Annotated in this window: 101 protein-coding genes and 8 pseudogenes (2 of these 109 running past the window's edge); 44 read left to right on the forward strand and 65 right to left on the reverse strand. The window is 68.5% G+C overall.

The window, feature by feature from the left end; all coding sequences use genetic code 11:
- On the forward strand, window positions 1–178 hold the 3' portion of the coding sequence (locus ACHMXA_RS24750) for a hypothetical protein (protein ID WP_395316665.1). 197 nt of this gene lie to the left of the window's left edge; the window shows 178 of its 375 coding nt (coding positions 198–375); its start codon lies beyond the left edge, outside the window; its stop codon occupies window positions 176–178.
- On the opposite strand, the gene ACHMXA_RS24755 is transcribed toward ACHMXA_RS24750, so the two are convergent.
- Together ACHMXA_RS24755 and ACHMXA_RS24760 are read right to left on the reverse strand one after the other, a co-directional pair.
- The gene (locus ACHMXA_RS24755) at window positions 141–1,370 is read right to left on the reverse strand and encodes an arabinose transporter (protein ID WP_395316666.1); all 1,230 of its coding nucleotides are present in this window, start codon (window positions 1,368–1,370) and stop codon (window positions 141–143) included. The two genes, ACHMXA_RS24750 and ACHMXA_RS24755, sit on opposite strands and share 38 nt — an antisense overlap.
- A gap of 165 nt (window positions 1,371–1,535) precedes the next feature.
- Window positions 1,536–2,201 (reverse strand): O-methyltransferase, encoded by a 666-nt coding sequence (locus tag ACHMXA_RS24760; protein WP_395316667.1) that lies wholly within the window; start codon window positions 2,199–2,201, stop codon window positions 1,536–1,538.
- Between the two features lie 80 nt (window positions 2,202–2,281).
- Between ACHMXA_RS24760 and ACHMXA_RS24765 the strand changes: the two genes are divergently transcribed.
- The 4 genes and pseudogenes from ACHMXA_RS24765 to ACHMXA_RS24780 all read left to right on the forward strand — a co-directional run bounded on the left by ACHMXA_RS24765 (window position 2,282) and on the right by ACHMXA_RS24780 (window position 6,398).
- Window positions 2,282–2,965 carry a TetR family transcriptional regulator gene (locus ACHMXA_RS24765; RefSeq protein WP_395316668.1) on the forward strand — a complete coding sequence of 228 codons (684 nt, stop codon included), beginning with the start codon at window positions 2,282–2,284 and terminating at the stop codon, window positions 2,963–2,965.
- 332 nt (window positions 2,966–3,297) lie between these two features.
- Window positions 3,298–5,205, forward strand: a pseudogene (locus ACHMXA_RS24770) (ESPR-type extended signal peptide-containing protein); the annotation flags it as partial.
- 529 nt (window positions 5,206–5,734) lie between these two features.
- Window positions 5,735–5,857: pseudogene (locus ACHMXA_RS24775) on the forward strand (autotransporter outer membrane beta-barrel domain-containing protein); the annotation flags it as partial.
- Between the two features lie 76 nt (window positions 5,858–5,933).
- Window positions 5,934–6,398 carry an autotransporter domain-containing protein gene (locus ACHMXA_RS24780; RefSeq protein ID WP_395316669.1) on the forward strand — a complete coding sequence of 155 codons (465 nt, stop codon included), beginning with the start codon at window positions 5,934–5,936 and terminating at the stop codon, window positions 6,396–6,398.
- 21 nt (window positions 6,399–6,419) lie between these two features.
- Here the strand turns inward: ACHMXA_RS24780 and ACHMXA_RS24785 are convergent, their stop codons facing one another.
- The 3 genes from ACHMXA_RS24785 to ACHMXA_RS24795 form a co-directional block, all read right to left on the reverse strand.
- Complete coding sequence (locus tag ACHMXA_RS24785) at window positions 6,420–7,439, reverse strand: alpha/beta fold hydrolase (protein WP_395316670.1); 1,020 nt, start codon at window positions 7,437–7,439, stop codon at window positions 6,420–6,422.
- A gap of 61 nt (window positions 7,440–7,500) precedes the next feature.
- Window positions 7,501–8,304, reverse strand: a complete 804-nt coding sequence (locus ACHMXA_RS24790; protein WP_395316671.1) for a DUF1295 domain-containing protein — start codon at window positions 8,302–8,304, stop codon at window positions 7,501–7,503.
- Window positions 8,301–8,459, reverse strand: coding sequence for a hypothetical protein (locus ACHMXA_RS24795; RefSeq protein WP_395316672.1), 159 nt, complete (start codon window positions 8,457–8,459; stop codon window positions 8,301–8,303). Before ACHMXA_RS24795 ends, ACHMXA_RS24790 begins: the two co-directional genes overlap by 4 nt.
- Before the next feature lie 231 nt (window positions 8,460–8,690).
- Here ACHMXA_RS24795 and ACHMXA_RS24800 point away from each other — a divergent pair, with 231 nt between their 5' ends.
- Together ACHMXA_RS24800 and ACHMXA_RS24805 are read left to right on the forward strand one after the other, a co-directional pair.
- Window positions 8,691–9,821 (forward strand): hypothetical protein, encoded by a 1,131-nt coding sequence (locus tag ACHMXA_RS24800; protein ID WP_395316673.1) that lies wholly within the window; start codon window positions 8,691–8,693, stop codon window positions 9,819–9,821.
- A 40-nt stretch (window positions 9,822–9,861) separates the two neighbouring features.
- Window positions 9,862–10,959 carry a hypothetical protein gene (locus tag ACHMXA_RS24805; RefSeq protein WP_395316674.1) on the forward strand — a complete coding sequence of 366 codons (1,098 nt, stop codon included), beginning with the start codon at window positions 9,862–9,864 and terminating at the stop codon, window positions 10,957–10,959.
- Between the two features lie 54 nt (window positions 10,960–11,013).
- On the opposite strand, the gene ACHMXA_RS24810 is transcribed toward ACHMXA_RS24805, so the two are convergent.
- Window positions 11,014–11,691 carry a hypothetical protein gene (locus ACHMXA_RS24810; RefSeq protein WP_395316675.1) on the reverse strand — a complete coding sequence of 226 codons (678 nt, stop codon included), beginning with the start codon at window positions 11,689–11,691 and terminating at the stop codon, window positions 11,014–11,016.
- 154 nt (window positions 11,692–11,845) lie between these two features.
- Between ACHMXA_RS24810 and ACHMXA_RS24815 the strand changes: the two genes are divergently transcribed.
- Window positions 11,846–12,202: a hypothetical protein gene (locus ACHMXA_RS24815; protein WP_395316676.1), complete on the forward strand. Its 357-nt coding sequence runs from the start codon at window positions 11,846–11,848 to the stop codon at window positions 12,200–12,202.
- Window positions 12,203–12,263: 61 nt separating this feature from the next.
- Entirely contained in the window at window positions 12,264–13,157 is an 894-nt protein-coding gene (locus ACHMXA_RS24820; protein ID WP_395316677.1) for a DMT family transporter, read from the forward strand.
- 52 nt (window positions 13,158–13,209) lie between these two features.
- Here ACHMXA_RS24820 and ACHMXA_RS24825 read toward each other — a convergent pair whose 3' ends face one another.
- The 4 genes from ACHMXA_RS24825 to ACHMXA_RS24840 all read right to left on the reverse strand — a co-directional run bounded on the left by ACHMXA_RS24825 (window position 13,210) and on the right by ACHMXA_RS24840 (window position 17,183).
- Window positions 13,210–14,583, reverse strand: a complete 1,374-nt coding sequence (locus ACHMXA_RS24825) for a hypothetical protein (protein WP_395316678.1) — start codon at window positions 14,581–14,583, stop codon at window positions 13,210–13,212.
- 110 nt (window positions 14,584–14,693) lie between these two features.
- On the reverse strand, window positions 14,694–16,466 hold the full coding sequence (locus ACHMXA_RS24830) for an ATP-binding protein (RefSeq protein ID WP_395316679.1): 1,773 nt from the start codon (window positions 16,464–16,466) through the stop codon (window positions 14,694–14,696).
- Between the two features lie 16 nt (window positions 16,467–16,482).
- A complete protein-coding gene (locus tag ACHMXA_RS24835) occupies window positions 16,483–16,878 on the reverse strand; it encodes a response regulator transcription factor (RefSeq protein WP_395316680.1) in 396 nt (131 codons plus the stop codon).
- The gene (locus ACHMXA_RS24840) at window positions 16,842–17,183 is read right to left on the reverse strand and encodes a response regulator (RefSeq protein ID WP_395316681.1); all 342 of its coding nucleotides are present in this window, start codon (window positions 17,181–17,183) and stop codon (window positions 16,842–16,844) included. Before ACHMXA_RS24840 ends, ACHMXA_RS24835 begins: the two co-directional genes overlap by 37 nt.
- Window positions 17,184–17,543: 360 nt before the next feature.
- Between ACHMXA_RS24840 and ACHMXA_RS24845 the strand changes: the two genes are divergently transcribed.
- From ACHMXA_RS24845 to ACHMXA_RS24855, 3 genes are all read left to right on the forward strand, one after another.
- Window positions 17,544–17,978 (forward strand): VOC family protein, encoded by a 435-nt coding sequence (locus ACHMXA_RS24845; RefSeq protein ID WP_395316682.1) that lies wholly within the window; start codon window positions 17,544–17,546, stop codon window positions 17,976–17,978.
- 148 nt (window positions 17,979–18,126) lie between these two features.
- Complete coding sequence (locus ACHMXA_RS24850; protein ID WP_395316683.1) at window positions 18,127–18,402, forward strand: hypothetical protein; 276 nt, start codon at window positions 18,127–18,129, stop codon at window positions 18,400–18,402.
- Window positions 18,403–18,622: 220 nt separating this feature from the next.
- Window positions 18,623–19,111 carry a TcpQ domain-containing protein gene (locus ACHMXA_RS24855; protein WP_395316685.1) on the forward strand — a complete coding sequence of 163 codons (489 nt, stop codon included), beginning with the start codon at window positions 18,623–18,625 and terminating at the stop codon, window positions 19,109–19,111.
- Window positions 19,112–19,410: 299 nt separating this feature from the next.
- Here the strand turns inward: ACHMXA_RS24855 and ACHMXA_RS24860 are convergent, their stop codons facing one another.
- Complete coding sequence (locus ACHMXA_RS24860; RefSeq protein WP_395316686.1) at window positions 19,411–20,340, reverse strand: class I SAM-dependent methyltransferase; 930 nt, start codon at window positions 20,338–20,340, stop codon at window positions 19,411–19,413.
- A 312-nt stretch (window positions 20,341–20,652) separates the two neighbouring features.
- Here ACHMXA_RS24860 and ACHMXA_RS24865 point away from each other — a divergent pair, with 312 nt between their 5' ends.
- The 5 genes from ACHMXA_RS24865 to ACHMXA_RS24885 all read left to right on the forward strand — a co-directional run bounded on the left by ACHMXA_RS24865 (window position 20,653) and on the right by ACHMXA_RS24885 (window position 23,493).
- Window positions 20,653–21,594: a LysR family transcriptional regulator gene (locus tag ACHMXA_RS24865; protein ID WP_395316687.1), complete on the forward strand. Its 942-nt coding sequence runs from the start codon at window positions 20,653–20,655 to the stop codon at window positions 21,592–21,594.
- A 109-nt stretch (window positions 21,595–21,703) separates the two neighbouring features.
- Window positions 21,704–21,892: a hypothetical protein gene (locus ACHMXA_RS24870; RefSeq protein WP_395316688.1), complete on the forward strand. Its 189-nt coding sequence runs from the start codon at window positions 21,704–21,706 to the stop codon at window positions 21,890–21,892.
- 360 nt (window positions 21,893–22,252) lie between these two features.
- Complete coding sequence (locus ACHMXA_RS24875; protein WP_395316689.1) at window positions 22,253–22,582, forward strand: hypothetical protein; 330 nt, start codon at window positions 22,253–22,255, stop codon at window positions 22,580–22,582.
- 206 nt (window positions 22,583–22,788) lie between these two features.
- The gene (locus ACHMXA_RS24880) at window positions 22,789–23,088 is read left to right on the forward strand and encodes a hypothetical protein (protein WP_395316690.1); all 300 of its coding nucleotides are present in this window, start codon (window positions 22,789–22,791) and stop codon (window positions 23,086–23,088) included.
- A gap of 162 nt (window positions 23,089–23,250) precedes the next feature.
- The gene (locus tag ACHMXA_RS24885; protein WP_176662689.1) at window positions 23,251–23,493 is read left to right on the forward strand and encodes a hypothetical protein; all 243 of its coding nucleotides are present in this window, start codon (window positions 23,251–23,253) and stop codon (window positions 23,491–23,493) included.
- A 142-nt stretch (window positions 23,494–23,635) separates the two neighbouring features.
- Here the strand turns inward: ACHMXA_RS24885 and ACHMXA_RS24890 are convergent, their stop codons facing one another.
- On the reverse strand, window positions 23,636–24,223 hold the full coding sequence (locus ACHMXA_RS24890) for a DUF308 domain-containing protein (protein ID WP_395316691.1): 588 nt from the start codon (window positions 24,221–24,223) through the stop codon (window positions 23,636–23,638).
- A gap of 177 nt (window positions 24,224–24,400) precedes the next feature.
- Here ACHMXA_RS24890 and ACHMXA_RS24895 point away from each other — a divergent pair, with 177 nt between their 5' ends.
- Complete coding sequence (locus ACHMXA_RS24895) at window positions 24,401–26,047, forward strand: HD domain-containing phosphohydrolase (protein ID WP_395316693.1); 1,647 nt, start codon at window positions 24,401–24,403, stop codon at window positions 26,045–26,047.
- Between the two features lie 456 nt (window positions 26,048–26,503).
- Window positions 26,504–27,526, forward strand: a complete 1,023-nt coding sequence (locus ACHMXA_RS24900; RefSeq protein WP_395316694.1) for a LysR family transcriptional regulator — start codon at window positions 26,504–26,506, stop codon at window positions 27,524–27,526.
- Here the strand turns inward: ACHMXA_RS24900 and ACHMXA_RS24905 are convergent.
- From ACHMXA_RS24905 to ACHMXA_RS24920, 4 genes are all read right to left on the reverse strand, one after another.
- On the reverse strand, window positions 27,444–28,307 hold the full coding sequence (locus tag ACHMXA_RS24905; protein ID WP_395316695.1) for an ABC transporter permease subunit: 864 nt from the start codon (window positions 28,305–28,307) through the stop codon (window positions 27,444–27,446). The genes ACHMXA_RS24900 and ACHMXA_RS24905 overlap by 83 nt on opposite strands.
- Window positions 28,308–28,332: 25 nt before the next feature.
- Complete coding sequence (locus ACHMXA_RS24910; protein ID WP_395316697.1) at window positions 28,333–29,121, reverse strand: taurine ABC transporter ATP-binding protein; 789 nt, start codon at window positions 29,119–29,121, stop codon at window positions 28,333–28,335.
- 16 nt (window positions 29,122–29,137) lie between these two features.
- The gene (gene tauA / locus ACHMXA_RS24915; RefSeq protein ID WP_395316699.1) at window positions 29,138–30,151 is read right to left on the reverse strand and encodes a taurine ABC transporter substrate-binding protein; all 1,014 of its coding nucleotides are present in this window, start codon (window positions 30,149–30,151) and stop codon (window positions 29,138–29,140) included.
- An 894-nt stretch (window positions 30,152–31,045) separates the two neighbouring features.
- Complete coding sequence (locus ACHMXA_RS24920; protein WP_395316701.1) at window positions 31,046–32,584, reverse strand: PLP-dependent aminotransferase family protein; 1,539 nt, start codon at window positions 32,582–32,584, stop codon at window positions 31,046–31,048.
- A gap of 148 nt (window positions 32,585–32,732) precedes the next feature.
- Between ACHMXA_RS24920 and ACHMXA_RS24925 the strand changes: the two genes are divergently transcribed.
- From ACHMXA_RS24925 to ACHMXA_RS24935, 3 genes are all read left to right on the forward strand, one after another.
- Window positions 32,733–33,149 carry a nuclear transport factor 2 family protein gene (locus ACHMXA_RS24925; RefSeq protein WP_395316702.1) on the forward strand — a complete coding sequence of 139 codons (417 nt, stop codon included), beginning with the start codon at window positions 32,733–32,735 and terminating at the stop codon, window positions 33,147–33,149.
- A 46-nt stretch (window positions 33,150–33,195) separates the two neighbouring features.
- Window positions 33,196–34,662, forward strand: a complete 1,467-nt coding sequence (locus ACHMXA_RS24930; protein WP_395321367.1) for an FAD-dependent oxidoreductase — start codon at window positions 33,196–33,198, stop codon at window positions 34,660–34,662.
- Between the two features lie 72 nt (window positions 34,663–34,734).
- Window positions 34,735–35,196 (forward strand): GNAT family N-acetyltransferase, encoded by a 462-nt coding sequence (locus tag ACHMXA_RS24935; protein ID WP_395316703.1) that lies wholly within the window; start codon window positions 34,735–34,737, stop codon window positions 35,194–35,196.
- Between the two features lie 13 nt (window positions 35,197–35,209).
- Here the strand turns inward: ACHMXA_RS24935 and ACHMXA_RS24940 are convergent, their stop codons facing one another.
- The gene (locus ACHMXA_RS24940) at window positions 35,210–35,590 is read right to left on the reverse strand and encodes a phosphopantetheine adenylyltransferase (RefSeq protein WP_395316704.1); all 381 of its coding nucleotides are present in this window, start codon (window positions 35,588–35,590) and stop codon (window positions 35,210–35,212) included.
- A gap of 80 nt (window positions 35,591–35,670) precedes the next feature.
- On the reverse strand, window positions 35,671–35,976 hold the full coding sequence (locus tag ACHMXA_RS24945) for a hypothetical protein (RefSeq protein ID WP_395321369.1): 306 nt from the start codon (window positions 35,974–35,976) through the stop codon (window positions 35,671–35,673).
- A 237-nt stretch (window positions 35,977–36,213) separates the two neighbouring features.
- On the opposite strand from ACHMXA_RS24945, the gene ACHMXA_RS24950 reads away from it, so the two are divergent.
- Window positions 36,214–38,121 (forward strand): GspE/PulE family protein, encoded by a 1,908-nt coding sequence (locus tag ACHMXA_RS24950; protein ID WP_395316705.1) that lies wholly within the window; start codon window positions 36,214–36,216, stop codon window positions 38,119–38,121.
- Window positions 38,122–38,145: 24 nt separating this feature from the next.
- Here the strand turns inward: ACHMXA_RS24950 and ACHMXA_RS24955 are convergent, their stop codons facing one another.
- Complete coding sequence (locus ACHMXA_RS24955; protein WP_395316706.1) at window positions 38,146–39,783, reverse strand: phospholipase D family protein; 1,638 nt, start codon at window positions 39,781–39,783, stop codon at window positions 38,146–38,148.
- 96 nt (window positions 39,784–39,879) lie between these two features.
- Entirely contained in the window at window positions 39,880–41,037 is a 1,158-nt protein-coding gene (locus tag ACHMXA_RS24960; RefSeq protein ID WP_395316707.1) for a DJ-1/PfpI family protein, read from the reverse strand.
- A 42-nt stretch (window positions 41,038–41,079) separates the two neighbouring features.
- Between ACHMXA_RS24960 and ACHMXA_RS24965 the strand changes: the two genes are divergently transcribed.
- Together ACHMXA_RS24965 and ACHMXA_RS24970 are read left to right on the forward strand one after the other, a co-directional pair.
- A complete protein-coding gene (locus tag ACHMXA_RS24965) occupies window positions 41,080–42,102 on the forward strand; it encodes a GlxA family transcriptional regulator (RefSeq protein WP_395316709.1) in 1,023 nt (340 codons plus the stop codon).
- Window positions 42,103–42,316: 214 nt separating this feature from the next.
- Window positions 42,317–44,053 (forward strand): YadA family autotransporter adhesin, encoded by a 1,737-nt coding sequence (locus ACHMXA_RS24970; protein ID WP_395316710.1) that lies wholly within the window; start codon window positions 42,317–42,319, stop codon window positions 44,051–44,053.
- A gap of 36 nt (window positions 44,054–44,089) precedes the next feature.
- Here the strand turns inward: ACHMXA_RS24970 and ACHMXA_RS24975 are convergent, their stop codons facing one another.
- The 9 genes and pseudogenes from ACHMXA_RS24975 to ACHMXA_RS25015 form a co-directional block, all read right to left on the reverse strand.
- Window positions 44,090–44,392 carry an I78 family peptidase inhibitor gene (locus ACHMXA_RS24975; protein WP_395316711.1) on the reverse strand — a complete coding sequence of 101 codons (303 nt, stop codon included), beginning with the start codon at window positions 44,390–44,392 and terminating at the stop codon, window positions 44,090–44,092.
- 132 nt (window positions 44,393–44,524) lie between these two features.
- On the reverse strand, window positions 44,525–45,070 hold the full coding sequence (locus ACHMXA_RS24980; protein ID WP_395316712.1) for a GrpB family protein: 546 nt from the start codon (window positions 45,068–45,070) through the stop codon (window positions 44,525–44,527).
- 186 nt (window positions 45,071–45,256) lie between these two features.
- Complete coding sequence (locus ACHMXA_RS24985) at window positions 45,257–46,951, reverse strand: WD40/YVTN/BNR-like repeat-containing protein (RefSeq protein ID WP_395316714.1); 1,695 nt, start codon at window positions 46,949–46,951, stop codon at window positions 45,257–45,259.
- Window positions 46,952–47,365: 414 nt separating this feature from the next.
- Window positions 47,366–47,791, reverse strand: a complete 426-nt coding sequence (locus ACHMXA_RS24990; protein WP_395316716.1) for a hypothetical protein — start codon at window positions 47,789–47,791, stop codon at window positions 47,366–47,368.
- Between the two features lie 25 nt (window positions 47,792–47,816).
- Window positions 47,817–48,557 (reverse strand): adenylosuccinate synthetase, encoded by a 741-nt coding sequence (locus ACHMXA_RS24995; RefSeq protein WP_395316717.1) that lies wholly within the window; start codon window positions 48,555–48,557, stop codon window positions 47,817–47,819.
- Between the two features lie 130 nt (window positions 48,558–48,687).
- Window positions 48,688–49,275: pseudogene (locus tag ACHMXA_RS25000) on the reverse strand (adenylosuccinate synthetase); the annotation flags it as partial.
- Window positions 49,172–50,152: a VWA domain-containing protein gene (locus ACHMXA_RS25005; RefSeq protein ID WP_395316718.1), complete on the reverse strand. Its 981-nt coding sequence runs from the start codon at window positions 50,150–50,152 to the stop codon at window positions 49,172–49,174. The gene ACHMXA_RS25005 and the pseudogene ACHMXA_RS25000, both read right to left, overlap by 104 nt.
- A 40-nt stretch (window positions 50,153–50,192) precedes the next feature.
- A complete protein-coding gene (locus tag ACHMXA_RS25010; RefSeq protein ID WP_395316719.1) occupies window positions 50,193–51,188 on the reverse strand; it encodes a protein kinase family protein in 996 nt (331 codons plus the stop codon).
- A gap of 10 nt (window positions 51,189–51,198) precedes the next feature.
- Window positions 51,199–52,511: pseudogene (locus tag ACHMXA_RS25015) on the reverse strand (hemolysin family protein).
- A 23-nt stretch (window positions 52,512–52,534) separates the two neighbouring features.
- Here ACHMXA_RS25015 and ACHMXA_RS25020 point away from each other — a divergent pair.
- A complete protein-coding gene (locus ACHMXA_RS25020) occupies window positions 52,535–53,380 on the forward strand; it encodes a symmetrical bis(5'-nucleosyl)-tetraphosphatase (RefSeq protein WP_395316720.1) in 846 nt (281 codons plus the stop codon).
- A gap of 18 nt (window positions 53,381–53,398) precedes the next feature.
- Here ACHMXA_RS25020 and ACHMXA_RS25025 read toward each other — a convergent pair whose 3' ends face one another.
- Window positions 53,399–54,115 (reverse strand): GNAT family N-acetyltransferase, encoded by a 717-nt coding sequence (locus ACHMXA_RS25025; RefSeq protein ID WP_395316721.1) that lies wholly within the window; start codon window positions 54,113–54,115, stop codon window positions 53,399–53,401.
- 102 nt (window positions 54,116–54,217) lie between these two features.
- On the opposite strand from ACHMXA_RS25025, the pseudogene ACHMXA_RS25030 reads away from it, so the two are divergent.
- A pseudogene (locus ACHMXA_RS25030) lies at window positions 54,218–55,733 on the forward strand (PLP-dependent aminotransferase family protein).
- Here the strand turns inward: ACHMXA_RS25030 and ACHMXA_RS25035 are convergent.
- From ACHMXA_RS25035 to ACHMXA_RS25065, 7 genes are all read right to left on the reverse strand, one after another.
- Window positions 55,730–56,647 (reverse strand): AraC family transcriptional regulator, encoded by a 918-nt coding sequence (locus ACHMXA_RS25035; protein ID WP_395316722.1) that lies wholly within the window; start codon window positions 56,645–56,647, stop codon window positions 55,730–55,732. The pseudogene ACHMXA_RS25030 and the gene ACHMXA_RS25035 overlap by 4 nt on opposite strands.
- Before the next feature lie 110 nt (window positions 56,648–56,757).
- Entirely contained in the window at window positions 56,758–57,447 is a 690-nt protein-coding gene (locus tag ACHMXA_RS25040) for a fumarylacetoacetate hydrolase family protein (RefSeq protein ID WP_395316724.1), read from the reverse strand.
- 91 nt (window positions 57,448–57,538) lie between these two features.
- Window positions 57,539–58,504 carry an ABC transporter substrate-binding protein gene (locus ACHMXA_RS25045; protein ID WP_126185274.1) on the reverse strand — a complete coding sequence of 322 codons (966 nt, stop codon included), beginning with the start codon at window positions 58,502–58,504 and terminating at the stop codon, window positions 57,539–57,541.
- A gap of 23 nt (window positions 58,505–58,527) precedes the next feature.
- Window positions 58,528–59,529, reverse strand: a complete 1,002-nt coding sequence (locus ACHMXA_RS25050) for an ABC transporter substrate-binding protein (RefSeq protein WP_395316725.1) — start codon at window positions 59,527–59,529, stop codon at window positions 58,528–58,530.
- A gap of 16 nt (window positions 59,530–59,545) precedes the next feature.
- A complete protein-coding gene (locus ACHMXA_RS25055) occupies window positions 59,546–60,373 on the reverse strand; it encodes a class II aldolase/adducin family protein (RefSeq protein WP_395316726.1) in 828 nt (275 codons plus the stop codon).
- Window positions 60,374–60,376: 3 nt separating this feature from the next.
- On the reverse strand, window positions 60,377–61,504 hold the full coding sequence (locus ACHMXA_RS25060) for an LLM class flavin-dependent oxidoreductase (RefSeq protein ID WP_395316727.1): 1,128 nt from the start codon (window positions 61,502–61,504) through the stop codon (window positions 60,377–60,379).
- A gap of 43 nt (window positions 61,505–61,547) precedes the next feature.
- Window positions 61,548–62,561 carry an ABC transporter substrate-binding protein gene (locus ACHMXA_RS25065; RefSeq protein ID WP_395316728.1) on the reverse strand — a complete coding sequence of 338 codons (1,014 nt, stop codon included), beginning with the start codon at window positions 62,559–62,561 and terminating at the stop codon, window positions 61,548–61,550.
- Between the two features lie 111 nt (window positions 62,562–62,672).
- Here ACHMXA_RS25065 and ACHMXA_RS25070 point away from each other — a divergent pair, with 111 nt between their 5' ends.
- From ACHMXA_RS25070 to ACHMXA_RS25090, 5 genes are all read left to right on the forward strand, one after another.
- Window positions 62,673–63,929, forward strand: a complete 1,257-nt coding sequence (locus tag ACHMXA_RS25070; protein ID WP_395316730.1) for an acyl-CoA dehydrogenase family protein — start codon at window positions 62,673–62,675, stop codon at window positions 63,927–63,929.
- Complete coding sequence (locus tag ACHMXA_RS25075) at window positions 63,926–64,906, forward strand: ABC transporter substrate-binding protein (protein WP_395316731.1); 981 nt, start codon at window positions 63,926–63,928, stop codon at window positions 64,904–64,906. Before ACHMXA_RS25070 ends, ACHMXA_RS25075 begins: the two co-directional genes overlap by 4 nt.
- The gene (locus tag ACHMXA_RS25080; protein WP_395316732.1) at window positions 64,903–65,517 is read left to right on the forward strand and encodes a cysteine dioxygenase; all 615 of its coding nucleotides are present in this window, start codon (window positions 64,903–64,905) and stop codon (window positions 65,515–65,517) included. The genes ACHMXA_RS25075 and ACHMXA_RS25080 overlap by 4 nt, the downstream gene beginning before the upstream one ends.
- A complete protein-coding gene (locus ACHMXA_RS25085; protein ID WP_395316734.1) occupies window positions 65,514–67,145 on the forward strand; it encodes a rhodanese-related sulfurtransferase in 1,632 nt (543 codons plus the stop codon). The genes ACHMXA_RS25080 and ACHMXA_RS25085 overlap by 4 nt, the downstream gene beginning before the upstream one ends.
- A 139-nt stretch (window positions 67,146–67,284) precedes the next feature.
- Window positions 67,285–67,506: a hypothetical protein gene (locus tag ACHMXA_RS25090; protein WP_176662724.1), complete on the forward strand. Its 222-nt coding sequence runs from the start codon at window positions 67,285–67,287 to the stop codon at window positions 67,504–67,506.
- A 194-nt stretch (window positions 67,507–67,700) separates the two neighbouring features.
- On the opposite strand, the gene ACHMXA_RS25095 is transcribed toward ACHMXA_RS25090, so the two are convergent.
- The 6 genes and pseudogenes from ACHMXA_RS25095 to ACHMXA_RS25120 all read right to left on the reverse strand — a co-directional run bounded on the left by ACHMXA_RS25095 (window position 67,701) and on the right by ACHMXA_RS25120 (window position 74,022).
- On the reverse strand, window positions 67,701–69,167 hold the full coding sequence (locus ACHMXA_RS25095) for a DEAD/DEAH box helicase (RefSeq protein WP_176662725.1): 1,467 nt from the start codon (window positions 69,165–69,167) through the stop codon (window positions 67,701–67,703).
- A gap of 131 nt (window positions 69,168–69,298) precedes the next feature.
- Complete coding sequence (locus ACHMXA_RS25100; protein WP_395316735.1) at window positions 69,299–70,186, reverse strand: neutral zinc metallopeptidase; 888 nt, start codon at window positions 70,184–70,186, stop codon at window positions 69,299–69,301.
- Window positions 70,187–70,325: 139 nt separating this feature from the next.
- Window positions 70,326–70,893 (reverse strand): annotated as a pseudogene (gene dcd, locus ACHMXA_RS25105) (dCTP deaminase).
- Between the two features lie 162 nt (window positions 70,894–71,055).
- Window positions 71,056–72,343, reverse strand: a pseudogene (guaD, locus tag ACHMXA_RS25110) (guanine deaminase).
- A gap of 93 nt (window positions 72,344–72,436) precedes the next feature.
- Entirely contained in the window at window positions 72,437–73,420 is a 984-nt protein-coding gene (locus tag ACHMXA_RS25115; RefSeq protein WP_395316736.1) for a hypothetical protein, read from the reverse strand.
- The gene (locus tag ACHMXA_RS25120; RefSeq protein ID WP_395316737.1) at window positions 73,417–74,022 is read right to left on the reverse strand and encodes a short chain dehydrogenase; all 606 of its coding nucleotides are present in this window, start codon (window positions 74,020–74,022) and stop codon (window positions 73,417–73,419) included. The genes ACHMXA_RS25115 and ACHMXA_RS25120 overlap by 4 nt, the downstream gene beginning before the upstream one ends.
- A 104-nt stretch (window positions 74,023–74,126) precedes the next feature.
- Between ACHMXA_RS25120 and ACHMXA_RS25125 the strand changes: the two genes are divergently transcribed.
- The 3 genes from ACHMXA_RS25125 (at window position 74,127) to ACHMXA_RS25135 (ending at window position 76,293) form a co-directional block, all read left to right on the forward strand.
- A complete protein-coding gene (locus tag ACHMXA_RS25125; protein ID WP_395316738.1) occupies window positions 74,127–75,008 on the forward strand; it encodes a LysR substrate-binding domain-containing protein in 882 nt (293 codons plus the stop codon).
- A 93-nt stretch (window positions 75,009–75,101) separates the two neighbouring features.
- A complete protein-coding gene (locus tag ACHMXA_RS25130) occupies window positions 75,102–75,572 on the forward strand; it encodes a helix-turn-helix domain-containing protein (protein WP_395316740.1) in 471 nt (156 codons plus the stop codon).
- Window positions 75,565–76,293 carry a nucleotidyl transferase AbiEii/AbiGii toxin family protein gene (locus tag ACHMXA_RS25135; protein ID WP_395316741.1) on the forward strand — a complete coding sequence of 243 codons (729 nt, stop codon included), beginning with the start codon at window positions 75,565–75,567 and terminating at the stop codon, window positions 76,291–76,293. Before ACHMXA_RS25130 ends, ACHMXA_RS25135 begins: the two co-directional genes overlap by 8 nt.
- On the opposite strand, the gene ACHMXA_RS25140 is transcribed toward ACHMXA_RS25135, so the two are convergent.
- Window positions 76,290–77,393, reverse strand: coding sequence for a BMP family ABC transporter substrate-binding protein (locus ACHMXA_RS25140; protein ID WP_395316742.1), 1,104 nt, complete (start codon window positions 77,391–77,393; stop codon window positions 76,290–76,292). The genes ACHMXA_RS25135 and ACHMXA_RS25140 overlap by 4 nt on opposite strands.
- Window positions 77,394–77,613: 220 nt before the next feature.
- On the opposite strand from ACHMXA_RS25140, the gene ACHMXA_RS25145 reads away from it, so the two are divergent.
- Window positions 77,614–77,868, forward strand: a complete 255-nt coding sequence (locus tag ACHMXA_RS25145) for a hypothetical protein (protein WP_395316744.1) — start codon at window positions 77,614–77,616, stop codon at window positions 77,866–77,868.
- A 22-nt stretch (window positions 77,869–77,890) separates the two neighbouring features.
- On the opposite strand, the gene ACHMXA_RS25150 is transcribed toward ACHMXA_RS25145, so the two are convergent.
- Both ACHMXA_RS25150 and ACHMXA_RS25155 read right to left on the reverse strand, forming a co-directional pair.
- Window positions 77,891–78,733 carry an SDR family NAD(P)-dependent oxidoreductase gene (locus tag ACHMXA_RS25150; protein WP_395316746.1) on the reverse strand — a complete coding sequence of 281 codons (843 nt, stop codon included), beginning with the start codon at window positions 78,731–78,733 and terminating at the stop codon, window positions 77,891–77,893.
- A 109-nt stretch (window positions 78,734–78,842) separates the two neighbouring features.
- The gene (locus ACHMXA_RS25155; protein ID WP_395316748.1) at window positions 78,843–79,790 is read right to left on the reverse strand and encodes a GlxA family transcriptional regulator; all 948 of its coding nucleotides are present in this window, start codon (window positions 79,788–79,790) and stop codon (window positions 78,843–78,845) included.
- Between the two features lie 316 nt (window positions 79,791–80,106).
- Here ACHMXA_RS25155 and ACHMXA_RS25160 point away from each other — a divergent pair, with 316 nt between their 5' ends.
- Window positions 80,107–80,952 carry a hypothetical protein gene (locus ACHMXA_RS25160; protein ID WP_176662734.1) on the forward strand — a complete coding sequence of 282 codons (846 nt, stop codon included), beginning with the start codon at window positions 80,107–80,109 and terminating at the stop codon, window positions 80,950–80,952.
- Between the two features lie 110 nt (window positions 80,953–81,062).
- Window positions 81,063–82,310, forward strand: coding sequence for an MFS transporter (locus ACHMXA_RS25165; RefSeq protein WP_395316749.1), 1,248 nt, complete (start codon window positions 81,063–81,065; stop codon window positions 82,308–82,310).
- Window positions 82,311–82,379: 69 nt separating this feature from the next.
- On the opposite strand, the gene ACHMXA_RS25170 is transcribed toward ACHMXA_RS25165, so the two are convergent.
- The gene (locus tag ACHMXA_RS25170) at window positions 82,380–83,183 is read right to left on the reverse strand and encodes a helix-turn-helix domain-containing protein (protein WP_395316751.1); all 804 of its coding nucleotides are present in this window, start codon (window positions 83,181–83,183) and stop codon (window positions 82,380–82,382) included.
- Entirely contained in the window at window positions 83,149–84,180 is a 1,032-nt protein-coding gene (locus tag ACHMXA_RS25175; RefSeq protein ID WP_395316752.1) for a LysR substrate-binding domain-containing protein, read from the reverse strand. Before ACHMXA_RS25175 ends, ACHMXA_RS25170 begins: the two co-directional genes overlap by 35 nt.
- 105 nt (window positions 84,181–84,285) lie before the next feature.
- On the opposite strand from ACHMXA_RS25175, the gene ACHMXA_RS25180 reads away from it, so the two are divergent.
- Window positions 84,286–85,596, forward strand: coding sequence for an MFS transporter (locus ACHMXA_RS25180; protein WP_395316754.1), 1,311 nt, complete (start codon window positions 84,286–84,288; stop codon window positions 85,594–85,596).
- On the opposite strand, the gene ACHMXA_RS25185 is transcribed toward ACHMXA_RS25180, so the two are convergent.
- Together ACHMXA_RS25185 and ACHMXA_RS25190 are read right to left on the reverse strand one after the other, a co-directional pair.
- On the reverse strand, window positions 85,557–86,618 hold the full coding sequence (locus ACHMXA_RS25185) for an adenosine deaminase (RefSeq protein ID WP_395316756.1): 1,062 nt from the start codon (window positions 86,616–86,618) through the stop codon (window positions 85,557–85,559). The two genes, ACHMXA_RS25180 and ACHMXA_RS25185, sit on opposite strands and share 40 nt — an antisense overlap.
- 96 nt (window positions 86,619–86,714) lie before the next feature.
- Complete coding sequence (locus ACHMXA_RS25190; RefSeq protein ID WP_019655123.1) at window positions 86,715–87,518, reverse strand: IclR family transcriptional regulator; 804 nt, start codon at window positions 87,516–87,518, stop codon at window positions 86,715–86,717.
- A 195-nt stretch (window positions 87,519–87,713) separates the two neighbouring features.
- On the opposite strand from ACHMXA_RS25190, the gene ACHMXA_RS25195 reads away from it, so the two are divergent.
- The 5 genes from ACHMXA_RS25195 to ACHMXA_RS25215 all read left to right on the forward strand — a co-directional run bounded on the left by ACHMXA_RS25195 (window position 87,714) and on the right by ACHMXA_RS25215 (window position 91,699).
- Window positions 87,714–88,481, forward strand: a complete 768-nt coding sequence (locus ACHMXA_RS25195) for an ABC transporter substrate-binding protein (protein WP_395316759.1) — start codon at window positions 87,714–87,716, stop codon at window positions 88,479–88,481.
- Window positions 88,482–88,495: 14 nt separating this feature from the next.
- Window positions 88,496–89,167: an ectoine/hydroxyectoine ABC transporter permease subunit EhuD gene (ehuD, locus tag ACHMXA_RS25200; protein WP_395316761.1), complete on the forward strand. Its 672-nt coding sequence runs from the start codon at window positions 88,496–88,498 to the stop codon at window positions 89,165–89,167.
- Window positions 89,164–89,925, forward strand: a complete 762-nt coding sequence (locus ACHMXA_RS25205) for an amino acid ABC transporter ATP-binding protein (RefSeq protein WP_395316763.1) — start codon at window positions 89,164–89,166, stop codon at window positions 89,923–89,925. Before ehuD ends, ACHMXA_RS25205 begins: the two co-directional genes overlap by 4 nt.
- The gene (locus ACHMXA_RS25210; protein WP_395316764.1) at window positions 89,922–91,202 is read left to right on the forward strand and encodes an NAD(P)/FAD-dependent oxidoreductase; all 1,281 of its coding nucleotides are present in this window, start codon (window positions 89,922–89,924) and stop codon (window positions 91,200–91,202) included. The genes ACHMXA_RS25205 and ACHMXA_RS25210 overlap by 4 nt, the downstream gene beginning before the upstream one ends.
- 104 nt (window positions 91,203–91,306) lie before the next feature.
- Window positions 91,307–91,699: a nuclear transport factor 2 family protein gene (locus tag ACHMXA_RS25215; protein WP_395316765.1), complete on the forward strand. Its 393-nt coding sequence runs from the start codon at window positions 91,307–91,309 to the stop codon at window positions 91,697–91,699.
- A gap of 145 nt (window positions 91,700–91,844) precedes the next feature.
- Here the strand turns inward: ACHMXA_RS25215 and ACHMXA_RS25220 are convergent, their stop codons facing one another.
- The 15 genes and pseudogenes from ACHMXA_RS25220 to xdhB all read right to left on the reverse strand — a co-directional run.
- Window positions 91,845–92,216, reverse strand: coding sequence for a hypothetical protein (locus ACHMXA_RS25220; RefSeq protein WP_395316766.1), 372 nt, complete (start codon window positions 92,214–92,216; stop codon window positions 91,845–91,847).
- A 131-nt stretch (window positions 92,217–92,347) separates the two neighbouring features.
- Complete coding sequence (locus ACHMXA_RS25225) at window positions 92,348–93,004, reverse strand: hypothetical protein (RefSeq protein WP_395316768.1); 657 nt, start codon at window positions 93,002–93,004, stop codon at window positions 92,348–92,350.
- A gap of 97 nt (window positions 93,005–93,101) precedes the next feature.
- A complete protein-coding gene (locus tag ACHMXA_RS25230) occupies window positions 93,102–94,040 on the reverse strand; it encodes an FHA domain-containing protein (protein ID WP_176662745.1) in 939 nt (312 codons plus the stop codon).
- 21 nt (window positions 94,041–94,061) lie between these two features.
- Window positions 94,062–96,311: a TOMM precursor leader peptide-binding protein gene (locus tag ACHMXA_RS25235; RefSeq protein ID WP_395316770.1), complete on the reverse strand. Its 2,250-nt coding sequence runs from the start codon at window positions 96,309–96,311 to the stop codon at window positions 94,062–94,064.
- Window positions 96,304–96,543, reverse strand: a complete 240-nt coding sequence (locus tag ACHMXA_RS25240) for a hypothetical protein (RefSeq protein WP_395321427.1) — start codon at window positions 96,541–96,543, stop codon at window positions 96,304–96,306. The genes ACHMXA_RS25235 and ACHMXA_RS25240 overlap by 8 nt, the downstream gene beginning before the upstream one ends.
- Window positions 96,544–96,664: 121 nt before the next feature.
- A pseudogene (locus ACHMXA_RS25245) lies at window positions 96,665–97,060 on the reverse strand (class I SAM-dependent methyltransferase); the annotation flags it as partial.
- A gap of 94 nt (window positions 97,061–97,154) precedes the next feature.
- Window positions 97,155–97,937 carry a BMA_0021/BMA_0022 family TOMM bacteriocin gene (locus ACHMXA_RS25250; RefSeq protein WP_395316771.1) on the reverse strand — a complete coding sequence of 261 codons (783 nt, stop codon included), beginning with the start codon at window positions 97,935–97,937 and terminating at the stop codon, window positions 97,155–97,157.
- A gap of 18 nt (window positions 97,938–97,955) precedes the next feature.
- Window positions 97,956–101,993, reverse strand: coding sequence for a TOMM system kinase/cyclase fusion protein (locus tag ACHMXA_RS25255; protein ID WP_395316773.1), 4,038 nt, complete (start codon window positions 101,991–101,993; stop codon window positions 97,956–97,958).
- A 318-nt stretch (window positions 101,994–102,311) separates the two neighbouring features.
- Window positions 102,312–103,484 (reverse strand): BMP family ABC transporter substrate-binding protein, encoded by a 1,173-nt coding sequence (locus tag ACHMXA_RS25260; RefSeq protein WP_395316775.1) that lies wholly within the window; start codon window positions 103,482–103,484, stop codon window positions 102,312–102,314.
- Between the two features lie 49 nt (window positions 103,485–103,533).
- On the reverse strand, window positions 103,534–104,454 hold the full coding sequence (locus tag ACHMXA_RS25265) for an ABC transporter permease (RefSeq protein ID WP_395316776.1): 921 nt from the start codon (window positions 104,452–104,454) through the stop codon (window positions 103,534–103,536).
- A gap of 2 nt (window positions 104,455–104,456) precedes the next feature.
- A complete protein-coding gene (locus tag ACHMXA_RS25270; RefSeq protein ID WP_395316777.1) occupies window positions 104,457–105,605 on the reverse strand; it encodes an ABC transporter permease in 1,149 nt (382 codons plus the stop codon).
- Window positions 105,598–107,130: an ABC transporter ATP-binding protein gene (locus tag ACHMXA_RS25275; RefSeq protein WP_395316778.1), complete on the reverse strand. Its 1,533-nt coding sequence runs from the start codon at window positions 107,128–107,130 to the stop codon at window positions 105,598–105,600. The genes ACHMXA_RS25270 and ACHMXA_RS25275 overlap by 8 nt, the downstream gene beginning before the upstream one ends.
- Before the next feature lie 124 nt (window positions 107,131–107,254).
- Window positions 107,255–108,655, reverse strand: coding sequence for an NCS2 family permease (locus tag ACHMXA_RS25280; protein ID WP_126024316.1), 1,401 nt, complete (start codon window positions 108,653–108,655; stop codon window positions 107,255–107,257).
- A gap of 75 nt (window positions 108,656–108,730) precedes the next feature.
- Window positions 108,731–109,741 (reverse strand): LysR family transcriptional regulator, encoded by a 1,011-nt coding sequence (locus ACHMXA_RS25285; protein WP_395316779.1) that lies wholly within the window; start codon window positions 109,739–109,741, stop codon window positions 108,731–108,733.
- A gap of 161 nt (window positions 109,742–109,902) precedes the next feature.
- Window positions 109,903–111,009: the 3' end of a xanthine dehydrogenase molybdopterin binding subunit gene (gene xdhB, locus ACHMXA_RS25290; RefSeq protein ID WP_395316780.1), read on the reverse strand. Its footprint extends 1,359 nt past the window's final position; 1,107 of the gene's 2,466 nt are visible here — the last part of the coding sequence; its start codon lies beyond the right edge, outside the window; it ends in the stop codon at window positions 109,903–109,905.

Below are 111,009 nucleotides of genomic sequence, written 5' to 3' on the forward strand. Positions count from 1 at the left end.
GCGCATCTACGTGCGGCTCGACGGCTTGTGCGTCGGCGAGCGCGACATCGTGGAGCTGCGTTGCGAGCCGGAGAAGGTGGCGGCCGAACTGAAGGCGGAGCTCGAGGTCGAGCTGATGAAGGCCAAGGCAGCCTGCGCGATCAGGACCGAGAGCGTGTCTGCGCCCGGCGAAGGCTGATCGCGATCACCAGCCCCGCGGCCGCCGCGCCCGCGCCGGCCAGGAACACGCCGCCATAGCCTGCCCTGTCGGCGAGGAATCCGGCCAGCGGGCCCGTCAGCCCGTAGGCGACGTCCTGGAAGGCGGAGAACCCGCCCAGCGCCGTGCCGCGCAGATGCGGCTGCACAAGGTGCACCACCTCGCGCCCCATCGACGGAAAGATCATCGAGCAGCCGAGCCCCGTGAGGAAGGCGCCGACAAGGGCGACGAGCGGATCCGAAGCACTCCAGATCAGCACCTGCCCCACGGTCTCCACGGCCAGCGAGCCGATGGCCACGGGCAGTCCGCCCACGCGATCCGGCAGATGCCCGAAGAGCACCCGCACCAGCACGAAGCCACCGCCGAAGGCCGTGAGCCCCAGCCCGGCGAAGCGCCAGTGCTGGCTCAGGAAATGCAGCGTGAAGAAAGCGCCGATGGCCGCGAAGCCGATGCCCTGCAGGCAGACGATGGTTCCGTGCGGCCACACCTGGCCGATCACGCGCCAGAACGGCGGACGCTCGGCGCCGGGATGCGCGGGCACGCCGGCCATGCGCCAGATCGCCAGCATGCCGAGGCAGGGCAGGATCACGCCGACGCCCATGACGCCGGCGTATCCGAAGCGCTGCTGCAGCGCGAGGCCGATCGGCCCGCCCACCGCGAGCGCGCCATAGATCGCGGCGCCGACCAGCGCCAGCACCTTGCCCGAGCGCGCCGGGCCGACGAGCCCGATGCCCCAGCCGATGATGCCGACACCGACCAGGCTTTCGCCGAGGCCGACCAGCAACCGGCCCGCGAGCAGGACGAGGTAGGCCGTCCAAGGGGACTGCGCCAGCAGGCCCGCCGCCAGCGAGCCCAGCGCCCCGCTCACGTAGAAGACCAGCCCGCGCATCACCGCGGACCTGGCCCCGGCACGGTCGGACAGCGTGCCGGCGTAGGCCCGGCTCAGCACTGTGGCGAGAAAGGCGATGCCGACGCCGAGGCCCGCCCACACGTTGCCCAGCCCGAGCTGCCCGGTCACGAAGATCGGAACGACGGGCAGGGACATGCCCACGCAGAGATATGAAATGAAGAGGATGGCCGCGAGCAGCAGCAGGCGGCCCTGCGCGGGATCGCGCGTCGATGCCGGGGTTGATGAGTTCGTCGACCGTGTCGACTGTGTCGATTGAGGAGTCATGGTGTCGTCCAGGTTTTCTGTGTCCCTGCCGATCGGAGCGCGCGCGAACGCACTCCGACCGGCGAGGGTCGTAGAGTGCGTTGATTGACGTCAGACGCTTACGGCCAGTGCGACTGGCACTGCGAACGCCGTGGCGTCCGCGTGGGGTTCAATGCGTCGGCCGGTTCAGCCGAGCCGCATGGACAGTTCGACGTCGTCGCCGAACGGAACGGACATGTAGCCCGAAGCCGGCGAGCGCACGTGGGCCAGGTACTCGGGGCTGTGGTCCGCGTTGTCGGCGACGATGAATGCGCCCGGTCGCAGGCGGCTCTCGACCAGCGCGAGGATCTCCGGGTAGAGCGCCTTCGCGCCGTCGAGCAGCAGCAGGTCGATCGAGTCGGGCAGTTCGGCTGCGAGCGTCTGCAGCGCGTCGCCTTCGCGGATCTCGACCAGGTCGGCAAGGCCGCCGGCCTCGAGGTTGCGGCGGGCACGCGCCACCTTGGAGGGCTCGAACTCGGTGGTGACGAGGCGGCCGCCGCCGTTGTCGCGCAGGGCCGCGGCGAGGTGCAGCGTCGAGATGCCGAACGAGGTGCCGAACTCGACGATGTTCCGCGCGCCGCCGCCGCGCGCCAACATGTAGAGCAGCGCGCCGGTCTCGCGCGAGACGGGAAGCGGAACGTCCTTCAGCCGCGTGTAGAGATCGAGGTAGCCGGTCTTGCTGCGCATGAGTTGCGCGCGCTCTTCGTCGGAGAAGCCGGCGATCGCGGCGCTCATCGCGGGCGATGCCTCGGCGGCCTCATGGAACAGGCGCTCCAGCAGGGGCGCGAGCGGTGTGGTGTTGAGTGTGGTCACAGGGTCTTCGTGTTGGATTGAGGTGCGCTCATAATATGAAGGAACATTCACATTTCCTATTCGCGTTGCGAACCCAGCCCATGGCAGAACGAAAAGGCGCGCCGCTATCCTCTAGAAGAAAGCCCAAGCAGGCCCGCTCCAACGAGCTCGTCGCCGCGATCCTCGAGGCAGCCCTTCAGGTTCTGGAGAAAGAAGGCGCCCGGCGCTTCACCACCACGCGCGTGGCCGAAAGGGCCGGCGTGAGCGTGGGGTCGGTGTATCAGTACTTCCCGAACAAGGCGTCGATCCTTTTCCGGCTGCAGAGCGACGAGTGGAAGCAGACGAGCGGCATGCTCCGCGGCATCCTCGAAGACACCCAGCGCCCTCCGCTGGAGCGGCTGCGCATGCTGGTGCATGCCTTCGTCCGCTCCGAGTGCGAGGAAGCCGGGATGCGCGTGGCGCTCAGCGACGCCGCGCCGCTCTACCGCGATGCGCCCGAGGCGCAGGAGACGCGAGCCGCCGGCGACCGAATCATGCAGGCCTTCATGCGCGAGGCCCTGCCCGATGCCGACGAGGCCACGCGCGCCTTGGCCAGCGAACTGATCACGACCACGTTCAGCGCGGTGGGAAAGCAGTTCTCGGAAAGCCCGCGGACCGACGCGGAGATCACCGCCTATTCGGACGCCATGGCCGACATGTTCTGCGCCTACCTCCGAAGCCTCGGACACGGGCAGGCGCGCGAGCAGGAAATGAGGAAGCGCCCTCGCCGCCCGGCACGCGGCTGACTTGTTTCCGGCCCGATCCCAGATCGGCGGCTTTGTATTTCGCACGAAACACTGGTTACTTCTTGACGCAGTTCAGGGTATGCCTTCGCGGGACCGCGCCGCGCGTGTAGCGCCTTGGTCCTCAATCCCGGGCTGCTCGAGGCGCCGACCGTACCGTTCGCCCTACCGGTCGGCCTTCACCGGGGTACCCGCTTCCGGGCATATCGCGGGCCCGTACGCGTACTTACATTTTTCACTTGTAAATCGAAAAGACGGCATGTGCTGGCGCAGGAGAACGTGCGCCCGCACGCGGGAGCCTGCCCGTTCAGGTAGCGAATGAACAACTTGAAGCCATGAACAAGATTTTTCGGACCCTCTGGAATCCAGCCCGCGGCACCTGGGTAGCCGCCCCCGAGACATCGCGCGGCCATGCACGATCGGCAAAGTCGGCCGATTTCGGGGCTTTCGCCGTCGCGATGCTGCTGCTGGGCGCCGGACCGGCGATCGCGGCGGGCGGTGCCGGCGGCCAGCCCGTGGGCGACACGTCGCTGAATGCGGGCTCGGGCGGCAGCAACGGCAGCGGCGGCGCCGGCGGCTTCAACGACACGTCGGTGAACGCGAGCGGTGGCACCGGTGGATCGTCGACCGATGCCGGCCCCACTGCCGGCGCCAACGCCAACATCGGCACCTTCGGGGGCGCCACCGCGGGCACGGGCGGCGCGGCGGGAGCCGGCACCAACGCCGTCGGCCCCGGCGCGTTCCAGGGCGACAGCGGCGGCGCAGGCCAGTCGCAGACCGGCGACTTCTCCAACGGAAACGGCTACGGCGGCGGTGGCGGCGGCGGCTTCCAGGGCTCGACCATCGGCAGCGGCGTAACCTCCTCTTCCGACAGCTACACGGGCGGCGCCGGCGGCGCGGGCGGCAACGGCTACTGGGCGGCAGGCGGCGGCGGCGCCGGCGGCTACGGCTCCATCCTCGTCGCGCCGACCGGCAACTACACGGCATCCGGCAGTTCCATCGGCGGCGCGGGCGGCAAGGGCGGCGACGCCTTCTCCCAAGGCGGTGGCGGCGGCAGCGGCGGCGTCGGCTTCTTCCTGAACACGACGACATCGGGCATCACCTTCACCAACAACGGCTCCATCGCGGGCGGTGCCGGCGGCGCGGGCGGCTCCGAACTGCTGCCGGCGCGCGCCAATGCCTCCGGCGGCGGCGGTGGTGCTGGCGGCAACGGCATCACGCTGGCGGGCAGCGCCGTGTCGGTGGTCAACTCCGGCACGGTCACCGCCGGCGCCGGTGGTGCGGGCGGTGCCGCCGGCGGCGGCGCGGGCGGCACCGGCACGCCCGGGTCGGGCGGCGACGGCGGCATCGGCCTGCAGGCCACGGGCGCCAGCACGGCGCTGACCAACAACGGCACCATCACCGGCGGCAACGGCGGCGCGGGCGGCGCCAACAGCAACGGGGGCGCGAGCGGCGCGAACGGTGCCGGCGGCGCCGGCGTGGCGGGCGCCAACCTCGCCATCACCAACAGCGGCGGCATCTCGGGCGGACTGGGCGGCGACGGCGTCACCCGTGCCGCTGCCGTCGAGTTCACCGGCGGCAGCAACAGCCTGACGCTGAACACCGGCTCGGTGCTGACCGGCGCCGTTGCCATCGACAGCGGCGCCACGGCCAGCATCGTCGCGGGCGCCGGCGGCCTTAACCCGGGCAATGCCCTGCTGCTGGGCGGCACGGGCACCTTCGACACCAACGGCAACGACATGGGCTGGTCGGGCCCCATCTCGGGCGCAGGCAATCTGGTGAAGAGCGGCGCGGGCACGCTGACGCTGTCGGGCGCCAACGTCTACACCGGCGCGACCAACGTCGCGGCGGGCACATTGCGCGCAGGCGCGGTCAACACCTTGAGCAGCGCCAGCGCCTTCACCGTGGGAACCGGCGCCACGCTCGACCTGGCCGGCAACAGCCAGACCATCGCGTCGATGGCCAACAGCGGCACCGTCTCGCTGGTGGGTTCCGTGCCGGGCACCACGCTCACGGTCACCGGCCCGTGGGTCGGCAACGGCGGCACGCTGCGCCTGGGCACCGCGCTGGGCAACAGCAGCAGCGCGAGCGACAGGCTCGTGCTCAGCGGCGCGACCGCCATCGCCAGCGGCACGACCAACGTGCAGATCACCAACCTCGGCGGCCTGGGCGCGTTGACCAGCGGCAACGGCATCGAGGTCATCAGCGCGATCAACGGCGCGACGACCACCGCGCAGACGACGAAGAGCGCCTTCGCGTTGTCCGGCGGACACGTCGATGCGGGCGCCTACGAGTACCGGCTGTACGCGGCCGATGCAGCCGGCGCGGGCGAGAACTGGTACCTGCGCTCCACTGCCGCCGTCGTCGTGCCTCCCGCGACCGGCGGTGGCAGCGGAACCGGCAGCGGCGGCAGCAGCGCCGGTGGCAGCTCAGGCGGCGGAGCCGTCGTGACCATTCCCACCTACCGCGCCGAAGTGCCGCTCTATGCCGCGCTGCCCGAGCAGTTCCGCCAGGCCAATCTCTCGATGCTGGGCAACATGCACCAGCGCATGGGCGACGACGGCGGCACCGCCGTCGCCGCACCCGCAGCGCCTGACCAGAGCTACCGCCAGGCATGGGCCCGCATCCTCAGCACCGACCGCACCATCTCGCAGGCCGGCACCGTCAGCCCCACGAGCAAGGGCCGCCTCACCGGCTTCCAGGCAGGCACCGACCTGCTGGGCCGACGCCCACTGGCGCGCCGGCGTGTACGTCGGCGAGCTCGAGGGCGACATGAGCGTGAGCGGCTTCGCCCGCGGCATCGTGGGCTACGGAGCCGGCACCAACAACCTGCGCAGCCAGTACCTCGGCGGCTACGCCACCTGGAAGAACGACAGCGGCCTGTACGTGGACGGCGTGCTGCAGGCCGGGCGCCACAGCTACATCACGTCGCCCACGCTGAGCTTCGGTAGCTCGGGGCAAGGGCCGCAGCGTGCTGGCCTCGATCGAGGTGGGCCAGTCCTTCGGCATCGCCCCGGGCTGGACCATCGAGCCCCAGCTGCAGCTGGTGCACCAGCGCATCAGCCTCGACGACGGCAGCATCGCGGGCGCGCTGGTGCGGCAGAACAGCCACAGCGGCTGGCTCGCGCGCGCCGGCGTGCGGGTGAAAGGCGAGATCGCCACCTCCGCCGGACTGCTGCAGCCGTACGTGCGCTTCAACGTCTACCGCAGCGGCGGCGGCACCGACACCAGCCGTTTCATCGGCCCGGCGGCATACACCGACATCGCCACGCGCACCGGCGGCACGAGCACCGAGCTGGCGGCCGGCGCCACGCTGCAGCTCACGCAGGGCGCGAGCATCTATGCGGAGCTGGGCAAGCTGTGGTCGTCGGGCGGCAGCGTGCGCACCCGCAGCAACGGCATCGAAGGCAGCGTGGGCGTGAGGGTTCGCTGGTAGACCGCAGGAAGGACGGCGCCTTCAGCCTGGAGGGATGGCACCGTCCGCGCGCACCGCCTCCACGACCGACAGCACCGCCTCGATCACCGCACGCGGGTCGTCGAACTGGATGTCGTGGCCGGCCTTCGGCAGCAGGCGGTGGGTGCTTCGCGAGGACCAAGCCGCCATCTCCTCGTGCATCTTCTCCCAGATGGCCTGCACCTGCACGCCCTGCTCCGGCGTGATCTGCATTCCCCGCAGCTCCGACCCGGTGTACGGCGCCATCGCCGTGAGCACCACCAGCGGACGGCTGCCCAGATCGCGGAAGGCGCCGGCCTCGGCGAGCACGGCGTCGGTGGCGTCGCCCTCGGCCATCTGCGTGACCATCGACTTCGGCGCGAAGGCGCGAACCGCTCGCGCATCATGTTCCGTCTGGTTCGGCGCCCGCGGCAGCAGCGACGGGACCGCGGCGCGCAGCAGTCCGGTCCACGCCAGCGACACGGCGATGCGGGAGCGCAGCGAGCGCGTTTCCGTCATGAAGGCCGCGACGCGCGCGACCTGGTCCGGATGCGAAGGATCGACAAGGACCAGCCCCGCGACCTCGGAGCCGAAGTACCTCGTGAAGGTCGTTGCATAAAGGCCGCCCAGCGACTGACCGACCAGCACGAAGGGCCCTCGCTCGCCCGCGCGCATCAACGCCTCGTGAAGGTCCTGCGCCACCTGCTTCGCGCTGCGGGGCGCATTGGACGCGTCGCTCCACATCAGCCCCGCGCGGCTGTACGAGCAGGCGCGCGTGCGCTGCGCGACGGCCGGCTGCACTGCCGCCCAGCTCAGCGAGCCGTCGATGCTCAGCCCGTCCTCGAACACCACGGTGGGCGAGCCGGCGCCCCGGCAATCGAGCTGGATCCTCCGGCCGCCGCCGATGTCGACCATCTTCCCCGGCGCGGGAAAGTCCCGCGCCGCGCGATAGCGGCCGTACTGCTCGTACACCACGCCCGCGAGGATGGCCAGCGCGGCGACGAGCACGCTCCAGAACACGATCCGCATCACCAGGGGTTTCAATGAAGGCTTCACTGACCCGGATGGTGCCACCGACCGCGCCCTTTCATCACTGCCCTTTTCATCACTGCGCTTTGCGGCGGCCGTCTTTCACCGGCCCCGGAAGAAAGGCGTTGGTGCGCGCGATGTAGTCGCGGTACGCGGGCCGGCGCTCGCCGATGTCCGCCTCGAGCATGTGCACGCCCGAGACCTTCAGCAGCAGCACGGTCATGAGCAGCGGCGACACGATGCTCCAGGCGCCGCTCCATCCCGCGCCGCCCATCGCCATCAGCCAGATGCCCCACCAGACGCAGGCTTCGCCGAAGTAGTTCGGGTGCCGCGTGTAGCGCCACAGGCCGCGGTCCATCACCCGGCCCGCGCTCTTCGGGTCGGCCTTGAAGCGCGCCATCTGCGCGTCGCCCACGGCCTCGAAGAAGATGCCGAAGAGCGCCAGCGCCGCGCCCGCCGCGTCGAGCAGGCCCAGCGGCCGCGCGGCAGCCATGCCGGCGAGGAACGGCGCGGAAACGATCCACGCCAGCACCGCCTGCAGCGCGAACACCAGATATAGGCTCTTGAAGCCGTAGTTCGGCTGGTTGCGCGCGCGGATCGCCTGGTAGCGCCGGTCTTCGCCGTGGCCCCAGTTGCGCCAGGTGATGTAGAGGCACAGCCGCACCGACCACGCCGCGCCCAGCACCGCCATCCACAGCCCGCGCTCCGTCTGCACCGGCAGGAGCGCGAAGTACACGAGGCCCGCGCCGACGATGAAGATCGACCACATGCGGTCGATCAGGCTCGCGTCATGCCGGGCGAGGCTCGCCAGCCAGGTGAGGAGGGCCAGCGACGCAGTCAGCGCCAGGCCCGACAGTGCGATTCCCACGAGCGCGCTCATCCGCGGTGGCGTCCCTGCCGGCGCTGCCCGGGGTCGAAGCCGAACAGCCCGGCGAGCCGGTCCTCAGGCAGGCGGCGAATGCCGTGTAGGACCACGGTGTCGGGCACCAGGCCCCTTTCCATCCAGCGGATGGCGAATGCGATGTCCTGCGACATGTGCGGTTTTCTTCTCGTCGGGGGCACGCCGGAGCGCGTGCCATGAGTGTTTCTACGCGGTGGAACGGGTTTTGGATGATGCTTGCGTCGCCATTTTGGGCGCACGCGTCGGGCGCCGGGCGCTTTGCACTGGCCCCGGGGCAATCGACATGCGCTGGCCGATGTTCAAATGCGTCGCCCCTGCCGCGCCGGTGGGCGGGCAGATCGACTGAACAAGAAGGACATGACATCGTGGACGAGATGACGACACCCGCGCCAAGCGAAGCGCCCATCCACCCGAAATCCGCGGCGGGCGGCGAGTTCATCGAACTGCACGATCGCGGCAACGAAATGACACTGGCCTGGAGCGGCCCCGATCTGCTCGACGTTGCGGAAGTCCGCAGGCCCGACGGCGACCTGCTCGCGCTGGACGCGTCCGGCGGCATCTCCTGTGTCGACCTGCAGTCCATGACGGTTCGCTTGCTCGGCACGGTGACCCTGCCCGAGCCTGGAGCGGAGGACTCCAGTGCGTTCTGGATGGCTTCGCGCTGGCGCCTTCACGCATCCGCCGACGGTGCGTTCGCGGCGGTGGTCTTCGACGGCGGCAGGCATGGCCTCGTGATCGACCTCGGCCGCTTCGAGACCACCATGCAGCTCGATGGCGGCGACTACTACGAGAAGACCGTTCCCTTCTCGGCCTGCTTCGCGTCGGTGAACGGAAAGACGGCCCTGATACATCGCACATCCTGGAACAGGCTTGACGCCTCTGATCCCGGCACCGGCAGCCTGCTCACCGAACGTGGACCGACTCGCTACGAGAACGAACAGCGCCCGCCGCACTACCTCGACTATTTCCACGGCCAGATCATTGCGAGCCCGTCCGGCTCGCGCCTCTTCGACGCGGGATGGGTCTGGCAGCCGGTGGGGGTTCCCCGCGTCTTCGACATCGGGAGCTGGCTGACGTTCAACGTGTGGGAGTCCGAGGACGGACCATCGGCGAAGTGGCTCGGCCTGAGAGACATCTGGAACTTTCCCGCGTGCTGGATCGACGACGACCACGTCGCGATGGGCGGCATGGGCGACTGGGACGACGAGGAGTTCGAAACTGTCGCCGCACCGCCCGGCGTGCGGATCGTCGACGTTCGCCAGGAGTCCGATGCGCCCGCCCGAAAGCTGCGCATGGATGCCGAGCCTCACGAGCTGTTCACCGACGGCAGCCTTCTGTTCGCCTCCGACGGGACCGACACCTCCGCGTGGTCGCTGGAGTCGGACCAACGCGTGACGGTGATCGAAGGCTTCGCCGCAACGCACCACCACCAGCGCCGCAAGTTGCTCCTGGAAGTGAAGCCCCGGCAGCTCCGCGCAATCACCGCTTCGACCTGATGGCCCACCGCCTTTCGCCCGACGTTGCGGGCCCCTGCCCATGATCTTCGACCGCGACGCCTATCGGCGCTTCTTCGACGGCTACTTCATCCGCGACTGCACCATCGGCTTCGAGGACGGCCGGCTCGGCTTCCTGCTCTTCGAGGAGCAGGAGGACGAGGCGCACGACGAGCCGTTCCAGGTGCGGCTGCTGGCCGTCAAGCTGACGAACCCGGTGGAGACCCGGTTCTTCTCGATGTCGGCCAATGCGCTGGGGCTGGGCTCGGACCTGTGCAGCGCCTGGGCGCCGGATCATTCGGAATTCGTCGCGGTCGGCATAGGGCGCGAGGCCTACGGCTACAAGCCTAAGACCCACAAGGGCCAGGAGTCACGCATTCCCTTCCACGGTGGCGCAGAGCCTCATCCTGGTTCAGGGCTGCAGTACGACAGCATCGTGCTGCGCTCCGCGCGCGCGGGCACCACGGTGTTCGCAGTCGGCGCGCCGTTCCGCGTGTACGAGCGGCAGGGGCCCGATCAATGGCTCGAGCACACCGCAATCCCTTTGCCCGAAGGGCTCGGCAGTTCGGATCCGGAGTTGGCGAAAGAGACCTTGTGGCGCTCGAACTTCCACGACCTTGCAGGCCTTTCCGCGCAGGACCTCTATGTGGTCGGATCGGGCGGCACCGCATGGCGTCGCCAGGGCGGGCAATGGCGCAAGCTGGCCTTCCCTTCGACGCTGGACCTGAAGACCGTGGCCGTCGCGCCCGACGGCACGGCGTACGTCACCGACGAGCGTGGTCATGTCTGGCAGGGGCGCGACGACAGCTGGCACTGCGTCACGCCGCGCTGGCACGGCTCCTACGGCTTTCTCGACAGCGGCTGGTGCGCCGGCCGTCTCTGGTGCACCGGCGACACGGGCGGCTGCTACGTGCCGCAGGGGGGCACCATGGTGCTGGCCCAGGATGCCGACCGGCATCCCATTCCACCGGGACTCGAGTTTTCACTGGTGGCTCGGCGGCTGGATGTGTCGCCGGACGGACGCAGGCTGCTTCTCGCGGACTTGTCCAAGGCGATCGAGTTCGATGGGGAGCGCTGGACCGTGCTGTTCGACGGCGAGCCACCGGCCGAGTCACTTGCCGATCAGGCCATCGGCGGCTGAGGGCCGGCCTTCGATCCCCTTCGATCCTTTTCCGGCGGGCTCTGCAGGCTTGCGTCAGCCGAGGAACTCGCCCTCGTCGAACTGCTTCTGCATGCGGCGTGTTGCTGCGGCCACATGGGCAGCGAGCATCCCGTCCAGGTCGATACCGGTGAGCGACTTCTGGCAGATCGGCCTGTAGCGCGCGACCCAATCCTCTTCGCCGGCATCGTGCTCGTAGACAACATTATGGAAAGCCCCGTCGCGATCGAAGACGAGCAGCGTGCGGTCCTCGTAGCGGTGGTGCGCCCATCCGAAGACCGCATAGTCCTTCGTCAGCACTTCCTGGGAGCTTGCCTTCAGCCCGCCGAACTCCTGCCGGCTGCCGAAGGTGCACAGCGCTCCCATGAGGCTCGGCCAGGCGCTGTCGATATCAGGCCTGCCTGTCCAGGAAAGCAGGTGCTCGATGCCCAACAAGTTGACGTGGCCCATGCGGTTGTCGGAAAGAATCTCGAAGCCGCCGAGCGACTCGTAGAACAGCTTCAGGGGGACGGGCACCCGCATGCCGATGCGGGCTTCAAGCAACAGGACGGCATCCGGTGTCTCCTGCGCATGATGGGTGACCGAGAAGGCGGCTTCGAAATCTTCCGCGGTCTCGTCATCCTCGATGCGAACGACCTGTGTGCGAAGCTCCGCCACCTTGACCGAATGCCGGTCGAGCGCGGATGTGAACTGGGGAAAATGAACGTTGGACATGAGTTGGAGTTCGAGGTGCGCCGGCCCGCTGTTTCTCGCGGCCGAAGTATAGGTGGCGCCCCTTCGGGGATAGTCACCGCGATATCGTCCGCATGCCTGCGGGAGCGCTGAAGCACAGCCCTCCTTCCCGGCCCCATCACTACACTGCGACCCCATGCGTGACCTCCTCTACTACTCGCTGATGCTCCTGCTCGGATTCGCCTGGTACAGGTTCGGACAGAACCTGCTTCGAAAGGGGCGCCGCGACGAAAACGACGAACTCACCAAGGGACTCGTCGGGCCCGTGGGCCTTCTGGTGACCGGCGGCGTGGCGTGCTACCTCCTCTTGGCGGTGCTGCGCGCGCTGGTCCGCGGCGAGGTGCCTTGCCTCGGCAAGGCATGCGCGGGGCAGGTCTACACGCTGGCGACGCATGCCGGCGAGTACTGGTCCAACATGTTCTACCTGGTGTGGCTGCTGCTCGCCCTCGGCTACGCGATATACGTGACGCTGCGGATCTGGTTCCGGGCCTAGCGCGAATCGAAGAAAAGCTGCCTGGACATTCCCGGCCACTACCAAGAGACACGCCCCGAACATGCAACCAACCGGAACCCTGCGCGGCATCGCCGCGATGCTGATGGCCTGTGCCTTCTTCGCCTGCATGGACGCCGTGCTGAAGAACCTGTCCAGCCACTACCCGCCGGTGCAGGTGATGGCGCTGCGCGGCCTCACTGCCCTGCCCCTGGTGTGCCTGTACACCTTGTGGCGGCGTGAGACGGCCGGCGTCTTCAACCGGCGCCTGCGCTGGCCGCTGCACCTGCTGCGCACCGCGCTGAACATGACGATGCTCGTGCTCTTCGTGCATGGCCTGAAGACCCTGGGCCTGGCCGAGGCCTACACGCTGACCTTCATCGCTCCGCTGCTGATGGTGCTGATCGCCGTGCCGATGCTGGGCGAGTCGGTCCAGCCGCGGCACTGGATCGCCATCGGGCTGGGCTTCGCCGGTGTGGTGATCGCGCTGCGGCCCGAGCAGGGAGCCTTCCTCTCGACGGGTGCCCTGGCGATCCTGGTGGCCGCGGCCTGCTATGCGCTGTCGAACATGCTGGGCCGGCTCATCAGCCGCACCGAGCCGAGCGCCTCGCTGGTCTTCTGGACGACGTTCGGCATGGCCGTGGGCGGCAGCCTGGCGTCGGCGCCGCATTGGGTGCCCATCCAGCCGCAGCACATGTGGCTGCTCGCGGGCCTGGCCATCAGCGGCTTCCTGGGCCAGGCGGCCATTGCCGAGGCCTTCCGCCACGGCCAGGCCGCCGCCATCGCTCCCTTCGAATACAGCGCCCTCGCCTGGGCGCTCCTGTTCGACTGGGTGTTCTGGCAGGCCGCGCCCGATGCGTGGACGCTGGGCGGCGGAGCGTTGATCGTGGCCAGCGGACTGTGGCTGGCGCGAAGCGAGGCGCCGAAGGCTGCACGGGAAAAGCAGCAGGCGGCCTGAACCGCGGCGAAGCACGCCTGCGAAGCCACAGGCGGCCCCAGTCTCTCCCCGTTCAGGGCGCCAGCGTGAGCTTGAAGATCTGGTTGCCGTTCGACGCGCCCACGTAGACGGTCCCGTCACCGGCCACCGCCACGCCGATCGGGAAGTTGAACGCCAGCGCCGTGCCGCTGCCGTCGCGCAGCGTGGTGATCTCGCCCCCGGGCGTGACCACGCGCGCCACGCCGTCCCAGGCCTGGGTCAGGAACACGTTGTCGCGCGCATCCACCGTCACGCCGTAGGAATAGCCGAGCTTGGCCGGCGTGGCGGTGGTCCCGTCGACCGTGCCGGCGCCGGCATTGCCGTTGGCGCAATCTCCCAGCAGCGTGCTCACCGTGGCGCTGGCCACGTCGATCTTGCGCAGGCATGGGCTGTCGGTGTCCGTGTCGTAGAGCGTGCGGCCGTCGCGGCTGAGTGCGAGGCCCTGCGGGCGAGCCATCTGCGCCGCCGTGCCCACGCCGTCGAGGTAGGCCTGCGTGCCGTCGCCCGCGAGCGTGCTCACGGTGCCGTCGGCCGCGACCTTGCGCACGCGCTTGTTCTCGGTGTCCGCCACGAACAGGTTGCCCGCGCCGTCCAGCGCGATGCTGGCGGGGTTGTTGAACATCGCGGCGGCCGGGCTGTCGGCGTACCCGCTGCTGCTGTCGCCGGCCCATGTGCTGTACGTCGTCGCGTTGGCGGCGATCTTGTTGATGCGGTGCTTGTCGCTCACGTACAAGGTGCCGTCGGCCGACAGTGCCAGGCCGAACGGCGTGTTCATGGTCGTGCCCGGCGTCACCTCCGCGCCGCTGCCGCTGGCAGTGTCGATCCTGTAGACCGATCCGTTGCCGCCCATGGCCACGTAGAGATTCGCGCCGCTGGCGTCGAGCACGAGCTGATAGGGATGGTTGTAGGTCACGCCCGTGGTCGCCAAGACGCTGGCGACCCAGGGCTTGACCGTCAGCGTGGCGGGGCGGCTGGTCACGCTGCCGTCGGCGCCCGTCACCCGCACGCGCAACTGCTGGCCGCTGTCGGCCAGTTGACTGGCGCCCGTGGTGAAGCTGTCGCCGGTGGCGCCGGAGACATCGCTCCAGCTGGCACCGCCGTCGGCGCTGCGCTGCCACTGGTAGGCGGTGGCGTGCACCGCCTGCACCTTCAACGTGGCGGCCACGCCCTGGCCGATGGTGGTATCCGACGGCTGCGTGGTGATGGAGAGCGTGGTGTCTTCCGGCGCGGGCGCAGGTGCCGGCGTTCCCTGCGAAGCGGGCGCCGGTGCCGGCGCGGGAGCAACCGCGAAACCGGGGAAGCCTCCGCCTCCACCCCCGCCGCCACCGCAGGCCGCCAGCAGGAGATTCGTCATGAGCAGCGCGGCTGGTGTACGCCATGCACGGGAAACGGTACGAGTGGTATTCATGATGGGCCTTCCTTGCTTCAAGTGGAGTGAACGAGAAGGCTCCACGGTAGGGTGGGCTACACCCCCGATCCAGTGTCGAAGGTCATCGCAACGCGCAGAAAAAAAGATGCTCAGGCGCGCATGCGCGCGGGCGTCGCTTCGTGTGTTGCCAGCGATGCGAGGGCCTGCAGCAGCCTGTCGGCAGCAACCGGCTTGAGCAGCACCTGCAGCCCCGAGTCGTGCATCTGCTGCTGTCGCTGCGGCGCGGTTTCGCCGGTGATCAGCAGCACCCGCAGGCCGGTGCCGAAGCGGGCACGCAGCCGCTGCGCGGCGGCCAGTCCGTCGGCACCGTCGGCCAGCCGCACATCGCACAACAGCACGTCGACAGGATCGCTTCCGTGCGCCGCCTGCGCGAGCACGGCCTCGGCCTCTTCCTCGCCGGCCACCGCATCGATGGCCACGCCGTGGGCCTGCAGCAGCCCGGTGACCGCCTGGCGGATCGCGGCTTCGTCGTCGATGAGCAGTACGCGCCGTGGCAACGGCGCCGCAATGCCCGGGCGCGCAGCCAGCGGCACCACGCCCGAGGCCGTCACCGCCGGAAGCACCAGGCGAAAACGGCTGCCGCGCTGCAGGCGGGAGCGCACCTGCAGCGGATGCGCCAGCAGGCGCGAGAGCCGCTGCACGATGGACAACCCGATGCCCAGCCCCTTCGCCCGATCGCGGCCCGGATTACCGATCTGATAGAACTCGTCGAAGATGCGGCCGAGGTGCTCGTCCGCGATGCCGATGCCGGTGTCGCAGATGTCGATCCACACCAGCGGCCCGCGTGCGCGGGCAGCCACCACCACGCCGCCACGCGCCGTGTACTTCAGCGCGTTGTCCACGAGGTTGGACAGCAGCCGCTGCAGCAGCTGCGGATCGCTTAGCACCCAGCAGGGCGTGGCGCGCAGCCGCAGTTGCAGTTCCTTGTCGGTCGCCTGCGCGGCGAACACATTGTTGAGCGCGAGGAACAGCGGGTTGAGCTCCACGGGCCTGATCTGCGGCGCCACCTCGCCGGCATCCAGCCGCGAGATGTCCAGCAGGATGTCGAGCGAATCGCCGAGCGTTCCGACTGCATCCATCAAGCGTGCCGCATGGTCCCAGTCCTGGCTGCCCTTGAGCTTCTTCTCGATGACGGCCCCGAACAGTGCAATGGCGTGCAGGGGCTGCCGCAGATCGTGGCTCGCTGCCGCGAGGAAGCGCGTCTTCTCCTGGCTGGCACGCTGGGTCGCGGCAATCTGGTGGCTCAGCTGCTCGGCCAGCGCCTCCTTTTCGAAACGCATGGTCAGCGCGGCAGTCAGCAGCCGGTGATGCTGCAACGCGAACATGATCATCACGCACATGTACAGCAGGCAGCCGGTGGCCAGGAACAGGTGCGTGTTGTCGCCGCGCCAGGCCAGCGCCAGCGTCAGGCTCGCCATGCTGGGCACGATGAAGCGCGGGATGTTGCGTTTGAGAACCGCCAGCGACAGCGCGCCGCCGGCGCAGCCGCCCATCATCATCACGATGACCATCACCCAGAGCCCCAGGTTGCGCCCCGGCGGCACGCACAACCACGGCGCCAGGCCCCAGACGCAGGAGCGCAGCAGCACGTTGCGCGCATTGAAGCGCGCCCAGTACTCGGGGTGGGCCGCCGCATCGGGGCTGCGCTGATAGCGCCTGTAGGCGCGCCGCAGCGTCAACGCCAGGTGCAGCGCCATCCACAGCAGCACCTGCCAGCGCCACGTGGCCAGGAAAAGGCCGATGCCCAGCGACTGCGCCGTGAGAAAGTCCGCCAGATAGGCACCCGGCGCATTGGCGTGGACCGCGGCCACCTGCTCGCGCAGCACCCGCTCGGCCAGTTCGGGCGGGTGCGGGTCGTTCATCGCGGACGCGGAAGGATCACTTCAGGCTGCTGATGAGTTGGGCTCGCGAGCGCATGCCGAACAGCAGCAGCAGCGTGGACACATGGTTCTTGACCGTGCCCTCGGTCAAGTGCGAGAGCTGCGCGATCTCCTTGTTCGACTTGCCCGACAGCAGCCAGTCGAGGATCTCGACCTGGCGCGCATTGAGCTGCGGCTGCAGCTCGTCGACCGCCGCAGTTGCCGGCATGGCCTGGACAACAACCGGGGCCGGCAACGGAGACGGCGACGATGCCGGCAGTGCGACCAGATCGTTGTCCCTCACGTAGCGCAACACCTCGCCCAGGTGACCGGTCTTGGGCAGGAAGGCCTGTGCCCCGAGCGCCATCACTCCCTGCATCAGCGCATGGCTGTCCTTGCCCGAGAGCACGACCACGCGCGATGCGGGAAGGTGCGCCTGAAGCGCACCAGGGTGTCGAGCCCTTGCGAATCGGGCAGATCGAGATCGAGCAGCACCAGGAGGTGCGAGCTGAGATGGAACTCGTACAGGCGCAACGCATCGGCCAGCGAGCGTGCCTCATGCACCGGCACGCTGCCGGTCTCCGCCAGCAGCAGCGCCCGCAGGCCCAGCCGCACCAGCTCGTGGTCGTCGACCACCAGGATGCCCCGCGCCGGTATGGCAACGCCGGCCTCGCTGCGCAACGCGGCGGCATGTGGCGGCAATGAGGTTGCGGTGGGCATGGTCCGGGCATCTTAGGGCGGAGGGTTGCGAACCTGAAATGACCAAAGTCATGAGACCCGCGGTCCTGCGGCGGTCAGTTGCTGTCTTGACGACGCGCAGGCCGTTCTCGATCCGGCCGACGACCGAGTCGTTCTCGCGCGTTGCCAGTCACCGGCTCGACGCACCCTTCACGAGGGAGAAATACTTCAGGAGCACCGTTCTTTCCGGCGGGAAATTTCTGTCTACGATGCCGGAGCGCGCCCTCCTTCTCGCATTCATTTGCCACCCGGATGGGAGGACATACGCAAGAAGGCATATGCCTTCAGGACGCCCCCTGCGGGACGCAATCAGTGTCGAAGTCGAAGGAAGGACCGAAAGACATGACAGTCAAGCGAATGGACAACGTCCTGATCGTCGTCGACGATCTCGAAGCGGTGAAGGCGTTCTTCATCGAACTGGGCCTCACGCTCGAAGGCCAGACCACGGTCGAAGGGCCCGATGTCGGACGCCTCATCGGATTGGGAAACGTCCGGGCCACGCTCGCGATGCTGCGCACTCCCGATGGACAGGGAATCGAGCTGGACAAGTTCCACACGCCGGATGCAATCAGGTTCGGCCCGGTGGATGCGCCGGTGAATGCACTGGGCCTTCGCCGCGTCATGTTCGCCGTCGACGGCATCGATGCGGTCGTTGCGCGAATGCAGGCCCACGGCGCAGAACTGATCGGACGGATGCAGTACGACGAGTCATACCGGCTTGCCTATGTCCGCGGGCCCGAGGGCATCATCGTCGGGCTGGCAGAGCAGCTCGGCTGATGGCGGGTGGCTCGCTCGCGTGCACGGCGATCCGCGGCACAGAAGATGCGCCTGCGAACCAGGGGCGAAATTTCCTCGCCGGCACTCGGAGATCGGCTCTTTCCATCGGCTATGCTGCGCGGCGTTTTTTCGAACTTGGAGTGAATCGATGGAAGATGTGAAGATCCTTCAGATCATGCCCGCCGAAGGGTGGGTCGCTGTCTACGACGGCGGCGATGAAGGAGAACTGGAAGAGCCGCTGGCCTGCTTTGCGCTGGTGCAGGTCGACTACAAGAACGGCGACGGCATCCAGACCGAAGTGCGCGGAATGGCACCCGACGAAAAGGCCATTGGGTTCGTGGAAGACGCCACCAACTTCGTGACGGTCCGTCGTGCCGAGGAAGCTGATGGGGAAGACGAAGAGGACGCTGAAGACGTCGAGTAGATTGACCCCTGGCGACGCCGAAGCGCCAATGACAAGCACGAACGGACCCTTGAGGTCCGTTTTTTCATCGAGGGCAAGCAGTTGCAGGAACTGGCCGCCTCCTCGTCCGGGCCGGCGAGCCAGATAAGATAAAGGACTGACTTTTTGCCGCATCACGCCAGACCGCGTGCCGCTGGCTCCAGATCGACCTGTCCACTCCTGTTGCCCCGCAAATCCGCCGATGAGAAAGGCCCTGTTCCCTCCTTCGATCTGGCTAGGCATCGGCATGAGCCTTGCCTCGACGCTCGCCGGCGCGACGGCTGGCGTGCAGGTCGAAAAGATATCGCGGGACATGCCCGCTGGCGTTGCGCTTCCGGGGCCGGAGGAAGTTCTCCCCGCGACTACCGCAGCCGGCGCGCCCACCACGGGAGCCGCCTGGCTCACCGATCGAAAGATCAACGCCGTCCGCGCTCAATGGCCCATCGAGGACGACTCCCTGCGCCTCGTGATCATGCACTGGGGCTCCGCCGTAGGCATCGAGGTGCGCTGGGACAGCACCCGCGACTACACGATCACGCCCGAGGCACGTTCCGGCAAGTTCAGCGGCTCCTTCAAGGATGCGCTGTTTCAGCTCGCGCAGAAGTATCAGATGCTGGATGCGCCGCTGCTGCTCGAGTTTTCGCAGGACGGCACCGTGCTTCATGTGCGCGATCAGGAAAGCACCCGATAGGCCGTCGCCGAGCGATAACGCCATGGCCGGCATGTCTCGTACCCCGTGGGAAGATACGCCGATGATCCGACGCACCCCGGGCCGAGGAAGCTGGAGCCGCCATGTACTTCGTGGCGACGTGTACGGCACGCTTTGCGTCGTTCGCGACCATGCACGAACGATTGCAGCCAACCAGGATCGGGCTCTTGCGAGCACCTTGCGATCGCGGCGCGGCAAGATCGAACTGCGCGCCCCTGCATCGGGCGGGCAGGTAACCGGGCACTTCTACCGCGCGTCTGATCGCACTCGCAGTCGCCCATCTATGCGGCCGGATCAGGACCCATCCCGCGTACATGGATGATGTGTGCGGCCGCAGCTGTTCGGAAGGCGTTCTGAGCTCCAGGGTCGTAGCGAGAAGCGGCTTGATTTCCGTCCAGATCCTCGAGCACAAGTAGCCTTGTCTCAAGCAACAGTTCGCTCATGGTTCGGGCTTCAAAACCAGATAGAAACGCCTCTCCCGCATCTGAGACGTCGGCCATGAGCCGGCGAAACGATTCGTCGGGCGCCTGGTTGAGATCTAGAACAGCCTCGTCAACATACGTGAAGACCAGTTCGCTTCCGGCTGGCGCGCATGCGGCAATCGAACCGAGGGCACTAAGGTTCGCTTCCCGGGTCAGATACATCGTGACGCCTAACCAAGAGAAGAACGTGAGGCAGTCAGCCTGAAACGAAGACCGCGCGAGGGCCGCTCTCAGCGACTCCATCGACAAGTCAGCTTCGACGAATTCAATGGATCTGGGGAGCGTAACGCCGCAGGCAGCCAGGCGCTCGCGCTTCAACCGCTGAGTTGACGGATGATCCACCTCAATGATCGTCACGTTCTCTGCCCACGCAGGGCGGCGGCAGATGAAGCTGTCGAACCCTGCACCGATGATGACGTATTGGCCGATACCGCGCGCTACGGCCTCCTTGAGTGCATCTTCCGTGTATCTGGATCGCAGGATCACGTCAGCATAGGCAGCATTGGACCGAAGACGGTGTTCAAGACCTTGAGCGCCATCCAGTCTCAAACCGGGCTTGGCTGCCCCTACGCGCTCCATCGCGCGTTGGCGCAAAGCAGCTTGCGCCGATTCCGGAACAAGAAGATCCCCCCACGTGTCGCTCAGAAGTGGCGCAGGGTCACTGCGTGAATGAAGTGCGCGCATGAGCGAGGCGGCAAGTGCGGTGCGGCTGGCTATCGATGGATTCAAGCAGGCTCTCCAAAGTGGCGAACGCAAACGGGTGGGGGGCGATCCACGCCTGAGTGCAAAGGAAAAGGTGTCTGCGAAAGAGATCTGCCCGCTACCCTGAACCGGGGTTCAGGTGGGCAAGGTCAGCCGAACATCGGGATCGTCTGACAAGAGACGTTCGCGCCCGAACGGCAATGTTCCGATCCCGGGCGTTTTAGCGTTGGTCAAGGAGTGTTGCGGTCCAGCCTCGATCACAGACAGCGCGAGTTTCAACGTGTCCTATGAATCTGTACAGTGCATTCATTGAAACTCATATCTGCATGAGACGAACTTATGGACCTGAATCTGCTCGTAGCCTTGGATGCATTGCTCAGCACGGGGAGCGTCAACGGGGCGGCCGAGCGGATGCACCTGAGCGCCCCTGCAATGAGCCACACCCTGGCGAGAATTCGCGCCGCTCTCGACGATCCAATCCTTGTTCGCGCCGGCCGCAAACTGGTCCCAACTCCGCGTGCGAATGCGATGCGTGAATCCGTACGACGGCTCGTGGCCGAAGCCAAGGACTTGATGCAGCCTGGCAGCGCTGTGTCTTTGGGCCAGATCGACCGAGAATTCACGGTGCGCGCGCCCGAGGGCATGGGGATCGTCTACGGCACGACGTTACTCGAAGCAATGCACGAGTGCATGCCGCTCACAAGACTTCGGTTCGTCCCCGAGAGTGAGAGCGATGCCTCTGCTCTGCGCGATGGGCGCATTGATCTGGACGTAGGCGTCCTCGCCGACCGGGGGCCTGAGATTCAGACATCTTTGCTCTACGAACAGCACATCGTTGGAGTCGTCAAGGCTGGCCACCCCTTGCTTGGATCACGCATGACGCCGAGGCGGTTCGCGTCGCAACTGCATGTCGCCATCACGCAGCGCGGACGGGTACGAGAGCTGATCGACGTATTCCTTGAGGAAGCAGGTGCCACCCGTCGCGCCGCCTTGACCGTACCGAGTGCGTATGGCGCCCTACTTGCGGCTGCGCGATCAACGATGGTCGCGTGTGTACCAGAGCCTCTGGCCCGCACAGTGGTGCAGGCACTGGGGCTAGAGATTTTCAAGCTACCTGTCGCCGTGCCATCGGAAAAGGTCATGCAGGCGTGGCATCCGAGGGACGAGATGGATCCCGCGCATCGATGCCTGCGCGAATGCGTCGCCTCCGTATCCAAGCAAGTAGCATTTGGGCCACTTACCCGCCGCGTGCAGGCCGCGCACCGCGCGCTGCTGACTTGACGACTGAGCATCGACCTGTGGGCGAATCGGAAATCCGCTTCGAGCCGTTTGTGCCGACACTCTGTCCAGCTACATTCGGCCATGTCATTGACAATGCTCACCCGAGAAGATGGCCAAGTTCTATCTGAGCAAAAAGCTAGACGCAGCTCTCCACATCATTGAAGGTGCGGTCGCACTGGGCCTCTTTTCCGGTGCTGCCTTGGCCGCCATCGTTGGGCAACTGATCCTGGGAGGCGTGTTTGCTATCTTGGCAATCGGAATGTTCTTGCGTTTCAAACGCGGGCGAGTGCGCAAGTAAATGAGCAGTTCCAATCGGCCCACAAGCAGACCTTCGCGCCAACTCCCCCGTCTTCACATCACTTGATCTTCAACGTGCACTTCTTTCTTTTCGTGATCACGGCACTTGGAAGCGCCTGCAGTACAAACCCTCCGCTGAACTCGCTGAAAGATGCCTGAACACAGCCAGTTCCGAAGCGCCGTTCGTCCATCAGCCGAGTGCACATCACGTACCGATCGCTCAACTGATTGCCAACCCGCATCAATTTGACGGCAAACGCGTGGTCGTCTCAGGATTTCTCAAGCGAGTTCGGACGTGGGCCGGCGAGCTTCTTGCTTGACCTGATCGCTGCAGCCGGTCGCGTTGCGCAGGAGGATCTCCATGCCGAACTTTTACTTGCCGCTCTCCGGCAATGTGCGCCAGGACATCAACCCCTGGAACTGGTGGACCCGGATTTCCAATGGGCAGCTTGGGTTCATCAACATCAACATGGGCAAGTCGTCAGACCCCGCTCTCGAGCAGCAGATCCTGGACGACGTGGGAAGCTACGGACGCCAGATTGGCCAGCTCGGAGATGCGCTGGAGGCTGTTCTTTCGCACATGAAGACGGACACCTGGGATCCCGACGCCAAGGAGGCGGTGGAAGCCTTCAAATTCCAGTTGGCCGAGATTCGCCGGCTGAAGCGAAGCCGGGCTGACAGCAAGACCTGACATTCCCGGTGAGCTCCCGACGGCAGCGGCATCGTGCCGTGCTGGACTTCCCGCGCGGCCACGATTGGAAAGGCGAGCGAGAGCTTTCAGCGCCCCATCGCGCAGCCAATTTTTGAGCAGCCTGAACGCGAGCTCCACCGGCGCAAGAATTCAGCAGACTGTGACCGGCTACAGTCGGGCCAATTGCGGACATTCAAAGGGGCTTCATGTTCAGCTTGCTGACGGACTTCGTCGTCGGAATCTTCGAGTTCATCGTTGACGTTGTTCTCTTCAGAAGGCAGCGCCGCAAGCGCGGTCACAGCAACCGCGCATTCTCCGAGGACGCAAAAGAGCTCGCACGCCTTGACCTCATCACATTGACCTACATTGGTCTCGCATCGGTCGCGTTGATGCTTTTTCTGAGCTTCATCGCTGGTGTTCCGGTAGGCTGGAGCGTCGCAGTCGGTATCGCCGTGGGCGTGGTTTGGGGTGTCTGGCGATACATGCAGTTGGTCAATAGACCATGAGCGCAGGACAGTCGGCAGCAGGACGACGGACTTCGGCCACAAGTGCTCGCTCAGCACGACCGCTCAAGTAGTATTCACAACGTCTCTTTTGCTGGACTGGTCGCCCGGTCGCGGCGGCCGACACCGAGCAATGAGCTTCACGTCCAGCGTGCGCAAGGTGTCATGAACTTCATCCTTTGGGTCCTCTTGTACGTCTCAAACACGGCCTTCGTCTGGTGGGTGGTCTGGGGCGGGGGAGCTTCATGGTTCGAAGGCTGGCGCTCGTTTTTCATCATTGACTGGCTGTGGTCTTACAGTTGGACCTCCGAGCAAATCGCTCTGTACGTTCTGGTTTTCTGGGTTTGCCACACCGTATGGTTTGCGATTGGTCTTTTTATCCCGGATGCACGTGGCTTCTTCTGGTAGCGATGAAGGCAGCGCTGCTCGATCTTTCGTCGAGTGGCCCTTAGATGTCAGTGCTCAACGGCTGCTTTGCGCCATAGTGAACTTCGCCTTCGGGACCAACGCCGCCCCTCGCTCGCAACTACCTCTTCGAGCAACACCACCCTCAACTCTTCCCGGAAACAAGCCCCCGAGCCCCTCGCTTGGTCTCTCGAGCCAGAACAATCACCCCAGAAATCAGGAAGTACACAGCCCCAACCGCCGCATAGCCACCCAGCGTCTGCAAGACAGGCGCGCTACCACCCTGCTGCGCCACGAAGAACCCACCGGCCAGCGCCGACTGCGCCCCGCTGAGCATCATCACCCACTGCCCGCCGTTGTCCTTGCGGCGACGCACCGCCGTCGCAAGCTGCAGCAGGCCTGCAACGATGGCCCAGGCCCCGAAGATCGCCAGCACGATCTGTAGCTTCAGCACCAGCGATATGGCAACTGCGAGCGTGACCAGCGCGCTGATCCAGATGTTGATCAGCTGCGTGGCATTGGCCTTGGCGCCGCCCGTCATCCTGACGTCCAGCAGGTTCGCGAAGGCGTCCCAGGCGGGGTAGACGAGCAGCAGCGCGGCTGCCAGGGCTGGCGACTGCCTGGCGACGGTGAAGACTGCCGCGACCCACGCGAAGGAAAAGGCGGCACGGGCCAGGTAGTAGTTGCGCAGCCAGGCGGCGCGCTGGGGTTCGGTTTTCAGGATGTCTGACATGGAAGGAAAGGCGGCAGGAGCCGCAAGTTGCAAGGTTTGCCGCCCTCGGAGAGCGAACGGTGCAACGATTCTTCCGCGTCGGCGCCGCACGCGGTATCCGTCGGATGACCGACACGGGCCCATGAACTGTGCGATGCTGCGTGCCTGTCTGCCTGCCCCTGCGGCGACCCACTCCCCATGTCCGACGACACGACGACCATCACCGTTTTCGACGCGGTCCGCGCGCTGGCCTTCATCGGCGACCTGAGCATGGGCCAGCCGACCGATCATTCGCTGCGCACGGCATGGCTTGCGGGGAAGATCGCGGCAGAAGCCGGGTGCGACGCTCGCCAGATCGAGGCCGTGCGGCATGTCGCGCTGCTGCGCTGGTCGGGCTGCACGGCCAATGCGCAGGAGTTCGCGGACTTTCTCGAAGATGACGTGCAGGGCCGGCGCGCCATGCTCGCGTCGCCGGCACCCCGCGTGCGCCAGCCGCCCATCGGCGGCCCGGTGCCCGACGCGGTGCTGGCCATGGCGGACATCCACTGCGAGATCGCGGGCGACATCGCGAACATGCTGGGGTTGAGCCGAGAGACCGAAGCCGCATTGCGCACGGTGTTCGAGGCGTACGACGGCAGCGGCATTCCCGGCGTGCTGCAGGGCGACGAGGTTCCGCTCGCGACCTATGTGGTGGCGCTGGCGAGCGATCTCGAAATCTTCGGCCGCCTCTACGGCGTCGACGAGGCGCTCACGCTCGCGCGCGGGCGTGCGGACAGCCTCTACCCGGCCTTCCTCGTCGACGCGAGCGCGCCCCATGCCGCTGCATGGATGAAAGAGCTGGATGCCCCCGTCGCGCCATGGACCGCGCCCACCGAGCAGCCCGCATCGATGCTTCAGCACATGGGCCTGGAACTGGTCGGCGACGTGATCGACCTCAAGCTGCCCTGGATGACGGGCTACTCGCGCAGCGTGGCCCGGCTGGCGCGCGACTGCGCCGTGCAGCTCGGCCTGGACGAGGTGGCGTGCCATCGCACCTACAAGGCAGGCCTGATCCATGGCATCGGGCGGGCTGCCGTTCCCAATGCGATCTGGAATGCGCCCGAGCCGCTGCCCGCCTCTTCGCTGGAGCGCGTGCGGCTCGCGCCGTACTGGACTTCCCGCGCGGCGGGGCAGATCGACGGCCTTGCGGCGGAAGCGGAGATCGCGTCCTTCGCCTTCGAGCGGCGCGACGGCTCGGGCTACTTCCGTGGACGCTCGGGCTCCGCGATGCCGCTGGAAGGGCAGATCGTCGCGGCGGCCCAGCATTGGCAGTCGCACCGCACCCGCCGTCCGTGGCGGGACGAGTTCACGCAAACGCAGGCGCTCGACCGCCTACAGGAAGATGCCGCGGCAGGCCGATTCGATACGGAAGTCGTCACTGCCCTGCTCGCATGCGTGATGCCGGGCACTTCGCCTAAGCCCGCCGTGCAGGCGCAAGGCGATGCGTCGCTCTCGCAGCGAGAGCTGGAGGTGCTGCGCTGCATCAGCCAGGGCCACAACACGAAGGAAGTGGCTCGCGTGCTCGGCATCAGCCCGAGCACGGTGCGCACCCATGTCGAGCGCCTGTTCCAGAAGCTCGGATGCACGACGCGCGCGGCCGCGACGCTCAAGGCCGCGACCCGGGGGCTCGATCTAGCCGCCACGGCTGCGCGTAGTGAACGCAGCGTGCCCTCGGCCGCCTCGATGCGCCGGCGCAGTTCGTCGTTGACGACGCGCACCAGCGCGCTGAGTTCGGAGCGGCTGGAGCAGACCTCCTCCGCATCGTTCACGCGCTGGGGGCCGATGAGTCTTTCGAGGCCAGCGTAGGCGTGCCGCACCTCGTGCAGGCTCTCGACGTCGTCGCAGGCCTGCAGCGCGAGCGATTCGACGCTGGTGGATTCTTGAGATTCGGGGAACGAAGAGACACGCGCGGACGCGCGAGAAGTGGATGCAGCCATCAATGGCCTCCAAGAGGTGCGGTTTGCGGAAACCGCCGCTCTCGAGACCAATCGAGGGCGGCAGCTCGACGAGTTGGTCTACCGGGCACCTCTTGCGAGAACCGGCCGGGCTTGCGCCCGCCCGTCGAGCCGCCAAAAACTGGGAGCACGAATGGCAAAGCCGCAGACCCGGCGAGGGTGACTACGGCTTGCTTTGCAGAGGTGACTCGGGAGACCAATCCCGACCACGCCTTTTTCCGGCGTGACCCGCGCAGTATAGCCACGGCCTCCGGTATGCCCCTACACCCGACGGCCTCATCCCGGAAGCTGGAACAATCCGGCCACCATGGACGGCCTCGACCTCATCAAAACATTTCGCGAAGTCGCCTTTCGCCGCAGCTTCTCCCGCGCGGCGATCTCGCTGGGCATGTCGAAAGCCACTGTCAGCCGCTACGTGGCCGAACTCGAAACCCGCAGCGGCGTGCGGCTGCTCAACCGATCCACCCGCTCCTTGAGCCTCACCGATGCCGGCCAGGTGCTGCTCGACCGCAGCACCGAGTTGGTGACGATGGCCGAGAACACGCTCAACGACCTGCAGGCGCATGGCGCCCATCCGCAAGGGCGCCTGCGCATGAGCGCGCCGCACGGGCTGATCGCGGGCTGGCTCTCGGACGTGATCGCGGGCTTCATCAAGCTCTACCCCGACGTGTACGTAAGCCTGGTGTTCACCAACGACGACCTCGACCTGATCGAGGAAGGCATCGACATCCACCTGACCGGCGGGCGCATCGACGACATGAACCTGATCGTGCGCCGCCTCGTGCAGTTCGACATGGTGGTGTGCGCAGCGCCTTCCTACTGGGCGCAGCGCGGCATGCCGCAGGTGCCCGAAGACCTGGGCCGCCACGACGTGCTGAGCTTCTCTGCCAAGCAGACCACCAACCTGCCCTTCGAGACCAACGGCCAGGCTCATGAAGTGCCCGTGCACAGCCGCATGGAGGCCAACGATGCCGTCGCGCTGATCGAACTTGCGCTGCGCGGCGTGGGCGTGGCCTACGTGCCGGAGCCGCTGGCACAGTCGCACCTGGAACGCGGGGCGCTGGTGCCGGTGCTGCGCGAGCACATGCCGCGCGAACACTGGCTGTACGCGGCCTACTCGCAGCGACGCCACAACAGCGCCGCGATGCGCGCGATGCTCGACTACCTCCAGCAGTCGATGGACGCGCTCACCGAAGGCCCTGCCCTGCCGCCGCCGGTGCCCGTGACGGTGGCACCGCCGCCACCCGTTACATGCGCCCTTTCCAAGGCACAAGCCGGCGCTCGAGCCACCGCATCAGCAGGTCGAAAAGATACGCCACCACGCCAATGACGATGATGCCCATGATCACGATGTCGGTGCGCAGGAAGTTCGACGCGTTCAGCACCATCTGACCCAGCCCCATGTTGGCCGCCACCATCTCGGCGGCCACCAGCGTGGTCCAGCCGAAGCCGATGGCGATGCGCATGCCCACCAGGATGTCGGGCAGCGCCGAGGGCAGGATCACGTGGCGTATCACCTGCATGTAGCTCGCGCCCATCGAGTAAGCCGCGTTGATCTGCTCCTGCGACGCACTGCGCATGCCCGAGCGCGCGGCCAGCGCCAGCGGCGCGAAGCAGCTCAGGAAGATCAGCAGCACCTTCGGCAGTTCGTCGATGCCGAACCAGATGATGATGAGCGGCAGGTACGCCAGCGGCGGCAGCGGCCGGTAGAACTCCAGCGGCGGATCGAAGATGCCGCGCCAGAAGCGGCTCATGCCCATCGCGATGCCCACCGGAATGGCCGTGACGCAGGCCAGCAGGAAGGCCGAGAACACGCGGAACATGCTCGCCAGGAAGTGCTGCCACAGCGGCTTGTCGTTGGCCTGGCCGGTGAGGTATTCGTAGAACTGCTGGAACACCGCCTGCGGCGTCGGCAGGAAGAGCGGCTTCACCCAGCCCATGTTCGTGACGAGGAACCACAGGGCCACCAGCGCCACCACCGTGACCACGCTGATGGTCACGCTGGAGCCTTCGCCCGGCACCTTGAAGGAGCTGGTCTTGAGCTTGGTGCCCGCTGCCGGCGGTGTTGCAGGCGTCGGCGATGCGGCGGGCTTGGAAGATGTTGGCGTCATGGCGACGGGGGATGCGATCGACACCTCAGGCATGAGCGGCCTCGCGATGATGAATGATCGACAAGACCTCCTCGCGCATGCGGATGAAATCAGGCTCCGACTTCACCTTGCGCGAATCGCCGTGCGACAGGTATTGGCGCGAGAACGGCACGTCGTCATAGACGTGCGAGATGCGCCCCGGGCTCGGGCTCATCACGATCAGCCGGGTGGCAAGGAAAAGCGCCTCCTCCACCGAGTGGGTGATGAAGAAAACCATCTTGTTCGACTTGGACCAGGCCTGCAGAAGAATCTCCTGCACCTGCTCGCGCGTGAACGCATCGAGCGCACCCATGGGCTCGTCCATCAGCAGCACGGCCGGGTCGCTTGCCAGTGCGCGCGCAATGCCCACGCGCTGCTGCATGCCGCCCGAGAGCTCGTACACCGCACGGTCGGCGTACTTCTGCAGGCCGACGAGGTTCAGCTTCTCTTCGGCGATGCGGTCGCGCTCGGCCTTGCCCATGCCGGCGAGCCGAAGGCCCAGCGCCACGTTGTCGCGCACGTTGAGCCATGGCATCAGTGCGTGCTTCTGGAACACCACGCCGCGGTCGGCACCTGGGCCGGCCACCGGCTTGCCGTCGAGCAGGATCTCGCCGGTCGATGGCGGCAGGAAGCCCGCGATGCTGTTGAGCAGCGTGGTCTTGCCGCAGCCCGAGGCGCCGAGCGCGACGACGAAATCGCCGTCGTGCATCGTGAGGTTCACCGGCGCCAGCGCTTGGAGCGTGCCGCCCTTGACTGCGTAGTTGACCGTCAGGTCGCGAATGTCGAGCGTGGGCATGTGGTACCGCCCCGGTTCACTTGCCCATGGCCTTCTCGACGTACGCCGTCGTCACGTAGGCGCTGTAGTCGGGCTTCACCTCCTGCACCCGCCCCTGCTCCTTCAGGAAGGCGGCCGTGTTCGCCATCGCCTTGGCCGCGCCTCCGCCCAGCCACGTGGGCGAAACCTGCTCGGTCATGGTCGGGAACGAATAGAGCGCCATGGCCGGGCCCACGTCCTTCGGGTCGGCTTTCGTCCACTTGGCCATCGCTTTGGTCTGCGGCGAATCGGGCGTCCAGCTCTTGCCTGTGGCCTTGTACTCCTCGTTCGCGCGGTTGAGCGCCTTCACGAACGCGACCATGAAGGCCTCGTTGGCCGCTGCCCACTTGGCATTGACCACGATGCCCTCGAAGGTCGGCGCACCGCGCGCGCCGATGCTGCCCGAGGTGGCGATGGTCTTGCCGGTGGACTTGATCTTGGAGAGCACCGGGTCCCAGATGAAAGTGGCGTCGATGTCGCCACGCTCCCACGCCGCCGCGATCTCCGGCGGGCGCATGTTCATCACGTTCACGCTCTTGGCATCGACCCCGTCCATCTTCATGCCAGCCATCAGCTGGTAGTGCGCGGTCGACACGAAGGGCGTGGCCACCTTCTTGCCCGCCAGGTCCTTCATGCTGTTGATGCCCGACGCATTGCGGGCGATCAGCGCCTCGGCGTTCGCGATGTCGGCGGAGATCCAGAACAGCTTGATGTCCTGCCCCTGGCTCGCCGCGGCCGTCAGCGGGCTGGAGCCGGTTTCACCCATCTGCACGTCGCCTGAAGCCATCGCACGGATCACGTCGCCGCCGCCTGCGAACATGCGCCAGTTGATCTTGTAGCCGGTGGCTTTCTCGACCTCGCCGGATTCCATGACCAGGCGCAGGGGGACCAGCATGTCCTGGTGGGCGAAGGTGACTTCCTTGGCCTGCTGGGCGGAGGCTGTGCCGCAAAGGGCCGCCAGGGTGGTGGCCAGCAGGGCGAACTGGAGGGGGACACGGCGGGACATCGTCATCGGGTTCTCCGGTGGGTGAATCTCGCTGGGACTTTGCACCTATCGGTTGCGGCCAGGAAGTACCAGCACGGGGGTGGGGATGGAGCCAGTCGGTGAGTGAATACCCTTGTTGTGGTGCGTTCTGCACGGGGGAGGTGCACTTTGGAAGTTGGCTTTGTCTAGTGAGACGCTGCTGGGTGGTTGCTTCCCGAGGCCGGGTCTCGGCCCGGCGGCCGACCTACTTTTCTTTGCTTCGCCAAAGAAACGTAGGCAAAAGAAAGGCGACCCTACCGTCTGCGTCCCTTCGCTTCGCTACGGGCAACCTGCGGTGCTCGACGTAGGAGGGGGTCCGCAGAACTCGCTCCACTGCGTTGCGCTCGAACAGCTGCGGCCCTTATCCCTCCTACGTCTGCGCTCCTCGGCGCAGCCAGAAGGGAGCGACCCGCGCCATCGCTTCGCTCGGCTTTTGGAACTGCCTGGACTGGCCTTCGCTTTGCTCGGCCACGAATGGGGGTCACGAACTCAATCGCATGCCCTCGTCCTTCGCAGCGCCCCCACACGGCACGCGGGCCCAACGACCTCACCGCCCCAACATCCCACCGTCCCATTCCAAGCACGGCGGGCGCGAAGCGCCTGCCGTGCCTTGGTGGCCGAGCGAAGCAAAGGCCCGCTCGTTCCCCCTCCCCTCTGGCTGCGCCGAGGAGCGCAGCGTTTCGCGGACAAGGGCTCGCAGCTGTTTGAGCGAAGCGAGTTCTGCGAGACCCCGCGAAACGCGAGCACCGCAGGTTGCCCGTAGCGAAGCGGAGGGTCGCAGACAGTGGGGTCGCCTTTCTTTTGCCTACGTTTCTTTGGCGAAGCAAAGAAAAGTAGGTCGCCTGCCGGGGCGAGTCCCGGCCTCGGGGAAGCAACCCAACCTCAGTGAGTAAACCCGCCAAGAGATCGAACTTCACCACGAGCCAAAGCCAACTCCCCCACAGCCAAAGCCAACGCCCGAATCCCCGCCGGAATCTGCCCAGCAGCAATAGAAGACAACCTCAACCGAAAAAACGGACATGGATAAGGAGCCCGAGCAAAGAACACATCCCCAGCCTCGATCAAAACCCCATGGCTGCGAGCCATCAAAGCCAGCTCAGTAGCATCCACCCAAGTAGGCGCCTGCACCCATATCGAAGCCCCTCCGGAAGGCAGCCGAAACTCGAAATCCGGCAAGTGCTCCCGCAGCGCCTGCGCCGCAATGGCCAGCCGCTCCTGCATCGCGTGATTGACGCGCCGCGCATGCGACTCGTGGTGCCCCAGCGAAAGAAACAGCGCATAGGCATGCTGAAGAAAGGCACTCGGATGCCGCACCATCGCATGCCGGATCACCCTCAGCTCCTTGATGAGCGCACGAGGCGCAACGATGAACCCCAGCCGCAGCGCAGGCGAAAGGCTCTTCGACACCGACCCCACGTAAATCACCCGCCCCGTCTTGTCCAGACTCTTGAGCGCAGGCATGGGCGTGCCTTCATACAGGTTCTCCGCCTCGTAGTCGTCCTCGATGATCACGAAGTCCTGCAGCTCGGCCTTGCGCAGCAGCCACTGCCGCCGCTCCAGGCTCAGCGTCGCGGTCGTCGGGCTCTGGTGGGAAGGCGTGACGAACAGGTAGTCGGCAGCGGGCAACGCATCGACCACCAGCCCGTCTTCATCCACATCCACCTCCACCCACTTCGGCTGCCGCAACGAAAAGCTGTTGCGCGCATGCGGATGCCCCGGCTCTTCCAGGCCCACGCGGGTCTGTTCGTCGAAGAGGGCCTCGGCCAGCAGGTAGTAGGCGTGCTGCGCGCCCATGGTCACGAGGATCTCCTCCTTGAGCGCGAACACGCCGCGCTTGGGCAGCAGGCGCGTGCGGATCTGCTCGATGAGGTCAGGCACGTCGTCGGTCTCGAAGTCGGGCGTCCAGTGCGGCAGTTGCGAGCGAGCGAGGCTGCGCGCGCAGCATTCGCGGAAGTCCTCGGTGGGAAACAGCTGCGGGTCGTAGTTGCCGTAGACGAAGGGGTACGGATAGTCGCGCCACTGGTCGGGCTTCGACAGCGTGGGCTTGTCGACCAGCGAGCGCAGCACGCGGCCCGACCAGTCCGGCGGCTGGCTGGCCTGGCCGCTGCGTCCCACCAGCGGTTCGGCGGGCACCGCAGTCAGAGGGCGGGCGCCATGCGCGACGAACACGCCGCTGCGCGGGCGCGCCTCCAGGAAGCCTTCGTCGATGAGCTGCAGATAGGCCGAAGTGACGGTGTTGCGGCTGAGCCCCAGCAGGGCGGCGAGTTCGCGCGACGAGGGCAGCGGCGCGCCGGGCGCGAGGTGTTCTTCGAGGATGGCCTGCACCACGCTGGCGCGCAGACGGGCCTGAAGGGGCAGCGCCGGTTGATCGGGCAGCGCGAACAGCTGCGCCCACTGGATGGCTCGCGGATTCGGGGGCATGGTGCGCCGCAGTTTAGGGCAGCGCGTGCAATGCGTGGCGCATCCGTGGCGCTCTGGCTCGGTCGAATCCCCGCAACTGGCCCTATCCCGCAGACGACCCGCTGCCTACCCTTGCCGCATCGAACTCCCGAGCCTCAGGGCCAAAGACATGCCTTCCACGCCTTCTCCTTCGACCGCCTCCGCAGTGACCACCGACACCCTCGCCTCCTTCAGCGATGCCTGGAACCGCCACGACATCGACGCGCTGATGAGCTTCATGACGCCCGACTGCATCTTCCAGACCGCAGCCGGCCCCGAGGCCTGCGGCACGCGCCACGTCGGCACTGAAGCGGTGCGCAAGGCCTTCGCCGCCGCATGGGCCACGGTGCCCGATGCGCAATGGATCAACGGCGTGCACTTCGTGCATGGCGACTTCGGCACCTCGCAGTGGACCTTCACCGGCACCGCCGCCGACGGCAGCCGCATCGAGACCGACGGCATCGACGTCTTCACCTTCAGGGACGGAAAGATCCACCTGAAGAACGTGTTCCGCAAGGCACGGCCGAACCTGCCCGCCGCGAAGTGACGCGCCGGTCTCCTTTCCCCCTCTTCGATTGGAGCCCTTCATGACCATGACAGGCACCGCAAGGCTGGACATCGACGGCGCAGCGCTCCAGCAGCCACACCAACAGCAGCCCAAGGCGCCGCCGCGCCCCTACGACCCGCAATATGACCCGCTGCTCGCCCCCGACCCCGGCTCGGGCCGCGCCTACGCACCCACCTGGTGGGTGGCCAGCGCCGGCACGCCGCCGGAGGACGACGGCCCGGTCATGCACGACATCGACGTGGACGTGGCCGTCATCGGCTCGGGCGCCACGGGCATGTCGACTGCGCTCTACCTCGCGCAGGAGCACGGCATACAGGCCACGGTGCTGGAGGCCAACCAGGCGGCCTGGGGCTGCTCGAGCCGCAGCGGCGGCCAGGGGCAGAACGCGAGCGGCCGGCTCAAGCGCTCGCAGTGGATCGAGCGCTGGGGCCTCGATACGGCGAAGAAGCTCGACGCCGAGATCCGCGGCGGCTTCGAGAACTTCCGCCACCTCACCACGCAGATCGACTGCGATGCCTGCGACGGCGGCCATCTCTACCTCGCGCACCGGGCGGAGAAGCTGCCCGCCCTCGATGCCGAAGCGCGGTTGATGCGCGAGAAGTTCGGCTACGCCACCCGCATGATGAGCGCGGAGGAAGTGCGCAGCGACTACTGCGACGAGCGCGAGACGGTCGGTGCGATGTACGAGGCCGAGGGCATCGGCATCCATCCGCTGAAGTTCACCTTCGGCCTCATGCGGCGCGCGCGCGCACTGGGCGTGAAGGTGCACACATCGAGCCCGGTGCAAGGCTGGGAGACCATCGACGGCGTGCACCACCTGCGCACGCCCGGCGGCGTGGTGCGCGCACGCCGCGTGGCGGTGTGCACCGGCGGCTACACCGGGCAGGCGCTCAGCCCGGCGCTGAAGAACCGGATCATGCCGATCCTCTCGAACTCGGTGGTCACCCGGCCGCTGACCGATGCCGAGCTGCAGGTCACCAACTTCCGTTCGAAGACATTCATGACCGACACGCGCACGCTGCGCTTCTACTACCGGCTGCTCGAAGGCAACCGGCTGCAGATCGGCAGCAGAAGCGCCGTGAGCGGTGCCGATGCCGAGGGCGCGGTGCACCTGAAGCTGCTCACCGACGCCATCGCGCGCAAGTTCCCGCCGCTGGCGGGTATCCGCATCGACTACTCGTGGTGGGGCTGGGTCGACATGAGCCACGACATGATGCCGCGCATCACGCAGCCCGATGCCGGCAAGAGCATCTGGTACGCGGTGGGCTACGGCGGCAACGGCGTGTCGTTCTCGACCTGGGCTGGCAAGCGGCTGGCGGAGCGCGTGGTGGGCAAGGACGCGGGCCGGGAGGTGTTCGAGCTGCCCATCTACCACTCGCAGCTGCCGTTTCCCAACGTGCTGGGCGTGGTGGAGTCACGCGCCTTCGCGCCCTTCCGGCGCATGGGCCAACGCATGCTCTACAAGTGGTATTGGCTGCGCGACGAGAAATAGAAGGCCGGGAAAGCTGAGGAAGGACTGCGTCCGCTCGTGTTGCAATCGCAGGTTTCAACGCGACTCGACGACATGACCTCTTCCCTGCTGATCCGCCCGCCCGTGGTCGCCGACTACCCGGCATGGAAACCGCTCTGGGACGGCTACAACGCCTTCTACGGCCGCGAAGGCCCGACCGCCCTCGCCGACGAGATCACGCAGGCGACCTGGCAGCGCTTCTTCGACGCCTACGAGCCCGTGCATGCGCTGATCGCCGAGCGCGACGGGCAACTGGTCGGCCTCACCCACTACCTCTTTCACCGCAGCACCACCCGGCTGGAGCCGACCTGCTACCTGCAGGACCTGTTCACCCTTCCTTCCGAGCGCGGCAGGGGCGTCGGCCGCCAGCTGATCCACGGCGTTTATGAACGCGTGAAGCTCGCGGGCGGCCATCGCGTGTACTGGCAGACGCACGTGACCAACACGGCGGGCCGCACGCTCTACGACAAAGTCGCGACGCACGACGGATTCATCGTCTACGGCACGCTGGTCTGAGCGCTGCTGCCGTTCAGGCACGGGCCTGTGCGTACAGGAAAACGCCGCCCGCAAGAACCAGCAGCGCCAGCGCCGCCACGTCGACCGCGAAGACCCTGGCCAGCTGCGCGTTGTACCCGCCCACCATTGCTGCGAGCAGCAGGAATGACGCAACGCTCGCAAGCCCGGCGAGCAGGGCGATGGCCTGGTGCGATGGCCTGAACGCGGCTTGGCAGAGAAACAGCCCGAGCAACCCGAACAGCACCGCGCGGTGCCGCAGGAGGATCTCGAGGTTCGGCTCCGCGACGCCGATGCCGTACTGGCCATGCAGCCGTGCCGCGCCCAGCACGCCGGCCAGCGGAAGGATGTGGATGATGCCGACGAGAAAGAGAGCGACGGGAACGATGTAGCGCATCTCCCGTTTCTATGCGGCGGCACGTCATCACGCCATGACCTGCGAGGTCATGGCGCCGCCGACGCGGTCTTCGGTATTTCTCAGTACTTGATCGTCACCCCGGCCTTCACGCCGTTGTTGGCCTTTCCATCCGATTGCACGCCGCCCGAGAACGACACGTTGCCGCCGGTGCTCGCGCCCAGCGAATAGGTGGGCCGGGGGGTGGAGGTGTCGGTGCCGATGTAGGTGCCGCTGCCGTCGGGGCGCTGCACGCCGACGGTGGCGCCGTTGACGGTGGCCGATGTCTCGGTGGGATTGACGTTGGGGGCGACGTAGACGGAGCCCTTCTCGTCGCTGTCTACGGGCAGCTTGATGGGCTCTGCGCTCGCCGCGAAGCCGAGCAGCATGCCCACCAGAGCACTTGTGGCAAGTACGTATCGGTGCATCCCGTCGATGTTTGACGAGGCGGCGGCTGCTGCGCGTAGGACGGAAGGAAATCCGGCGCGCGGACCGTGCCGCCGGTTGCCGTCACGAGTTAACTCGTTGTTAACTTGAGTACTTGCGTACTCAAGCTCGAACCTGTGGCAATGGACACGATCACGCTCTACGATCCATGCACGAAATCGAGCAGGAGAACCTCCCCAATGTCCATCAACGAAGTCGTCATGCCGGAGCAATTGCTGAACGCGCTGGAGGCCCAGAGCCGCACGCCCATCGCGCGTATCGGCGAGGCGCTCATCTCGCTGGGCATGGTCACGCAGGAGCAGCTTCGCGCGGGGCTGGACCGGCAGAAGCTGGACCCGATGGTGCCGCTGGGCGAGACGCTGGTGCGCATGGGCGTGGTGAGCCGGGGCCAGCTGCAGACGGCGCTGGTGCGCAAGATGGGCTATCCGCTGGTCAACCTGCATCTCTTTCCACCGGCGGCCGAGGCGCTGCGCAAGCTGCCGCATGCCGTGGCGCGACGCCTGCAGATCATGCCGCTGATGCTGCACGAGGGGCGGCTGATCGTCGCAATCGACGATCCGACCAGCCGGCATTCGGCGCTCGACGAGGTGGAGTTCGTCTCGCAGCTGAAGGTCACGCCGGTGGTGGGCCAGTGCCTGGACCTCGACGGCGTGCTGAACGCGGCGTACGAGAAGATCGGCGAACACACCGGCTCGGCGCCCAACCCCTTCGCGGCCAGCCTCGACCCCAGCCAGCCGCTGGACTTCGATGTGGCCGGCACGAGCGAGCTGCTGCAGACGCTGGAAAAGGAAGTCTCCGCCCCGCCTACGGTGAGCGAGGCGCCCATCGAGCAGTCGGACAACTCGCTGGTGCGCATGATCAACAGCATGATCATCGAGGCGCACCGCGAGGGCGTCTCCGACATCCACATCGAGAGCTATCCGGGCCAGGAGAAGACCCGCATCCGCTTCCGGCGCGACGGGCTGCTGCACACCTACCTGGAGCTGCCGCCGAGCTACCGCAACGCGATCGTCGCGCGCGTGAAGATCATGTGCGACCTCGACATCAGCGAGAAGCGCAATCCGCAGGACGGCAAGATCAACTTCGCGAAGTACTCGCCGCAGCACCGCATCGAGCTGCGCGTGGCAACCATTCCCACCAACAACGGCCTGGAAGACGTGGTAATGCGCATCCTGGCCTCGGCCAAGCCCATCCCGATGGACCGGCTGGGCCTCTCGCCCGACAACCTCGCGCAGCTGACGAAGGCGGTCGAGCGCCCCTACGGCATGGTGCTGTGCGTGGGCCCCACGGGCTCGGGCAAGACGACCACGCTGCATTCGGCGCTGATGCACATCAACACGCCCGAGCGCAAGATCTGGACCGCCGAAGATCCGGTGGAAATCACGCAGGCCGGACTGCGGCAGGTGCAGATCAACCCGCGCATCGACTGGACCTTCGCCAAGGCGCTGCGCGCCTTCGTGCGCGCCGACCCGGACGTGATCATGGTCGGCGAGATCCGCGACGAGGAAACCGCCAAGACCGCCATCGAGGCCTCGCTGACGGGCCACCTGGTGCTCTCGACCCTGCACACCAACAGCGCGCCCGAGACCGTCACGCGCCTGCTGGACATGGGCATGGACCCGTTCAACTTCGCCGACTCGCTGCTGGCAGTGCTCGCGCAGCGGCTGGTGCGGCGCCTGTGCACGCAGTGCACCACCGGCACGCCCGCGAGCCCCGAGGCCATCGAAGAGCTGCTGGACGACTACATGCACGCCTTCGGCCCCGAGCAGCAGCGCGACGCGGCGCAGCGCCAGGCGGTGCTGGCCGGCTGGGTGCAACGACATGGCCGTGACGGGCGGCTGCACACCTACACCAGCAAGGGCTGCAAGCACTGCGGCGAGACGGGCTACAAGGGCCGCGTGGGCATCCACGAGTTGATGAGCATGTCGAAGTCGCTGCGGCGCCTGGTGCAGACCGGTGCGCGCGCGGAAGAACTGCAGCAGGCCGCGCTGCAGGAAGGCATGCGCACCCTGCGCCAGGACGGCATCGAGAAGGTGCTGGCCGGGCAGACCAGCATCGAGGAAGTGCGCGCGACCAGCAACGTGTGAACGGCTGCCGGCGCGGCGCCGGCGCTACAGCTGGCTCTGCGGAATGAAGGGCGCGATCAGCCGCAGCTTGAAGCGCTGCCACGCGGTGGTCTCGGGCGGCACGTCATAGGCCGTCTGCCGGCCGTTCTCGTCTTCCTCGACCCACTCGATGTTGCGGCCGCTGGCATCGAGCCGCAGGCGGTAGGCGCTGCCGGCATCGGCAAAACCATCGAGCTGCTTCGCCATCTGCGGGCTTTCGATGATGAGCCCGAGCTCGGTGTTGAGGTGGGCCGAGCGCGGGTCGAGGTTCATCGAACCCAGGAACACCTCCTTGTGGTCGACTACGCCGTTCTTCATGTGCAGGGCGCCCGTGCGGTGGCCGAAGATGCCGAGCTTGCCGCGCTTCACGCTCAGCGTGGGGCTCAGCTCGTAGATGGCCACGCCCGCCTTCAGCAGCTCGTGGATGTGCGGCCAGTAGCCCACGTACACCCAGGGCTCGTCGGTGGAGGCCAGCGAGTTGGTGACCAGTTCGACCTTGACGCCCGCGGCCTGCGCCTGCGCAAGGCCGGCCACGGCGGCGTCCGAAGGCACGAAGTACGGCGACACCATCTTGATGCTCGATCGCGAGGTGCGGAACCACTGGATCACGCCCTCGGTCACCGTGCCCTTGATGGAGTTCTCGCGCTCGTTGAGGCCCGCGGTCTTGGTGAGCGGGTCGAACAGCACCCGCGCACGCGCCCACAGCAGCGGGCTGAGCCGGTCTTCGGCCAGCTCGAAGGGCAGGTTGAGCATGGGCACCATCTCCTGCGGCAGCAGCGACGGCTCGCCTTCGACGGGGTTGGCGATCTTGCCGTCCGGCGGGATGCGCGGCGCCTGCGGCGGTCTGGCCGCGGCCGTGAGCCTGTCGAAGTTCTGCCGCAGCTGTTCGGGCGTGAGCGCGCTGCTGGCGATACGGCCCACGGGGTAGACGACGGTGCTGTTCCAGTAGTGGTCGAACTCGTCGGAGAGCTGCCGCACCACCGGGCCGGCCGCGAACACGTCCATGTCGACGAAGTTGCTGCCGGAGGCATTCATCACGTACTCGTCGGCCATGTTGCGCCCGCCCGCCACGGCAGCGACGTTGTCGGCCACGAAGAGCTTGTTGTGCATGCGCCGGTTGATGCGGCCGAACTCCAGCCCAGAGCTGATGAAGCGCGTCAGGTCGCTGCCGCGCCCTCCGGGAAACGGATTGAACAGGCGCACCTGCACGTTCGGATAGCTGGCGAGCGCGAGCAGCAGGTCGTCTTCGCCGGTGGTGTAGAGGTCGTCGACCAGAAGCCGCACGCGCACGCCGCGCTGCGCCGCGTCGCGCAGCTCGCGCATCAGGGCGCGGCCGGTGTTGTCGGCAGCGAGCAGGTAGTACTGCACGTCGAGGCTGCGGGTGGCGAGCTTCGCGAGTTCGATGCGGGTGGCGAAGGACGTGGGGCCGTAGGGCAGGAGCTGGAAGCCCGAGCGGCCGTCCGCCTGCTCGTTCGCGGGCAGGACCTTGCGCGTGATCGCGTCGAGCGGGGTGTCCCTGTAGTCGGCGATGGCTGCGACGGGCCGGTCCGACACTGGTAGCGGCAGGGTCGAGCACGCGCTCATGAGCATCGAGAACACGAGCGCCAGTGCGGCAACGGGCGCACGCCCGCATGCGGTCATCATTTCTTCTACTCCCGGCTTGTCGGTGGGGGCTTCGGCCCATCCCCCAGGGGGAGGAACGAACGATCCGGCCGAGAGTATGACGCGGCTCGCCGCGCGTCAGCCCGTGCAGGCGGCGGCGCCTTGCTGCGCCGGGTACTCCATTTCCAGCATCACCCAGTCGCGCCGGGCGCCGCCGTGGCGGCCGGCGATCTCGCACAGCGTGCGGTCGAGCTGCGGCACCGGCTTGAGCGTGGCCGACAGGGGCAGCCGGGGCGCGTCGTCACCGGCGGCGGGCCGGGCCAGCAGCACCAGTCCGCTGCGCAGCCTGACCGGGCCTGAGGCCGATACGGCCTCGACACGCACGCGCCCCGTGCGCTCCCACGCATCCGTGGCGAGCGCGAGCGAGACATCGTCCATGCCGTCGCGCACCTCGACGCTCCAGCGCTCGCCGCGCCAGAATGCGGCCTTGTTGAGCAGGTAGGCGAAGCGCTTGCCGGCATCGAGGCCGAAGGGCGTGCTGTCGTGCACCGGACTCCACGAGGCCACGCCGAGTTCGGCCGCCAGCGCGGAGGCCTTCTCCCGCCCGCCGATGGCCTCCACCAGCGCCAGCATCGCGGGCACCGACGCGGTGATGCCGGTGGTGGTGGCCACGCCGCGATCCACCACGTAGCGCCGGTGCGGCACGTGCGTCGAGCCCGCATGGCGCTTCAGCAGCGTGCCGCGGTCGTACCAGTGGCCCGCGAAGCGCCGGCCGTCGAGCAGGCCGGCCTGCCCCACCACCAACGCGCCGGAACACACGCCGATCACGCGGGCGCCCTGCTGCGACTGCCGCCGCAGCCAGGCGGTGATCTCGGACGCATCGTCCTTCATCATCGCGGGGACGACCACGTAGTCGGCACCCGAGGGATGCGCGCGGTCGAAGCCGGCGAAGTCCTGCGCGCCGTCCACCTGCAGCGCGGGGAACAGGTCGACGCGGCCGGCGCGCGGTGCCACGATGCGCACCTCGGCGATGTCGGCGCGGCCGAGCACCGCGTAAGGCAGCAGAAGGTCGGTCATCTCGGTGCCGTCGTTGGACGCGAGCACGGCAATCACCGGCCGGCTGCCGCCCGGGCTGCGAGGCTCCATCGCATCGACGAAGGCCTGCTGGTCGCGCTGCAGCGCGGCCGCATCGTCGAGCGGCGGTGGCGGCAGCGGCGCGCCGGCGGAGCAGCCCGCCAGAACGAGCACCGCCATGCCGGCGACAGCCAGCGCGCGTGAAAATGACCCGGTGAACATCGACGTTTCTCCATGACTGCAGGCGATGCCCCGAGAGTAAGAATGCCCACCCCGCCCCACAAGGACGAAGAAGCCGCGGTTCCTGCCAGCCACGGCGCCGGCGGCGTGGTGGTGCTGGTCGCGTTCGATGGCGTCGAGGCCATCGACATCGCCGGCCCGGCCAGCGTCTTCAGCAAGGCCGAGCAGATGCGCCCCGGCACCTACCGGCTGCACATCGCGTCGCCGGCCGGCGGCAGCGTGCTCACCAATGGCGGCCTGAGCTTCGCGGGCACGCTGGCGCTGCGGCAGTTGCCAGCCGAGATCGACACGCTGATCGTGGCCGGCGGCGACGAGCCTTCGGTGCGCTCGGCCATCTTCGAGCACAAGGTGAGCGAGTGGATCGCCGAGGTCGCGCCGCGCGTGCGCCGCGTGGGCAGCGTGTGCACCGGCGCCTTCGCACTGGCCGCCGCCGGCCTGCTCGACGGCCGCGAGGCCACCACCCACTGGAGCGCCTGCGACATGCTGCAGCAGCTGCGCCCGCAGGTGCGCGTGCAGCGCGAGCGCATCTACGTGCAGGACGGCCCCATGTGGACTTCGGCCGGAGTCACCACCGGCATCGAGCTCGCGCTGGCGCTGGTGGAGGACGACCTGGGCCATGCGGTGTCGATGGACATCGCGCTCACCCTGGCGCTGCCTATGCTGCGCGGCGGCGAGCAACCGCAGCTGAGCCAGGCGCTCGAGGCGCAGGCCACGGCCAGCCACCGGCTGCGCGAGCTGGTTGCGTGGATAGGAACGCATCCGCAGGAAAACCTCTCAGTCGAGGCGATGGCCGCGCGCGCGGGGATGAGCCCGCGCAACTTCGCGCGCGCCTTCGCGGCCCAGACCGGCTGCACGCCGGCGCGCTTCGTCGAGCAGACCCGCGTGGCCGCCGCCGCGCAGCTGCTGCGGCAGACCAGCTGGACGCAGGAGAAGATCGCGGGCCGCAGCGGCTTCCGCTCGGTGGATGCGCTGCAGCGCGCTTTCGCGCGGCAGCATGGGATGACGCCGCAGGGCTATCGCGACGAGAACGCCCGCGTGAGCCGCTGAGCCGTCGAATCGCGGCGGCAGCCGTGGCAGCCGCCCTTCGGCACGGCGGCGCGGCCCTTCGCATTCCCACTGAACAGCAGCCCGGCGGGCGAAGGCTCATGAACGGCCCGAAAGGGCCGGATTTACCAGTTCTCGGGGATGGCGGCACTGGAAACAAAAACACACACTCGTGCGGTTTTTTGTCTTGTCTGCCGTTTCAGCGAAGGAGGAACTCATGACCATTCGGCCCCACCCCGTACTCAGATGCCTGCAGGCCGCCGCATTGCTCGCCGTGGGAAGCGCTCACGCAGCGGGCTACGTGGCCGGCGACGCGGGCAACCCGGGGCCCAGCCAGCCGGGCTGGACGAGTTCCAGCGGCGGTGCCGCCGCTACGGTCCAGGGAGACGGCGCCACCGCGATCGGCGCGGGCGGCGATGGCAACAACGGAGCCGCCGGTGCACTCGGCGGCACGGGTGGCGCCGGCGCAAGTGCCACCGCGAACGGCGCGACGGCCATCGGCGGCGGCGGCACCGCCGGCCCGGGCTACGCAGGCGGCACGGGCGGCGCCGGCGGCAGCGGCGCGCAGGCTTCGGCCAGCGGTGCCATCGCGGTCGGCGCGGGAGGCCAGGGCCCCTATGGCTGCTGCGGCTACCCCGGCCACGCCGGCGGCAGCGGCGCGCAGGCATCGGGCACCTCGGCGATCGCCATCGGCAGTGCCTTGGACACCAGCCGAGGTGCGGTGGCATCGGGCAATGGCAGCACGGCGATCGGCGGCGCCTACAACGGCTCTGCCGGCGCGTCTGCGCTGGCCACCAGCGGCGTAGCCATCGGCTCGGGCAGCCAGGTCGCGGCCGGCGCGACCAACAGCATCGCCATCGGCGCCAACTCGGTCGCCACCGTGGCCAATACGGTTTCCTTCGGCTCGGCAGGCCAGACGCGCACCCTCGTCAACGTGAGCGCGGGCGCGGTGAACGCCACGAGCACCGACGCCGTCAACGGCAGCCAGCTCTACACGGTGCAGCAGACCTCCAACACGGCCCTGGGCCTCGCGCAGAACTCGGCGCAGTACGGCGCGGGCGGCACCGCGCTGCAGCTCAATGCCAACGGCGGCGCGGGCACCACCATCAACAACGTGGCGGCCGGCCAGGCGAGTACCGACGCTGCCAACGTCGGCCAGGTGCAGCAGGCGCAGCAGACGGCCATCACCACCGCGAACAACTTCACCGTGCAGCAGGTCAGTGCACTGCAGTCGCTGATGAACCAGGCCCTGTCCAGCGGCGTTTGCGCCGTGAGCGCGAGCGGCTCGGTGGCCTGCGGCCCGGGCGCGGGGGCCAGCGGCGCGGGCAGCACCTCGATGGGCACCAACGCGCAGGCCTCCGGAGAGAACACCGTGGCCATCGGCAATGGCGCGCAGGCCAACCACGCGGGCTCGGTGGCCATCGGCGCGGGCGCGAGGGCGCTGGCCGATCCCACCACCGCGGTGGGCAACAACGCCGTGGCCACTGGCAACAACGCAGTCGCGCTGGGCGCCAACACGCTGGCCAGCGGCAACAACGCGGTGGCGCTGGGCCAGGGCTCGGTGGCCGATCGGGACAACACCGTGTCGGTCGGCAACGCCGCCACCAACCAGTTGCGCGGCATCACGAACGTCGCGCCCGGCCTGCTGGCCACCGACGCCGTCAACCTCGGGCAGCTGCAGCAGGCGGTGGCCAACGCGACGAGCCAGGCGAACGCCTTCGCCGCGCAGGGCGTGGCGGCCGCGCTGGCCATGCCGTCGATGCCGACGCTGGCTGCAGGGAAGAAATGGATGGGCGCCGCCGTTGGCAACTACGCGGGCGCGTCGGGGCTGGGCGTCGCCTTCGGCTACCAGGTCAACGACAACCTGAACCTGGGCGTGGGGGTTTCGACCGCGACCAGCAGCGGAAGCGGCAGCCGGGTGGCAGCCCGGGTGCAGGCGGGGTACGCGTGGTGAGAGCAGGACACCGCCAAGCGCCGCCCTGAGCCCTGCCTATCCGCAGTAGGCGCGAACGATCTTGCCCGTCTTCGGGTCCGTCTCGATCGTCACGCGCTCGCGCCGGTAGTCCATCGTCACGGGCTGTCCGGGCTGGACCTGGCGGACGGTCGATGCGCCGGTCAGCTGCCGAGCTTCGGCGTCGCCGACGCCGTTCTTGCCGGTCAGGGCGGTTGCCGCGTCTGGCCGGCACGCCCCGGCCGGGGCTTCATCCTTCACCTGCGGTGTCCCGCAGGCGGTCATCGAGAGGACAGTCAGCGTCAGGGCTGCGAGCGGAATCGGTTTCGAGTCGAGCTTCAAGGCAGGTCCTTTCCTGGAAATACGAAGAGCCTCCGGCATTGCACCCTGCTGCGGTCCACCGGTCAACCCGGCGAGCAGCGGCACGCGACGGTGCCTGCGACGGTTCCGTCGCTTCGGCGTAGCGAACGACGCTCAGGTCTTCGAGGCCTTGGGAATCTGCGCCTCGATCTCCCTGATCACGGCCTCTTTCTCGCGGTTGTAGACCTGCGGATCGGCAGGGTCCACGGCATGGGCCCGGTCCTTCGCCTCCTCGTACCTGCGGCGCAGATCGGGCCGCCGCTCGAGGATGTCGATGAATGCGAGCGAATCCTTGTGCACCGGATCGCCGCGATGGCAGATGTGGATGTTGACGTTGAAGCGCCGTCCGCCATGCAGCACGGAGCCGCAGACATACGGCTTCTCGTCCTTGTCCACCCACACCGGCCTGCGATGGAAGCCGGCGCGCTCGAAGGCCTTCTGCTCCTCGCGCAGGTTCTCGCGCGCGGTGATGGCCGTGATGTCGACCATGGGCTTGCCGCGCAGCCCGGCTACCGCCGTGCTGCCGATGTGCACGAGCTCGACGCCTTCGATTCGCCCACGCGCGTACTCCTGTACGAGGGAGAAGACTTCGGCATAGGCGGGGTCGTACGGCACGATGTGCCGGTGGTGGAGCCCTTCGTCGAATGGGTCGATCGTCATCTGGCGACTTTCAGGGTGTGGCGCGCATTCTGCCGCGCCGCTGGCCTGCGCTCCGATGTCAGAGCCGCCCCGCACCCGGATCAGCCCCAAGAGGTGGACGCTGCAGTACACGAGGCAGATCACCGAGCTCCACACCCAGAAAGCCGCGCGACAGCACTCTCGCGCGCGCGGAGCCGCGAAACAGATTCAGCGAACGACGAATGCCACATTGGCCAACACGTAGCCGACGGGCATGAACACGCCGCCTCCCACGTATTGCAGCTCCAGCGAGTCCTGTTGCCCTCCGGAAATCGACCCGGCCGTGCCGAGGGTGGTCGAAGTGCGACGCGTGCCGAGCTGGATGGCCGAGCCCGACTTGGCAGCGGCCACCTTCACGCCGTCGGCGCTGCTCGCGACCGCAGTCCAGGCACCGGCGTCGCTGGTCGCGCGCCAGGTCTGGCCGCTGTCGCTGGACTCGTAGAGGCGGCCACCGCTGGTGGCGGCCACGACGTAGCGGCCGTCGGCGGATGTGGCGATGCCTCGCCAGTCCCGGTTGACGCTGCGCGGTTCCCATGTGGTGCCCGAATCGGTGGAAACCCAGACGGCGCCCGTGTCCACGGTGGCGTACAGGATGCTGCCGTCCGCCGACGCCGCCGTCGCCCACCAGAACTGGCCGCTCGCACGCGGGGTCCAACTCACGCCATAGTCGGTCGAGACATACAGCTGCGCGCCATTGGTGGCCGCCACCAGAACCCGGCCATCGGCCGAAGAGGCCACGGCGCGCCAGGCGCGGTTCGACTCACGCGCCGTCCAGCTGCTGCCGCCGTCCGACGAGGTCCAGATCTGCCCGAGGTAGGCGGTCGCGACCAGGCGCGACCCGTCGGCGGAACTGGCCACCGCGGTCCAGGCTTGGGACGAGCCGTCGTTGCTCCAGTTGTTGCCGCCGTCGGTCGAGCGGTAAAGCGCACCGCCGTTGGTTGCGGCGAGCAGCGCGAGGCCGTCGCTGGAAGAAGCGACACCGCTCCAGACCTGTCCCGTGAGGCGCGGGACCCAGCTCGCACCGGAATCATCCGAGGTGTACAGCTCGCCGGTGGTGGATGTTGCCGCCAGGCGGGTGGCATCGGCGGACGATCCCAGGCCGCTCCAGCTACCGTTGGGCGCCACCGAGCGCCAGTCGAAGTCCGTTCCGCCGGGCAGGCCGCGCGTTTCGATGCGCTGCCCCGCGTTCTGCGCGATGGTCCACCCACCGCTGCCCACCCCCACCACCTTGATCCAGTCGCCCACCGTGGGCGCGGGCGGCAGCGTGAGCGTGACGCCGGTGCTCGAGTTCGCCTGATAGCCGGTGTTCGACTCGGTCTGGACACTCGAGGCGGTGACGCTGACCCAGCGCGTGTCGGCCGGCGCGGCCGCGCACACGTAGGCCGTGGCCGTGACCTCTGCGGCGTCGAGCACGCCGTTGGCGTTCAGGTCCAGCCCGGACTGCACTCGTTGGCCGCCATAGGCGCAGGTGCCGCCCGGTGCTTCGGCAGCGAATGCGAGCAGGCTGTCGCGGCCGTTCGACGCCGCGGCGCCTACAGCGCCCGTCGCGCCCGGCGCACCGCCGCAGACGTAGGTTGAACTGGTCACCTCCGCATCGTCGAGCACGTTGTTGCGGTTCAGGTCCTTGCCGGCCAGCACCTGCGAGCCGCCCTGCGCGCAATGGCTGCCGGCGGGCTCCGCCCGCATGCGCGCAAGCGTGCTGAGGCCATCCGCCACGGCGGTGGCGTTGCAGCTGTACTGGGTGGAGGTGACTTCGCTGTCCGCGAGCACGTGATTGTTGTCGGCGTCCAGGCCGGCCTCGACGCGCGCGCCGCCAAAGGAACAGTTGACGCCGACCGCCTCCGGCTTGACTCGCATCAGCACGGTGGATTCGCCGGATGGGCCGGCGGGCGCAGGCGTGGCGGGCTGCTGCGTGGGGGGAAATGAAGAATGCCGCGTTGCCTGCGCCACCACCTCCTCCGCCGCAGGCGAACAGTGTCAGAGAGGCGATCAGCCCAGCGGCCAGGCGGGCATTGCGAACGAAGCAGGAGGCGAGTCTGTACGAAGGCATGAGCGGACGCGATGAATGTACGAAGGCGCGGTTTGGGTTGCCCCGGCGAAACGGAACGCAACTTATTGTAAGAAATTGCCCCGTGAGATGACATCCCGCACGAGTGGGTCACACGCCGCTGCCGGCCGCACCGCCCGGAGCCGGATTCACCAGTTCTCGGCTATCAGGTGAAGGACAGCCTGAGCCTGGGCGTGGAGGTTCCTTCGTGGAAGTTGACTCGCGACCGCCTACAGGCTGTCCCAAACCTGGATCAGCCCCCAAAGGTGAACGCTGCCGTACACGAGGCAGATCACCGAGCTCCACACCCAGAATGCCGTCAGCCGCCGCCTGTCGAACAGGAAGAGCCCGACGACGAGGAGCCCCCGCAGCAAATACACCGCGGTGATCGCCGGCAGCGCGAATGCCAGCAGCGGCAGGGGCCGCAGCACCCCGGCCCCGGAGAGCGCGTACGCGGCCCACGTGGCCAGAACGCCTGCGACCAGCAGCGTGACCAGCGCCGGATACATGTGCCCGGCTGCCGCGCCGGCGGCCATGCGCTCCCCCGCGCCGAAGAAGCGGTACCACGCCGGCCCGCCGAAGATCACGCAGACGTGCAGCAGCGCGGCGATGGCGCTGAGCACGGCGCCGGCAATCAGGGGGAGGTTGTAGTCCACGGAAATTCCTTCTTTTTGCGAACGATCAGGGCAGATGCTTGCGCGCGCGCACCGCCTCGCGCGTCGGACCGAACGCGCCGAAGCGCACGGGCAGGCCGCTCAGCGCCTCCGCGTGCTCCACCCATGCGTGCGGCGTGGCGACGGGGTGCGGCTCGTAGATGGGCTCGGCGCCCTGCAGCAATTGCGTCAGCGCCTGCTGGTGATCGAGGTCTCGCACGCCGCCGAGCGGCAGCGACGCGAGGCGGCCCGCATCGGCGGTGCGGTAGCCCGCGCACCACCGCAGCTGCGCACGCCCGAGGGCATCGAGGTGGCTCGCCACCAGTCCGTCCAGCGCGCCGACCGTGTCGAGCGCATACCGCAGCAGCACCGCGTCGGGATGCCCCCTGCGGAACGCGCCCTGCCATCCGTCTTCCGCGTTGTGCGGTTCGGCCAGCCGCGCATCGAGCGCGCGATCGTGCGTGGGGAGCGGGCCGAGGCCGTGGCGCGTGAGGTAGCTGCGCAGCACGCCGAGGTGCTGCACGGGCGCGTCGATGCCCGCGTCGGCCAGCACGGCCTCGACCGCCGCGGCCGAGATCGTGCTCCAGGTGGTGTGCGGATGAAAGCCGCGCCACTCGTCGAGCAGCACGCCTTGCGCGCCTTCGAAGACAACGGCGCCGGGCCGCGCGAGGCGCTCGGCGATGCGGTCTGCGCTCGCGGGCGGCGACTGCGCGACGCAAGGCGCCACGGCGTCGAGCCAGCGACGGGCGAGCGTGCCGTCGCGGAGCATGGCGAGTTCCTGTGCCGCTTCGGCATGCGAAGAAGGGACGGCGAACGAGGCGGACTCGCGCAGCAATGTGGTACGCAGTGCCTTCGAGCTTCTCGAGCGCCAGCGCAGGCCGGGCCAAGTCGCCATAGTGCAAGGCATCGTCGGGCGAAGCGAGCGCATGCCGCACGGTCTCACCGACACCCACGCCGCAGCTGCCGTGCGCGCCCTCCTCCCCGCGCGCCCATTCGCGCAGGCGGCCGGCGGCCTGGTGGAACGGCGTGGTCACGCGGCAGCGCGCATCGACCAGCAGGCGCGAGAACGCATCGGCCACGCCAGCGCGCCGCAATGCCTCCTCCTCGACGCGCAGCGCCGTGGGGTGCACCACCACCGGGCTCGCGAGCATCGTGCCCACGCCCGCATGGAAACTGCCGGCGCCGAACTGCGAGAAGGTGTGGTGGCGGCCGTCGGCCAGCACCACGTTGTGCCCGGCCTGGGCGCCGCCGTTGAAGCGCACCACCGTGTGAGCCCGCAGCTCGCCGCACAGGTGGTCGGTGAAGAGCCCCTTGCCGCAGTCCCCGAAGCCGAGGCCCAGCAGCGAGACGTAGTGCGTGGACGCGTGAGCCGTCACACGGCCGTCAACCGAAGAGCCGCTTCCACCACGACGAGCGCGGACCGGCGGCCGCTGCCGCCGCGCTCGGCGGCGCACGGCGCGACGCCGACGGATCGAGCAGCGCGGCATAGCCGTCGAGCGCGTGCAGCACGCCGCCCACGCGGTCCTTTTCCATGCCGGTGGCGCTCATCACGCCAGCCAGCGCCTCGAGGCTGGGCACGGCCTTCTCGGTGAGGGCGACGATGCCGGCGGCCACGGCGCAGGCATCGTCGGGGGAGTCCATGCAGATGACGTGATCGCCCAGCAGCTCGCGCCAGCGCGGCTCGCAGCGGCGGCGGCGCTGCGCGTCCGGGATCAGGAAGAACAGGTTCGTGGTCTCCGCGGCGGCGGCGATGACTTCCTCGATGGGAATGTCCTCGTCGAGCTTCTCGCCGATGAGGCCTTCGACCTGGTGGCGCGAGACGGCCGGGTAAGGCAGCTCGTCGCCGGTCACGAACAAATAGCCGCGCTTCCTGCGCTTGACCCAGCAGTCCATGTCGGTGTGCTGCGCCATGACGTAGAAGGCGAGCTCGTAGCTCTCCTCGCCGGTGCCGCCGCCACCGCCTTCCAGGTAGCTCCAGGTGAGCCACTGGTCCATGAGGTTGGCGGTCGATTCGAACTGGCCGACCTGCAGCGGTGCATGGTCGGAGTTGGCGTCGCCGATGGCCATGAACATGAGCTGCGGGTCCGCCACGCCGCAGTCGGTCAGCAGCTTCATGAAGGTGGGCAGCTCGCGGCGCGCGAGGATCTGCGGGATGTCGCCCATGGAGCCCGTCACGTCGAGCGCGAAGGCGATGCCCAGCGAGTTCGGGTGGTCGGCGTTGTCGCGCGACTCGCGCACCTTGAGCCCGTGCGGGTTCATCAGCGAATGGGTGGAGCGCTGCGTGAAGACTTCCGCGCCGGGCCTTGCGGCGCGGTCGGCGATGAGTGCCGTGTGGGCGGCGTGCGAGTAGTTTCCGTAGCCCATGGGTTCTGCTCCTCTGTGACTGTTGTACGTATGCGTTGATTCAGGCGCCGGCGTGCGGTGCGGGCGCCGGATCGAAATGGACGAACCTCGGTGCGCCGAAGGCTTCGCGCGACGCGGCCGAGAGCGCCTGCTCGATGCCCTGCGCGCCGAGGCGCCGGCAGGCGGCGGCGTCTTCGCTGCACTCGCGCAGCAAGGCGGCGAGAGGGGCGGGTGTGTGGGCACCAAGGCCGGGCTCGCCGGCTGCTCCGCCATGCAGAACGGCGCGCACGGCCCAGGCCGATTGCATCAGGTCGCGCGCGACGGCCGCGTCGTGCGCCGATCCGGTGGCCTGCTGCGCACGCGACCAGCCGATGAGCAGCACGCCATGGTCGCGCGGATGCACGAGCGCATGGGCCGGGGAAAGATCGCGATGCGTCCAGCCCTCGCCGTGCACGAAGGCGAGCACCTCCAGCATGCGGCGCCAGATCCACACGGCATGACGCGGGTCGATGCCTTGCAGGTTGGCCTGCTGCACGTCGTGCAGGCTGCCCCAGAAGCCGGTCGGGTGCCGAAGCACCAACGCCTGGCGCGAGCCCTCGCCCATCGCACTGGCCATTCCCTCGGCCACGCCGATGCCCAGCGGCTGCGGCAGGCGGCGGGTGAAGTAGGCGGCGCCCGGCACGGAAAGATCCTGCAGCGCCTGAAGCACGGTGAATTCGCGCTGCAGCACGCCGTCTGCCGAACTCTCGCGTGCAAGCTTGAAGGTGACGCGCTCGGGCAGCGCGCCCAGTCGTTCGGCCAGCAGCACTTCGCTGTGCTCGCCGGTGGCCAGCGGCGCGAGCACGCGGTAGCGACCGCCGCGCCACGCAAGAACGCGGCCGCCGGGCACGTCGGCATTCGCTCGTCGCCATGCGGCACGGAAGCTCTCGCGCTCGACGATCTCCTGGCCGCGCACCACGGTGGCGCCGCAGTAGCTGCAGTTCACCGTGCGCCAGCGGGCGGCGCGCGGCAGGGGCGCGGAGCATTGGGGGCAGCTGAGAGCCTGCAGCGACAGCATGGCCCGCGCCCTACTCTTCCTTGGGCGGCGCGGTCGGGTCGGGCGAGGCCAGCACGCGGTCGATGCGGCGGCCTTCCAGCGCGACGATCTCGAAGCACCAGCCAGCGCAGTCGATCTGCTCGCCCACCTCCGGCAGGTGGCCCGACACGGCCATCAGCAGGCCGGCCACGGTGTTGTAGAGGCCGCGCTCCTCGTCGGGCAGCTCGCGGATGCCCAGGCGCGCGCGCAGCTCCGACACGGGCATGAGCCCGTCGAGCTCCCACAGGCCGTCGGGCCGCTGATGCGCCCAGGCGTCGGTCTGCATGCCTGGCTGCAGTTCGCCGGTGATGGCTTCGAGCAGGTCGCGCGGGGTCATCAGGCCCTGCACCACGCCGTATTCGTCGACCACGAACACGAGGCGGCCGGCGCGGGCGCGGAACTGCTCCAGCAGCTCCATGCCGGTGAGCGTCTCGGGCACGAACACGGCGGGCGATGCTTCCTGGCCCAGCACGCCGGTGTGCGCGGGGCCCAGGCGCAGCAGGTGCGCCACGCTGACCACGCCGACCACGTCGTCGAGCGAATTGCGGCACACGGGGTACCAGGAATGCACGAGGTTGAGCGCGGCCGCGTCGGCCACCTTCTGCAGCGCCTGCTGCACGGTGAATGAGGCGTCGAGCCACTCGATGTCGGCGCGCGGGATCATCAGCGACGACAGGCGCCTGTCGTCGAGGTGGAACACGTTGCGCACCATCTGGTGCTCGTGCTGCTCGATGACGCCGGCATCCACGCCCTCTTCGAGGCTCGCGGAGATCTCTTCCTCTGTCACCGAGCGCGCCGCGTTGGCGTCGATGCGCAGCACCTTCAGCGTGGTGGCCGTGGCGCCCGCCAGCAGCCACACGAAGGGCTTGGCGCCCTTGGCCAGCCCGCGCATCGGGCGCGACACCCAGCGCGCCACCGGCTCGGGATAGAGCTGGCCGATGCGCTTGGGCACCAGCTCGCCGAAGATGATGGTGAAGAAGGTGATGCAGGTCACCACCACGGCGGTGGAGGCGATGCTCGCGGTGCCGCGGCCCATGCCGACGCTTTCCATCCAGACCGCGAGCGGCTCGGCAAAGGCGGCCTCGCCCACGATGCCGCTGAGCATGCCGATGGAGGTGATGCCGATCTGCACCGTCGAGAGGAACTGCGTGGGCGCCTCCATGAGCTTCAGCGCGGCCACCGCGCCGGCGTCCCCGTTTCTGCCAAGGCCGCGAGACGTGCGCGCCGGCTGGTGGAAAGGGCCATTTCGGACATTGCGAACAACGCATTGAGCGTGGTCAGCAAGGCCAGGAGGAAGACATCCATGAACTGCGGGAGAGAATGGGGGAATGGCACTTTACTTGATTGGCGACCTGCAAGGCTGCGACGCGCCCTTCCAGCGGCTGCTGCAGAAGATCGATTTCTCCCCCAGCCGCGACACCATCGTGCTGCTGGGCGACCTGGTGAACCGGGGCCCCGACTCGCTCGCCGTGCTGCGCCGCATACGGGGCTACGGCCCCTCCGCCCTGAGCCTGCTGGGCAACCACGACCTGCACCTGCTGGGCGTGGCGCACGGCGCGCGCAAGCCCGGCCGCAAGGACACGCTGGCGGAGCTGCTGGCCGCGCCCGACGCCGAAGAGCTGCTCGACTGGCTTCGCCAGCAGCACATGGCGCTGCACATGCGCATCGGCAGCGGCGACCTGCTGATGGTGCACGCGGGCGTGCTGCCGCAATGGACGGTGGGCGAGACGCTGGTGCTGGCGTCCGAGGTCGAATCGGTGCTGCGTGGTCCGGCACTGGGCGAATTCATGATGTCGATGTACGGCAACGAGCCGGCGCAGTGGCAGGACACCCTCACGGGCAGCGCCCGTCTGCGCGCCATCGTCAATGCGCTGACTCGGCTGCGCTTCTGCACGGCCGACGGCGTGATGGACTTCGACGTCACGGACAGTGCGTCCAACGCGCCCGAGGGCTACATGCCCTGGTTCGACGTGCCCGCGCGCAAGACCGCGAACGCCACCCTCGCCTTCGGCCACTGGTCGACCCTGGGCTGGCTCTCGCGGCCCGATCTGCTCTCCACCGACACCGGCTGCGTGTGGGGCGGCTGCCTGAGCGCGGTGCGCATCGGCGCGAGGCTGGACGAGCGCGAGCTGATCCAGGTCGAATGCGAGCAGGCGCAGAAGCCCGGCAAGTAGCCGGCTGCGCCGCCACCGTCAGGAGGACGGCAGCCGGAACTTGTCCAGCGACATGCGCTGCCGGCCCTGCGCATCGAAGTTGTCCGGTGCCAGCCAGCGCTCGAAGGCGGTGCGCAGCGCGGGCCATTCGCCGTCGATGATCGAGAACCAAGCCGTGTCGCGCGTGCGGCCCTTGTAGACCACGGCCTGGCGGAACAGCCCCTCGTATCTGAAGCCCAGCCGCAGCGCAGCGCGCTTGGAAGGCTCGTTGAAGTTGTCGCACTTCCACTCGTAGCGGCGGTAGCCCAGCTCGTCGAAGGCGAGCTTCATCAGCAGGTACTGCGCCTCGGTGGACATCGGCGTGTTCTTCAGGAGCGGCGAGAAGTTGACGGTACCCACCTCGATGGCGCCGTTGGCGGGGTCGATGCGCATCAGCGCCAGCGAGCCGACCGCGCGGCCGCTTTGTTTGTCGACCACGGCGAAGTGCAGCGGATCGGTGCTCTTCGAGATGCGCTCGATGTAGGCCCGGGTGCCGTCGGCATCGGCCGGGCGCTCGACGCCGAGGTAGGTCCAGTCGCGTCCGTCGGGAGCCTGTGCGTAGGCGGCGTGCAGGTCGTCGGCGTGCTTCGAGGCATCGATCGGTTCGAGCCTGCAGAAGCGGCCCTCGACGGTGCGGCGCGGCGGCTGGGGGCGCGGCGTCCATCCGGGCAGGTCGGGGCCGATGGACTGGCCGAACTCGTTTTGGCGGACTGACATCAGTGAAGCGCTTTCGTTGGATGGTGAACGGGGGGCGGTGCCGGAGATCGCTAAAGTACCCGCAACGTGGCGCCACCGAAAGTGCCATGAAAGAGAGATTTCATGGTGCCACGACCTGCCAAGCCTTCCGCCCCATCCGACCTTCTCGACGCTGCGCTCTCCCGCGCACCGGACGCCGCCCCTATGCAGCGCCAGCTGCACGACCGCCTCAAGGGCGCCATCCTCGACGGCAGCCTCGCGCCCGGCAGCCGCCTGCCGGGCTCCCGCGCGCTGGCCGAGGCGCTCGGCGTCTCGCGCAACACGGTCACCGCGACCTACGAGCACCTGGCGGCCGAAGGCTATGTGCGGCCCGACCGGCAGGGCACGCGCGTGACCGAGCTTTCATCGCCAGCGCCGTCGAAGCGCGAACGGGCAGACGAGCGCACGGGCAGGCCGCCGGGCACGCCAGCCACCGCGCAGCGCCTCGCCAGGATCCTGCCGAGCGTCTCGCGGGCCGACATGGGTGCGGCGCTGCGCCCCGGCGTGCCCGCGCTGTCGCACTTTCCGCTGGCCGCATGGCGTCGTTCGCTCGACCGCGCGATCCGCGAAGGCGGCTCCGCGGCGCTGGACTACGGCGATCCGCTGGGCGAGCCGGCGCTGCGCGCGGCCATCGCGCGGCATCTGTCGGTGGCGCGCGGCGTGCGCTGCGAGCCGCGGCAGGTCGTCATTGCCGAAGGCGCTCAGGAAGCCATCTCGCTGTGCGTTCGGCTGCTGTCCAACCCCGGCGACACCGGCTGGGTCGAAGACCCCGGCTACCGCGGCGCGAAGGCCGCCATGCACGCGGGCGACATGCGCATCGTGCCCATGCGCGTCGATGCCGAGGGTCTCTGTGTGGGCGAGCGCGATTGGAAGGATCACCCGCCCCGGCTGGTCTACACCACGCCGTCGCACCAATACCCGATGGGCTCCGTGCTGAGCATCGCGCGCCGCCTGGAGCTCGATTGCGCAGGCCCGCCGGCACGGCGCATGGATCGTCGAGGACGACTACGACAGCGAGTTCCGCCACACGGGCGAGCCCATCGTCGCGATGCAGGGGCTGGTGGACGACGCGCCCGTGCTCTACATCGGCTCCTTCAGCAAGACGATGTTCCCGTCGCTGCGGCTGGGCTTCCTCGTGCTGCCAGAGCGGCTCGTGGACGCCGTGCGGACGCCGCTCGAAGAGATGCTGCGCGGCGGCCACCGCTACGAACAGCTCGCCATGGCCGACTTCATGGAAAGCGGCCAGTTCAGCCGGCACCTGGGCCGCATGCGCAGGCTGTACCGCGACCGGCAGCAGGCGCTGCGGCTCGCGCTGGGCAGGCACTTCGAGGTGCCGCACGAGATCGACGGCGGCCACTGCGGCATGCACCTCACGGTGCGCCTGCCAGAGCGCTTCGACGACCGGAAGATAGCCGCCGAAGCGTTGCGCCATCGCATTGCGCCCACACCGCTGTCGGGCTTCGCGATGCAGCCCCTGCCGTCCTTGCCGCCGTACAGCGGGCTGGTGCTGGGCTACGGCAACACGCCAGCCGAGCTTTTCGAGCCGCTGGTGAAGCGGCTGTCCCAGCTCGCCCGGGTGGCGGAACACGGCAATGCCTAGCCGCCCCTGCCCACCACGTGCTCGCGCCTGAAGTTGCGCGGCGTGCTGCCCACCACCTGCCGGAAGCGCCGGTTGAAATACGCCTCGTCCGCAAAGCCGCACTGGTGCGCGATCTCCCGCACCAGCAGCGAGGTGGACGCGAGCAGTTCCTTCGCGCGCTCGATGCGCCGCTCGGTCACGAGGTCGGTGAAGGTGCGGTCGGTTTCCTTGCGCAGCAGGTTGGCCAGGTAGTTGGGCGACAGGAATGCGGCGGCCGCCGCGTCGGTGAGCGACAGCGGCTTGTCGAGGTTGTCGCGCACGTAGCGCACCACGCGCTGGAGGGCGTCGCGCTGCGAGGTCTTGCCGTCGTGCTGCAGCGAAAGCCGCATCAGCGCCTGCTCCTGACGCATGCAGGCCAGGCCGATGACCTGCTGCAGGATGCCGCGCATCGCCGTCTTGGCGCCGAAGCTGCGGCTCGCGTTCAGCGCGTGCAGTTCGTCGAGCCAGCCGCGGATGCGCGCGAAGTCGGCCTCGTCGAAGGCGAAGTCGACGTATTCCTGGAACAGGAAGGGCGCGAGGTCGGGGTGCCGCGCGAGCGGCACGTCTTCCAGGTCGAGCGCGTCGACGTCGAGCTCGGGCCACAGGAAGCGCTGGTCGAAGTTGACGATGCAGTACAGCGCGTCGGGCGGATGCGGAATCACGTGCACCCGGTACGGCAGCACGAAGCTCAGGTGCCGCGGCCCGAAGGGCCGCACCTCGCCGCCGATGGACTGCTGCGAGCTGCCCTCGATGCCGACCTGGATCTGGAAATACGCATGCCGGTGCGGCAGCGTGAGCTCGTTGCGCGCGCCCTGGAAGCGGATGTCGAAGTCGAGGTGGTCGGCACGCTCGTGCATGCCGTAGGTACGGACGGACGTGGGTGTGGATGAGCGCATCGGTGCAGGCGTCTTCGTCTTTCGCCTGCGAGGGTACGCCAACTCGGGGGCCGGCGAACCGGCCCCGCCCGCCAGGTGCGGAGGGCGCGGTGGGAGCGCGGCCTTCAGGCTCAGACGACCGCGACTTCGAGCACGCCGACGCCCGCCACGCTGCCGCGCATGCGGTCGCCGCGCTGCACCGCCGCCACGCCGGCCGGGGTGCCCGTGAAGATCAGGTCGCCGGGCTGCAGCGTGAACAGAGTCGAGAGGTAGGCGATGGTGTCCGGCACGTTCCAGATCATGTCGGCGAGGTCGCCCACCTGGCGCTGGGCGCCGTTCACATCGAGGCGGATCTCGCCCCTGGCCGGATGGCCGGCCTTGGCCACCGGTACCAGCTCGCCGCAGGGTGCCGAGCCGTCGAAGGCCTTGCCGGTGTCCCAGGGACGGCCCATCTTCTTGGCCTCGGACTGCAGGTCGCGGCGGGTCATGTCGAGGCCGACGGCATAGCCGTACACGTGGCCGAGCGCATCGGCCGCGGCGATGTTCGCGCCGCCGGTCTTGAGCGCGACCACCAGTTCGATCTCGTGGTGCACGTCGCTCGACAGCGGCGGATAGGCGAACTCGCCGCCGTCGGCCACGATGGCCGAGGCCGGCTTCATGAAGAAGAACGGCGGCTCGCGGTCGGGGTTGTGGCCCATCTCGCGGGCGTGCTCGGAATAGTTGCGGCCCACGCAGAAGATGCGGTTGACTGGGAAGCGGGCCTGCTCGCCCTGGATGGGCAGCGAATGGACGGGTGCGGGGGAAATGGCATAGGAAGTCATGCGATGACTCTAGCCAGCGCGGCCCCGCGCCCCGCGGACGCAACTACGCGAGTCTTGGACTCAGCTACGGTCCCGCGCAGCGCTTCAGGTTTCAGCCGGCCACGCCGAAGCCGGTGTCGAAGGTGCCCTTCACGTCCAGCGGCTGCTTGATGAGCCCCACCTGCCGGTAGAAGTCCGCCGTGCCCTGCTGGTCGGCGATGACCTGCGCGTCGATGGCCACCCACTTCTGCTGGCGGCGCTCGAACTGCAGCTTCGCCGCCTCGGGCGGAATGCCGATGATGCGCGCCAGCGCGGCCGAGTAGGCGTCGACGTTGCGGTACGACCAGAGCTGCGCCTTCACCACGCGCTGCAGAAAGTCCTGCAGCACCGGCCGCTTGGCCGCGATGGCGCTGTCGGTGGCCGCGAGGTAGCTCAGCCCCGGCAGCAGCCCGCGCCCGCTGACGAGCACCCGCGCGTGCTTGCTGACCTCGGCCAGCGCCGTGTAGGGCTCCCACGTGGCCCATGCGTCGACCGAGCCCTGCGTGAGCGCGAGCTTGGCATCCGCCGGCGCCAGGAAGCGCAGGTTCACGTCCTCCGGCTTGAGGCCGGCCGAGGTGATGGCCTTGAGCGTGACGTAGTGGCCGATGGAGCCGCGGTTGGTGGCAACGCTCTTGCCCTTGAGGTCGGCGGCGGTCTTCAGCGTCGAATCGGGCCGCACGAGCACGGCCGTGCCGTAGGAGTCGGAACGGTTCGCGCCGATGGCCTTCACGCGCGTGCCCGCCGCCAGAGCGAAGATCAGCGGCGCGTCGCCGATGGGGCCCGAATCGACCGCCGCGGCGTTGAGCGCCTCGGCCAGCGGCGCCGCGGCCGGGAACTCCGACCACTGGATGTCGTAGCCGAGCCCTTCCAGCCCGCCCGCCGCCTCGAGCAGCGCGCGCAGCCCGCCCTTCTGGTCGCCGGCCTTGAGCACCGGGCGGCCCTGCGCGGAAACCACGCCGGGAAATGCGACGGCGGAAGCGACGGCAGCGGCGGCGGCCGTGCCTCGAGCGAGAAACTGACGACGGGAACTGTGGTTCATGCGGATGTGGCTTCTGTCCATGTTCATGCCAGGGGATCGAAGGAGACGTGTTCGGCGAAGCGGACCGGGTCGGTGGTCTTCTTGAGAACACCCACACCGCGGAAATCGCGCGCATAGAACTCGACCTCGTCGCGCAGGTTGCGGCCCACCGGGTGGTGCTTGTGCGTGAGCGTGCCCAGCAGCGCGCGCAGGTCTTCCACCGCGACCTTGGGCGAGTACCTGGCGAAGAGCTTGGCCGACTCGTTCGGGTTCTCGGCCACGTAGTCCGAGGCCTGCACGATGGAGCGCACCAGCGAGGCGACGGTCGCCTTGTCCTTGCGCACGAGCTCGCCGCGCGCGCCGACGATGCAGCAGACCTTGTCCTTGTACTCGCCCGAGAGGTTGCTCGCCACCTCGACGAAGGCGCCCTGGTTGCGCTTCTCGATCAGGTAGATGTTGGGGTCGCCGTCGGCAATGGCCTGGATCTCGCCCTTCTTCACCGCGATGTCGAGCAGGTCGGCCGGGTACTGGCGCCAGACCACGTCCTTCTCGGCGTCGATGCCGTTCTTCGCGAGCAGGATCGAGAAGAAGTTCTTGCCCGGGCTCGCAATGTCCGACACGCCGATGGTCTTGCCCTTCAGGCTCGCCAGATCGGTGACGCCCGCGCTCTTCGCGCCCACCAGCCGCACGCAGCCGCCGTGCGAGCTGCCGACGATCTTCACGTCGAAGCCCGACTCGAGCGGCTTGAGCCAGCGGTGGATCATGCCCACGGCCGCATCCGCCTTGGCGGTGGCGAGCGACTCCAGCAGCTGGTCGGTGGAGCCCGTGTAGTTGATGAGGTCGACCTGCAGCCCGTTGCGTTCGAAGTAGCCGCGCTCCTGCGCCACCACCACGGGCGAGAGGCAGAAGGCCGTGGCGTTCCAGGCGAAGGTGAGCTTGCGGGACTGCTGCGAGAAGGCCTGCGAGGCGATCAGGCCGCCGGAGGCGACCACCGCGGCGGCGCCGCCTGCGCGCAGTACGCTGCGGCGGGAGAGAGTTGCGTTCATCGTCGTGGGGTTCGGGTCAGAGAAGCAGTTCGGGCTCGGCCTCGACCAGGCCTTCGTAGAGGCTGTCGAAGGAATGGATCGCGCCTTCGGGTCCGCCGATCTGGCTGTGCGTGTGGCGTGCCGTGGCCTCGTCGATGGGCTGCGGCTTGCCCGCGGCTTCGGCCAGCAGCTGCGTGTGGCAGGCGTTGTCCAGCGCGATGTACCACCACGCGGCGGCCTCCACCGTGGGGCCCGCCGTGAGGATGCCGTGGTTCTTGAGGATGGCGCCCTTCCTGTCGCCCAGCGCCTGGGCGATGCGCTCGCCCTCGCTGGTGTCGACCACCATGCCGGTGAAGTCGTCGAACAGCGCCACGTCGTCGTGGAACACGCAGCTGTCCTGCGTGATCGTGTCGAGCGTGCGGCCCAGCGTCGACCAGGCCTTGCCGTAGGTCGAGTGCGTGTGGGCGGCGGCGATGATCTTCGGGTTGTGCTCGTGAATGGCCGCGTGGATCGCGAAGGCCGCCTTGTTGAGCGGCCTGTCGCCGATCACGGTCTCGCCCTTCGAGTTGACGAGCAGCAGGTCGGACACCTTGATGCGCGAGAAATGGATGCCCAGCGGATTGACCCAGAAGTGGTCGGTCAGCTCCGGGTCTCGCGCCGTGATGTGGCCGGCCAGCCCCTGCGCGAAGCCGAAGCGCGCGAACAGGCGGAACGCGCCCGCCAGGCGCTCCTGCCGGTGGCGGCGCTCGGCCTGGATGGTGGTGCGCGGCGGGACGGGGTCGAACCAGTACTTCTGCTGCGGGTTCGGGTTGAGCTTCAGCGGCTGCGAGGCGGCGTTGCGGTCGATGGAAAGAACTGCGCTCATGGTTCAGGCTGCCTTGCGTTGCGATTGCGCGCGCTGCGCCACCAGCTCCCGCGTGCGCGGGATCAGCTCGCGGCCGTAGTCCAGCGCGTCTTCCAGCGGATCGAAGCCGCGGATCAGGAAGGTGGTCACGCCCAGGTCGTAGTAGTCGAGCAGCGCGTCGGCCACCTGCTCGGGCGTGCCGACCAGCGCGGTGCCGTTGGAGCGCCCGCCGATTTCCTGCGCGACCGCGGTCCACAGCCGCTTGTCGAGCCGCGAGCCCTTCTCGGCCGCGGCCAGCAGGCGCTTGGCGCCTTCGCTCTGCTGCGGGCCGCCGCGGTTGTAGCCCTGCACCACGCGCAGGCGTTTTGTCTCGGCCAGGATGTTCTCGGCGCGCGCCCATGCGGCCTCTTCGGTCTCCGCCAGGATCGGGCGGAACGACACCGAGAAGCGCACGCTGCGCCCGTGCCTGGCCGCCTCGGCGCGCACGCGCGTGGTCAGTTCGCGCGCCTGGTCGAGCGATTCGCCCCACAGCGCGTAGACGTCGGCGTACTTGCCGGCCACCGGAATCGCAGCCTCCGATGCGCCGCCGAAATACACCGGCACGTGCGGCTTGCCGTTGCGCGTCTGCACCGGCTTGACTTCGGAGAAAGCGTTCTGGAAGCGGTAGTGCGCGCCTTCGTGGTCGAAGGGCTTCTCCGCCGTCCACACCTTGTGCAGCACCTCGAGGTATTCGTCGGTGCGGGCGTAGCGCTGGTCGTGGTCGAGCCAGTCGCCGTCGCGGCGCTGTTCCTCGTCGGAGCCGCCGGAGATGTAGTGCACGCCGAGCCGGCCGCCGCTGAACTGGTCGAGCGAGGCGAACTGCCGCGCGGCCAGCGTCGGCGCGACGAAGCCGGGGCGGTGCGCCAGCATGAAGTGGATGCGCTCGGTGACCGAGGCCGCGTAGGCCACGGTGAGCGTGGCGTCGGGGCTGGTCGAGTGGTGCGGCACGAGAACGCGGTCGAAGCCCGCCGTCTCGTGGGCCTGCGCGAAGGCGCGCACGTAGTCGCGGTCGAGCGATGGGCCCTTGGCCGCGTGGATCTCCGAGACCTTCTGGCCCTGGATCATTCCGATGAATTCGACGACGCCGTCTTCTTGCTGTGACTGCTGGCTCATGGTGCTGTCCTTGTCTGTATCTGTTGGCGGGAGGTGGGTGTCATCAGGCGGCGGGCAGGCGCAGCACGCTCTCGAAGCTGCGGTCCCACAGGGGCTTCACGTCGGCCGGGCCGTCGAGCACGCCGATCTTCAGGAAGGTGTCGGCCACGTCCTGGTGGCTGCGCACCACCGCGTCGCTGACGGGGCCCAGGCTGTAGTCGCCGCTGCGGCGGTTGAACAGCTCGACGATGTCGCCCACGGGCACGCGCGTCTCGGCCGACTGGGCGCGGGCGTAGGCCAGGAAGTTGCCGTTGATCCACGCGAACGAGCGCTGCAGGCGCTGCAGCAAGTCTGCCAGCGCGGCGCGGCGCAGCTGGTCGTCGAGCGCGCGCGGGTTGGCGTAGATCGGGAAGTTGCCCGAGAGGTACCCCACGCCGGTCTTGATGACCCGCGCCCCGTACTGGGTGCGCGCGAGCTGGCCGTTGTAGCCGTAGATGGCCCAGGCATCGAGGTCGCCACGCGCGAAGGCCGAGAGGCCGTCCGAAGGCGTGAGGCTCACGGCCTGGATGTCGTTGAACGAGAGGCCCGCCTCGGCCAGTTGCTTGGCGAGGTAGTAGTGCGAAGTGGTGGCGCGCACATAGCCGACCCGCTTGCCCTTGAAGTCGGCGATGCTGCGGATCGGCGCGTCCTTGCGCGCCAAGGTGGCCTGGTTGTTCAGGTCTTCATGCGTGACGGCCACCAGCTTCACGCTGGACTTCTGCCGCGCCGCGAACACCGGCGGAATCTCGCTGCCCGAGCCCAGGTCGAGCGCGTCGCCGTTGATGGCCTCGATGTGCAGCACGCCGTTGTTGAGCTCGCGCCAGTCGATCCTGTAGGGCGTGTCGGCCTGGCCCGAGGCGGTGAGCAGCGGCCGCCACAGGCCCTTGTAGGTGCCCACGCGCAGGGTGACGCCCGAGAGGTCGCGCGACGCTTCCCGCGAGGGTGAGGCGGCTTGCGTCCAGCCGGCGGAACCGGTCGCGGCCAGCGCCGCCGCGGCCTGCAGCAGCCGGCGCCGATCCAGGGGAAAGTCTGATTTCATGCGCCCTGACCGTAACCAGACGCAGCATGGAAGCGAACGCAGAAAAACGAGTTTGCATATGCGGGAAGCGTCGTTTTCGCGCGGCGGGCTGGCCGCTACCGTGCGGAAACCATGAGTGCACTCCCCCTGCGCCGCTCGCCGGCCGCGCCCGAACATCCCTCCTCCACCACCGTCGATGCCTCCGTGCTGGCCCGCCTCACGGCCCAGTTCGCGGCCACCGCTGCCGACCATGACCTGAGCGGCGCCTTCCCGCGCGAGAACTTCGCGGCGCTGCAGGCGCACGGCTTGATCGGGCTGGTCGCGCCCGCCGAGCACGGCGGCGGCGGCGCCACGCTGGCGACGGCCCGGCGCGTGATCTCGGCGGTGGCGCGCGGCGAGCCGGCCACGGCGCTGATCCTCACGATGACCTATCTGCAGCACCACGCGCTGACGCGCCCGGACAGCCGCTGGCCCGCGCACCTGCGCGAGCGCGTGACGCGCGACGCGGTGGAGAACGGCGCGCTCATCAACGCGCTGCGCGTGGAGCCCGCACTGGGCTCTCCGGCACGCGGCGGCCTGCCCGCCACGGTGGCGCGGCGTGTTGGCGAGGGCAAGGGCGAGGGCAAGGGCGACGGCTGGAAGATCGACGGCCACAAGCTCTACACCACCGGCATCGAGGGCCTGGGCTGGCTCGCCGTGTGGGCACGCACGGACGAAGCCGAGCCGCGCACCGGCGTGTTCCTGGTGCCGCGCAACGCGCCCGGCGTGCGCGTGATCGCGAGCTGGGACCACCTGGGCCTGCGCGCCTCGGGCAGCCACGAAGTCGTCTTCGAGAACGTCGCCATCGATGCCGACCATGCAGTGGACCTGCGCCGGCCGGCCGACTGGGCGCCCGACGCGGGCAGCCAGACCGACATCGACGCCCACGCCACCCAGCAGGCCTGGATGACGGTGCTGCTCGGCAGCCTCTACGACGCCGTGGCCCATGCCGCGCGCGACTGGCTCGTCGGCTTCCTCAACCGCCGCGCGCCCGGCAGCCTCGGCACGCCGCTGGCCAGCCTTCCGCGCGTACAGGAGCATGTGGGCGAGATCGAGGCGCTGCTGCGCACCAACCGCGTGCTGCTCGACGACGCCACCGCCGCGGTCGACAGCGGCCATGCGCAGCCGGCCGCCGACAGCGGCCTGCTCAAGTACACGGTGACGAGCAATGCGATCCGCGCGGTCGAACTCGCGCTGCAGCTGAGCGGCAACCACGGCCTCACGCGGCAGAACCCGCTGGAGCGGCACTACCGCGACGTGCTGTGCAGCCGCATCCACACGCCGCAGAACGACGCGATCCTGGTCGCGGCGGGCAAGCGCGCGCTGCTGGCTTCGGGAGCTGCCGCATGACGTCTGCGCTCTTTTCCAATACCTCGCGGCGCGGCTGGCTCAAGCAAGGCGCCGCGCTGTCGCTGGCGACTGCCGGCTCGCTGCGCGCCTTTGCGCAGCCCCAAACCTCGCTGGTGCTCGGCGACCAGGCCGGCGGACTGCGCTCGCTGTTCGAGGCGTCGCGCGCGCTCGAAGGCGCACCCTTCGCCTACCGCTGGGCCAACTTCCAGGGCGCCGCGCCGCTCTTCGAGGCGCAGCGCAGCGCGGCGGTGGACACCGCCATGGCCGGCGATCTGCCCGTGCTCGCCGCAGCCGTGGGCAAGACGCCGCTGAAGATCGTCGCCACGCGCGTCGGCAAGGCCGACTCGCTGGGCATCGTGGTGCAGCCCGATTCGCCGCTGCGCAGCGTGGCGGACCTGCGCGGCAAGACGGTGATAGTGTCTTCCGCGCGCGGCAGCATCTCGCAGTACCAGCTCTACGGCGCCCTCGAGGAGGCCGGCGTGAAGCGCGAGGAAGTGACGGTGAAGTTCGTGCTGCCCACCGACGCGGCCGCCGCCTTCGCCTCGAAACAGATCGACGCCTGGGCCATCTTCGATCCCTACTACACCATCGCGCTGCAGCAAGGCGGGCGCATCCTGCGCGACGGGCGCGGCATCAACACCGCGCTGGGCTTCATCACGGCCACCGAGTCCTCGCTGGCCGATCCGGCCAAGCGCGCGGCCATCGTGCAGTTCCTCGACCGGCTCGCCCGCGCGGGCGACTGGGCACTGGCCAACCCAGAGGCCTATGCCCAGGCCTACAGCCAGCTCACGCGGCTGCCCATCGAGTCGTCGCGCATCATCACCGCGCGGGCCTCGGTGGCCGGCCGGCCCGTGAGCGAGGCCGACATCGCGGCGCTGCAGACGGTGGCCGACCGCTCGGCGCGCGACGGCATCCTGCCGGTGCGGGTGGACGTGCGTGCGATCACCGACACTGGCGTCTGGAAACGCCCCGCATGACGACCAACTCCCTGACCCCTCTTCGCGAATTCGTCGGCGCCTTCGGCCGGCTGCTCGACGGCGCACCCGACGAGCCGCGCATTCTTTCGGAGGGCGGCGCGCTGCTGCGCAAGCTGGTCTCGCGCGACGACTGGCTGCCCGAGGCCTTCGCCCAGCCCGACCCGGCGCGCTACCAGCAGTTCCTGCTGCACGCCGACAGCACCGAGCGCTTCTCGGTCGTGAGCTTCGTCTGGGGGCCGGGGCAGGCCACGCCGGTGCACGACCACACGGTGTGGGGGCTGATCGGCATGCTGCGCGGCGCGGAGTACAGCCAGGGCTTCGCGCTCGGCGCCGATGGGCATGCGCGCCCATACGGCGAGGCAGTGCGGCTCGAAGCCGGCCAGGTGGAGGCGGTGTCGCCCACCGTCGGCGACCTGCACCGCGTGCACAACGCGCACGCCGACCGGGTGTCGATCAGCATCCACGTCTACGGCGCGAACATCGGCGCCGTGCGACGGCATACTTACCCCGCAGAGGGCGGCCGCAAGCCCTTCGTCTCCGGATACTCCAACACGCTGCTGCCCAACCTGTGGGACCGCAGCGCCGAACTCAGAGCCGCTACAGACGCATGACGACGACCATCGCCAACAGCTTTCCCGTTCTTTCCTTCGCCGCCGTGCGCGAGCGGCTCATCGCCCGCGACGAGACCGCGCTGCTCGACGTGCGCGAGGAAGACCCGTTCGCGCAGGAGCACCCGCTGTGGGCCGCCAACCTGCCGCTGTCGCGCATCGAGATCGAGGCCTGGCGGCGCATCCCGCGGCGCGACACGCTCATCGTGCTGTACGGCGAACACGCCGGCACCGACCTCGCACCGCAGGCCGCGCGCACCCTCGCCGCGCTGGGCTACACCAACGTGCACCTGCTCGACGGCGGGCTCGAAGGCTGGCGCAAGGCAGGTGGCGAGTTGTTCCGCGACGTGAACGTGCCGAGCAAGTCCTTCGGCGAACTGGTCGAGCACGAACGGCACACGCCCTCGCTCTCGGCACCGGAGGTGAAGGCACTGATCGACGAGAAGGCCGACGTGGTGGTGCTCGACGCGCGCCGCTTCGACGAATACCAGACGATGAGCATTCCCTCGGCCACCAGCGTGCCCGGCGCGGAGCTGGTGCTGCGCGTGCGCGAGCTGGCGCCCGATCCGGCAACGCGGGTGATCGTGAACTGCGCGGGCCGTACGCGAAGCATCATCGGCACGCAGTCGCTGGTGAATGCGGGCATTCCCAATCCGGTGGCCGCGCTGCGCAACGGCACCATCGGCTGGAAGCTGGCCGGACAGGTGCTCGACCACGGCGCGGACCGGCAGGCCCCTGCTGATGTGTCCGAAGCGCATCGCGCGCAGGCGCAGGCCGATGCGCGGCGCGTGGCCGACAAGGCGGGCGTGCATCGCATCGCGCTGGACGCCCTGCATACGCTGGAGGCGCCCGGACGCACCGTCTACCGTTTCGACGTGCGCACGCCCGAGGAATACGCGGCAGGCCATCTTCCCGGCTTCGCCAGCGCACCCGGCGGGCAGTTGGTGCAGGAAACCGATCACCAGGTGCCGGTGCGCGGCGCGCGCATCGTGCTGGCGGACGACGACGGCGTGCGCGCATCGATGAGCGCCTCGTGGCTGGCGCAGATGGGGTGGGAGGTCTACGTGCTCGACACGGTGCCCACGGCGGCCGACTTCACCGAGACCGCTTCTCCCGCGAGCGCTTATCCCCCGGTTGCCGTCGCGGTGAACGAGATCGCACCGGCCGAGCTGGCTGCGCTGCTGAAGCAGCCGGGCACCGCGGTGATCGACGTGACCACCAGCGCCAACTACGTGAAGCGCCACATTCCGGGCGCTTGGTATGCGATCCGCGCGCAGTTGCCGCAGGCGATCGACGCGGCCATCCCGCCCTCGTCGCGCTATGTGCTGACCTGCGGCAGCAGCCTGCTCGCACGCTACGCAGCCGCCGACCTGCGAGCTCTGCTCGACGCGCGCGGCCAGCGCGATGCCGAAGTGCTGGTGCTGGCCGGCGGCAACGCAGCGTGGTTCGCAGCGGGCCTCGAAGCCGAGACCGGCGAGACCCGCCTAGCGACCGCGCGCACCGACCGCTACCGCCGCCCCTACGAGGGCACCGATGCGCCGGCCGAGGCGATGCAGGCCTACCTGGACTGGGAGTTCGGCCTGGTCGCGCAGTTGGGGCGCGATGGAACGCACCACTTCAAGGTGATCTGAAGGGCGGCCTCGGCGAAAGCATCCTGAAAGGAAGGCGACACGCCGGTCACAGTGTGTAGCCCGGGTAAAGGCCGTCATCCGGCGGTACTGGACGACGTTGGAGGTTCACACCGACAACAACTCGTCCAGGAGCTTCGCCATGAGATTTCCAGTTCTTGCCCTGTCCGCTGCCGCGCTGGCAGCCTTGCTGACCGGCTGCGTGGTTGCACCGGCCGCCCCCGTGTACGCGGCGCCGCCTGGCGTGGCCTACGTGGCACCGACATACGTATCGCCCGGCGTAGGTTTCGTCTGGGCCTACCACCCGCGCTATGGCTGGGGCTGGCACCACCCGCAATACGGCTGGCATCGCGGCTGGAGGTAAAGGCTCTCCCCCAGGCTTCGCGCACTTCGTGTCGCTACGCCAACCCCCTTCCGGGGAGTCCTGAACTCTCCCCCAAGCTCCGCGCACTTCGTGTCGCTACGCCAACCCCCTTCCGGCGGCAACGCCTGAGGCCCGGCAAAGCCGGTTCCTCGGCGTTCCTCGAATAGGGGAAGGGGAACTTCAGCCCCGGGAGATCAGCTGGGCTCGGCGCTCTTGAACAGGGCGGCGACCTTGCGCTTGGGCTTGATGTTGCTCGAGATGCCGCGTGCGGGCGTCGCGCTCTTGGCGGCAGCCTCCCATGCGGGCGTCGCGTCGGGCTGGCCCGGCTCGTAGGGCTTGTCGAAGAACGGATCGCGCGGCGCGGCGGGGGCGCGGTGCGGACGTCCGCCGCTGCCGCGCCGGCTGTCGACGTCGCGGCGTTCGCGCGGCTGGTCGAGTACGTCGCGTGCGTCGCCCGCTTCGCCTTCCTCGCGCCAGTGGCGGCGTCCATCGTTGATGCGGCCGCGCGGACGGTCTTCCTCGAATTCGACCGGTTCGAGTTCGATCTTCTTTTTGATCAGCTTCTCGATGTCGGCCACCAGGCGAGCATCGTTGCCGCCGCTGGCGAAGCTCACGGCCAGGCCCGAGGCGCCGGCGCGGCCGGTGCGGCCGATGCGGTGCACGTAGTCTTCCGCGTTGAACGGAATGTCGAAGTTGAAGACGGCGGGCACGTCCTTGATGTCGAGGCCGCGGGCCGCGACGTCGGTGCACACCAGCAGGTCGACCTCGCCGGCCTTGAAGGCTGCCAGCGACTTCAGGCGCTCGTCCTGGCTCTTGTCGCCGTGCAGGGCCGAGGTGCGAAGGCCGTCGCGCTCCAGCGAACGCGCGAGCCGCGCGCAGCCCAGCTTGCTGTTGACGAACACGAAGGCCTGGGTGATGCCGCGCTGGCGAACGATCTGCTTGAGCGCGCGGCGCTTGTCGTCGTCGCCCACGCTGTAGAAATGCTGCTCGACGGTGGAGGCCGTTTCGTTGGGCCGCGCCACTTCGATGGTGACCGGGTTCTGCAGGTAGCTGCCGGCCAGCCGCTTGATTTCGGGCGAGAAGGTGGCGGAGAACAGCAGCGTGGTGCGCTGCTTGGGCAGGTAGCTCAGGATGCGCTGCAGGTCGGGCAGGAAGCCGATGTCGAGCATGCGGTCGGCCTCGTCGAGCACCACGTATTCGACCTGGTTGAGCACCGCGTTCTTGGCTTCGATGTGATCGAGCAGTCGGCCCGGCGTGGCCACCAGCACTTCGACGCCCTTCTTCAGTTCCAGCGTCTGCGGCTTCATGTCGATGCCGCCGAACACCACCGTGCTGCGCAGGTTGGTGTACTTGGCGTACAGCTTGATCTGCTGCGCAACCTGGTCGGCCAGCTCGCGCGTGGGCAGCAGCACCAGGGCCCGAACCGGATGCCGCGCGGGCGAGGTCGAGGCGTTTTCATGCTTGAGCATGCGCTGCAGCAGCGGGAGCGAGAACGCAGCCGTCTTGCCGGTGCCGGTCTGGGCGGCGCCCATCACGTCCTGGCCCGAGAGCACGACCGGAATGGCCTGTTCCTGGATCGGAGTCATGGTCTCGTAGCCCATTTCGGCCACGGCGCGCGCCAGCGGTTCCGCCAGCAGTAGATTGGAGAAGGAGCTTGTCATTGAGCCCGCTATTGTCGCATTGCCGCAAAAAATGGCAGTGACTGCGGCATGACAACGTCCGCGCGGGCGGAATTGCTATTTATTCAATAGCGACTCCGCCAGCAACGGCGCCGGCTGTGGAAGACCGCAGCTCAGAGGCTGCGCGCATTGAAGGTGTCGCAGGCCTTGATGTCGCCGCTCTGATAGCCGTTGCCGAACCAGCGCTGGCGCTGCGCGCTCGAGCCGTGGGTGAAGCTGTCGGGCACCACCGCGCGGCCCGCGGAGCGCTGCAAGGCGTCGTCGCCGATCTTCTGCGCGGCGTTCATGGCGGCCTCGATGTCGCCCGGGTCGAGCCACTTCTTCGACTCCTGCGAATGGTGGGCCCAGACGCCCGCGAAGCAGTCGGCCTGCAGCTCGACGCGCACGCTCATCGCGTTGTTCTGGGTCTGGCTCAGGCGGCTGCGCATGCCGTCGACCTTGGCGGTGATGCCGAGCTCGTCCTGCACATGGTGGCCGACCTCGTGCGCGATGACGTAGGCCTGCGCGAACTCGCCAGGCGCGCCGAGCTGGTTCTTCAGCGTGTCGTAGAAGCCCAGGTCGATGTAGACCTTCTGGTCGCCCGGGCAGTAGAACGGCCCCATGGCCGACTGGCCGGTGCCGCAGGCCGTGGGCGTGGCGTTGCGGAACAGCACGAGCCGCGGCGGATGGTAGGTGCCGCCGTTCTGGCGGAAGATGCCCGTCCAGACCACTTCGGTGTTCTTCAAAACGGTGGAAACGAAGGCCGCCTCGCGGTCGCCCGATGGCGGCTTGGGCGCGGGCCCCTGCTGCTGTTGCTGCACCTGGGCCGGGCCACCCCCGCCGCTGAGCAGGCTCAGCACCGTGAGCGGGTTGATGCCGAAGACCCAGCCGGCGATCAGCGCGACCGCGATGGTCCCGATGCCGATGCCGCGGCCACCGATGAAGCCGCCACCGCCGCCTCCGCCACCTTCATCGCGGCGGTCCTCGACGTTGTCCGATTGTTCGTTGCCTTCCCATCTCATCGCGCTCTCCTTGCCGGCCGTTGGAGGAGGAGTTGCCGGCTCGCAGGATGGTACTTCGGAAGAACCCCGGCTTCTGTAAGCGGGTATGCCAAGGATGCCGCGGAACCGGCTTTGCCGGGCCGCGTGCAGCCTGGGGCGATCAGGTCTTCGGCAGGGTGACGCCGCGCTGGCCCTGGTACTTGCCGCCGCGGTCCTTGTAGCTGGTCTCGCAGACCTCGTCGCTCTCGAAGAACAGCACCTGCGCGCAGCCCTCGCCCGCGTAGATCTTGGCGGGCAGCGGCGTGGTGTTGCTGAACTCCAGCGTCACGTAGCCTTCCCATTCAGGCTCGAAGGGCGTCACGTTGACGATGATGCCGCAGCGCGCATAGGTGCTCTTGCCCAGGCAGATGGTCAGCACGTTGCGCGGGATGCGGAAGTACTCGACGGTGCGCGCCAGCGCGAAGCTGTTGGGCGGGATGATGCAGTAGTCGCCGTGCATGTCGACGAAGCTCTTCTCGTCGAAGTTCTTCGGGTCGACCACCGTGCTGTGGATGTTGGTGAAGACCTTGAATTCAGGCGCGCACCGGATGTCGTAGCCGTAGCTCGAAGGTGCCGTAGCTGATGATCTTGTGGCCGGAGGCCTCGCGCACCTGGCCGGGCTCGAAAGGCTCGATCATGCCGTGCTGCTCGGCCATGCGCCGGATCCATTTGTCGCTCTTGATAGACATTGAAAAACCCCCAGTCTTCGCGCACTTCGTGTCGCTACGCCAACCCCTCGAGGGGCAACACCAGCGGCCCGGCAAAGCCGGTTCCGCGGTGTTCCTGGAAAAGGTGTCGCCGCGCCCGCTGGGTCGGCGATTGTGGCATGGACGGATTCGCCCTCCCGGGCCTCAGCCGGCCTGCGAGATCACCGTGCGCTCGACCAGCCGGTCGTCGCCCAGCACGATCATCGCGAAGAGCATTTCTTCCAGCGAGTTCGCCTGTTTCGTCTTGCGTGCCAGCAGCGGCGTGGCCGCCGGGTTCAGCACCAGGAAGTCGGCCTCGCAGCCGGGCTGCAGGTTGCCGACCACGCCGTCGAGCCCCAGGCGCGCGCGCGGCGCCGCCGGTGTGGCGCCACCAGAGTTCGGACGGCGCGATGCTCAGGCCGGCCTTGGTCTGGCCTTCGCGGCCGACGTAGTAGGCGGCCATCATGGTGTGGAAGGGGCTGAAGCTGGTGCCGCCGCCCACGTCGCTGGCCAGGCCGTAGGGGTAGCCCACGCGGTCGGCCGCGCCGAAATCGAAGAAGCCGCTGCCCAGGAACAGGTTGCTGGTCGGGCTCACCGCGGCCGCCGTCTTCGTCTCGCGCAGCAGGGCGCGGTCGGCCTCGTCGAGGTAGATGCAGTGGGCGTACACGGCCCGCTCGCGCATCAGGCCGAAGCCCGCATACACGTCGAGGTACGAGCGCGCCTTGGGGTACAGCTCGCGCACCCAGCTCACCTCGTCGCGGTTCTCGGCCACGTGCGACTGGATCCAGGTGTCGGCGTACTTCGCGGCCAGCTCGCCCGCGCCGCGCATCTGGGCGTCGGTGCTCGCGGGCGCGAAGCGCGGCGTGATGGCGTAGCCCAGCCGGTCGACCTTGTGCCACTTGCGGATCAGCGCCTCGGTGTCGACGAGGCTCTGCTCGGTCTCGTCGCGCACGCCGTCGGGCGAGTGGCGGTCCTGCAGCACCTTGCCGGTGATCAGGCGCATGCCGCGGCGCTGCGCGCCTTCGAAGAGCGCGTCGACCGACGCCACATGCGAAGTCGCGAAGGTCAGCGAGGTGGTGACGCCGTTGCGCAGCAGTTCGTCGAGGAAGAACTGCGCCACTTCGTTCGAATGCGCGGGGTCGGCGAACTTGCTCTCCGCAGGGAAGGTGTAGTTCTCGAGCCAGGGCAGCAGACCCGGCGCGGGCGAACCGATGATGTCGGTCTGCGGATAGTGGATGTGCATGTCCACGAAGCCCGGCGCGAGGATGCGCCCCGGCAGGTGGGTCGTGTGCGCGCCAGGATGGCGGGCCGCGACATCGGCATGGCTGCCGGCGTCGAGCACGCGCTGGCGGCCGGTGGCGTCGGGGGCGACGACCAGCAGGCCGTCCTCGTCGAAAACAGGCTTGCCGGAGGCGTCGAATCGCAGGAGGGAGGCGCGGTAGGCTTTTTTCATCGTGGGTGCGGAGGGTAATCCACCCCCGCCCCACCGCAATTTCCATGCGCATATGAGTGCTATATGCGCAGCGCACTCGCCGCGGTGCAGCACCTACCGCGGCAGCGCGCGCGACTGGATGTCGAAGGGCACGCCGGTCGGCACCGGCCCGTCGCCCTCCTTGTGCTTCGTGAGCAGCGAATACTTCGACTCGATGAAGTAGACGCGGTCGCCCCACACCGCGCCGGAGGACGGGTCGTTGAGCCCCGCCACCACCGTCTGCAGGCCGAGCTTCGCGCCTTCGACGCGCACCACGGTGATCTGCCCGCCGTAGGCGCCTTCGCCGAAGGCATTGCTCTCGAACAGCACCAGCCGCCCGGGCTTCCACGCGCGGATCGCGTCCACGTTCTTCAGCTCGCGCGGCGCGTCGACGCGCGTGACCTCGCCGGCCTTGCCGTCCGCGCCTAGACCGATGCGCAGCACGTAGGACGCCGCCGCCACGAGGCTCACGTAGACGTCGCGCCCGCCGTCGATGGCGATGCCGTTCAGGCCCTTGTAGGGGCCCGGGCCGGCCAGCGCGGGATCCTCCTTCCACGTAACCAGCGAGGCAGCGCCCGGCGCGAGCTTCAGCACGCGCGGGTGATAGGAGTCGGTCACGTAGAGATTGCCGCGCGCGTCCTGCGCGAGGTCGTTGCAGTAGCCGCCGTCGGGCATGGCGTAGCTCGCGCGCGGCGCGCCGGTGGCAAGGTCATAGCGCTTGAGCGCGCTCGGCGTCGACGGCACGGTGGTGAAGCCGATGTTGCCGGAGCAGATCCACAGCGCCCGGCGCTTCGCGTCGACCAGCACGCCCTGCCCGTTCGCCAGGCCGTTGGCGCCGGGCTTGACCAGCACCTCGGCCTTCGGCGCCGTGCCCGGGGTCAGCCGCGCGACCGCGCCCTGCCGCCAGCTGCCGACGTAGAACGCGCCGTCGGGCCCGATGGCCACGCTCTCCGGATACCAGTCTTCGGGCAGCGCCTGCACCACTGGCGGGGCAGCGACGGCCGCCGCCGTCGCGAGCGCCAGCAGCGCGCCTGCAAGCCGTGGATGCACGCTCTTCATTGCCACACGCGAAAGACGCGCCCCGTCAGCGGACCTTCGACGCTGCGCACGTAGGCCAGCGCCACGCGCGCGGCCGATACGGTTTCGACGCCCGGAAAGAGCGCGCCATACGCCTCCACCGATTCGGTCAGCAGCGTCGGGCTCACCGCGTTGATGCGCAGCCCGCGCGCCAGCTCGATCGCCGCGCCCTTCACGAAGCCCTCGACCCCGGCATTGACGGCAGCCGCATTGCCTCCGCCGCGAACCGGGTCTTCGGCCGCGACGCCCGTGGTCAGCGTGATCGAGCCGCCGTCCGTCAGCACATGCTGGCCCAGCAGCGCGAGCCGCACCTGTCCCAGCAGCTTGTCCTGCAGCCCGACATTGAAGTTCGCCGGCGTCATCTCGGCCAGCGGCCCGAAGAAGAGCCCGCCCGCCGTCGAGACGATCGCATCGACACGGCCGACCGCCGCGTACAGCGCCTCGACGCTGGCGTCGCTGGTGATGTCGACCTGGCGATCGCCGCGCGTGCGCCCCGCGCGAATCACCTCGTGGCCCCGCCCGGCCAGCGTCTGCGCCACCGCGCTGCCAATCGCGCCCGTCGCGCCCACAACAAGAACCTTCATGGAAAACCTCGCAAAGTGAATCGAACAAGCGGTGATTGTTTTGCGAACCGTCCGTTTGATAAATTCCATTCCCATTAGGTCATTCGGAATCAAGGGTTCGCAATATGGACAAGCTGCGCGCCATGGAAGTCTTCGTTGCAACGGTGGACGCGGGCAGCTTTGCCGCCGCCGCCGAAGCTCTCGACCTCTCGGCCGTGATGGTCGGCAAGCACATCCGCGCGCTCGAAGAGCAGCTGGGAGCCCGTCTGCTGGAGCGCACCACGCGCCGCCATTCGCTCACCGAGATCGGCGCCGCGTATCTGGAGCGCTGCCGCGACGTGCTGGCCAGCGTGCACACGGCCGATGGCGTGGCCGAGTCGCTGCGCGCCATGCCGCAGGGCGTGCTGCGCGTCACCGCACCCGTGGCCTACGGCGCGCACCGCCTCACGCCGGTGATCGGCGAGTACATCGCTGCCTATCCGCAGGTGAAGGTGGAGTTGAGCCTCAACGACCGCGTGGTCGACCTGGCCGAGGAAGGCTTCGACTGCGGCATCCGCTCGGGCGCGGCGGTCGACGAACGGCTCATCGCAAGACCGCTCGCCCTGGCGCGCATGTACGCGGTGGCGAGCCCGGCATGGGTCGCGCGCCACGGGCAGCCGAAGCACCCGTCCGAACTGGAGGCCTTTCCGCTGCTGGGCTTCGCGACCTGGGGGCCGAACCATTCATGGCGCTTCACGCGCAACGGCCAGACGGTGCACGTGCCGGTGCGCGGGCCACTCACCACCAACAACGGCCAGGCGCTGCTTGCCGCGGCCATGGCCGGCGTGGGCGTGATCGTGCAGGCCGATGCGCTGCTGGGCCCCGCCCTCGCATCGGGTCAGGTGGTGCAGCTGCTGCCCGACTGGGAGCTGCCCACGCGGCAGGTGCAGATCGTCCGGCTGCCGGAGGCGCGGCCGAGCGCCAAGCTGCGGACCTTCGTGGACTTCGTGGTGGAGCGGCTGGGCTGAAGAACCGAAGGCATGGTCAGAATGCCGGCATCTTCGGCATTTATGTCTCCCATTCTGGACAAATATTCAAAATTGCCTAATATGAGATACACTATGCCATCCACCTCTCCAGCAACGAGCGCCGCAGCGGACAAACGCCTCGCAGCCCTCGGCCGCCGCATTCACGCACATCGCAAGGCCTTGAAGGTCAGCGCCACCACTGCGGCGGAAGCAGCAGGCATGTCCCGCATGACGCTGCACAGAATCGAACGCGGAGAACCCTCTGTCACGATGGGCGCCTACATGAATGCGCTGGGTGCCCTGGGTCTCGACGTCGACGTGGTGACGTCCACGCAGCCGCCTGCCCTCGCACCGCTGCCCGGAGGCATCCGGATTGCCGATTACCCCCAGTTGCGCCGGCTTGCCTGGCAATTGGCGCCGGCTACCGAACTCTCGCCTGAAGAAGCCTGGGGAACCTACGAGCGCAACTGGCGCCACGTCGACACATCCTCCCTCGATGCGAGAGAGCGCCAGTTGCTGGAAGACCTGGCACGCATCCTCGGCAGAAAGCCACTGAATGTTTGAACGGCCACACCACCAGCGCGTCGCTCACGTGCTTGCTTCGCTCGACGCGAACCTGCTCGCCCGAAGCCATTGCCTGTTCGGCGGAGGCACCGCCATTGCGCTTCGGCACGACGAGTACCGCGAGTCCGTAGACATCGACTTCCTCGTGTCCGACATCGATGGCTATCGGCACCTGCGCCAGTTGCTGACGGGAGCTCAAGGCCTCGGCGCGCTCGCGCGACAAGGCCGCGAAATCCGGCAATCGGCCGAACTACGCGCCGACCAGTACGGCATCCGGTCGTCCGTTCTCGTCGGCGACACCGAGATCAAGTTCGAGATCGTGCTCGAAGCGCGCATCGAACTCGAATTGCCGGGCGCAGATGACCGGATCGACGGCATCGCAACCCTCACTCCCCTGGACATGGCAACGAGCAAGCTGCTCGCGAACTCGGATCGTTGGGCCGACGACAGCGTCTTCAGCCGCGACATCATCGATCTGGCCATGATGAAACCCGGCGCCTCGCTTCTGCGCCAGGCGACGATCAAGGCCCGTCGCGCCTACGGCAGCAGCATCGATGCCGATCTAGCAAGAGCCGCCGAGGCACTGCTCGCGCGGCCGGGCCGCCTGGACCGCTGCATGGCCGTGCTGCAAATGACACCGCCCGCGACACCCGTCCTGCTTCGCCAGCGCATCAAGGCCCTGTTGCCTCGTGCTCCGCGCGCCAGCCGGCCACCGGACTAGCGCGCCACGCGCCCCTGCACGCCTTCCACCAGCCAGTTCATCGTCAGGATCTGCTCGTCGCTCAGCTGGGTTCCCTTGGCGATCACGATGCGACCCTCGTTGTCGCGCACGTCCGCCGCAACGGCGCGGAAGGGCTGCAGCTTGCCGACGGCGATGTCCTTCTGCCGCGCCAGCACCTCGTCCTGCACGGCCTTGGGCACCTTGGTGCCGAAGTCGCCGACGCGGATCATTCCCTCCTTCACGCCGCCCCAGAGCTTGCCGCTCTTCCAGCTTCCGTCGAGCACCGCCTTCGCGCGCTGCGTGTAGTAGCCGCCCCACTGGTGCGTGACCGCGACGACCTGCGCGTCGGGCGCGATCTTGCGCATGTCGGAGTGGTAGGCGATGGCGAGCTTGCCGCGCTCCTGCGCCGCCGCCATCACGGCGGTGGAGCCGGTGTGGAAGGCGATCACGTCGGCGTTCTGGTTGAACAGCGCCATGGCGGCATCGCGCTCCTTCGGCGGATCGAACCATTCGTTGAGCCACACCACGCGCACCTGCGCCGATGGGTTCACGGAGCGCATGCCCAGCGTGAAGGCGTTTATGCCCTGCAGCACTTCCGGAATCGGAAAGCCCGCGACGTAGCCCGCGATGTTGGTCTTCGTCATGCGCCCGGCAGCGATGCCGGCAAGGTAGCGGCCTTCGTAATAGCGCGCATTGGCGGTCGCCACGTTGGGTGCGGTCTTGTAGCCGGTGATCGACTCGAACTTCACGTCGGGGAAGTCCTTCGCGACCTTCATCGTCGGCTCCATGTAGCCGAAGCTCGGCGTGAAGATGAGCGTGTTGCCCTGCTGCGCGAGGTCGCGGATCACGCGCTCGGCATCGGCACCCTCGGCCACGTTCTCGACGTAGGTAGTCTTGACCTTCGCCCCGAGCGCCGCGTCGACGGCCTTGCGGCCTTCCTCGTGCTGGCGCACCCAGCCCGCGTCGGTGACGGGCGTGACGTAGACGAAGCCGATCTTCAGCGGCGCCTGGGCCTGTTGCTGCTGTTGTGAAAAAACGGGAGATAAAAAGCCGGCGGCTGCCAGCGCCAGAACGGCGCGGCCCGCGAGGTTTTTGTACATGGTGTTCCTCTACATGGCCCCGGAAATGCAAACCCCGCAGCCGGCCGGGACGCCCGATGCGAGGGGCGGGATTCTAAACGCCGACGCAGTCCGCAATGCGGCCGCGGCATTGGCCTACTTCAATGTCGGTGCTTCGCCTCAGACCCGGCGCCCCGGGTTTGAGCGAGCCTTGCATCACTGATCGATCCACCATCGGGAAAGCCAAGAAAGGCCAGCCACCATGACCGCATCCACCGTCAACGATTCGCTGACCCCGCTCGACATCTCTCAAGCCGTGCTTGAAGGCGAAGAAAACCCGAACGCGGTACGGCCGCTCACGCCCAAGGAACGTGCCGCACGCGGCATGCACGCCGAACCGGGCCGCCGCGCGCGCCTTCAAGGCATGCTGCGCAGCCCTGCCCTTGCCTGGTGCGGCGCGGCAGCCACGGGGCTGGCGCTGGCGGCGCTCTACGCGCGCCGGACCCACCGCATCTGAACCGGACGACCCCGGTACGACCTCACGCCGGTGACGTGGCGGAGTCGGCGCCGACACGATAGCGCGCCGCAGGAGCGGTGCTGGACAACCGCCCTGACATCGCACGCCGCGCTACATCGAAGGCTTCCCACTCGGCCAGATCGGGCAGCGCGGGGATCGTGACCTGCTCACCCTGGTCGAGCCCCGCCAGGGCGGCGTCGACCATGTCTTGCGCGGTCATGACGATCTCCTTGGGCAGGTGTTCCATCGGCACGCCTGCGACGCCCCAGAACTCGGTGGCCGTCGCGCCGGGCAGCACCGCCTGCACGCGCACGCCCTTGTCCTTGAGCTCGTGCTGCAGCGACTGGCTCAACGCGAGCACGAAGGCCTTGCTGCCGCCGTACACGCCGTTGAGCGTCTCCGGCGAGATCGCGACGATGGAGGCGATGTTCACCAGCGTGCCTGCGCCGCGCTTCACGAAGCCGGGCACGGCCGCGTAGGTGAGCCGCGTGAGCACGCTCACGTTGAGCGCGATCATCTCTTCCATCTTGTCGACGTCGGAGGCCAGCAGCGGCGCGGCCGCGCCGAAGCCGGCGTTGTTCACCAGCATGGTGATGTCGCCGCGGGTGCGCAGCGCGGCCTCGACTTGGGCGATGTCGTTGCGGCTCGTCAGGTCGGCAGAAAGAACCTCGACCTTGCGGCCGGTCTCGCGCACGAGCTTCGCGGCCAGTGCCTCCAGGCGTTCGCGGTTGCGCGCGACCAGGATCAGGTCGAAGCCGCGCCGCGCGAGGCGGTCCGCATACACGGCGCCGATGCCGGACGACGCGCCGGTGACGAGGGCCGTGCCCTTGGGGGAGTTTGTTGAAGCGGTAACGGTGGCAGTCATGGAGCTTTCCTTTTTCGCCGCGTCGATGAGTGCGGCCACGGGGAAAGTCTCCTCCTGCAAGGCTATGGCGTAAATGTCATATAAGCCACTTTTCAGGACATCACGCCGCTCAGGCCATGGCCGCTTCCCGCCGCGCCACGCGGCGCACGCTCTGCGGGGGCTGCCCCAGCGTGCGCAGGAACGCGCGCCGCATGCGCTCGGGGTCGCCGAAGCCGGTTTCGCGCGCGACCACGCCGAGCGCCAGGTTGCCTTCGTCGATCAGCGCGCGCGCCGCTTCCACGCGCAGGGTCTCGACCGCGTGCGCGGGCGACTGGCCGGTCTCGGCCTTGAAGGCGCGGCTGAACTGGCGCGGGCTCAGATGCACGACCTCGGCCAGCTCCTCCACCGACAGCGTGTCGCGCAGGTTGGCCCGCGCGTGCACCAGCGCCTTCTGGATTCGGTCCGATTTCGGCTCCAGCTCCAGCAGCGCGGAGTACTGCGACTGTCCGCCCGCGCGCCGGTGGTAGACGACCAGCTTCCGCGCCGCGAAGCGCGCCGCTTCCACGCCGAGGTCTTCCTCCACCAGCGCCAGCACGAGGTCGATGCCCGCCGTCATGCCGGCCGACGTCCACACCGGCCCGTCGTTGATGAAGATGCGGTCGGGCTGAACCTTCACCGCGGGATGAAGCTTCTGCAGCTCGCCCGCGAATGACCAGTGCGTGGTCGCCTTGCGGCCGTCGAGCAGCCCCGCATCGGCCAGCCCGAAGGCGCCGGTGCAGATGCTGGCCACGCGGCGCGCATTGCGCAGCCCGGCGCGCAGGAAGCGGCACATCTTCTCGGAGGTGGGCGCGATGAAGAGTGCGCCGCTCAGCAGCAGCGTGTCGTACTTCGCCGTGCCGAAGCGCTTGCTGTCCGTGCTCACGCCCGACGAACTGGCCACGAGGCCACCCTCTTCCGACAGCAGCTCGACCTGGTAGACCGGCTTGCCGGCGTGAATGTTCGCAAGCTCGAACGCGGCGATGGCGGCGAGGTCGAGGATCTGGAAGCCGGGGAAGACGAGCACGCCGATGCGTTTCATGGCGATGTCCTGAAAGGAGGTTTTGGGCGATGAAGGACGCGAGCTTAGGCGACTCGCACCGACCGCGCGTGCGGAAGGGAGACCTCACACGCACAGACCACCCGTCACCGCAGCACTGCATGGTCGAAGCCTCCACGGCGCTCTCTGCCCGCCTTTATTCGTGAAAAACTTCACGAAAACATATTCCTCATTTCGGTGCACGAGCCAGTAAGAGGAAACTTTCTGCTGACATTTTGATACGTAAGGTTACGATTGTGCGGTCAGGTTCCGGTCAGTTCGATCGCCTGACCCAACAAGCACAACAAACGGAGTTCTCGTGATCGCTTTCGACAGCGCCTTGCCGCGCCAAATTGGAGATTTACTCAACCAGCAAGGCGCGGTCTCACGCAAGACCTGCTGCTTCGTCGCACTCGCCGTTCTCATCAGCGGCTGCTCCACGGCGAACATCTCGTACACGCCCCGCCCCGGCAAGGATGTGCCGCAGACGCTGAAGTACACCGATGGTGTCGGCACGCTGTCCGAAAAAGATGAAACGCGCGAACTCTTCGTCTACTCGCGCTTCAAGATGCAAGGGCCGACGCAGCCGACCTTCACCATCGGCTATGCCAACAACACCGCCGAGCCGGTGGACTTCAGCACCGACAACATCAAGGCGTACTTCCGCGGCGCTCCGGTGCAGATCTACACGTACAACGAGCGGATCGCGGAAATCCAGTCGGAGAAGCAGGCCAAGCAGGTCGCACTGGCGATCATCGGCGGGCTGGCCGCGGGCGCTGCCGCCTACGGCGCCTCGCGCCAGACCTATCGCTCGAACTACTCCGGATCGGTGGTCGGCCGCCGCGGCGTGACCAGCTTTGCCGGTTCGAACACCGTGCGCGTGTACGACCCCGTCGCAGGCATGCTGGCCGGCGCGGCAGTGGGTGGCGCCACCGTGCTGGGCATCCGGCAGATCGAATACAACGCAGAGAACCAAGAGCAGTCGGCCAATTCCATCCTGCAGCTGAACACGGTGGAGCCGCTGCAGATGGTGACCGGCGACCTCATCCTGAAGAACTGCTGCGATCCCCAACCCCAGGCCAACGACCTGATCCGGCTCGAGGTGACGGCCAGCGGGAAAACCTCGGTGTTCGAGTTCGCCCGCACGCAAGTGAAGAATCGCTGAAGTGGCGCTCCGGGGGTCGCGCGGGCCCCTGCCCCCGCTTCGCACGATGGGTGCCCCCACCAATCGGCAAGCGCCATCCCGCATGTGTCGTCCCACAATGGGCGTTCCCCATGACGCATCCTACGACGACCACGACAACAGGCGCACCGCCAACCGAAACGGGCGCCAACGCACACTGGCAGCGCAACCTCGCCGTGTGCATGTTCGGCTCGTTCACGACCATCATCGCGATGACGCTGCTGCTGCCCTTCCTGCCGCTGTACGTCGAGCAGCTGGGCGTGAAGGACCACGCCGCCATCGTGCAGTGGTCGGGCGCGGCGTACGGCGCCACCTTCCTGAGCGCCGCGCTGGTGGCGCCGCTGTGGGGCCGGCTGGCCGACCGCTACGGGCGCAAGCCGATGCTGATCCGCGCGAGCCTGGGCATGGCGGTGGCGATGGCGCTGATCGGCGTCGCGGGCAATGTGTGGCAGCTGGTGGGCCTCCGGCTGCTGGCGGGGCTGCTGGGCGGCTACGCATCGGGCTCGATGGTGCTGGTGGCCACGCAGACGCCCAAGGACCGCACCGGCTGGGCGCTGGGCACGATGTCATCGGCCATCATGGCGGGCAACCTCGTGGGGCCGCTGGTCGGCGGCGCGCTGCCGCCGCTGATCGGCATCCGCGCCACCTTCTTCGCGGCGGGCGCGATCATCTTCGTAGCCTTTCTCGCGACGGCCTTCCTGATCCGCGAGGAGCGCAAGGCACCTGCCGCACGCAAGCAGGATGGCGGCAGTGCTGCTGAGCAAACCGGCTGGGCCGCGGTGCCCGACAAGCGCCCCCTGGTCGCGATGCTCTTCACCGGCATGCTGCTGATGCTGGCGAACATGTCGATCGAGCCGATCATCACCGTCTACGTCGCCACGCTGGTGGAAGACCCCAGCCGCGTGACGATGATGGCCGGCCTCGTGATGTCCGCCGCGGCGCTCGGCAGCATCCTCTCGGCCTCGCGGCTGGGCAAGCTGGCCGATCGCGTGGGGCACTGGAACGTGATCGTCGGCTGCCTGGCGGTGGCGGCACTGCTGCTGGTGCCACAGGCCTTCGTCACCTCGGGCTGGCAGCTGGTGGTGCTGCGCTTCCTGATGGGGCTTTCGCTCGGCGGGCTGCTGCCGTGCATCGCGAGCGTGATCCGCCACAACGTGCCCGAGCGCGTGGCCGGCAACATGCTGGGCTACTCGACCTCGGCGCAGTACACGGGCCAGGTCGCGGGGCCGCTGCTGGGCGGCTTCGTGGGCGGGCACATCGGCATGCGCGCCGTGTTCCTCGGCACCTGCGTGCTGATGGCCGCAGGTGCCGCGTGGAACTGGCTGGCGAAGCGGCACTGATGAGGCGCTGCCGCGCCAGGGAAGGTCCCACTCGCCGATGGAAACGGCATCGAGCCGATTGCACTCCCTCTAGGCAAACGCGTTCTGGCCCCAGGCATGCGACGCATGCTCGTCCGCGGTCACGCGAACGCGGCTCGCGAGGAACGAAGGCGGCAGCCCGAAGTAGCGCTGGAAGGTGCGGCTCATGTGCGCCGCGTCGGTAAAGCCGCTGACCAGCGCAACGTCGGTGAGCGAACGCTGCCCTGTGAATTGCTGCACCGTGCGGCGTACCTTGGTCCACAGCGCATAGCGCTTGACCGACACGCCCACCTGCTCGGCGAACAGGTGCGTGAGCCGGTCGGGCGACAGGCACGCCACGGCCGCGAGATCGCGCAGCGCGATCTGCCCCGCATGCGCGCGGATGGCCTGCAGCACGCGGTCGATGCGCGGATCGAGCGGCGCCTGCAGCTCGGGGCTTTCGGTGATGGCCTCGACCATCTTCGCGCTGAGCGACTGCAGCCGCTCGCTGGGCAAGGCGCCGCACTGCGCCGGTTCGAAGTCGTCGCGCAGCGCGCCGAAGCGCCGCGCGTCGATGGGCTGTATGCCATGGCCGCCCATGCGCCGCGCGAGCATGCGGTAGGCGCTGGAAGCGGGGTCGAGGTTGAGCGAAAGCAGCCCGCAGCCATTGACGTCGAGCCGCCGCGACACGTGCGGCGCGACCAGCGCGGCGGTGCAATGCACGCGCGTGCCGTCGACCGCCTCCAGCGTGAAGGGGTGCCCGCTGACCGACGCGAGCAGCGTGGCCGACGAGCGGGCCGTCAGGCCCGACTGGATGGCCGGTGTGATGTAGAGGAACCTGTCATCCCACAGGTGCAGGAAGTTTTGCGTTGCCATACCGTACCACTTTTGTTCTTGTCTCCAGCGGCGGATTCTCACGCATCGGCAGACCGACAGGTTGTACCTGCTGGCGAGCGGCTTCCAGCAGCAGCGCGGCCAGGCGGCTCGCGGGGGCTTCCGGATGTGCCTGCGCGCGATACAGCACGAGCGAGATCTGCGGCAGCGCCGGCAGCGACAGGACCGAGCGGTCGAGCACGCTCACATGCGGGGGCAGGCCGAAGGGCGTGCGCACGGTGAGGCCCAGCCCGGCCGAGGCTGCCGCCCACAGCGCCGAGAGGCTGGCGCTGCCAAAGGCACGGCGCCATGGCACGCCGGCACGGTCGAGCGCGGCGATGACGATCTCGCGCAATGGGCACGGGGCGTCGAGCATGATGAGCGGCAGCGGCTCCCTGCTCTTGCCTTGGCGCGTGGCGCCTGCGCTTCGGTGCTCGCGCTCCGTCCACCACGGTGCGTCGACGCGCTCCGGCACCCTCGGGCCGATCCACAGCAGCGGCATGCGCGCTACGCGCTCGGCGTACGGCGACAACGGCTGGTCGCCCGCGTCCCACGCCAATGCCAGGTCGAGCTGGCCTAGCTCGAGCCGCTCGCGCAACTCCGCGCTGCGTGCCACGCAGGCCTCGATGCGCACCTTCGGATGCGCTCGCGCGAAGCGGCCCAGCACCGCCGGCAGCAGCGTCTCTCCGAAGTCTTCCTGCAGGCCCAGCCGCACCGCGCCCTGCAGATCGACACCGCGCATGGCAGCGCCGGCCTCTTCGTTGAGCTCGAGCAGGCGGTGCGCGTACGCCAACAGCGTCTCGCCGGCATCGGTGAGTTCCAGCCCCCGCCCAGCCTTGCGGAACAGCGCGGTGCCGGCCTGCGATTCGAGCTTCTTCAGCTGAGCGCTCACGGCGGAGGTGGAGCGACCCAGCTTGTCGGCGGCGCGCGCGAAGCTGCCAAGCGCGATGCCGGTGGAGAAAGTGCGCAGCACGTCGAGATCGAACATCACCTGGCTCATTGCGGCTCCTTCGGGTTTCGTGGCAATCATCCTGTTTTTCAGGACGATTCGCCAATTATTTTCTGATTTTCAAAACCTTTGGCGAAGCGGAAACTGCCCGGCAAGATGACCCATTCGCCCTCTTCCTCCATCTCCTCTTCGTTTACGCCGCGCCACCGCTGGAAGGTGCTGGCTGCGGGTGTAGCCGCCAACGCCGCCTTCTCCGTGGCCTTCAGCGGCATCCCGATGACCGCCGTGCTGATGCGCACCGGCTACCAGCTCGACAACGCCACCCTCGGGCTGGTGCTGGGCCTCATGGGTCTGGGCATCGCGGTGAGCGAGCTGCCCTGGGGCCTGCTGACCGACCGCTGGGGCGACCGGCCCGTGCTGCTGGCAGGCCTGGGCAGCACGGCCCTCGCGCTGGTCGCGATGGCGCTGTGGGCCGCGCCCGCCGCGGAGCACATTCCGGGGCTGGGCTGGCTCGGCAGCGGGCTGCTGCTGGTGGGGCTGCTTGGCGGCAGCGTCAACGGCGCCAGCGGCCGCGCGGTGATGACCTGGTTCGACGCCAGCGAGCGCGGCCTCGCGATGAGCATCCGCCAGACGGCCGTGCCGATGGGCGGCGGCATCGGCGCGCTGGTGCTGCCCTTCGTCGCGCTGCACTTCGGCTTCGCGGCGCTCTACGGCCTGCTGGCGCTGCTGTGCGCACTGAGCGCGGCGATGAGCTGGGCGTGGGTGCACGAGCCGCCCATCGCGGCGGGCGGCGACAAGGCCGTGCCGGCTTCAGCCGCCGCGCCGAAGAGCGGCCCGCTGCGCGACCCACGCGTGTGGCGCATCGTGGCCGGCATCGGCATTCTTTGCGCGCCGCAGTTCGCGGTGCTGTCCTTCGGCACGGTGTTCCTGCACGACTTCGGCCATGCGGGCCTCGCGACCATCACCGCGACGATGGTGTTCGTGCAGGTCGGCGCGATGGTCATGCGCGTGTGGAGCGGCCGCTGGACCGACCGCAACAGGAACCGGCCGGCCTACCTGCGTGCCTGCAGCGGGCTCACCGTGCTGCTGTTCGCGGGCCTCGCTGCACTAGCACTGGCCACGGGCGCACACGCTGCCGATTCAGCGGCGCTGCGCATTGCGCTGGTGGTGCTGCTGGGCGTGAGCGGTGTGTGCGTGTCGGCGTGGCACGGCGTGGCCTACACCGAGCTCGCCACGCTGGCCGGCGCATCGCGTGCCGGCACCGCGCTGGGCATGGCGAACACCAGCGTGTTCCTGGTGTGCTTCGTCACACCCTTCTCCATTCCGCACCTGCTGGCTCTTCAGGGCTGGCCGACGGTGTGGCTGGCGGCCAGCGCCTGCGCGCTGGTGGCGATGCCGCTGCTGGTGGCGCGGCCCGCCGATGCCGCTCAGAAGCTCGCGAAGACGGCGTTGAGCCGCTCGACGTAGGCGCGCTTGGCGGCCTCGTCGATGAAGCTGCCCTCGAAGCTGTTCGCCGCGAGCTGCCAGGCCTGCTGCACGCTCAGGCCGGTGGCCGAGAAGGTCTCGGTGAAGTTCTGGTTCATGTAGCCGCCGAAGTAGGCCGGGTCGTCGGAGTTGACGGTGGCCACCAGCCCCGCATCGAGCAGCGCGCCGAGGTTGTGCTTCGACAGGTCGGGGAACACGCAGAGCTTGAGGTTCGACAGCGGGCACACGGTCAGCGGAATGCGGTCCTTCGCAAGCCGCTTCATCAATTCCGGGTCCTTGGTGCTCTGCACACCGTGGTCGACGCGCTCGACCTTCAGCACGTCGAGCGCACTCCAGACGTATTCGGGCGGGCCTTCTTCGCCGGCGTGGGCGACGAGGTGGAAGCCCAGCTCGCGGCAGCGCGCGAACACGCGGGCGAACTTCTCGGGCGGATGGCCCACTTCGCTCGAATCGAGCCCCACGCCGATGAACTTGTCGCGATAAGGCAGCGCCTGCTCCAGCGTCTCGAAGGCCTCTTCCTCGCTCAGGTGGCGCAGGAAGCACAGGATGAGCGCGGCGCTCACACCCAGCTCCGAGCGTGCATCGGTGCACGCGCGGTGCAGGCCGTCGACCACCGTCTCCATCGGCACGCCGCGCGCGGTGTGCGTCTGCGGGTCGAAGAACATCTCGGTGTGCACCACGTTGTCGGCCGCGGCGCGCTCCAGGTAGGCCCAGGCCATGTCGTAGAAGTCCTGCTCCTTCAGCAGCACGCTGGCGCCGGCGTAGTAGATGTCGAGGAAGCTCTGCAGGTTGGTGAAGGCGTAGGCCTTGCGCAGCTCCTCGACGCTGGCGTAGGGAATGGACACGCCGTTGCGCTGGGCGAGCGCGAAGATGAGTTCGGGCTCCAGCGAGCCCTCGATGTGCATGTGCAGCTCCGCCTTGGGCATGGCGCGCAGCAGCGCGGGCAGGCGGTCGGCGGCGATGCGGTCGAAGCTCTTGTCGTAGGCGGGGCGGAAATCGGTCATGGTGGGGCTGGCTGCTGCTGATGCAGCGTTGTGGCTGCGCAAAACGCGAAGCATAAGCGCAGCAGCAGCCGGCGCCATGCCGGAAAGCTTATGGCGTCAATCCACGCTGCGCGCCGAGCTGGTGAGCGAGCGCGCGCAAAGCAGCAGCGTGGGCGCCAGCTTGCGCACCGCCTCCTCCAGCGTCCAGCGGCTGGTGGGCGCCACCACGTGCACCGAGGCCACCGGCCGCCCCTGCGCGCCCAGCACGGGTGCGGCGATGGTCATGTCGCCCAGGAAGAGTTCCTCGGCATTGGTGGCGAAGCCCTGCTGCCGCGCCTGACGCAGCTCTTCCATGATCTCGTCCACGCCCGTGCGGGTGTGCATGGTGTGAGCCACGCGGTCGGACGACTCGATGAGCGCGCGCGCTTCGTCCTCAGGCAGCGCGCTCAAGAAGGCGCGCCCGGAAGCGGTGCAGTACATCGGAATGCGGCTGCCGATCGGCATGTGCACCGGCACGAACTGCGCGCTCACGAAGCGCGCCACGTAGACCATGTCCAGCCCGTCGGGCTCGGTGAGGCAGGAGGTCTCGGTCGTCACCTTGGTGAGCTCCGACAGGAACGGGTTGGCCACGTCGATCAGCGAATGGGCCGCCAGGTAGTTGAAGCCGATCTCCATGACGCGCGGCGTGAGCTGGTAGCGCCGCGTCTTCGGGTGCTTGCGCACGTAGCCCAGCTTCTCGAGCGTGAAGACCATGCGCTGGGCCGAGCTCTTGGTGATGTCGGTGGCCTCGGCCACGTCGGCCAGCGTCATGGTGCGGCGCCGGGCGCTGAAGGCGCGCAGCACCGCCAGGCCCTTCTCCAGCGACTGGTTGAAAAGCAGGCTCTGGCTGTCTTCGGGGGCTGTGTCGGGTGTGGCGTCCATGGCTGGGGAGTATAGCGACAGTCGCTTTAAATATCGAATATCGATACTTTAGATTCGAATAGTGGTTTTCATTTATTGATTAAAGATTCAAAAGAATCGAATATTGGCATGCATGTTGCATCGCGGATGCCGACCGTTTTCGCTCACCTCCACTCGCCTTCTTCTTCAACTTCCCTTCCTTCGAGGAGTGCTTCCATGAATCGCATCGTTCGCCGCCTTCATCGCCTGGCCCTGGGTCTTTGCATCGCCGGCGCCGCCTCGCTGGCGGCCGCGCAGGGCGCCACGCCCACCTTCAACGTGGGCGCCACGGCCACCGGCGTGCCCTTCACCTTCCTCGACGTGAAGACCAACAGCATCCAGGGAATGATGGTCGACACCGTCACCGCCGTGGGCAAGGCGGGCGGCTTCGGCGTGAACGTGCAGCAGACGGTGTTCTCGGCGCTGATTCCCTCGCTCACGGCGCGCAAGATCGACATCGTCTCGGCCGCCATGCTCAAGACGCCGGCGCGCCAGGAGGTGGTCGACTTCAGCGACCCGGTGTATTCGTACGGCGAGGGCCTGATCGTGAAGGCCGACGACGCCCGCGCGTATGTCTCGCTCGACGAGCTCAAGGGCGAGGTGGTGGGCGCGCAGGTCGGCACGGTGTTCCTGGACATGCTCAACAAGAAGGGCATCTTCAAGGAGGTGCGCAGCTACGACTCGGTGGCCGACATGACGCGCGACCTCTCGCTCGGGCGCATCAAGGCGGGCCTCGGCGACCAGCCCATCATGGCCTACCAGATCCGCCAGAACACCTTCCCCGGCGTAAAGCTGGTCGACAGCTACAAGGCCGTGAACGTGGGCGACGTCTGCCTGGTGGTGCGCAAGGGCGACACCGAGACGCTGGCACGCATCAACAAGGCGATCGCGGCGATCAAGGCCGACGGCACCCTTGCGAAGATCGTCCAGAAGTGGGGCATCTGAAGGCGCGCTGACCGATGGCTGCCCCCACCTTCCTACAGCACGCGCAGGACTTCCTGCCGATCCTCCTGCAGGGCGCGATCGTCACCGTGCAGGTGACCGTGCTTTCCTTCCTGCTGAGCAGCGTGCTCGGCCTGGGCCTCGCACTGATGAAGCTCTCGCCGGTGCGCCCCTTGTCGATGGCGGCCACCGCGGTCATCAACGTGATCCGCGGGCTGCCGATCATCGTGCAGCTCTTCTATATCTACTTCGTCCTGCCGGATTTCGGCGTGCAGCTCACGGCCTTCCAGGCCGGCGTGATCGGGCTGGGCATCGCCTACTCGGCCTACCAGGCGGAGAACTTCCGCGCCGGCATCGAGGCGGTCGACCCGGGCCAGCGCGAAGCGGCGCAGGCCATGGGCATGCGCTCGGCACTGATCATGCGGCGGGTGATATTGCCGCAGGCCTTTCGCATCGCGCTGCCGCCCTACGGCAACACGCTGGTGATGATGCTGAAGGACTCCTCGCTGGTCTCGACCATCACCGTGGCCGAGATGACGCGCGCCGGCCAGCTCATCGCCTCGTCCACCTTCCAGAACATGACCGTCTACACGCTGGTCGCCCTGCTCTACCTGCTGATGAGCCTGCCGCTGGTGTACGGCCTGCGCCGGCTCGAGAAGCGCTTCGCCGCCGGGAGGAAGCAGCCATGATCCACGTCGAGGGACTCGAGAAGCGCTTCGGCGCGCACCGCGTGCTGCAGGGCGTGAGCCTGCACGTGGACAAGGGCGAGGTGGTGTGCCTGATCGGCCCGTCGGGCTCGGGCAAGTCGACCGTGCTTCGCTGCATCAACGCGCTGGAGTCGTACGAGGGCGGCGAGATCCGCGCCTTCGGCGAGCGCGTGGACCGCAACGCGCCCAGCATCCACCGGCTGCGCAGCCGCATGGGCATGGTGTTCCAGCGCTTCAACCTGTTCCCGCACCGCACGGTGCTGGAAAACGTGATGGAAGGCCCGGTGTACGTGCTGCGCCAGGGCGCGGCGCAGGCACGCGAGGAAGCCATGGCGCTGCTGGCCAAGGTCGGCCTGGCCGAGAAGGCGCAGGCCTGGCCCGCGCAGCTCTCGGGCGGGCAGCAGCAGCGCGTGGCCATCGCCCGTGCCCTCGCGATGAAGCCCGAGGCCATGCTGTTCGACGAGCCCACGTCGGCGCTCGACCCCGAGCTGGTCGGCGACGTGCTCGGCGTGATGCGCGCGCTGGCCGACGAGGGCATGACCATGATCGTGGTCACGCACGAGATGGGCTTCGCCCGCGAGGTGGCCGACCGCGTGTGCTTCCTGCACAGCGGCAGCATCGTCGAGGAAGGTCCGGCCGCGCAGGTGCTGGGCGCGCCGCGCCATGCGCGCACGCAGGACTTCCTGCGGCGCGTGCTGCATCCTTCCGGTGCCGCGGCGTCCGCGGAGGTGCGCGCATGAGTGCTGGCGCACTGCCACCTTCCCTCTGGGCCGCCACTGCGCCGCCTGCCCCGCCGACACCGCCGCTGGCCGAATCGCGCAGGGCCGACGTGCTGATCGTCGGCGGCGGCTTCACGGGCCTCTCGGCCGCGCTGCACCTGGCCGAGGCCGGCGCGCAGGTCTGCGTGCTGGAGGCGCACGAGCCCGGCTGGGGCGCCTCGGGGCGCAACGGCGGGCAGGTGAACCCGACGCTGAAGCACGACCCCGACGAGCTCGTGCGGATCTTCGGCGCCGAGCGCGCCGAGCCGCTGATCGACGCGGTGTCGGGTTCGGCCGACCTTGTGTTCGACCTGATCGCGCGCCACCGCATCGACTGCCAGCCGGTGCGCAACGGCTGGCTGCAGCTTTCCTATTCGCAGAAGGACGTGGCCGGCCTGCACGCGCGCGCCGCGCAATGGGCCAGGCGCGGCGCGAAAACGGAAGCGCTGGACCGCGCGGCCGTCGCGGCGCGGCTGGGCACCGACACCTTCGCCGGCGGCTGGCTCGACGGCCGCGCCGGCGGCATCCAGCCGCTGGCCTACACACGCGGGCTGGTGCGCGCCGCCCAGGGCCTGGGCGCGGCGGTGCACGGCGGCACCGAGGTCACGGCGCTGGAACGGCGCGGCTCGCAGTGGCACGCCAGCACGTCGACGGGCGCGAGCGTCACCGCCGAGCAGGTGCTCATCGCCACCAACGGCTACACCGGCGCGCTGTGGCCGGGCCTGAAGCGCACGGTGCTGGCGGCCAACAGCTTCATCGTGGCGACCGAACCGCTGAAGGGCGCGGCGGCCCACGCCATCCTGCCGCGCGGAGAGACGGCCTCGACCTCGCAGCGCCTGCTGCTGTACTTCCGCAAGGACGCACAGGGCCGCCTGCTGATGGGCGGACGCGGCCATTTCGCCGATCCGGCCGGACCCGCTAACTTCGCGCACCTGGAGCGCTCGCTGGAACTGCTGTTCCCGCAGCTCGGTCCGCTGCGCTACGAGTACCGCTGGGCCGGCCGCATCGCCGTCACGCGCGACTTCATGCCGCACGTGCACACGCCGGCGCCGGGCATGACGATCGCGCTGGGCTACAACGGCCGCGGCATCGCGCTGGCCACGAGCATGGGCAGGCACGTGGCGGCGCGGATGCTGGATGCGGGGGCGGATTTTCCGTACCCGGTGTCGCCGATCCGGCCGATTCCGCTGCACGGGCTGCAGCCCTTCTACATCGCGGGCGGCGTGGCCTGGTACAGCCTGCTGGACCGGCTGTCCTGAGAAACGAGCCGCCGCGGAGTCGCCTATGCGCGCGCGGCACCTTGCCACGCGGCGCGCGCCTGCGTCAAATGGCGGGCATCGACCACAACAGCCTCAGGAGACTCATGCCGATCGACACCCTCGCCACCTGGCACCGGCTCGTCAAGGAACGCGATGTTGCGGGGCTCGACGCCCTGCTCGACGACGACGCCGTCTTCCATTCGCCGGTGGTGCACACGCCCCAGGCCGGCAAGCGCATCACGAAGAAATACCTGGCCGCGGCGTTCCAGGTCTTCTTCAACGAGAGCTTCCGCTACGTGCGCGAGCTGAAGTCGGAGCGCGACGCGGTGCTCGAATTCGCGCTGGAGCTCGACGGCATCCAGATCAACGGCGTCGACATGATGAAGTGGAACGACGAAGGAAAGATCACCGAGTTCAAGGTGATGCTGCGCCCGCTGAAGGCCGTGAACCTGATCCACCAGAAGATGGGCGCCCAGCTGCAGGCGCCCGCCCCCTAACCCCTGCAGCTTCGCCCAACGCCCCGCCCCTGGCCCTGCGCCCCATTCGCGGGACACCGCGGAACCGGCTCCGCCGGGCCGCAGGTGTCGCCCCCGGAAGGGGGTTGGCGAAGCGACACGAAGTGCGCGAAGCCTGGGGGAGAGCTTATTCCGCCACGACCTGCAGCGTGCCCTGCACGCTGTACGCGCGCACGCACATGCGGGTCAGCTGCACCAGGAACTGGAACACCGCCGGCTCGCCCAGACAGTCGGGCGTGATCGCCATGATGTCCTTGCGCAGCTCCATCAGCCGGTTGCCCGACATCGCCATCTCGGCAGAGGCGCCGTAGTAGTTCTTCCAGAAGTCCTGCAGCAGGCCGCGCTTGACCTCGTCGATCACCAGCGTGTAGCCCCGCTCCCAGACCGTTTCGGCCATGGGCAGGCAGTCGACGTCCGGGTCCTCCAGGCGCGCGCCCGGAGGCACCATGAACACGCGCCGCGTCGCGATCCGTTCAAACGCGGATCGCTGCGGGCGCATGGCCGGACTCCGCAAGTTCGCTGGCAACGACCGGCGTGGCGCGAGAAATGGGGAAATGATGGTTTGCAGCATGGCGTGTTGGCCTCATGGTCGACGTCCTCAACGGACCTGGATGTGTGACAGCAGGAATTTCAGGCCGCGAGCAGTCGCAGGCGGCTCGCGTTCGAATGGGCCAGGCTCTCCGGCTGGTCCCAGGTGTCGTCCGCGTTCAACGTGGTGGTCAGGGAATACACGCCGGGCGGATAGCGCAGCTCCAGCGGGTTGTCGATCGCGCTCGCGTCGATCACGTCGCCTTCCTGGTAGTCGCCGTAGGCGAGGAAGTACTTCGGATTCGGCGAGATGGCCAGGTTCTGGTTGGGACGCGCCTGCACCGCGTACACCGTGCTCCCTCCCATGGTCACGCCCACGGCAGCGGCCGACCTGGCCGGGATGCCCGCCGACTGCGCGAGATAGAAGCGCGACTGCTCCGGCCCCTGCGTGGGGTTCATGAACCTGTAGGTGCGATTGCAGTCGAGCGTGATCTTGTTGTTCGGGCCGCTCGGCGCGTAGGTCTCGGTGGGGGTGAACTGGGCGCCGGGCTGCAGCTCGCCGGTTTCGGCCCAGGAGAAGCCGGTGTCGACGCTCCACTGGAACTTGACGCGGGAGTTCGGCCCCGGGTTCGAGAACCTGACGAACCAGGCCAGCGACAGCGCATTCGGCGCCAACTGCGTCGGGTCGTTCTGGAACACCATGAAACAGCCCGGATGGCTCGCATGGTTGTTGACCGCGACGGAGTAGATCATTCCCATGGCGACTTCCCACAAGCAAGTGATTGACACTCCGGGCCACGATGGCTCCGGAGCTGTCACTCTAGGGAGTGCGGGGAACGAACGGAATTACAGAAGATTACACAGGTTGCGCCCCGCCACGTATCTCGAAGGGGTAGTTACCGAGGCGCACGTTGCCCCGGCGCCGCTCGACCAGCGGCGGCTCCGCCAGGTTCGGCGGCAGCGCATTCAGGATCTGGTGCTTGGCGCGGAAGATCTGGATGTTCACGTAGGAGGGCTCCACGCCCAGCATGCGCGACAGCTCGTCCAGCCCGATCCAGCCCTGGCTCTGCGGCGCGACGCCCCTCTGGGCGTCCTTCTGGCGCAGCCGCGCGAGCGTGACCAGGGTGTAGTGGTGGATGCGCTCGCCCAGCGGCACCGACTTGCCCTGCGCCACCAGGTTCAGGCTCGTGTGCTCCTCGTTCTGGCTCACGTCGAAGTGCAGCGCCACGTCGGCCGCCGCCGGAGCCGGGGCGGCAATCGGGTTCTCGGAGGTGAAGGCCAGGTCGTCGCACAGCACGAACTCCCAGGTGCTGCCCGAGGTGCGGACCATCGCTCCGTCGCCCAGGTGCTCGATGCCGTCGATGTGCTCCAGCATCCACTTGCCGTCCTGGAAGTAGACGTTCGCCTCGGGCTGCTGCTCGTCCGGCAGCAGGTTCTCGCGCAGGCTCAGCGCCACCATGGCGCCGGCGCCCTCGACGGGAAAGAGGCAGGTGGCCGGCGGAGCCAGGTCGTCCACGATCCAGACCGAGTCGTCGCCCACGCCCATGCGGACTTCGGCGCCCGCGGACAGCGCCGTCCACCGGCCGCTGGCCAGGCGCTCGCCGTTCATCGTGGTGCCGTTGCGGCTCTGGTCGACGATTTCCCAGGTGTGCCTGTTCCAGCGAACCATCGCGTGAACCTGCGACACGTCCGGCGCCTGAAGCACCGTCTGGCACACCGAGGCGCGGCGACCGAAGGCGTGCACTGGCCGCAGCACGGTGGCTCGCCGGTCGAGCTTGTTCCTGAAGATGGCCATCTTTTCTTCTCCTTCGCGATATCAGACGTAAAGCGCCTGCGGATTCAGGTCGGCTTCACGTACCAGAGTGTCGCGCCATCCCAGCTCGACCGGCACGCGGTACAGGCGCGGATTGCCAAGCTCCGGCCAGATATGGCAAAGCCCCGGCACCACCACCTTCACCGTGCACAGCGGCACGTCGGGGCGAGTGTGGTCCAGGACGATGGTTTCCAGCCCGAGCGAGGCGGCGATGCCCACGCACCGGCGGATCTCGGCGGCGATGTCGGCCCGCCCCCCGGGAACGGCTGGCGCCGCGCCTGCCGTGCCCGCCGGCATGAGGAAGGCCGGCGGCGCGCCCTCCTCCGTGCCCTCCCCGACCTCCTCCGCGCCTTCGTCGGCCGGCACCGCAAGGGTCTTGCCGGCCGCGATCAGCTGGCTCATCTCCGTCAGCGCGCGCTCGCAGGCCAGCGGGCGGTCGGGGCTGCAGCCGAAGCCGATGGCCCAGGCGCCCGTGTCGCGGTGCCGGCCGACGGCAACCACCACCGGAATGCCGAAGTCGTGCGTGATGTCGAGCACCCAGCGCTCCCAGCGCGGGCCGCAGGCGCGCTCGATGCGCCCGAGGATCTCGTCCGGCAGGCTGTCGAGCCCGATCGCCGGCCTGCGATGCCGGCCGTACCACCAGACGGCGGCGGCATCGCGCTCCACCAGTTCCAGGAAGCCCTGGAGGATGGCCTCCTCGCGCGTGTTGCCCGCCGCGCAGCCGTTCGAAGTCCAGCCCACATGGAAGTGGCTCTGCGCCGGCGCGTTGGCGAAGCAGAAGGACAGCGGCAGGTAGCGGCGCTCGTCGGCCGTGAGCGACCAGGCGGGCGTCCACCACGTCGGCGTTTCATGCGACGAAGCCAACGGGGCCACCGCGTGCGGCGGCTTGTGCGTGCCGAAGCGCTCGCGCTGCCGCTCGCTGAAGAGCGCCAGCGCCCGTGGATCGATGCAGGGCGCGTCCAGGCCGGCGGCGGGCGCGATCACCCACGCCTCGTCGCCCTGGAAGAAGGCGGCGTGCCGCTCGGCCGCCTCGCACAGCGCGCTGGCACGGGACTGCTCCATCGACATGCCCTTGCCCAGGCACACCTGGGTCAGCACGCCGGGAAGCTCGTCGTCGCCCGGCGGCGGCGTCCTGGAGATTTCGCTGCGATAGACCGTCAGCGCGCCCTGCGCCTCGGCATTGAGCGGCACGATGCGCGCGATCACGCCGCTCAGCGGGCTGACGTGACGCATGAGCCGCTCCACCGTGACGGCCGCGGGCACCGTGCGCCAGCCGCCGTCGTGGCTGGCGGTGGGCAGGCCCGGCGCCAGCACGATGCGCTCGCGCTGCCGCCGCGAGACCAGCCCCGGCGTTCCGCAGTGCGGGCACTGCGGGCGGATGGCGATGGAGTGCTGCGGCTGCGGCGAATCGAGCACCTCCACCCGCGCGGCGTCGGCCTGCGCGGCGATGCGCAGCGCGACGGGCAACAGCCGCTCGAGCCGCTCGCCGACCAGCCCTGCGCTCGCCCGCACCGGAAAGCCCATGCCGGCGCTGCCATGCCGTGTCTGCCACCAGGCACGCGCCGGCCGGTTCCGCAGCCAGCGGTGCGCGAGGCAATGCCAGCACGGACCGGGCTGCGCCGCGCCCGGCCTGAAGACGGGGCCGGCCATCGCCTGCTCGCCGGTGGGTTTGACCGGCAGCCAGGCGCGGCCGCGAGCGCGCTGCTGCGCGTCGATGGTGCCGAGCCGCGGGTCTAGGTAGTCGTCGCAGAACACGAGCGTGAGGCCGGTGCCGGCGGGCAGCCCTTGCGACAGGGCCAGTGCCCAGCGGCTCGCCGCCTCCTCGCTCACCGCACCCGACAGCACGACGGCGTCCACGTCGGCCGAGAGAGCCGAGCCCACCGTGCGCGGCGTGCGCGGCGTGCGCGTCGTGCGCGAATACGCCTTCGAAAAATCAGGCACGAAATGGAAGTCCGCGCCGTCCGCCGCCACGGGCCGCACGAGCCCCTGGCGCGCCAGCGCTTCGAGCGCATGCAGCATCTGCGCGAGCGGCGCGGCCGCGCCCTCGGCACGGCAATGCGCCGCGAGGCTGGTGCCTTCGCGCAGCACCCGCTCGACGGCCATCACGCCCGGCGAGCCGAGCACCAGCAGGTCGTTCTCGCTCGCCAGCAGCAAGCGGTCATCGAGCACCACGGGCGGCAGGAACCTGTCGTGCCAGCGAAAGACGTCGCCGAAGAAATCGGGCGGCGCGCCCTTGCCCGGGCCTTCACTCATTGGCTTGCGGGCCCAGTTCGAGCCGCACCACGCCGTAGGGCCAGGCCCCGGTCGTGGCCCGGAACGCGGCCTCGAACAGGCTGTGGCGCTCCGAGAACTGCGCGTAGATGTGGTCTTCGGACAGCACCCGCATCGCCGCCGGATGCAGGCCGGCGATCTGCGCCGCGTTCTCGAAGCCCGACACCACCGGCAGCCGCATGCCGCCCACGGCCATGGACTGGCGCGCGAGCACCGGGATGAACGTGGTCGAACAGCAGGACGCACGGGGCCTTCGCATGCTCGAAGCGCCCGGCGAGGCTGCGCAGCAGGGCTTCCAGCGGGGCCTGCGGCAGGTAGGGACACACGCCCTCCAGCATCGCGAGCACCGGGCGTTCGCCGGGCAGGCCGGCGGCGTCGAGCCAGCTCGGATCGAGAACGGAGCATGCGAGCTCGCTCTCTTCTTCGCCGCGCGCGATGTGGCGTTCGCGCAGCTCGATGGCCTCGGGCAGGTCGATGTTGAGCCAGCGCGAGCGCGCCACCAGGGCGGGGGCTAGCCGGCTGCGCCGCGTGCACAGGCCCGCGCCCAGCGAGAGGCACAGGGCCTCCGGATGGGCGGAAAGGAATTCGGCCGCGAAACGGTCGAACAAGGCGGCGCGCAGGACGATGCTCCTGACGAAAGCCTCGTCCGCCGCATAGGCGGAGATGTCGAAGGGCAGCGACGCGGCGATGCGTCGTGCCTCGGGATCGGAGAACACCGACGCGTCGGCCACGGCGCCGGAATTGGCGCGCGCGGCCAGCGTCAGCAGGAGCGTGGCCGTGGCGCCCTGCAGCGCGCCTGCGGCCGGCCCCTGCCCTGTCGCGGACTCAGCAGGTGAACGGATAGGGGTCGCCCGTGTTGTTGTACGAGGTGAGCGCGACGGCGCGCATGCTCTCTTCCACCGGCGCCGTCGGGTAGTTCAGGCGGATGGCGTTCTTGATGAGCGAGCCGTCGGCGTTCTTCAGGTTCCATTCGCCCTTCGCTGCGTCCCAGGTGAGGGCCGAGTTGGTGGTGAACAGGATCTTGAAGTTGAACGGGTTGTTGTAGCCCAGCCATTGGCTCAGCACGTTCGCCTTGTCTACGTCGGGGTCGCGCGTCAGCTGATAGAGCAGCTCGGGCGATTGCCATGCGATGGCGATCGCGCGCAGCACCACGCCGCCGAAAGCCAGCAGCGAGCCGTCGCCGCCGCCCGGAATGCCCAGGCCCGTGGGCAGCGCGCCGCCCACGATGCCGGGAGGCGGTTCGAACGCCGCGGGGGCGCCCATGAAGTTCGGGAACAGCTGGTAGTAGGCGGCCAGGGCTTCCGTGGCGTTCGACGACGGTGCCTGCGGCAGCACGATGACGAAGGAGTCGTCGGGGCCGACCCAGCCCGAGGTGAGCATCGGCTTCCATTCGGCGCGCTGGGCCGGATCGGGGCTCAGGAACAGCGACACGTCGAGCAGGGGCCATAGCGTCGGCAGGCCAAAGTCGGCATGCAGCATGGGCTGGATGTCCTGCTGGTCGAGCAGCTTGGCGCGGTAGGCGTCCTCCTGCCACGAGCGGGCGATGGCGCGCAGGTAGGCAAGACGGAACTCGAGCAACGGATCGCCGCTTTGGACTGGGGAGGTCATGATTACTTCATCCTTGTTTCAAGAGGAAATGGGCGCATGCGGGAACATGCGCGCGGGCAATTCCGGCCGCAGAGCGGCCAGATCCTTCAGGCGCGCGGCCACGTCGGGCGAGGCGGAATCCGCCAGTGCCTGCAACGCCGCCAGGGCCTCGTATTCGGTTCTGTGCTTGGCGCCTTCGCGCGCCACTTCGGCGGCTTTCGAGAAGCACGCGGCCACCGCCTCGCGATCGCCGCCGGCGGCCTGCAGGTAGCGGGCCTTCTGCAGGTGCAGCTCGGAGCGGTAGAGCCCTTCCTTGAGCTCGTCGGTCATGCGCAGCGATTCGTCGATGCGCTCCAGCGCCTCGTCCCAGCGGCCGTTGGCGGCCAGCGTGTCGGCGGCGAAGGCGCGGTAATAGGTCTGGCAATAGCGGCAGCCCATGCCCCACAGCGCCTGGATCCAGGCATCGGCCTGCGCGATGTTGGCGACGTCGCCGGTGGCCCAGCAGCGGATGATCTCCGCGTAGCCCTGGAACGCCGGCAGGCCGTAGCGCTGCGTGATGCCCAGCAGCTCGCCGGTGCTCACCAGCGCGCGCGCCTTGTCGTTGCGGCCCTGGTGGCCCAGGCTCTGGTAGAGCAGCGCCATGCTCAGCGACGGGATGTGCGACATCTCGCGGGCCCAGCGCACGGCATTTGTCGCGTCGGCGCGCGCGGCCGCGTCATGGCCCGCGAACCAGCGCACCAGCGCGCGGCCGGTGGTCGCCCACACGCGGGTGTCGAAGCCGAAGTCGGCCGCATGGTGCGCATGGGCCTCGGGGTTGTAGCGCTCGACCGCGTCGCTCAGCGACTGCTCGGCGCGCTCGAAGTCGCCGTCGGAATAGTGCGCGAGCCCGAGGTAGGTCTGCGCCGCGACGAACACGCCCTGGTCCTGGTGCTGCACGGCCTGGTCGAGCAGGCGGTTGCTCAGCTGCTGCACTTCGGCGCGGTTGCTGGCCACGTGGTGGAAGGTGATCAGCGTCCACAGGTGCTGCACCTGCTTCTCGCGCGGCACCTGGTCGGACAGCAGCTCCTGCGACAGCGCGATGCGGTCGACCACCTGCGCATGCGCCCAGCCGTACTTGTTCATCATGGCCTGCGTGACGTAGCTGTTCACGTCCAGCCGCGCCTCGCGCTGCGCCTCGCCTTCCAGGTGCGCCATCCAGCCGTCGATGTGCTGGGCGTAGGAAATCGTTTCGTCGTTGAGCGAGCGGTGCTGCGTGATGCGCAGCTGGCGCACCGCCAGCGCCACCGCCTGCGCGTACTCGCCCGCATCGGCCCAGTGCTGGGCCACGCTGCCGGGCTCGCTCGCCACGTGCTGCGGCTGGCTGTCCATCAGCGTCTGCGCGACGTTGCGGTGCAGCTGCCGGCGCTGCGCGACCAGCATGCTTTCGTAGGCGGTGTCGCGGATCAGCGCGTGGCGGAAGATGAAGCTGCCCGGCTGCCCGGCCGGCGCGACCAGGCCCGCGTCGAGCAGCACGGCCATGTCCTTGTCCATCGCCTCGGCGCTCTTGCCCGAACAGGCGCACAGCAGCTCGGCATCGAACTGGCGCCCGATGGTGGCGGCGAGCTGCAGCAGGCCCTTGACGGGGCCGAGCCGGTCGAAGCGGCTCACCAGCGAGTCCCGCAGCGTGACCGGAATCGCGGCAGGCTGGGCCGTGTCCTTGAAGACCCAGATGCCGTCCTTCTCAACCAGGTAGGCGTCGAGCATCATGCGCGCCATTTCCTGGATGAACAGCGGCACGCCGTCGGTGCGCTGCACCACGTTGTCGATCACCTGCGGCGCGGCGACGCGCGGCGCCAGCGCCTGCCGCGCCAGCTCGGCGGCCTGCGCGTCCTCGAGCCGGCGCACCTCGATGCACTCGGCCTGCATGGCGTCGGGCTTCGCCCATTCGGGGCGCGCGGTGAGCACCAGCAGCACGCGACGCTGCGGCAGCTGGGCAATGAGCTGCTCGACGAATTCGATGGTCGTGGGGTCGGCCCAGTGCACGTCCTCCAGCAGCAGCAACACCGCAGCCGACTCGGCCATGTGCAGCAGCCACTGCGCGATCGACTGCAGCAGCAGCGCCTTCTGCATCGGCGGCGACATCTGGCTCGGCGCGCGGTCGCCCAGCGGCAGCGACAGCCACGCGCAGAAGATCGGCAGCACGGCCTCGCCGTCGCAGCCGGCGGCCTGCAGGGCCTCGCGCAGGCGCTCGCGGCGCGCCTCGGGCGAGGCGGCGTCGGGCATGGCGTCGAGCCGCTGGCGCAGCAGCGCGAGGAACGGCGTCAGCGCGTTGTTCTGGTTCTCGGGCTGGCACTGCGCGACGACGGTCTGCAGCCCTTCCTTGGCGACCTGCTCGCGCAGCACGTCGGCCAGGCACGACTTGCCGATCCCCGGCTCGCCGCGGATCCACACCGCGCCGCCCTGTCCTTCGCGGGCCCGGGTCCAGGCCGTGCTCAGTTGCTGCAGCTCGGCCTCGCGGCCGATGCAGGCCTTGTGCAGCGCCTGCTCGGCGAAGCCGTCTGAGGCCAGCGCCTGCTGCTCGCCGCCGAGGCGATAGGTCTGGACGCCGCCGGACTGGCCCGGCAGCGTCACCGTGCCGGCCTTGTCGAAGCTCGCGTGGCGGCTCAGCAGGCGGTAGCTGCTCTCGCTCGCCAGCAGCGTGCCGGTGTCGGCCACGCCTTCGAGCCGCACCGCGACGTTGACGGCATGGCCCGACGGGATCTCGCCGGCCGCGACGATCGCCATGCCGGTGTGCATGCCCATGCGGATACCGAGGTGCACGCCGTGCTCCTGCTCGATGGCGGCGGAGCGCTGGCGGCTCAGCGCGATCAGCTCCATGGCCGTGCGTCCGGCCTGGCGCGCGTCGGTGTCGCTGGCGTGCGGATAGCCGAAGAGCACGATCATCCGGTCGCCCAGCGTGCCCGCGAGCAGGCCGCCGCGGCGGGTGGCGGTCTCGGAGAACAGGGCCAGCTCGTTGCGCTGGAGCAGTTCGAGGTTCTCGATGTCGGAGGGCAAGGCCTCGTCGGCGCTCTCGTCGTCCGCAGCGTCGGGCCACACCGAGACGCTGCAGCACAGCACGGTGAGTTGGCGCTTCTCGGAGAAGCCGCGCGTGGTGATGACGGTCTGCGCCAGCGCTTCGTCCTGCGCCTGCTTGGCCGAGCGCAGCACGCCCACGAGGTCGTCCAGCCGCAGACGGCCGAGCTCGGCCAGCAAGGTGGCGGCGGAATCGCTGCGGTCGGCGGCCTTCTTGCGCAGCGCCTGCCGCAGCACGGAAGCCACCGGGTGGCTGGCGATCTCGGCGGGCAGCGGCACCTCCTGCGGGCTCAGCTGCTGGTGAAGGATCTCGGCCGCCGAGGCGCCGCGGATGGCGGGCGCGCCGGTGAGGCACTCGATGAACATCAGGCCCCATGCGTACAGGTCCGACTTCACGCCGGGCGGCTCGCCGCGCAGCTGCTCGGGCGCGCTGTAGGCCGGCGTGCCCAGGGCCTCGTCGGTCATCGTGAGCGTGGGGAACTCGTCGCCGCGGTTCGACGGAATGACGGTGCCGATGCCGAAGTCCAGCACCTTCGCGTGCGGCACGGCACCGGTGAAGGTGACCATCACGTTGTCGGGCTTCAGGTCGCGGTGCACGATGCCGGCGCTGTGCGCGCAGTCGAGCGCGTCGAGCACCTCGGCCATCAGGTGCCCTGTCTCGGTGGCGGTGAGCGAACCCTTGCGGCGGATCAGGCTGGTGAGCGTCTCGCCCGGCACATATTCGAAGACGCCGTAGACGCAGGGGCCCTGCTCGCCCTTGTCGAGCAGCTGCACGATGTGCGGGTGGTGCAGCGAGGCGCACAGTTTCGTCTCGCGATGGAAGCGCGCCACGCGCTGGCTTCCCACCTGCAGCTTCACGACCTTGATCGCGACCACGGTGCCCGTGCTCTTCTGCAGTGCGCGATACACCGTGCCGTAGCCGCCGGCACCCAGCTCCTCCAGCAACTCGTAACCGGGAATCTCCAGCGGATCGGTCGGATTCGGCTGCAACGCCGGGGGCGTGGGATTGGTGACTGCGTCCTGCATTTCAGTCTCGTCGTGATGGAGCTTCGATGGTCCTCCGGGACTCGCCACGGTCGCGTTCCGCCCTGCGACGGTACGTAATAGTGACACTAATTGTTACTTTAGCGGAGACCAAGAGGTTTCAGGTAGGTAACCCCTCAAAAAAGAAAACCCGCAACACGTGCGGGCTGTTAGAACTTTTCGGTGTATATGCGTGAACTACGTCACAGAGCGAACCCCATTCGGGAACACCGCCGGAACCGGCTTCGCCGGGCCGCAGGTGTCGCCCCCGGTAGGGCGTTTGGCGCAGCGACACGAAGTGCGCGCAGCCTGGAGGCGAGCTTATTTCTTGTCGCCGCCGGGCACCTTGCCTTCGACGCCCTTGACGTAGAAGTTCACGCCCGACAGGAACTTGTCGTCGGCCACTGCGTCCTTGGCGACCACTTCCTTGCCGTCCTGGCCGAGGATCGGGCCCTTCCAGATCGCGAAGCTGCCGTCCTTCAGGCCCTTCTTCACTTCCTCGACCTTGGCCTTGGTCTCGGCCGGCACGTCCTCGGCGACGGACACGAGGTCGATCGCGCCTTCCTTCACGCCCCACCAGGCCTGGCCGGTGGCCCACTTGCCGTCCAGGGCTTCCTGGGTGGCCTTGATGTAGTACGGCGCCCAGTTGATGGTGGCCGAGGCCAGGTGGGCCTTGGGACCGTAGGCGGTCATGTCGGAATCCCAGCCGAAGGCGCGCTTGCCCTTTTCCTGCGCGGTCTTGAGCACGGCCGGCGAGTCGGTGTTCTGGAACAGCACGTCGGCGCCGCCGTTGATGAGGGCGGTGGCGGCCTCGGTTTCCTTCGGCGGGCTGAACCACTCGTTCACCCACACGACCTTGGTCGTGATCTTCGGGTTCACCGACTGCGCGCCCAGCGTGAAGCTGTTGATGTTGCGCAGCACTTCGGGAATAGGCACCGAGCCGACCACGCCCAGCGTGTTGCTCTTGGTCATGGCGCCGGCAATGATGCCGGCCATGTACGCGCCCTCGTACGTGCGGCTGTCGTAGGTGCGCATGTTGTCCGAGGTCTTGTAGCCGGTGGCGTGCTCGAACTTCACTTCCTTGTTGTCGGCCGCGACCTTCAGCATGGGCTCCATGTAGCCGAAGGTGGTGCCGAAGATCAGCTTGTTGCCCTGGCCGACCATGTCGCGGAACACGCGCTCGGCGTCCGCGCCCTCGGGCACGCTCTCGACGAAGGTGGTCTTGATCTTGTCGCCGAATTCCTTCTCGAGCGCCTTGCGGGCGTTGTCGTGCGCGAAGGTCCAGCCGCCGTCGCCAACCGGGCCGACGTATGCGAATGCGATGTTCAGCGGCGCTGCCGGGGCCGGAGCCGCTGCGGCGGGTGCCGGGGCCGGCGCGGGTGCAGCCGCGGGAGCCGCCGCTTCTTCTTTCTTGCCGCAGCCGATCAGGGCCGCCGAAGCGACCGCCGTGAGGGCGGCCAGCTTGAGCAGGGAGCGCTTGTTCAGATCATTCATTGTCGGAAATCCTCAAAAGGACAGGTTGGCGGGAAAACGAAAAACGCGATTATGAGCCGGGGTAGAACGGTTTCCCGATGGAAGCCGGCATGTTGGCGCGGATGAAGGCAGGGTTGCGCGAGATCAACGCCAGCACCACGATCGGCGCGATGTACTGCAGCATGCTGAGGAACTGCGCCGGCACGTCGACGCCGCTGCTCTGCAGGTGAAAGCCCAGCATCGACACCCCGCCGAACAGGTAGGCGCCCAGCAGCACGCGCACCGGCCGCCAGGTGGCGAAGGTGGTGAGCGCCAGCGCGATCCAGCCTCGACCGGCCACCATGCCCTCGACCCACAGCGGCGTGTACACCGTCGAGAGATACGCGCCCGCCAGCCCGCACAGCGCGCCGCCCGCGATCACCGCCATGAAGCGGATGCGCCGCACCGGATAACCCAGCGCATGCGCCGACTCCGGCGACTCGCCCACCGAGCGCAGCACCAGCCCCGCACGCGTGCGGTAAAGGAACCAGATCAGCCCGAAGGTCAGCACCACCGCGAAATACACCATCGGGTGATGGCGGAACAGCGCTGGCCCGACCAGCGGCAGGTCGCCCAGCACCGGGATGGCGTACGAGGCGCTTTCCGGCAGCTTGGCCTGCACGAAGCTGATGCCCGCGAAGGCCGAGAAGCCCACGCCGAAGAGGCTCAGCGCAAGCCCTGTCGCGTACTGGTTGGTGTTGAGCCAGATCACCAGCACACCGAAGAAGGCCGCGAGCAAGGCGCCCGCCGCCATGCCCGCGAGAAAGCCGAGCCAGGGGTTGTGCGTGGTGACGACCGTCGCGAAGCCCGCGATGGCGGCGCACAGCATCATGCCCTCGGCGCCGAGGTTGACGATGCCGGCCTTCTCGTTGATGAGCAGGCCCAGCGCCGCGATGGCGAGCACGGTGCCCGCGCTCAGGGTTGAACCCAGCAGGAGTGCGTAGCTTTCCATGGTCAGTTGCTCCCTTCGGTGGCACGCGCGACGGGTGCGGTAATGGGCGTGCTCGCCTGCAGCGAGGCGGTGGTCATGGAAGAGGCGGCCTTCGCAGCCGCCTTGCGCCGGATGCGGTAGGCGATCAGCGTGTCGCAGGCCAGCAGCGTGAAGAGCAGCAGCCCCTGGAACACGCCGGTGAGCGACTTCGGCAGCCCCAGGCGCGATTGCGCGAGTTCGCCGCCGATGTAGAACATGCTCATCAGGATGGCCGAGAAGATCATGCCCACCGGATGCAACCGCCCGACGAAGGCCACGATGATGGCCGCGAAGCCGTAGCCCGCCGGCACGTAGGGCGTGAGCTGGCCGAGCGGCCCGGCCACTTCGAGCGCACCGGCCAGGCCGGCGGCGGCGCCCGAGGTCAGCAGCGCGACCCACACCGCGCGCCGCGCCGAGAAGCCGGCGTAGCGCGAGGCCGCCGGAGCCAGCCCGCCGACCTGCTGCGCGAAGCCCGCGCGCGTGCGGAACAGGAACACCCACAGCGCCCCCGCCCCCACCAGCGCAATCACCAGCCCGATGCTCACGCGCGAGCCCTTGAACAGGCGTGGGATCTGCGTGACCGCTTCGAAGGTCTTGGTCTGCGGGAAGTTGTAGCCGTACGGGTCCTTCCACGGCCCGTAGACCATGTAGCCCAGCAGCAGCGTGGCCACGTAGACCAGCATCAGGCTCACCAGGATCTCGTTGGCGTTGCACCTGTCGCGCAGGAAGGCGACGATGCCCGCCCACACCATGCCGCCGACGATGCCCGCCAGCAGGATCGCCACGACGATCCACTGCCCCGTGTTCTTGTCGGCCAAAAGCGCCACGCCGCCCGCGGCGATGGCGCCGAACACGAACTGCCCCTCGGCGCCGATGTTCCACACGTTGGAGCGGAAGCACACCGCCAGCCCCAGCGCGATGATGAGCAGCGGCGTCGCCTTCACCATCAGCTCGCCGATGGCGTAGCCGTTCTTGATGGGCTCGTAGAAGAACACCAGAAGGCCCTTGACCGGGTCCTTGCCGAGCGCGGCGAAGAGCGCCACGCCGATCAGCACGGTAATCAGCAGCGCCAGGATCGGCGAGGCATAGCTCCAGAAGCGCGAGAGCTCCGGGCGCGGTTCGAGCTTAAGCATGGGCCGCCTCCGAGGTCTTGTTGCCGGCGCCGTGCCACAGGCCGCTCATCCACTCGCCGATCTGCTGCAGCGTCGCTGCGGCACGGTCGATGGAAGGCGACAGCCGCCCCTTGGCGATCACGTGCAGCCGGTCGCAGATGTTGAACAATTCGTCGAGCTCCTCGCTGATCACCAGCACCGCGCAGCCCGCGTCGCGCAGCGCGAGGATCTCGGCGTGGATCAGCGCGGCCGCGCCCACGTCCACGCCCCAGGTCGGCTGCGAGACGACGAAGAGCTTCGGCTTTGCGTCGATCTCTCGCCCGACGATGAATTTCTGCAGGTTGCCGCCCGAGAGCGAGCGCGCCGCCGCTCTTGGTCCGCCGGCCTTGACCTTGAAGCGCTCGATGATGGCCTTGGCCTGGAGCTCCAACGTGCCGGTGCTGATCCAACCGCCACGGCCCACCGCCTCGCTGCGTGTGAGAAGCAGGTTGTGCGCGAGCCCCAGCGTGGGCACTGCGCCGCGGCCCAGCCGCTCTTCCGGCACGAAATGCAGGCCCAGCGCACGCCGCGCCCGAGGCCGCAGCCGGCCGGCGGGCTTGTCGAACACGCGCACCATCGGCGCCTCGGCCCGCACGTCCTCTCCGGAAAGCGCGTAGAGCAACTCCTTCTGGCCGTTGCCCGAGACGCCCGCGATGCCGACGACCTCGCCCGCGCGCACCTCGAAGGAGATGCCGTCGAGATCGACGCCGAACTGGTCCTCGCGCGCCAGCGACAGCCCGTCGACGCGCAGCGCCACCGCACCCGCGTGCACCGGGCGGTGCTGCAGCGGCGGCGGCTCGCTGCCGATCATCAGCCGCGACAGCGACTGCGTGCTCTCGTTCTGCGGATTGCACACCCCCGTCACCTTGCCGCCGCGCAGCACGGTGCAGGCGCTGCAGAGTTCCTGGATCTCGTGGAGCTTGTGGCTGATGTAGAGGATGCTGCAGCCCTCGGAAGACAGCTTCTTCAGCACCGTGAAGAGCTTGATCACCGCCTGCGGCGTCAGCACCGAGGTCGGCTCGTCGAGGATCAGCAGCCGGGGGTTGGTGAGCAGCGCGCGGATGATCTCCACCCGCTGCATCTCGCCCACCGACAGCGTGTGCACCGGCCGCGCCGGGTCGATGTCGAGGCCGTACTCGCTCGCCTTGGCCGTGATGCTGCGCGTGACCTCGGCCAGCTGCAGCGACTTGTCCAGTCCCAGCCAGACGTTCTCGGCCACCGTGAGCGTGTCGAACAGGCTGAAGTGCTGGAACACCATGCTGATGCCCAGCGCCCTCGCCTGCTGCGGGTTGCGCAGGCTGACGGCCTGGCCGTCGAACATCACCGTACCTTCGTCGGGCTTGACCGACCCGTAGATGATCTTCATCAGGGTCGACTTGCCGGCGCCGTTCTCGCCGAGCACGGCGTGGATTTCGCCGGGCGCGACGCTCAGGGAGATGTCGCTGTTGGCCACCACCGCGGGATACCGCTTGGTGATGTTCGCGAGCTGGAGTCTGGGGGTTGTCATGCCGGGTTTCGTGGATTTGTCTCGTTCAACAGCAACAAAGCGGGAACGGCCATGAGTCTAATGGCGTCCCCGCGACCATCGGCGCCCGACGGCGCTTCGCTCAGCTCTCAGTTCATGGCTTCAATCAGTGCCCGCCGATGTAGGCGAACTTGAAGAGGAACACGGCTGCGATGACCCAGACCATCGCATGCACTTCCCGTGCCCGCCCGGTGCACAGCTTCAGCACGGCGTAGGTGATGAAGCCGAAGGCCAGGCCGTTGGCGATCGAGTAGGTGAAGGGCATGGCCAGCGCGGTCACTGCCGCAGGGATCACCTCGGTGGTGTCCTCCCAGTCGAGCTCGACCAGGTCGCGCAGCATCAGGCAGCCCACGAAGAGCAGCGCCGGCGCGGTGGCGTAGGCGGGCACCGAGCCCGCCAGCGGCGAGATCATCAGGCAGGCCAGGAAGAGCAGCGCCACCACCACGGCCGTGAGGCCGGTGCGGCCGCCCGCCTGCACGCCGGCCGCGCTTTCCACGTAGGCCGTGGTGCTCGAGGTGCCGAGCAGCGAGCCCGCGAAGATCGCGCCGCTGTCGGCCAGGAGCGCCTTGTTCATGCGCTCCATCTTGCCCGGCACCAGCAGGCCGGCGCGCTTGGCCACGCCCATCAGCGTGCCGGTGGCGTCGAACATCTCGACCAGGAAGAACACCAGCACCACGTTCAGGATGCCGCCCTTGAGCGCGCCCAGGATGTCCAGTTGCATGAAGGTGGGCGCGATGGACGGCGGCGCGTCGAACACGCCGTGGAACTTGTTGCCGCCGAAGAAGAACGACAGCACCGTCACCGTGATGATCCCGATCAGGATCGCGCCGCGCACTTTCAGCTTGTCGAGCGCCACGATGATGAGGAAGCCCAGCGTCGCCAGAATTACCGGCGCGGAGTGCAGGTCGCCCAGCGTGACGAAGGTGGCGGGCGATGCGGCCACCACGCCTGCGCTCTTGAGCGCGATGAGCGCCAGGAACATGCCGATGCCCACCGTGATCGCCGTTCGCAGCGACTGCGGTATGCCCTGTATGAAGAGCTCCCGCAGCCCCGTGACCGTGACGATCAGGAACAGGCAGCCCGAGATGAACACCGCGCCCAGCGCCACCTGCCACGTGTAGCCCATGCCCAGCACCACCACGTAGGAGAAGTAGGCGTTCAGGCCCATGCCCGGCGCCATGGCGATCGGGTAGTTGGCGTACAGGCCCATGATCAGCGTGCCCAGCGCCGCGATCAGGCAGGTGGCCACGAAGACCGCGCCCTTCGGCATGCCCGCATCGCCCAGGATCGAGGGGTTCACGAAGATGATGTAGGCCATCGTCAGGAAGGTGGTCAGCCCCGCGATGACTTCGGTGCGCACCGTGGTGTTGTGCGCATCGAGCTTGAACAGGCGTTCAAGCAGACCCGAGCCGCTTGCGCTGCCCACAGCCGCGCGCGGACGCGCGGACTCGACATGCCCCGGCGCGCGGGGCTCGGCGCCTTTCGGCGCCTGTTCAAACGTACTCATTTCGCTTGTCTCCAGCTGTTGTAGTGGCGGTTTCATCGTTGCCCCGCTCACGACGCCGGCGCGAACGGGGTTCTCTCAGGGATCCGAGGTTTCAGGTGCGGCGGGCGGGCGCGCTGTCGTGCCGGGGGCGCCGGGTCCGCCGGGTATGGCCGAAACCGGAGGCCGCAGCGACGCCGCCACCTCCTTGATGCATTCGCGCAGCCAGCGCGCCGAGCTCGACGAATGGGTGCGTTCGTGCCAGAGCTGGTAGTACATGAGGCGCGGCAGCGCCACCGGGCATTCGAGGATCTTCAGCGGCAGCCGCGAGGCGAAGCGCTCGCAGTACTGGCGCCCCGTGGTCAGCACCAGCAGGCTGGAGGCCACCATGTCGGGGATCAGCCCGAAGTGCGCGCAGCGCGCCGTGATGTTGCGCTGCCGCCCCAGCTCGTCGAGCATCTGGTCGATGATGCCGCGCCCGCCCGGGTGCATGGGCGTGGGCGCGATGTGCTCGGCCGCGAGCCAGGTCTCCAGGTCCCAGCCGCGGCGCACCGCCGGATGGTCCTTGTTCACCAGCGAGACCACGTCGTCCCCGAAGAGCCGTGCCATGTGCAGGTCTTCCGGCGGCTTGAGCCAGTTGCCGATCACCAGGTCGACCTGGCCGAGCGCCAGGTGCCCGTGGTAGTCCGAATCGGGCGAGAGCGCGTGGATCTCGATCTGGCACAGCGGCGCGTCGCGCTTGACCTGCGCCACCAGCATGGGCAGGAAGAGCGGGTCCATGTAGTCGCTGGCCGCGATGCGGAAAGTGGTGGCGGCCGACTGCGGATCGAAGCCGCGGGCATCCGAGAACAGCATCTCCGCCGCGCGAAGGATGCTGGCCGCCGGCTCGATCATGCGCAGCCCCGCATCGGTGGGCACCATGCCCGAACCGGAGCGCACCAGCAGCGGATCGCCCGAGAGCTCGCGCAGCCGCTTCAGCGCCGCCGACACCGCCGGCTGGTACATGCCAAGGCGGATGGCAGCGCGCGAGACGCTGCGGTCGGTCAGCACGGTGTGCAGAACCCGGATGAGATGAAGATCGATCTTGTCGAAAAGAGCCTGGTCACGCATGGGGCTCCCCCCAGTCTTCGCGCACTTCGTGTCGCTTCGCCAACCCCCTACCGGGGGCAACACCAGCGGCCCGGCAAAGCCGGTTCCGCGGTGTTTCGCGAATGGGATCGGGGCGTGTGGCATTGGGAGGACCTTGGACATGCGCCAAAGTCTACGAGTGACTATGCGGACTGGACAGCCGAGATGGCGCGAAGGATCGACTCGCTCGTGGCCGGCGCCTTCAGCGGCGGATCGACCCTGTGCCCGCCCGCGGCAGACACCGCGTCGCGGATCGCGAAGAACACCGAGAACGGCAGCAGCAGCGGCGGCTCGCCCACGGCCTTGCTGCGGTGGATCGAGTCCTCGAAGTTCTGGCCCTCGAACAGGCGCACGTTGAACACCGGCGGGCAGTCGTTGGCCGTCGGGATCTTGTAGGTGCTGGGCGCGTGCGTGGTGAGCTTGCCCGCGTTCCTGGAGCCGTCGGCAGGATGCCACACCAGCTCCTCGGTGGTGAGCCAGCCCATGCCCTGGATGAAGGCACCCTCGACCTGGCCGATGTCCACCGCCGGGTTCAGCGACTTGCCCGCGTCGTGCAGGATGTCGGCGCGCAGCAGCTTCCATTCGCCGGTGAGCGTGTCCACGATCACCTCGCTCACCGCCGCGCCGTAGGCGTAGTAGTAGAACGGGCGGCCCTGCATCCTGTCCTTGTCCCAGCTCAGGCCGGGGGTGGCGTAGAAGCCGTCGGACCACAACTGCTTGCGGTCGAGGTAGGCCTCGCCCACCACGGTGCTGAAGGCCAGCGAGCGGCCGTTGACCTCGACCATGTCGTTGGCGAAGCGCACTTCGCTCGCCTTGCCGCCGTGGCGCTCTGCCGCGCATTCGGCCAGGCGCTCTTTGATCTGGCGCGCCGCGTCCTGCGCCGCCTTGCCGTTGAGGTCGGCGCCGGTCGATGCGGCCGTGGCCGAGGTGTTCGCCACCTTGGTCGTGTCGGTGGCCGTGACGCGCACGCGCTCGAAGCTCACGCCGAGCTCGTGTGCCACCACCTGGGCCACCTTGGTATTCAGGCCCTGCCCCATCTCGGTGCCGCCATGGTTCACCAGGATCGAGCCGTCGGTGTACACGTGCACCAGCGCGCCGGCCTGGTTGAAGTGCTTCACGTTGAAGGAGATGCCGAACTTCAGCGGCGCCAGCGCCAGCCCGCGCTTGAGCACGGGGCTCTTCGCGTTGAAGGCGGCGATATCCTCGCGCCGCGCGCGGTAGTCGCTGCTGGCCTCCAGGTCGGCCACGAG

The organism is Variovorax sp. UC74_104, assembly GCF_044055375.1.
Lineage (GTDB): Bacteria > Pseudomonadota > Gammaproteobacteria > Burkholderiales > Burkholderiaceae_C > Variovorax.

Excerpts from the sequence above, each read along its gene's own strand:
- ACHMXA_RS25280 (WP_126024316.1), bottom strand. The coding sequence starts at position 108,655 with ATGAGTACGTTTGAACAGGCGCCGAAAGGCGCCGAGCCCCGCGCGCCG.
- ACHMXA_RS25080 (WP_395316732.1), top strand. The coding sequence starts at position 64,903 with ATGACGACCAACTCCCTGACCCCTCTTCGCGAATTCGTCGGCGCCTTC.
- ACHMXA_RS25050 (WP_395316725.1), bottom strand. The coding sequence starts at position 59,529 with ATGAACGCAACTCTCTCCCGCCGCAGCGTACTGCGCGCAGGCGGCGCC.
- ACHMXA_RS25215 (WP_395316765.1), top strand. The coding sequence starts at position 91,307 with ATGCCGATCGACACCCTCGCCACCTGGCACCGGCTCGTCAAGGAACGC.
- ACHMXA_RS25125 (WP_395316738.1), top strand. The coding sequence starts at position 74,127 with ATGGACAAGCTGCGCGCCATGGAAGTCTTCGTTGCAACGGTGGACGCG.
- ACHMXA_RS24965 (WP_395316709.1), top strand. The coding sequence starts at position 41,080 with ATGCCCACCCCGCCCCACAAGGACGAAGAAGCCGCGGTTCCTGCCAGC.
- ACHMXA_RS24960 (WP_395316707.1), bottom strand. The coding sequence starts at position 41,037 with ATGTTCACCGGGTCATTTTCACGCGCGCTGGCTGTCGCCGGCATGGCG.
- ehuD (WP_395316761.1), top strand. The coding sequence starts at position 88,496 with ATGGCTGCCCCCACCTTCCTACAGCACGCGCAGGACTTCCTGCCGATC.
- ACHMXA_RS24895 (WP_395316693.1), top strand. The coding sequence starts at position 24,401 with ATGTCCGACGACACGACGACCATCACCGTTTTCGACGCGGTCCGCGCG.
- ACHMXA_RS24890 (WP_395316691.1), bottom strand. The coding sequence starts at position 24,223 with ATGTCAGACATCCTGAAAACCGAACCCCAGCGCGCCGCCTGGCTGCGC.
- ACHMXA_RS25065 (WP_395316728.1), bottom strand. The coding sequence starts at position 62,561 with ATGAAATCAGACTTTCCCCTGGATCGGCGCCGGCTGCTGCAGGCCGCG.
- ACHMXA_RS24920 (WP_395316701.1), bottom strand. The coding sequence starts at position 32,584 with ATGCCCCCGAATCCGCGAGCCATCCAGTGGGCGCAGCTGTTCGCGCTG.
- ACHMXA_RS24805 (WP_395316674.1), top strand. The coding sequence starts at position 9,862 with ATGATCTTCGACCGCGACGCCTATCGGCGCTTCTTCGACGGCTACTTC.
- ACHMXA_RS25075 (WP_395316731.1), top strand. The coding sequence starts at position 63,926 with ATGACGTCTGCGCTCTTTTCCAATACCTCGCGGCGCGGCTGGCTCAAG.
- ACHMXA_RS25270 (WP_395316777.1), bottom strand. The coding sequence starts at position 105,605 with ATGCTTAAGCTCGAACCGCGCCCGGAGCTCTCGCGCTTCTGGAGCTAT.
- ACHMXA_RS25220 (WP_395316766.1), bottom strand. The coding sequence starts at position 92,216 with ATGCGCCCGCAGCGATCCGCGTTTGAACGGATCGCGACGCGGCGCGTG.
- ACHMXA_RS24970 (WP_395316710.1), top strand. The coding sequence starts at position 42,317 with ATGACCATTCGGCCCCACCCCGTACTCAGATGCCTGCAGGCCGCCGCA.
- ACHMXA_RS25275 (WP_395316778.1), bottom strand. The coding sequence starts at position 107,130 with ATGACAACCCCCAGACTCCAGCTCGCGAACATCACCAAGCGGTATCCC.
- ACHMXA_RS25085 (WP_395316734.1), top strand. The coding sequence starts at position 65,514 with ATGACGACGACCATCGCCAACAGCTTTCCCGTTCTTTCCTTCGCCGCC.
- ACHMXA_RS24850 (WP_395316683.1), top strand. The coding sequence starts at position 18,127 with ATGGAAGATGTGAAGATCCTTCAGATCATGCCCGCCGAAGGGTGGGTC.
- ACHMXA_RS24765 (WP_395316668.1), top strand. The coding sequence starts at position 2,282 with ATGGCAGAACGAAAAGGCGCGCCGCTATCCTCTAGAAGAAAGCCCAAG.
- ACHMXA_RS24955 (WP_395316706.1), bottom strand. The coding sequence starts at position 39,783 with ATGATGACCGCATGCGGGCGTGCGCCCGTTGCCGCACTGGCGCTCGTG.
- ACHMXA_RS24845 (WP_395316682.1), top strand. The coding sequence starts at position 17,544 with ATGACAGTCAAGCGAATGGACAACGTCCTGATCGTCGTCGACGATCTC.
- ACHMXA_RS25045 (WP_126185274.1), bottom strand. The coding sequence starts at position 58,504 with ATGAACCACAGTTCCCGTCGTCAGTTTCTCGCTCGAGGCACGGCCGCC.
- ACHMXA_RS25090 (WP_176662724.1), top strand. The coding sequence starts at position 67,285 with ATGAGATTTCCAGTTCTTGCCCTGTCCGCTGCCGCGCTGGCAGCCTTG.
- ACHMXA_RS25205 (WP_395316763.1), top strand. The coding sequence starts at position 89,164 with ATGATCCACGTCGAGGGACTCGAGAAGCGCTTCGGCGCGCACCGCGTG.
- ACHMXA_RS25145 (WP_395316744.1), top strand. The coding sequence starts at position 77,614 with ATGACCGCATCCACCGTCAACGATTCGCTGACCCCGCTCGACATCTCT.
- ACHMXA_RS25170 (WP_395316751.1), bottom strand. The coding sequence starts at position 83,183 with ATGGCAACGCAAAACTTCCTGCACCTGTGGGATGACAGGTTCCTCTAC.
- ACHMXA_RS25260 (WP_395316775.1), bottom strand. The coding sequence starts at position 103,484 with ATGAATGATCTGAACAAGCGCTCCCTGCTCAAGCTGGCCGCCCTCACG.
- ACHMXA_RS25005 (WP_395316718.1), bottom strand. The coding sequence starts at position 50,152 with ATGGGCTACGGAAACTACTCGCACGCCGCCCACACGGCACTCATCGCC.
- ACHMXA_RS25140 (WP_395316742.1), bottom strand. The coding sequence starts at position 77,393 with ATGTACAAAAACCTCGCGGGCCGCGCCGTTCTGGCGCTGGCAGCCGCC.
- ACHMXA_RS24810 (WP_395316675.1), bottom strand. The coding sequence starts at position 11,691 with ATGTCCAACGTTCATTTTCCCCAGTTCACATCCGCGCTCGACCGGCAT.
- ACHMXA_RS24875 (WP_395316689.1), top strand. The coding sequence starts at position 22,253 with ATGCCGAACTTTTACTTGCCGCTCTCCGGCAATGTGCGCCAGGACATC.
- ACHMXA_RS25285 (WP_395316779.1), bottom strand. The coding sequence starts at position 109,741 with ATGCGTGACCAGGCTCTTTTCGACAAGATCGATCTTCATCTCATCCGG.
- ACHMXA_RS25150 (WP_395316746.1), bottom strand. The coding sequence starts at position 78,733 with ATGACTGCCACCGTTACCGCTTCAACAAACTCCCCCAAGGGCACGGCC.
- ACHMXA_RS25100 (WP_395316735.1), bottom strand. The coding sequence starts at position 70,186 with ATGAGATGGGAAGGCAACGAACAATCGGACAACGTCGAGGACCGCCGC.
- ACHMXA_RS24795 (WP_395316672.1), bottom strand. The coding sequence starts at position 8,459 with ATGTCGCAGGACATCGCATTCGCCATCCGCTGGATGGAAAGGGGCCTG.
- ACHMXA_RS25135 (WP_395316741.1), top strand. The coding sequence starts at position 75,565 with ATGTTTGAACGGCCACACCACCAGCGCGTCGCTCACGTGCTTGCTTCG.
- ACHMXA_RS25060 (WP_395316727.1), bottom strand. The coding sequence starts at position 61,504 with ATGAGCCAGCAGTCACAGCAAGAAGACGGCGTCGTCGAATTCATCGGA.
- ACHMXA_RS25095 (WP_176662725.1), bottom strand. The coding sequence starts at position 69,167 with ATGACAAGCTCCTTCTCCAATCTACTGCTGGCGGAACCGCTGGCGCGC.
- ACHMXA_RS24885 (WP_176662689.1), top strand. The coding sequence starts at position 23,251 with ATGAACTTCATCCTTTGGGTCCTCTTGTACGTCTCAAACACGGCCTTC.
- ACHMXA_RS24925 (WP_395316702.1), top strand. The coding sequence starts at position 32,733 with ATGCCTTCCACGCCTTCTCCTTCGACCGCCTCCGCAGTGACCACCGAC.
- ACHMXA_RS24995 (WP_395316717.1), bottom strand. The coding sequence starts at position 48,557 with ATGCTCCGCGACGGCACGCTCGCCCGTCGCTGGCTCGACGCCGTGGCG.
- ACHMXA_RS24900 (WP_395316694.1), top strand. The coding sequence starts at position 26,504 with ATGGACGGCCTCGACCTCATCAAAACATTTCGCGAAGTCGCCTTTCGC.
- ACHMXA_RS25070 (WP_395316730.1), top strand. The coding sequence starts at position 62,673 with ATGAGTGCACTCCCCCTGCGCCGCTCGCCGGCCGCGCCCGAACATCCC.
- ACHMXA_RS24830 (WP_395316679.1), bottom strand. The coding sequence starts at position 16,466 with ATGAACGACCCGCACCCGCCCGAACTGGCCGAGCGGGTGCTGCGCGAG.
- ACHMXA_RS25130 (WP_395316740.1), top strand. The coding sequence starts at position 75,102 with ATGCCATCCACCTCTCCAGCAACGAGCGCCGCAGCGGACAAACGCCTC.
- ACHMXA_RS24905 (WP_395316695.1), bottom strand. The coding sequence starts at position 28,307 with ATGACGCCAACATCTTCCAAGCCCGCCGCATCGCCGACGCCTGCAACA.
- ACHMXA_RS25225 (WP_395316768.1), bottom strand. The coding sequence starts at position 93,004 with ATGGGAATGATCTACTCCGTCGCGGTCAACAACCATGCGAGCCATCCG.
- ACHMXA_RS24940 (WP_395316704.1), bottom strand. The coding sequence starts at position 35,590 with ATGCGCTACATCGTTCCCGTCGCTCTCTTTCTCGTCGGCATCATCCAC.
- ACHMXA_RS25040 (WP_395316724.1), bottom strand. The coding sequence starts at position 57,447 with ATGACTTCCTATGCCATTTCCCCCGCACCCGTCCATTCGCTGCCCATC.
- ACHMXA_RS24840 (WP_395316681.1), bottom strand. The coding sequence starts at position 17,183 with ATGCCCACCGCAACCTCATTGCCGCCACATGCCGCCGCGTTGCGCAGC.
- ACHMXA_RS24935 (WP_395316703.1), top strand. The coding sequence starts at position 34,735 with ATGACCTCTTCCCTGCTGATCCGCCCGCCCGTGGTCGCCGACTACCCG.
- ACHMXA_RS24950 (WP_395316705.1), top strand. The coding sequence starts at position 36,214 with ATGTCCATCAACGAAGTCGTCATGCCGGAGCAATTGCTGAACGCGCTG.
- ACHMXA_RS24980 (WP_395316712.1), bottom strand. The coding sequence starts at position 45,070 with ATGACGATCGACCCATTCGACGAAGGGCTCCACCACCGGCACATCGTG.
- ACHMXA_RS25235 (WP_395316770.1), bottom strand. The coding sequence starts at position 96,311 with ATGAGTGAAGGCCCGGGCAAGGGCGCGCCGCCCGATTTCTTCGGCGAC.
- ACHMXA_RS25165 (WP_395316749.1), top strand. The coding sequence starts at position 81,063 with ATGACGCATCCTACGACGACCACGACAACAGGCGCACCGCCAACCGAA.
- tauA (WP_395316699.1), bottom strand. The coding sequence starts at position 30,151 with ATGACGATGTCCCGCCGTGTCCCCCTCCAGTTCGCCCTGCTGGCCACC.
- ACHMXA_RS25185 (WP_395316756.1), bottom strand. The coding sequence starts at position 86,618 with ATGACCGATTTCCGCCCCGCCTACGACAAGAGCTTCGACCGCATCGCC.
- ACHMXA_RS25255 (WP_395316773.1), bottom strand. The coding sequence starts at position 101,993 with ATGCAGGACGCAGTCACCAATCCCACGCCCCCGGCGTTGCAGCCGAAT.
- ACHMXA_RS25035 (WP_395316722.1), bottom strand. The coding sequence starts at position 56,647 with ATGCGCTCATCCACACCCACGTCCGTCCGTACCTACGGCATGCACGAG.
- ACHMXA_RS24790 (WP_395316671.1), bottom strand. The coding sequence starts at position 8,304 with ATGAGCGCGCTCGTGGGAATCGCACTGTCGGGCCTGGCGCTGACTGCG.
- ACHMXA_RS24815 (WP_395316676.1), top strand. The coding sequence starts at position 11,846 with ATGCGTGACCTCCTCTACTACTCGCTGATGCTCCTGCTCGGATTCGCC.
- ACHMXA_RS25020 (WP_395316720.1), top strand. The coding sequence starts at position 52,535 with ATGGCACTTTACTTGATTGGCGACCTGCAAGGCTGCGACGCGCCCTTC.
- ACHMXA_RS24930 (WP_395321367.1), top strand. The coding sequence starts at position 33,196 with ATGACAGGCACCGCAAGGCTGGACATCGACGGCGCAGCGCTCCAGCAG.
- ACHMXA_RS25180 (WP_395316754.1), top strand. The coding sequence starts at position 84,286 with ATGACCCATTCGCCCTCTTCCTCCATCTCCTCTTCGTTTACGCCGCGC.
- ACHMXA_RS24910 (WP_395316697.1), bottom strand. The coding sequence starts at position 29,121 with ATGCCCACGCTCGACATTCGCGACCTGACGGTCAACTACGCAGTCAAG.
- ACHMXA_RS25115 (WP_395316736.1), bottom strand. The coding sequence starts at position 73,420 with ATGAAGAGCGTGCATCCACGGCTTGCAGGCGCGCTGCTGGCGCTCGCG.
- ACHMXA_RS24880 (WP_395316690.1), top strand. The coding sequence starts at position 22,789 with ATGTTCAGCTTGCTGACGGACTTCGTCGTCGGAATCTTCGAGTTCATC.
- ACHMXA_RS24865 (WP_395316687.1), top strand. The coding sequence starts at position 20,653 with ATGGACCTGAATCTGCTCGTAGCCTTGGATGCATTGCTCAGCACGGGG.
- ACHMXA_RS25175 (WP_395316752.1), bottom strand. The coding sequence starts at position 84,180 with ATGAGCCAGGTGATGTTCGATCTCGACGTGCTGCGCACTTTCTCCACC.
- ACHMXA_RS24820 (WP_395316677.1), top strand. The coding sequence starts at position 12,264 with ATGCAACCAACCGGAACCCTGCGCGGCATCGCCGCGATGCTGATGGCC.
- ACHMXA_RS25055 (WP_395316726.1), bottom strand. The coding sequence starts at position 60,373 with ATGAGCGCAGTTCTTTCCATCGACCGCAACGCCGCCTCGCAGCCGCTG.
- ACHMXA_RS25195 (WP_395316759.1), top strand. The coding sequence starts at position 87,714 with ATGAATCGCATCGTTCGCCGCCTTCATCGCCTGGCCCTGGGTCTTTGC.
- ACHMXA_RS24825 (WP_395316678.1), bottom strand. The coding sequence starts at position 14,583 with ATGAATACCACTCGTACCGTTTCCCGTGCATGGCGTACACCAGCCGCG.
- ACHMXA_RS25155 (WP_395316748.1), bottom strand. The coding sequence starts at position 79,790 with ATGAAACGCATCGGCGTGCTCGTCTTCCCCGGCTTCCAGATCCTCGAC.
- ACHMXA_RS25010 (WP_395316719.1), bottom strand. The coding sequence starts at position 51,188 with ATGCTGTCGCTGCAGGCTCTCAGCTGCCCCCAATGCTCCGCGCCCCTG.
- ACHMXA_RS24755 (WP_395316666.1), bottom strand. The coding sequence starts at position 1,370 with ATGACTCCTCAATCGACACAGTCGACACGGTCGACGAACTCATCAACC.
- ACHMXA_RS25025 (WP_395316721.1), bottom strand. The coding sequence starts at position 54,115 with ATGTCAGTCCGCCAAAACGAGTTCGGCCAGTCCATCGGCCCCGACCTG.
- ACHMXA_RS25250 (WP_395316771.1), bottom strand. The coding sequence starts at position 97,937 with ATGACCTCCCCAGTCCAAAGCGGCGATCCGTTGCTCGAGTTCCGTCTT.
- ACHMXA_RS25190 (WP_019655123.1), bottom strand. The coding sequence starts at position 87,518 with ATGGACGCCACACCCGACACAGCCCCCGAAGACAGCCAGAGCCTGCTT.
- ACHMXA_RS25265 (WP_395316776.1), bottom strand. The coding sequence starts at position 104,454 with ATGGAAAGCTACGCACTCCTGCTGGGTTCAACCCTGAGCGCGGGCACC.
- ACHMXA_RS24855 (WP_395316685.1), top strand. The coding sequence starts at position 18,623 with ATGAGAAAGGCCCTGTTCCCTCCTTCGATCTGGCTAGGCATCGGCATG.
- ACHMXA_RS25210 (WP_395316764.1), top strand. The coding sequence starts at position 89,922 with ATGAGTGCTGGCGCACTGCCACCTTCCCTCTGGGCCGCCACTGCGCCG.
- ACHMXA_RS24870 (WP_395316688.1), top strand. The coding sequence starts at position 21,704 with ATGGCCAAGTTCTATCTGAGCAAAAAGCTAGACGCAGCTCTCCACATC.
- ACHMXA_RS25120 (WP_395316737.1), bottom strand. The coding sequence starts at position 74,022 with ATGAAGGTTCTTGTTGTGGGCGCGACGGGCGCGATTGGCAGCGCGGTG.
- ACHMXA_RS24945 (WP_395321369.1), bottom strand. The coding sequence starts at position 35,976 with ATGCTGCTCGGCTTCGCGGCGAGCGCAGAGCCCATCAAGCTGCCCGTA.
- ACHMXA_RS25230 (WP_176662745.1), bottom strand. The coding sequence starts at position 94,040 with ATGGCCATCTTCAGGAACAAGCTCGACCGGCGAGCCACCGTGCTGCGG.